Consider the following 115,343-nt stretch of genomic DNA (forward strand, 5'->3'; position numbering starts at 1 on the left):
GCTGTACAATCGGTGGAAGCGTTGGGGCGAGGCCGGTGTGTTCACGCGAATGATGGAAGGTCTGGCTGCAGCCGGCGCCGAGCCGCAGACGGTCATGATCGACGCAACCTACCTGAAGGCTCACCGCACGGCATCGAGCCTGCGGGTTAAAAAGGGGATCTTGGCCGCCTGATCGGCCGCACCAAAGGCGGCATGAACACCAAGCTTCACGCCATCGCCGATGCGAACGGGCGCCCCTTGAGCTTCTTCATGACCGCGGGCCAGGTCAGCGACTACACCGGCGCGGCAGCGCTACTCGATGACATGCCGAAGGCGCAGTGGCTGCTTGGTGATCGCGGCTACGACGCCGACTGGTTCAGGGACGCCCTCCAGGCTAAAGGCATCCAACCCTGCATCCCAGGCCGCAGGTCGCGCAACGAACCGATCCGGTACGACAAGCGCCGCTATCGGCGTCGCAGCCGCATCGAGATCATGTTCGGCCGCCTCAAGGACTGGCGCCGGGTCGCTACCCGCTACGACCGCTGCCCCACCGCCTTCTTCTCCGCAATCGCCCTCGCTGCCACCGTCATCTTCTGGCTGTGATCAACGAGTCCTGACCCTAACGGCAAGGAACGAAGGAGGCGACCGTAATTATCTTATCTTTTGACCGAACCTTTCAGGCTCACGCCTCTGCCGCAGTCGAGGTCTGCCATCCGCCTCCCAGCGCCAGGAACAAGCGCACCTGATCTGCGGCGATGCGACTTTCCTGTGCCGCCAGCGCCTGTTCGGCGGAAATCAGAACCCGGTCCGCGTCCAGCACCGGCAGGAAGCCCTGCCGACCCGCACGAAACAGCGTCTGCGCATCCCGTGCCGCCTGCGCAGCATGAGACCGCGCCTCCTCCAGCTCGCGGCGGCGATCGAGATCGCGTGCATAGACCGTGAGCGCCGTCTCCACCTCGCGAAGGGCGGTGAGCACCACCCCGTCGAAGCGCGCGTACGCCGCATCCGCCTCGGCCTCGGCCATGCCGATGCGGGCGCGCACGCGCTTGCGGTTCGGGAACTCCCAGCTGATCAGCGGCCCTAGCCCGAACTTGAACGTGTCCGATGACAGGAAGGACTCTGCGAGCCCCGCTGAGCCGATGGACGCGCCGAGACGGATTTTCGGGTACAGGTCCGCGGTTGCGACCCCGATCCGGGCAGTGGCCGCGCGCAGGAGCAGTTCCGCCTGCCGGACGTCCGGCCTGCGCCGTAGCAGCGCGGCCCCGTCACCGATCGGGACCGGCCGATCCAGCTGTGGCTCCCGCCCACAGCCCGCCACCCGCCGGTCGAACTCGGCAGGCGGCTTCCCGGTAAGGGTCGCAAGACGAAACAGCGCCGTCTGCTTCTGGGCGATCAGGGTCGGCAGATTGGCACGGACCTGTGCCTCCTGCGCGGTGGAGCGGGTCACGTCGAGCGTGCTGCCGCGTCCGCCACGAACCAGCCGCCGTGTCAGCTCGGTGCTGCGTCGCTGCAGATCGAGCGCTTGCTGCACGACGCCGATCTCATGCCCCGCAGCGCAGGCCTCGACATAGGCGGCGGTGGTCTGGGCGACGACGGTCACGCGGGTCGCGTCATACGCCGCCTGCGTTGCCGCCACATCGGCATCCGCCGCCTCGATCGCGCGGCGGATCTGACCCGCCAGATCAAGCTGGTAGCTCGCCGATGCCTCCAGCGAATAGACCCAGAAGGATGGGAACGCCTCGCCCGGCATCAACTCTTCCTGTGCCGAGGGCATGGCGCGCGAGATGCTTGCGCCGAGCTCCGTCTGCGGCTCTCGCGCATCCTCGGTGATGGTGCGCTGCGCCTGGGCTCGCGCTATGTTGGCCGCTGCCACGCGCAGGTCTGTATTCGCGGCGATGGCCTCCGCCACGAGGCTGTCGAGCACCGGATCCCGGTACAGACGCCACCAGTCCTGGGGAACGGCAGTCTCGGCGAAGGCGGGCTCGTTGCCGCTCAAGAACGGCGCCTTGGCAGAAGGCCGTTCGGCGATCGCCGTCTCCGGACGGTGGTAGTCGGGGCCGACCGGCGCGCAAGCGGCTGCCGCGACGGTGGCAAGCAAGGGAACGACTTTCCGCAGCATCGACGATCTCATGCCGTCTTCTCCGGGGTGGCGCGACGTTCGAGCCCCCCTGCCACCGTACCGGGGCGCGGTGCAGAAGACGGCTCGCGATGGAGGACGTTGACCGTCGCGGTGCGGCCGACGACGAGAGACAAGCCCGCCGGGACGCGGTCCAGCACGATCCGCACCGGGACACGCTGGGCAAGGCGCACCCAGTTGAAGGTCGGGTTGACGTTGGGGAGCATCTTGTCACCCGCGGTGCGATCGCGATCGTCCACGCCGCTGGCGATGCTCTGGACATGGCCCTCGATCACCCGCTGCTCCCCCATCAGATGGACTTGCACCCGGTCTCCCGGCGCGATCCGAGGCAGCTTGGTTTCCTCGAAATAGCCCACGGCATGGATCGACTTGCGATCGATGATCGCGAACTCGGCGCGCCCGGCAGTGGCATAGTCGCCGGGGCGAAGGTCGAAGTTGGTGATGGTGCCATCCACGCCCGACCGCACCTCCGTACGGGCGAGGTTGAGCCGCGCCGTCTCCAGCTGCACCTGCAGGCGGGCGAGTTCGGCCTGAAGCTGCTCGACCTTGGCGTCCCCCTGCTCGCGTTCCTCGGCCGGGACCAGGTCTCCGAGGGTGCGGTTACGCCGCGCCTCCCGCTGGGCCTGCGCGATCAGGACCTGCTGCGCCGCGATTCCCGCCTGCGCCTGCTTGACCGCGAGTTGGTAGCGCGGCCGGTCGATGATGAACAATGGGGTGCCGGCGCGCACCTCCTGGTTATCGTGCACCAGCACTTCGGTCACCAGCCCCGACACGTCCGGTGCGACCTGCACCACGTCCGCACTGATGCGCCCGTCGCGGGTCCAGGGATCCTCCTCATAATGCCGCCACAGGGCTTCGGCGACGAAATAGCCGGCGAGGACGATGGCGAAGGTGATCAGGACGCGAATGATGATGACGGGTTTCATGACGGTCTCAGAAGGAAAGCGCGAAGGGAGTGCCGGTGGACAGGGCGGCCGCGAGCAGCCCCCACAGGACGACGACCAGGGCGAAGTCGAACAAGCCCCGGTGGAAGACGAAGCGGTAGAAGCCCACACGCGCGAGTGCCCATTCGATCGGGAGCGACACCGCATAGGCGACGATCGCCGCGATCAGCAGCGGGTGGACATAGATGCCGTTGATGTCGATCTGGCCGTTCATGCGGCAAGGGCCTCCGGTTGCCAGGCGCTGGCGTCGGGAAAGAGGTTGCGGCGCAGGCCGACGAGTGCGTGCAGCGTGGGCTCACGGCCAGGGAAATCCGCCGGCGTGTCCAGGGTCAGCGCCAATGCGACGTCGATCTCGTCGAGCAGCATCAACGGCGCACGTTCGCTCGCTCCGTTTCCGAGCCGGCGGAAGTGGCGTCCGAGGGTTACGACAAGCCGCTCCAACGCGACCCGTGCGGCGCCCGACGGGGTCGTTCGCGCCGCTTCGCGGACCTGAAGCACGCCCAGGCCGACGCGAAGATCGCGAAGGGCGTCGGTTCCAGCGAGCCTGAGGTCCGCGGCTGCGCGCGGGAGGCGGGGAAGGATAAGCCCCACCCGGTCCAGCATGCGACTGGTCCAGGCCGCCGGACTGCGGATCGAACGCCCCTCGGCCGCGTCGGCGAGATCGCGCCAGCCGGCCCGCAGGACCCGCAGCACCGCAGCCGCGGGATCCAGCACGCGCACCAGACGGGTCGCGAAGATCGCGGCCAGAACCCCCGCGCACAACGCGAAATTGCTGTTCACGAAGGTGGCGAAATCGGACGGACCATAGTTGTTGTTGAGCGCCAGCCCGCCCGCGATCCCTACCACCAGCGGCATCGTCGCACCGGCGAGTGCCGGGAAGGCGACTGCCACGCCGAGCGGCAGGAAAAGGGGCGCGAGTACCAGCGCCAGCAGCGGAAAGCCGCTGATCATCGGCAGGATGGCGAACAGGTACAAGCCGACGAGCGGAATGCCGGCCGCGGTGCCGTAGAGGAAACCACGCTGCGCGACGGTGGGATCGTCCATGGCCGCGAAGAAGCAGCACATGACCGCGGCGATCATCGTTGCAGTGGCGCCGTCGGGCCAGCCGCTGAAGATCCAGAACGCTGCGCATCCCCCGATCGCCAGCACCGCGGCAAAGGCCGAGCGCAGCGCGAGCGCGTAGTCGAGGTGGAACTTGCGCGGGCGCGCCGCCCGGATCGTCTGCCGCAACGCCTGGGGCAGCTTCTCCTCAGGGAAGCGGATCGCGCGTGCGAGCGACCGGATGGTCCCGAGCAAAACGATGAGTTCCGCCAGCCGACCTGCAAGGTTTACCTGGAGAAGCGCATTCCAGTCGTGTCTTCTCGCCGCCTCCCGCGAAAGCGCTTCGGCGCGCTCGTGGAGCATGTCCGGATCCGCCGCAGCGGGATCCTTGATCCAGCTGCGGATGTCCTCGATCAGCCGATCGAGGTACTCCGGTAGCGCCCCTGCCGCCCGCAGCGTGACGATGCGATCCTCAATCGCGGAGGCCATCGGCAGCAACAGCACCAATCGGTCCTGAAGTGCGGCCAGTGTCCTGCGCTCCGGGCGAATCCGCGCGGTGTCATAGGGCAGATGTGTGCCCAGCAGATGGAGCTCGGTCGTATCGTTCGCGAGGCGGCGGCGCTCCATCTCCGTCTCTGGGGAGGAGGCGCCGGACAGGGCGTCCGCGGTCCAGCGCTCGGCATCCGCCAGGATGTCGCGCAGCCGATCGCGCACCGCGTCGCCCACGCTCAGCGGGAAGATGATCGAGTGGAACAACATCGCGCAGAACACACCGAGCCCGATTTCCTGGGCGCGGAGCACCGCGGTGCCGAACACCTGCTCCGGGTGACCTGCGGAAGGAAACCCGACGAAGGCGGCCGTATAACCGGCCAGCATGAAGAGGTAGGAGCGCGGGGTACGGTCCATCAGCGAAACGAACAGGCAGCCGCCGACCCACAGGGCCATCACCAGCGTCAGCAACACCGGCGCGTTCACGAACGCCAGCACCATGAGCACTGCGGCGCCCGCGCCGACGACGGTCCCGATGAGGCGGAACACGCCCTTGGAAACCGACGCGCCGGACAGGGGCTGGCTCGCGATATAGACCGTCACCATTGCCCAAAAGGGACGTTCCAGGCCGATCTCGAAGGAGAGGAACAACGCCAGCAAGGCGCCGGCAAAGGCGTTGGCCGAGAACACCAGATGACGCACGCCGATCGTCACGCGGCCGGCGTCCCGTCTGGACATTCCTGGAGAACGACCGCCAGGCGGTCCATCACCCGCAACGCGGCGCGAACGTCTTCGTCCGGGATCCCCGCGAAGACGCGCGCGCGCAGCGTCGCCGAACGCTCTTCGACCTCTGCGGCAAGGCTCCGGCCGGCGTCGGTGAGGTGGAGGGTCTTGGCGCGGCCGTCCTCAGGATCGGGACGACGATCGAGGAGACCCGCCTGCAGCAGCTGCTGGATGAGCGGAACCAGCGATGCCCCTTCCAGTCCCAGCTCTTCTGCAAGCGTCCCCTGGCGAAGCCCGTCTCCCATCCGGCCGATCAGCATCACGGCCAGCGCCGTGGTGTGGGACAGATCGAGCGAGGAGAGCCCTTTGTCGATGTAGCGTCGATAGGCGCGCGCGAGCGGCATCAGGCGGTGCGTGAACCCGCGTTGCAGCTGTTGATCCGGCATGGCGACGCCAGATAGTTAGGAAGCTAACTAAATGGAACCCCGCTCAGCAACATTTTGTTGCAAACCATGGCGAGGTCTCCACAGGGGACGCCCGCGGAGGCGCATCGCGCAGGGTCGTCATGGCATTGACGCGATCCCCGCCCATCGGGAAATGACCAGCAAGAAGAATTGGGGAGAATGAATGATGTCGATCCTGCGCCGGAGCATAGGGCTGTTCCTCGTCGCCACAGTGGCAGCCTGCGCGCCGGCCTCTTCGCTGCGGGTGATGACCTTCAACGTCCGCCTTTCCTACGATGAGGGTCCGACCCGGTGGGACGTGCGCCGCCCCGTGATGGTGGCGACGATCCGCGACACCCAGCCCGATGTGATCGGCACGCAGGAACTCCACCAGCGGCAGGGCGACGATCTGGTGCGCGCGCTGCCGCAATATCGCTGGTTCGGCCGCGATCGACGGGGCGGTCACGCGGATGAGCACATGGGCATCCTTTATCGCACCGACCGGCTCCGGCTGGTGACCGAGGGCGACTTCTGGCTGTCCGACACGCCCGAGCAGCCGGGCAGCATGAGCTGGGGTACCGATCTGCCGCGCATGGCGACCTGGGGCGTGTTCGAGACCCTCGGCCGCAACCCGCGCCGCTTCGTGTTCGTCGACACCCACTTGCCCCACCGGGAGCAGGATGCCCAAGCGCGCGAGCAGGGCGGCGCCCTGATCCTGTCGCGCCTGCCCGCAATCGCCAAGGACCTGCCGCTGGTCGTGGCCGGCGACTTCAACGCAGAACCGGACAGCGGCGTCTACGCTGAGTTCTCCAAGGCCCTCACCGACGCCTGGACGGCGGCTCCGCGAAAGCAGGGTCCGGAGCTCACCTTCCACGATTTCACGGGCGTCGGCAAAAAGCGCATCGACTATCTGTTCGTCCGCGGCTTCCAGATCAAGGACGCGACGGTCGATACGCATCACGAGGGTACGACCTATGCCTCGGATCACTTCCCCGTGATGGCGACGGTCGCCTTCGAGAAATAGGGGTAAGGAAGAGCCCCGCATGATCAAGACCCTGATGGTAGCCGCCCGCGATCGCGGGCGGCTTGCAGAAATCCTGCAGATCGCCTCACGCTTCGGCCTCGGGGTCTTGCTTGCCCGGCTGGGGCTGGAGCGGAACGACGGCGAACTCGACAATCCGCAGACCCTTCCGCGCCGCACGCGACTGGCGCTGGAGGCCCTGGGACCCACGTTCGTGAAGCTGGGCCAGATCCTCGCCACGCGCGGCGACCTGCTGCCTCCAGAATGGATCGCGGAACTGGAGCAACTGCACAGCGGCGCTCCCACCCTGCCCTTCGAAGCCCTCCGGCCGGCTGTAGAAGAAGCGCTCGGCCAATCACCCGAGACCGCGTTCGGGAGCTTCGATCCCGAACCCCTGGCCGCCGCCTCCATGGCACAGGTCCACCGCGCGACCCTGAAAGACGGAACGCCCGTCGTTCTCAAGATCCGGCGACCGGACATCCGGCCGCGCATGGAAGCCGACCTGCGGCTGATCGCCCAACTGGCCTCGGTGGCGGAAGCCGCGAGCGCCGAGGCTAGGCGCTTCGCGCCCGCCGCGATGACGCGCCAGCTCGCCGAAGCCGTGCTGGAGGAACTCGACTTCACCGGCGAAGGTCGCAACGCCGACCGGCTTCGTGCCGACTTCGCACGCGATCCGCGCGTGGTGGTGCCGGAGATCCACTGGGCCTGGACATCCGAAGCGCTGCTGGTGATGGACTACATCTCGGGGACCCCGCCCCGAGACGGCGATCGTCTTCGTGCGGCGGGTATCGATCCGGCGGAAATCGCATCGCTTGGCGCCGACATCGTGCTCGACATGGTGTTGGTGAACGGGCGCTTCCATGCGGATCCGCACCCGGGCAACCTGCTATGCCTGCCGGGTAACCGTATCGCGTTGCTCGACCTCGGCATGATCGGTCATGTCTCTCCGCGCCGCCGCGAGGAGTTCATCGCCTTCACCCAGTCGCTGAACGCCGGTGATCCGGCGGCTCTGGCCGATGTCCTCGCGACCTGGTCCGCGGGAAGCGCCGTGCCGCGCGACCGCGTCCAGGCCGCAGCCGAGCGGTTGATCGTGCGCCACGGCGGCGGCCGTGTCGTCCTGAGCGCGATGGTTGCGGACTTCCTGCCATTGATGCGCGACGAGGGCATGACGATGCCCCCCGACCTGTTGTTGATCTTCAAGGCGCTGGCGACGATCGACGGGGTGCTCACGGCGATCCAGCCCGACTTCGACCTGTCTTCGGCGATGCAGCGTTCGTCGCTGCGGATCGCGCAGGCCCGGCTCTCGCCCGACCACTGGCTGCCGACGCTTCAGGCGCTCGCGTGGGAACTCAGCAAGATCGGGAGCGACGCGCCGCGGCTGCTTCGCGCCGCGATCCGGCGTCTCGAAAGCGAACCTGCCCAGCCACCACAGGATGCCGGAGCAGCCATCATCACGGGATCGCGCTGGATCGGCGGTGCGATCGTCGCGGGCGCGATGCTGGTCGGTGGCGCGATCCTGCTGGCCTAGCCGGCGATCTTTTCACTCGGTGGGGGCGGTTCGAACCCGAAGACGCTGCGCCCGCCATATTCGTGGCTTGAACGGCGTTCCTGCGCGATCAGTGCTTCCACCGACGGACCAGTGGCATCCCGCTCCAGCCGCCGCGCCTGCGCGTCCAGCCGGCGGATCGCCGCGAGCTCCTCGGTGTTTCCGAGCTTCGCCTTGATCACTGCCCGCTTCATGACGGCGATACTCTGGTCGTAGACGCGGGTGGACACCGGAAAGGGGTGACGGTCCTTGCCGCCATGCGCGAGCGAGAAGCGCGCGGGATCGGTGAACCGGCAAGGGGTGCCGTGCACCACCTCCGCCACCATCGCGAGCGCCTGCACCGTCCGTGCGCCGACCCGCGGCGACAGCAGCAGGTCGGCGAAATCGACCGGCGCGCGATCAGCCGCGGCGGCGAGGTTGCCGTGGAGGCGACGCGCCACGATGTTCTCGGGCCGCACGTCGTGATGATCCGGCATCACCAGGTGCGGCAGCAGGCCCTGTGCCGGCGCAGCTGGCTCAACGGGCTGCATTCGAGCAAACTCCCGCACGATCCCGTCCGGACCGAGTGTCGCCAGAACCTCGAGTTGGCACTGCCGGGAGGGCGCCGCGCGACGATCGGCCAGATTGACGATCATTCCCTGCCCGCGGCCCTCGATCGCGGCGTGGGGAGCATCGACGAAGCTGGTGATCCCCTCCGACAGCCAATGATAGCGGCGCGCCTGCCTGCGATCGCCGTTCATTCCCTGCTGCACGACCACCCAGCGCCCGTCGTCCGTGACGATGAAGCCGTGGAGATAGAGGTCGAAGCCGTCCTGCACCGCCGCACTGTCGACCTTCGCGACAAGCCGGCTGGCCTTGCCAAGCGCCGCGCCATCCAGGCCCACCCGGTCACCGACTGCCGCGAGTTCCGACGGCGTCGCCCGCGAATGACGCCCCCGACCGCCGCACACGTGGATACCGAGTTCGCCGGAAAGCGGTGCCAGCCCACGCTTGAGGGCTCCGAGGACACTCGTGGTGATGCCTGAGGAATGCCAGTCCATCCCCATCACCGCCCCGAACGACTGGAACCAGAACGGGTGCGCCAGCCGCCGGAGCAGTTCGTCGCGGCCATATTCGTGAACAATGGCCTCGACGATGACCGCGCCGAGCTTCGTCATCCGCTGGCCGAGCCATGCCGGCACCCTGCCGCCATGCAGCGGCAGGTCGGCGCTCCCGGCACGGCGCGTCACCGGCAGGTACTCGGAAGGTGCAGGGAGACGTGAGCGAGCATGACATCACTGTAGCACGCCAGGAACGAACGCGGAACAGCCTCGCCTCACGTGGGTGCTACAGGCCCTCCCCGCCGACCCAATGCGCGTTCGACAGCCGCCGCGCCACGTCCCAGGTCTGGCGGCGGATATCCGGTACCGCGACGATCTCCCAGAAAGCCCCGCGTGTCATGGGGCCGAGTGCGAACAGCCGTTCGCTTGCCGAGCCGTCCGCCCGCACCACCTGGCCGCTGACCGTGACGTCGAGACCCAGATGCTCCGGGTCCGGACGCACTGCGCCGCGATCGACCAGCCTGCGCAGCAGCGGCTCACTGGTGCGAAGCAGGTCACCTTGGGGTCCGGTGCAGTTGATGATCCGGTGGACATGCAGCCGCTGTTCCACCTCGTCGCCGCGCGGCCGATATCGGACGTTGACGCCGTTACTGACCTCCTCGAACCCAAGCGTCTTCCCGGCAACGACGTTCAACCGCCCGCTCGCCTGCAGATCGGCAAGCCGGTCGGCGACCGCTGGAGCAAGCCGGTGGCGGTGCACGTCCCACCACGGACGCAGGTGCCGCAGGAACCGTGCGCGGTCCGCCTCCGTCGCCTGCGCCCACAGCGCCTGCGTGTAGGGGCGTAGCTCATCGACGGCGTTCCGCCAGCCGACCTCCTGGGCACGCTCGCGTACGCGCTGCACCAGCCTCGCCCCGGTTTCCGCGGGCTTTTCGACGATCTTGTCCCACGGGGCGGGAGCTTCGTGCCGCCGCGGCAGCAGCCCTCGCCGGGACAGTGCAACGATGCGGCCCCTGAAACCGCGGGCGTCGAGCATCAGCACGACGTCGACCATGGTCAGGCCGGTGCCGATGACCAGGACGGTATCCTCGCCGGAAAGCCCCTCCCCGACCCCCGGCTCCCAGGGATCGCCCTTGTAGCGCTCCGCGGAGATTGCAGCCGGATCAAGGCCGGGCGGCGAATGGGGTGGAAGGTTGCCCACTGCAAGCACCGCTGCATCGGCAACGATCTCGGGACCATTCGCCAGCTGCACGCGAACGTCTCCGTTCTCGACGACGTCGAGCGCGTCGCCGTGAACGATGCGCAGCCGGTCGCCGGCGCGTGCCTGCGCCTCGTCGAGCAGCTCGCGCAGGTAGGTGCCATAGGTCAGCCGCGGCACGAAGGCCGCCGGCGCATCCGGTACCCCGCGCTTCTCCAGCCAGCGCACGAAATGGTCCGGCTCGTCCGGAAAAGCGCTCATGTTCGAAGCGCGGACGTTGAGGACATGGCTCGGATGCGCAGCGCCATAGGCCAGCCCGAGGCCGGGACGCGGCGCACGCTCGATCAGGGTCGCGCGGGGGCCCCCGTGGCGCAGCAGGTTGATCGCCTGCAGCGTGCCCGAAAAACCCGCACCGACGATCGCGACATGACGGATCACGCGCTCAGATCTCGTAGACCAGCGCGGATCCCTCGGCCACCGCCGCGGCGTTGCGGCGGGTCATCTCAGCGTGCAGCTGCCGCACCGTGTTGCTCCCGGTGCGGGTGAACCATGCGGGAACCAGGGCATGCACGAGGCACGCCGCGCCCCCTTTCAGCATCGCGAAGCCGAAATGCGCCGCCGTACGCGCATGTTCGGCATAGCTTTCCCCGACGCTACGGGGATGATCCGTGAACAGCCGTCCGATCATCACCTACTCCCACTCCGTTGATGGGAGAAGCGCATAGGGCGGCTGTAGGGTTCCGCCAAGCCGGGCGTACAGCCCGGCCCGGCAGGGCCTCACCAGTTGAAACCGGCGCGCGCGTAGAGATAGCGGCCGTTGAAGCCGAACGGCGAGTAGTAGGGGAAGCCCAGCACGCCGGTGCTGTTGTTCGCCGGGATGATGCGATCCGGATAGACGTCGAACAGGTTGTTCACGCCCAGGGCAAACTGCGCACCCTTGGTGGCCTGGTACCGCAGCTCCAGGTCGGTGATCGCGTGCCGCCCGGTGTGGACATCTGCCGCTTCCGTGGTCCCCGGCTGCGTCACGTCGCCGTAGTACGTGACGCGAGCAAGCGCGCCGAGCTGGTCGAGCGACCAGTCGATCGTGCCGGTCACCTTCTCCCGCGGCGTACCCTCTTCCAGCGACAGGATGCGGGTGCGGGCAAACAGCGTCGGCGCCGGGTTCAGGGTCGACGTGGTGGTCGGCACGCGCGTGACCTTCACATCATTGATGTTGCCGGCGAGGGTGAAGTCGAAGCTGCCGGCGGCCGCGGTCCGCAGGCGGTAGTGTGCGACCGCGTCGATGCCCTTCGTCGTGGATGCAAGTCCGTTGATAAAGAAGCGCGCAGCCTGGACTCCGCTCGGCAGCAGCTCGGCAACTGCCGGGTTGTAGCTGGGCGTGCCGGGCGTTCCGGCGCTGATATTCTCGGAAAGGCCGATCTGGTCGCGGATGTGGATGCGGTAGGCGTCCACCGTCAGGTCGAAGCCGCCGGCGCGAACCACGAATCCTGCCGAAAGGTTGGTCGACTTCTCGGCATCAAGCGGCAGCCCGCCCAGAGCCCGGGCAACCGGATCCACCGACGGATAGGTCCCGGTCTGTACCGGGACGCCGTTCTGCACCACCTGTGCGATCTGCGTGAAATACTGCTGCTGCAGCGACGGTGCGCGGAAGCCGGTCGAAGCGGTGCCGCGAAGGGCAAGCCAGTCCGCCACGTCATAGCGCGCCGACAGCTTGCCGTTCACGGTCGAGCCGAAATCCGAATACTTCTCTGCACGCCCGGCGATGCCAAGCAGCAGCTTGTCGGTCACCTGCGCTTCCACATCGGCATAGATGCTGCCGTTGCGGCGGCTGCGCTCGATCTCGTTCAGGGGCGAGAAGCCGCCGAAGCCCTGCGCACCCGGGGCTGCACCGCCCGCATAATCTGGCGTCGGATAGCCGTAGGACGCGAGCTCGCCCCCCTCGATTTTGTAGCCCTCACGGCGCCCCTCGACGCCGAAGGCGACGTTGAGCGACTGGAAGACGTCGAAGCTGCGCGCGACGTCCAGGCCGGCGACCCACTGATCGTAGACCAGCGCGCCATCGTAGAAGTCGGTCGGCGTTTCGGCGCCATAGGAGAAGTTGGCCGAGTTGCGCGTGCGGAACTCGATCTTGTTCCGCCCGTAGCTGACGTTCAGGTCCAGGTTCCAGCCGCCGACTTCGCCCTTCACGCCGACCGCGGAGTTCAGGTCGCGCGACTTGCTGTTGATCAGCGGAAGAAAGCCGTCGGGGTAGATGGAGGCGGCGTTGCTGTACCCGGACGTGACGCCCGGCAGCCGCGGAAAGGCCGCGCTTTCGGATTCCCGGTTTTGATAGCCGGCCCAGCCGTAGAGCTGGAAAGTCTCGCCGAGTGAGGTCCCTGCATTGGCGAAGATGGAATATTGATCCACCTCGGGATCCCCGTAGCGACCGGTGATGCGGCTCGGCGTCACGCGCGGATCATAGTCCGCGCGGTTGGTCGGCTCGCGCTTCGTATATTCGCCCGACAGGGTGAGGAAGCCGTCGCTGCCGAAGCCGATGCCCTGCCACAGCGAAGCCGTCACCGTCGGCTCGCCATTGGTGTGGCGGCTGCCTCGGGCGGTGTCGATCTGGGTGTTGTAGAAGCCGTAGGTCACCGACGCGCCGCCACCTTCGCGGGCCTCCCGCAGGCGCAGGTTGACGACGCCCGCAATCGCATCAGAGCCATATTGTGCCGATGCGCCGTCACGCAGCACTTCGATGCGATCCAGCGCCGTGACCGGGATGGTGTTGAGATCCACGGCCGCTGAGCCGCGGCCCACGGTGCCGTTGGTGTTCAGGAGCGCGGACGTATGGCCGCGCACGCCGTTGATCAGCACCAGGGTCTGGTCGGGCGAGAGCCCGCGCAGCGTCGCCGGGCGGATGGCGTCGGTTCCGTCGTTCGCCGCGGGACGCGGGAAGTCGATCGAAGGCGCAACTGCTGCAAGCGCCGCACCGAGCTCGGTCGTTCCCTGGCGCTGCAGGCTGGCGGCGCTCAGCACGTCCACGGGCGACGCGCTGTCGAGCCGCGTGCGGCCTTCCGCACGGGTGCCGGTGACGATGATCTCGTTCCCCTCGTCGGCCGGCGTCGAGGCGCCCGCAACAGGTGCGTTTTCCGCCTCCTCGCCCGGCGCGGCGGCTTGCTGCGCGCTCGCCGGCACGGACGCGAGCGCAAGAAGGGAAACGGTGAGCAGACCTGCTGCGCGAAGACGAGCCATGGGAACCCCTTTGTTGATCACCGCGCACACGGGCTGGCGGCACGATGCGGAGGCGCCTCTCGTGGAGGAGAAAAGCACCCGCCGAGCGCCTCTCCGTCTGGCGACGCTCGGTATAGTTTTTCCTAGACTCATCTGGCCGCGAGGTGGCGCGATACCTGCTTTCGCACCCGCAAGCTTTTCTTTGAATTCCCACAACCTGGAGAGGAATTCAGATGCAGGCCGGAAACTTCCGCTATTTGACAATATGCTTTATTTAAACGACCCTCCTCGTGTCGGGCCTCTTGAAGCCGAACACGACCGCCCGACCGCGAGAATGTTGAGACGGGGAGGTGTCTGTGCGCATCCAAACTTCGCCATGCGTCTGGCGCACGAGAGTGGGCCGCAGCCTGGTTGCGACCGCCGCGGTGCTGATCGGCAGCCACGTGTCTGCGATCGCGCAATCGAACGGGCGCGAGCCGGTCGACGAAGCCAATCCCCTGGTCGGCACTGCGCCGCTGGATCGAAAGGAGTTGATCGGCAACGCTCCGCCCCCCGGTGAGCCGCTATATTCCGGGATCACCTCCCCAGGTGCGCGCCTTCCGCACGGCGCAGTCGAGGCGGCGCCGGTCAACGTCAACATCGAACAGACCTATCCCACGGGTGTGGCGACCCCCTATTATTATCCGAATCCCACCATGATCGGGTTCACCGGCGGGGGCGGCGCCACCTATGGCGGCGGCGCGCAACCGATCCTGATGCCGATCGTCGGCGACTGGACCGTTCCGCCGGTCTACACCCAGTCCTACTATGACAAGGGGAAGGAAGTCGCTGCGCCGGGCTACTACTCGGTCTACCTCGACAGCTTCCGAACGCGCGCGGAGTTGACCGCCAGCCGGTGGACCAGCTTGATGCGGTTCACCTTTCCGACCACGGATCGCGCCCACATCATCCTCAACCTCCCGTTGCGAGGCGGTGAAGTGGAGATCGTCGGCGACCGTATGGTTCGCGGCATCGCTGCCCGGCGCGGTGATCACGACGCTCCGGACGGACGTTATTTCGTCGCGGAGTTTTCCCACCCCTTCTCGCGTTTCGGCACCTTCCGGAAGTCCGGGGGCAATAATCGGGGCTACGGGATCGGCGACAAGGAGGTGGTCCCCGACGCCCGCTGGATCGCCGGCAGCTACGCCGGCAGCTACCTTGATTTCACGACGCGGGCGGACGCGCCGATCCTGGTGCGAATGGCTCATGGGCCGAGCTATGCCGACGCCGAGCGGCGCCTGCGCGCCGAAAGCGTCGGCTGGGACTTCGACAGCATGCGTGCGCAGGCGCGGCAGGCCTGGGGCCGGCTGCTGGACAAGGTCCAGGTGACCGGCGGCTCTCCCAAGCAGCGGATGCTCTTCTACTCCACGCTGTTCCAGTCCTTCGCGAGCCCGCGCCTGGTCGCGCGCAAGGGCGAGAACTTCGCCGACAGCAAAGGCAGGATGCAGACGGCAACCTACGATCGCTATGGTCCGGTGCCCTTCTGGGACACGGGCAGGAACCAGATCGTGCTCCTGGAGCTGCTCGAGCCGGACGTCGTTCGCGACATCATGCAATCCGAGCTCGACATGGCGCGCGAGCGCGGGTTCATGAACACGTCCTTCCACGGCGACAACGCCGTGTTCCTGTATCTCGGTGCGGCGCGGCGGGGCATCCCGTTCGACTATGCGGCCGCCTATGAGTTCCTCCGCCGCAACGCCACTGACCCCAAGGGCCCACGCGGCTATCTGGCCGAATATCAGAAGAACGGCTGGATATCCGACGTCGTGCCGGACGAGGATCCCAGCCCTCCATATTCGGGCGGCAAGGCAGGTACCGCTAAGACCCTGGAATATGCCTGGGACGATCACGCCATGGCCGAATTTGCGGAAATGCTCGGCCATCGGGAGGATGCCCGGCTGTTCCGCACGCGTGCCGCCAATTACCGCAACGTCTTCCATCGCAAGACAGGCTTCATGCGCGGCCGCACCGCCGACGGTTCATGGATCGCGCCGTTCGACCCGCAGGAGCCCTATTATAACTTCATGATGAAGGAGGCGTCGGGCTGGTCGACGCTGTGGCTGGTCCCGCATGACGTTCGGGGTCTCTCCACCCTGCTCGGCGGACGCGACGCGTTCAACGCCAAGCTCGATCAGTTCTTCAGCACCCCCTACACGCCGAAGGGGATCTGCCGCGACTGCACCGGCATGGTTGGGCAGTACGTCCACGGCAACCAGCCGGACCAGCACGCCCCGTTCCTTTATGCCTGGAGCGGCCAGCCCTGGAAGACGCAGGCGCTGTCCCGGCGCATCCTCGACACGCTCTACGGCAGCGACGCCTCAGGCTATGGCTATGCCGGCATGGACGACCAGGGCGCGACATCCTCCTGGTATGCGCTGACGGCGATGGGCTTCTATCCGGTCGATCCGTCCAGCGACGTCTACGTGCTGTCGAGCCCGATCTTCGACAGCGTGAAGCTGCAGATGGGCAACGGCAAGGTGCTGGAGATCGTGGCGCGCAACAACTCGGCCACCAACCTCTACATTCAGTCGGCGACCCTGAACGGCCATCCCTGGACAAAGCCGTGGTTCCGCCATGCCGATGTGAAGGATGGCGCGACGCTCGTCCTCACCATGGGTGCACGGCCGAATCCGAACTGGGGCAGCGGCCCCGCCGACGTGCCCCCGTCGATGAGTTCGGCTCCCTGAACGAGGTTCCGCTGGCCCCCTCCCCTTGCCCAGCGGCAACATTGCCCCGGAAGATGTCCGCATCTTCCGGGGACTTTTTGTTAGAGTGCGTTGCGTCCGAAGGAAGGCGGCCGGTCTTGCTTCGCGACCCCGAAGCGAGAGGGCTTGGGTCCCATCACGAACTCCAGCGTGCCGCCCCGCGCCAGGTCCGCATGCGAGATCCAGTTGCGCATCCAGCGCCTGCCGTTCCAGCGCACCGATTGGACATAAGGGTTCCCCGGCCCGTTACCGGTCGCCCGCACCCGTAGCGTTCGGCCCTTCCCGACCGAGACTTCCGCCTCGTCGAACAGGGGCGAGCCGAAGACGTAGAGGGCACTCACCGGGTCGACCGGATAGAAGCCGAGCGCACTGAACACGAACCACGCGCTCATCTGTCCGCAGTCATCGTTGCCGATCACTCCGTCCGGATCGTCCTTGTACATTTCGGTCAGCAGCCGGCGCATCATCGCCTGGGTCTTCCACGGCGCGCCTGCAAAGGCGTAGAGATAGGCCGCGTGGTGCGTAGGCTCATTGCCATGGGCATATTGCCCGACCAGCCCGGAGATGTCGGGCGGCGCATTGTCCGGCAGGGTCGAAGGCGCGTTGAAGAAGCTGTCGAGCTTCTTCTCGAACGCTGCATCCCCGCCGAAGTGCTCGATCAAGCCGTAGACGTCGTGCTGGTTCAGGAAGGTTGCCTGCCAGCCGTTCGCCTCGGTATAGTCCCGCCACCAGGCCTTGGGCATGTGCCCGATCTGGACGGGATCGTACGCCTCCCACCACGTGCCATCGGAGAACTTCGGCCGGGCAAAGCCGATCGAGGCGTCCAGCACGTTGCGGTAGTTGCGGCTCCGCGCACGCAGGGCCTTGGCGTCCTCCGCCGCACCCGCTGCCTCGGCGAGGACCGCCATCGCCCAGTCGTCGTACGCATATTCCTGCGTGCGGCTGACCGACTCCCACACCTTGTCGGCGGGAATGTAGCCGAGCTGGTAGTAATGCTCGCGGCCAAGCGAAGCGTCGCTGTCCTTGAAGCTGGGATCGAACGCCCGCCGCCGGATGTTCGGCCAGGCAGCCGCATAGTCGGCCTCGATCCCCTTGACCTTGGCTTCGGCCATCACCGAGACCGAGTGCCAGCCGATCATACAGCCCGTCTCCACCCCCTGGAGCGGCCATACGGGAGGACCATAGGGGCTCTGGGCGGTCTGTCGGATCAGGTCGCGGGTGAACATCGCGGCACGTTCCGGCTGAACCAGCGTCATCAGCGGGTGCAGCGCGCGATAGGTGTCCCAGAGCGAGTAGGTGCTGAACGCCGGCGAGTCCGCGCTGGTCTGATGCACCTGCCGATCGAGGCCGACATAGCGGCCGTCCCGATCCGTGAAGAGCGTCGGCGCCAGAAACGCATGGTAGAGCGCGCTCGTCAGGATCGTGCGTTGCGCTTCGGTGCCGCCCTTCACCCGCACGCGCTGCAACTCGTTTGCCCAGGTCTTGCGCGCCTTGGCGCAGATGCCGTCGAAGTCCCAGCCCGGAACCTCGGCCGCCAGCGCCGCCCGCGCACCCTCCTGCGCGACCGCCGAAAGGCCCGTCTTGATCAGGATCGGATCGCCGCCGGCGTTGTCGAAGAACAGCGCGACCTTCAGCTTGCCGCCCGTGACGCCGCTTGCCCCCTGTGGGGCGGGCTTGTCGTCGTCTCCGAAGAACTCGATGCGATCGGGCGTGCGCGAAAGCTGCATCGCGAAGTGGATGTGGCGCCCCTTGGCCCAGCGGTTGACCTGCCGGCTGCCGGTCAGCACGCCGTCGGGACCCCAGGCGAGCGAGGCATTCTCGAGCAGCACCCCCTTGTCCCAGACATCGAGGATCATGTGCGTGAAATCGATGAGGATGTGGGCCGGGCCAGCGGGGAAGCGATGGCGGCTGATGCCGCACCGCTCGGTCACCGTGAGCTCGCTCAGCACCCCGGATTCGAGGCGAACCCGATAATAGCCGGGCTCCGCATATTCATCGGAGAAGCGCTGCCGATAGCCGAGGTCCGCATCGCCGAGCTTGCCCGGCGTGAGCTTGAGCGGTCCGCGCGTGGGCACCACCAGGACGTCGAGCATGTCGCCGATGCCGGTGCCCGACAGGTGCGTGTGGCTGAACCCCATGATCGAGCCATCGGTCCGGTGATAGCCGGAGCACGCGTCCCAGCGGGAGTTGTCGGTGTCCGGGCTCAACTGCGCCATCCCGAACGGCAGCGACGCGCCTGGAAAGGTATGGCCGTGCCCCCGGTGCCGACGAACACATCCGCCTTTCCGGCGGCGGGCGCCTGTGCCCAGCCGACGCCCGGCATGGCGCCGCCCAATGCAGCGAGACCACTGCCAGCGAGCATCTTCCGGCGATTGGTAACGATCATTGCAACGTCCTCGGGATCAGTAGCGGCTGGCGAGGAGCGCGGGCTTGCGGCGCTCCAGGTCTAGGATCAGGTCGCCAAACAAGCCGTTGACCCAAGCGAACCAGCTGCGCGTGAACTTCGCAGGATTATCCTTGTGGAAGCTCTCGTGCATGAAGCCCGTTCCGCCGTGCGTCGTCTTGAGCCACGTGAGGCACTGACGGATCTCGGCCTCGTCGTCGCTGTTGAAGGCGTGGGTGATGATCGACATCGGCCAGATCATGTCCATGCCGATGTGCGGACCGCCGATCCCCTTGGCTGCCGTACCCTCGAAGAAATACGGATTGCGCGGGCTCCAGGCGAGCTTCGCCGTGCGCCGGAACAGCGGATCCTTGCGATCGGCGGCACCCAACAGCGGCAGCGCCGAAAGGCTCGGGACGTTCGCGTCGTCCATGAAGATCGCATCGCCAAAGCCATTGACCTCATAGGCCCAGACCTGGCCGCCTTCGCCGTCCGGCATCTTGCCGTGCAGGTCGAGCGCCTGGCGCACGCTGGCGGCGAGCGCCAGGCAATCGGCCGCACCTGCGGCATCCCCCCTCGCCTCCTTCAGCACCGTCGCCAGCATCGTCAGCGCAGACACCGCGAACAGGTTGGACGGGATCAGGAAGGGGAAGACGCAGGCGTCGTCGGAGGGACGGAAGCCGGAGTGGATCAGCCCGACCTTGCGCGTCGGCGCGCCATAGCCGTCGAACATCAGCGTCTCGGTCGGCGATGGATGGTTCCTCTGGAAGCGATATGGTCCCGGCCCCTCGAGCCGCTGCTGCTCCTTGAGCGTGGCGACCGCCTTCATCATCCCGCGCGCCCAAAAGTCGTCGAACGGCGTCTTGTCGCGGGTGACCGACCAATAAGACTGGGCAAAGCGCATCGGATAGCAAAGGGAGTCGATCTCCCACTTCCGCTCCGCGACGCCCGGCTTCATCTCGGTCATGTCGTCGCGCGCGCCCAGGTTCGACTTTGCCGTGGTGTCGCGCATGAACGCGTTGGCATAGGGATCGACCAGGATGCAGCGCGCCTGACGCTGGATGGCGCCGACGAACATACGGCGCAGCCCGGCATCCTTGTTCGCCAGATGCACATAGGTCTGGAGCTGTGCGGAGCTGTCGCGCAGCCACATCGCGTCGATGTCGCCGGTGATGACGAAGGTGTCCGGCTTCCCGTCCAAGACGCCGGTCTGAACCGTGGTGTCGAGCGTGTTCGGGTAGCAGTTCTCGAACAGCCAGGCGAGTTCGGGGTCCGCGATCTTTGCCTTCACCCGGCGGATCTCCGCCTCCACCGCGGTGCTCACGAAGCGCCGCTGCGCCCGCGGCGGACGCTTGCTCACGAACTTCGTGCCCTGTGCGCCTGCCGGAACGGCAGCTGCGAGTGCGATCGCTCCGGCGCCCATCATCACGTCGCGTCGACCCAGGGTCATCTGCATATCCTTGCTCATCCTGCTTATTTCGGCGCGCTCATGGAGAAGGGAGCAGCCGCCTTGCCGCTCGCCCAAGCCTTGTTCGGCTTGGCCCCCAGCACGAAGCGCAGGGTGCCGCCCTGCTGCAGCGCCTCGCGCGACAGCCAAGCCTTGTCGTGCGGCTTGCCGTTGAAGGTCGCGGACTGGATGTAGACGTTCTCCGCACTGTTGTTCACGGCCTCGATGGTCAGCACCTTGCCGTTCGGCATCGTCAGCCGGACCGTGCGGAACAGCGGGCTGCCAATCGCATATTCGCCCACCGCGGGCGTGACCGGATAGAAGCCGAGCGCCGAGAAGACGTACCAGGCCGAGGTCTGGCCATTGTCCTCGTCCCCGGGATAGCCGTCCGGCGCCGAGGAGTAGAGCTTCTTGAGCACGTCGCGAACGTGGTACTGCGTCTTCCACGGCGCACCTGCCCAGTCATAGAGATAGGGCATGTGCTGGATCGGCTGATTGCCGTGGGCATATTGGCCCATGTTCACGATCTGCATCTCGCGGATCTCGTGGATCACCTGGCCGTAATAGCTGTCGTCGAATACCGGCGGCGTTGTGAAAACAGAGTCGAGCCGGTCGACGAACTTCTGGTCGCCGCCCATCAGGTCGACCAGCCCCTGCACGTCCTGCATCACCGACCAGCTGTAGTGCACCGAATTCCCTTCGGTGAAGGCGTCGCCCCACTTGTACGGGTTGAACGGCGTGGACCAGCTGCCGTCCTGGTTGCGGCCGCGCATCCATCCGCTCTGCGCGTCGAACAGCTTGCGATAGTTCTGCGCCTGTTGCGCGTACTTCCGGGCGTCCTCGGTCTTGCCGAGCGCCTGCGCCAATCGCGACAGCGAGAAGTCGGCGGTCGCATATTCCAGCGTCCGGGCAGCATTCTCGTTGATGCCAACGTCATACGGCACATAGCCTAGGCGGTTGTAGTATTCGACACCCTCCCGGCCGACGGCGTTCACGACATTCCCGCGCTTGTCCCGCGGCCGTCCTTCGGACGTGGTCGCGTTCTTGACCATCGCCTCGTACAGCGTCTCCACGTCGAAGCCGCGCACGCCGTTCAGATAGGCGTCGGCAATCAGGTTGGCCGAGTTCGACCCGATCATCACGTTGCGGTGCCCTGGGCTAGCCCACTCCGGAAGCCAGCCCGACTCCTTGTACGTGTTGACGAGCCCCTGCATGATCTCGCCATCACGCTCCGGATACATCAGCGCAAACCAGGTGTGAAGGGCGGTGACAAACCAGGCCACAGGACCGCCGGCGCAGTGCCGTCGGGGGCGGAGTAAAATCCGGCCAGTTGGTAAGCTGCTCCCTTTGCGGAGCGGCGGGGATGTTTGTCGTGGAGAGCTACGCAGCGGTCAGACGGTTTGTATTTGTCGAGGGGCATAGTCGCCGGGAAGCGGCGGAGGTGTTCGGGCTGAACCGGGATACGGTACGCAAGATGTGCCTGTATTCGGCGCCTCCTGGATACCGCCGGACGAAACCTCCGACCAAGCCGAAGCTCGGGACGCTGCTACCGGTTATCGACGCAATCCTGGCAGCCGACCGCGAGGCGCCGGGCAAGCAGCAGCACACGGCCAAGCGGATCTTTGAGCGGCTGCGCGACGAGCATGGCTATACGGGCGGCTACACGATGGTGAAGGACCATGTGCGGCTGTGCAGGGCCCGCGGGCGCGAGACCTTCGTGCCGCTGGCGCACCCGCCGGGGCATGCACAGGTCGACTTTGGCGAGGCGGTCGCGGTCGTCGGCGGGGAGCGGATGAAGATCCACTATTTCTGCATGTCGCTGCCGCAGTCGGATGCCTGCTTCTTCAAGGCGTATCCGCGCGAGACGACCGAGGCGTTTCTTGACGGGCACGTGTCGGCATTCGCGTTCTTCGGGGGCGTGCCGCTGTCCATCCTCTACGACAACACAACCATCGCCGTGGCAAAGATCTGCGGCGATGGAACGCGCGAGCGCACACGCGCCTTCACCGAGTTGGTCAGCCACTACCTGTTTCAGGACCGTTTTGCGCGTCCAGCGCGAGGCAACGACAAAGGCAAGGTCGAGGGGCTGGTGAAGTTTGCGCGCAACAACTTCATGGTGCCCGTGCCGGTCGCTGCCAATTTCGATGTCCTGAACGCCAGGTTCGAGGAGTCCTGCCGTACGCGCCAGGGCGAGCATGCCGGTCAGCACGCGCAGACCATTGCCGAGCGGCTGGCGGCAGACGTATCGGCATTGCGCACGCTGCCGTCCGTACCACTGGAGCCATGCGAGAAACGCGCGGCGCGCGTGTCGTCGACCGCGATGGTGCGCTACCGGACCAACGACTATTCGGTGCCGACCGCGTACGGCTACCGCGACGTGATGGTGAAGGGGTTCGTCGACGAGGTCGTCATCATATGCGCGGGCGAAGAGATTGCCCGGCACGCGCGTTGCTACGACGAAGGCGTATTCGTCTCCAACCCACTGCACTATCTCGCGCTCATCGAGACCAAGCCCGGTGCGCTCGACCAGGCGGCAGCCCTTCAGGACTGGAACCTGCCGGACATCTTCCAGCATCTGCGCCACCTGCTCGAGGCCCGGATGGGCAACAAGGGTAAACGCGAGTTCATCCAGGTGCTGCGGCTGCTCGAGGCGATGCCGCTTCCCATCGTCACGGATGCCGTGACCGAGGCAGTCCAGTTGGGCGCACCTGGTTTTGACGCGGTAAAACTCATCGCGCTGGCGCGTATCGAGCGCCGTCCGCCGCGCCTGGATTTAGCGGCGTATCCGCACGTGCCCAAGATGGACGTCAAAACGACGTGCGCGGCCGACTATGCGGTGCTGGCAGCATGACGGACAAGGACGCCATGCCGGTGGGCACGACCGCAGGTACGCCACAGGTGCTGCTCGCCCATCATCTCAAACAACTCAAACTGCCAACCGTTCTGCGCGAGTACGAAAAGGTCGCGCGCGAATGCGCGCAAGGCGGGGTCGACCACACGCGCTACCTGTTGCGGCTTATCGAGTTGGAGCTCATCGACCGCGAGCGCCGGACCATCGAGCGACGGATCCGCGCAGCCCGTTTCCCGGCTGTGAAGAGCTTCGACACCTTCGAGTTCACCGCCATCCCCAGCCTGAACAAGATGATGGTGGTCGAGCTCGCACGGTGCGAATATATCCTGCGCCGCGAGAACGTCATTGCGCTCGGCAACAGCGGGACAGGCAAGACGCATGTAGCCCTCGCGCTCGGCCTGGCGGCTTGCCAGAAGGGCTTCACAGTCGCCTTCACTACCGCGGCCTCGCTGGTGAACCAGTTGATGGAGGCGCGAGACGAGCGACGGCTGCTCAAGCTCCAACGCGAGATGGCGGCCGTGAAGCTGCTCGTCGTCGATGAACTCGGCTACGTCCCGTTGTCCCCGACCGGCGCCGAACTGCTCTTCGAGGTGCTGTCGCAGCGCTACGAGCGCGGCTCGACCATCATCACCTCCAACCTGCCGTTCGAGGACTGGACGCAGGTGCTCGCCTCCGAGCGGCTGACCGGCGCACTGCTCGACCGGCTCACCCACCATGCCACCATCCTGACCATGAACGGCGACAGCTATCGCCTCAAGCAGTCCACCGGACGCAAACGTCGCGGGGCGGAGCAAAACCAGGCCAGTGCCCTGTCCGACCCGGACACCGGTGAGATATTATCTTCCTGACCATCAGGCCGAGGACGGCAACGATATGAAAAGGGCCCCGATCGGGGCCCTTTTCATATCGTCAGCGCGCGCCTCAAGTGGCCTGCTTTTACTCCGCCCCGCTGGCCTGGTTTTGCTCCGCCGTTGACACGCACGCTCGCGTCCCGCCGGCGAACGCGGTTGTGGCATGTGATGCGCGGTCAGCGCGACAGCACCATCGGCTTTCACTTTTCGGGCGGCACGATCAACTATGCCGAACAGGCCCTGGGGCGCTTGTAAGCAGCGCTCAACTCGCTCAGCCACGACGAGGGCCGTCGCAGCCGAAGTGCTGTGATCCGCGCCCCGCTATCCGATCTCGGCTGCCAAAACACCGGCTACGAAGTCTCGGGCGAGTCCGGGGCACTCCTCGACACTGCCGACGGGGGTGAGATCGCGGCTGCCGGATCCTTGCTCAAGAGGATATACAGCACGCCGTAGTATCCGACTCCGGCAGGTCTGAAGGGCGGCGATAGAAGTCGCCGCCGCCTCCGCTCATACGGTCAAATTTGGTGGGCTTCAGGCCGGCTTAACCGGTCCCTCAGGCGCAGAAATGGCACCTCGACAAGCATGTAGCTGAGAGCCGATACTACAATCACACTACCAACAAACACGCAACTAAGAAGAGCAGCGATCACCAGCGTACCTGGAAGATGCCGCTGCACCATCTCAAGTGCCATCAAGATCATCCAGTGACAAAGATAAGCCGAGTAGCTAAGAACGCTGGTCATTGTGATCACCCAGACCACGACGGGGGACTTGGGCCGCCTCAAAGCACGCACAGATGGGAGGCACAACATCGCGCCTATTGAAACCACATTGAACAGCAACGTGCGAGCAAAAAGATCGGTCGTGTAGTCTACGTTCTGGATGTAGACAGCACTCGCAACCAGCATCAAAAGCCCCACTCCCAACGCGACCTTACCATATCTGTGCCACGCCGCCGGGGCGTATCGGAGAACAGCAGCAGCAATCACGCCATATGCGATGGCATCCAGCCTGACGATAGTCGTGTTCCGAATGGTAGGACCCCAAACGGCTCCGAGCTCAATCGCATAGAAGAGACGCAGAGCCAGCGGAAGCGTTAGGGTCAGGACTCGTTGATCACAGCCAGAAGATGACGGTGGCAGCGAGGGCGATTGCGGAGAAGAAGGCGGTGGGGCAGCGGTCGTAGCGGGTAGCGACCCGGCGCCAGTCCTTGAGGCGGCCGAACATGATCTCGATGCGGCTGCGACGCCGATAGCGGCGCTTGTCGTACCGGATCGGTTCGTTGCGCGACCTGCGGCCTGGGATGCAGGGTTGGATGCCTTTAGCCTGGAGGGCGTCCCTGAACCAGTCGGCGTCGTAGCCGCGATCACCAAGCAGCCACTGCGCCTTCGGCATGTCATCGAGTAGCGCTGCCGCGCCGGTGTAGTCGCTGACCTGGCCCGCGGTCATGAAGAAGCTCAAGGGGCGCCCGTTCGCATCGGCGATGGCGTGAAGCTTGGTGTTCATGCCGCCTTTGGTGCGGCCGATCAGGCGGCCAAGATCCCCTTTATGGATGGCTCGCCCCTTATCTGAACCGTTGTTGCTTCACGACAGCGGGTCGTTTGCGGAAGGAGCGAAGGTCATGGACATTTCTGTGCTCGGGATCGATCTTGGCAAGAACAGCTGCAGCGTGGTTGGGCTGGACGCAATTGGCAAGGTTGTCGTCCGCCGACGAATGCGGCGCGAGACAGTCATCACCTACGCGGCGACCTTGCCGGCCTGCGTTGTGGCGATGGAGGCCTGCTGCGGTGCGCATCACATGGGACGTGCCTTGGCGCGACAAGGCCATGCGGTACGATTGATGTCGCCGGAATACGTCCGCCCTTACGTCAAGGCGCAGAAAAACGATGATCGTGATGCCGAGGCGATCGCCGAGGCGGCGACACGGCCGACTATGCGGTTTGTCGAGCTAAAGACCGAGGAGCAACTCGACATGCAGACGCTCCATCGTATCCGTGACCAGCTTGTCGGAGACCGCACCTCCCTGATGAACCAGATCAGGAGCCTCCTCCTCGAACGCGGTTACATCGTCCCACAGGGGCGTGCAAAGCTTGCCCTTCGGCTGGGTGAGATGCTGGATGGTGACGAACCGGTACTCGGCTCCCGCATTCACCGGCTGGTGAGCGACATGCGCCTGCGCTGGAGCGCGCTCGACGAACGGATCGCAGATCTCGATGCCGAGTTCACCGATGCGGCTCGGGCGGATGAACGGACACGGCGATTGCTGACCATTCCCGGCATCGGTGCGCTTAATGCCACTGCGCTGGTGGCAGCGATCGGGGATGCCCGGACCTTCGGGCGCGGGCGCGACCTTGCCGCATGGCTGGGCTTGGTGCCGCGGCAGGCAACGACCGGAGGCAAGCCGCGGTTGCTCGGTATCACCAAACGTGGGAGCCGTTACCTGCGCAAGAACCTGATCCAAGGTGCGCGTGCGTCCCTGCCGGTCATGAGCAAGAGCGATACGCGACTTGGCGCCTGGCTGCGCGGTCTCCTCTCACGTTCTCATCACAACACCGTCGTGGTGGCATTGGCCGCCAAGATGGCGCGTATCGTGTGGGCGCTGCTGCGACACGAGCGCACCTACGATCCGGTTGCACAAGCAGCCTGAACAAGCTCGGCCGGCGCGCCTTGCGCCAGCTAAATGATGTCTGCGGGAGGTGAGTGAAAGATGGCCTGACAGTCGACCGGTGTCCCGGAACCCTATGGCTAAAAATGGCACTCGATGCCGGCCCCTTTATGAGGACCAGGACGCGCGGATCTCCATCTTGGCCAACAACCTCGTGTTGGAAGGCCGGATACGTTTTCGCAGACTGCTCAGAACATCAGACACAAACCGCTTGCCGACGGGGCGAGCCATACGTTTTAACCCGCAGGCTCGATGCCGTGCGGTGAGCCTTCAGGTAGGTTGCGTCGATCATGACCGTCTGCGGCTCGGCGCCGGCTGCAGCCAGACCTTCCATCATTCGCGTGAACACACCGGCCTCGCCCCAACGCTTCCACCGATTGTACAGCGTCTTGTGCGGGCCGTACTCGCCGGGTGCATCTCGCCAGCGCAGCCCGTTGCGATTGACGAATACGATGCCACTCAGCACCCGCCGATCGTCTACCCTCGGCCTCCCGTGGCTCTTGGGAAAGAACGGCCGCAGCCGCTCCATCTGCTCGTTCGTCAGCCAAAACAGGTCACTCATCCCGGTCTCCTTGCGGAGCCTGAATCAGATCGCGACGCTCACATCAATGGGTCCTGACCCTAGGAGGACCACTAACGCTGCGACCAAACCCCTCCTTCGATCTTTTAGTATTATACAAGCTGCTAGCAGCACAAGCGGGAAGATGATGTAGAACCATTCCTCTACTGCGAGACTCCAGGAAACGTTAAACGGATAGGGCTGCACCGGCCAATACAGTGTCTGCGCAAAGACGAAGTACGGCAAGAAGTCGCTGACACTACCGCCGTCAAAGATCCACGGCGGAATTTGGATAAGTAGCCATACCAGATACACAGGAACAGTTCTGAACCATCTTCTGATCCAAAAGTTCTTGACGTCTGCCGAGGTACTGAGTTCGTTTATCTGATTGATGGCGATACCGCCGATCAGGAACCCAGACAGAACGAAGAAAATTTCTACGCCGAGGTAGCCAAACACAAAGAGACCCTCAAGGGCTGGAAACTGATGCTCAACGAGATGCCGCCCATGAGAGAAAAGGACGAAGAGGATGGCGCAAGCGCGTAAGACATCGAGGCCAAAGTTTCGCTTGTGAATGTCCTTTGGCAGCAACAGCGACTTCGCGTAAGCTATCATCATATACCCCCCCGCCACGCGGCTCGACCAGGCAATCCGGCATGGCTTTTGAATCGCGAACCGGCAGGCCTGTAAGGGAAACTTACGGTGGTCGCTACGCTTGTATGCCACCGCGAGCATCGCTTCTGCAGGAGTAAGGCAATTTTTTGATGAACCTCCAACGAGCCCTGGTTTGCGCCTCCGCAATCGCTTGTTTTGCCGCTCCAGTCGTGCCGTGGGTCGAAGCAGCGAGATCAACTCCTCTGTTCAAGATGAGCAGCGCTTCAGCTGCCCCGGGCATCGTTCACGGGGCCAATCAAGGAGCTACGCCTTCAATCCCAGTCGCAACGGACGGTTCCTGCCTGGATCGATTCCGCAAGCTAGTGAAAGAGAACAAGCAGCGAGATCGGAACGTCATTCGGGTCGCTTTCTGGGGTGATAGTTGGGCCGAACGAGTAGACGTACCTGAGGCATTCAAGGACATCGTCGGGTCCGCGCTCGAGATATCAGGTCATGGCTGGATCAGCGTGAACAGCGATTATCGCTCCGGGAAAAGGCCACCGGTTTATAACCTTGATCGCGTCGCCTTCACTAAACTCCCGCGGGCGAGCATGTCGAATAACGCCGGGCTGGGTTCAGACGGGTGGGTCACCGTCGATCATGGCGGGTTGGTTCCAGGCGCGGAATATTCCAGCTTTGGCGCCGCCGCCGATGGGTTCAACATATTCACGACGCGTTCCGACGCGACTGTACGTATCGGAAATCTTCGAACCCAAACCTTGCAGATCTTCTATCGTGATACTCTCGGATCTTTCCGGTATCGAGTTGACGGGGGCCCATGGGCGGCCATGAAGGGTAGCGGGACCGACGCCATCAGGTCCGTGGCCATCGCTGGGCTGGCCGATGGGATCCACGACTTGGAGGTCGACACGAAGGGCAACACCGGCACCGTCGTGGTTTACGGCTTCTACGCGACCCGCGATGTTAAGGGCCTTGAGGTCAGCAAGATTGGCAATGGCGGCGCTACGTCCGTCGACCTCGCTCAAATGGCGGAATTTGGAGCGCCTTACTGGTCGAGGCTTCTGCCGCACATCATCTTCTTGCTTGTTGGAACGAATGACGCGGCACATCTAATAAGCAAGGCGAAGTTCAAAGCGAACTTACAGATCGCAATGAACCGCATCTGGAGGGTCTCACCACACACGATCTTCGTCCTTGTCCCCTCTCCGGAGAACAGTGCGGCGGCGCGTTCGACTGCGCTCGCTCCCTACACGGAAGCGGCCTACGAGTTGGCCACCGCCCCGGAGAACGCCCGGCGGACGGAGTTCTACAACGCGCGTGCCGCTATGGGGCCGCGGGAACCGAGACTCTGGGACGATGCCAAGCACCTCAACCCTAGTGGTGCGCGAACGCTCAACCGCGGGCTGATCGACACGCTGCTGTGGGGCATGGACCTGTGAACTGAGAATAACCGGAAGCGCCGCCTGCTCAGGGGACGCTCTCGCCCCAGGGCGACATCCAGTGCGTGATCGTCCTGCCCGGCATCTTCTCCGACGCGCACCCGGCGCCCGCCGGCGACACCACCATATGCTGTTATGCCGTGCTTGAGGCCCCCTTCAAACCTGGGCTGTCGCGGGCGGACGGCAGCAAACGCCCATTGTGGGACGTCAGCCCTGCGCTATCTGAGTGGATGCTCAAACGGGTCACTTTGCTCAGCCAATTTGGTTTAGGCATCGGATTTATTCGATATGGCGTGGACGGCCCCGGTTGTGTCGGCGGGTGGTTGATCGTCCTGGTCAGCCTGATGTTGTTAACCCTGTCCATCTTGAACGACAGTAAACGCCCAATTGCGGCCGTCGGCTAATGTTGCCATGCTTTCCCCTATGAGCCGCTTCAGAGACGTCAATGGCCGCTTCGTGCCACCGCGCGAATGGGACCTTGTCGCATTTGCTTTAGCCGTGTTTTCGATTGCGCGAGCGTGGCGCTTGCTTGGTTTCTACACGGCGCCTCTACGGTCCGCGATACGTGGATCGTCATCCCTATAGCAGCGCTGCTGACCGCCCGCGGAATATGGCTTCGGCGGAAGCGCGTGGTAAATAGTCGACCTTTCCTGCCTCAGGGGAACGGCCGCTAACCACTCATTTTCAGCGGCTCCAGGTGGAGGTACCCTCCGGCTCGCTCCGGCAGACACCGCCGAAGACCTGGTTCCTAGTCACCTGAATCTAAAGTTCGCCGCATAACGTACGGTCTGCGGCTTGGCAGAAGCGCTTTACGGAGGCGAGTATCTCGTCGGCGGACTTGGTCCATCGGTAGGGCTTCGGGTTCTCGTTGTGGCGCTCGATGAAGGCACGGATGTCCTGCTCGAGCTGATTGGTGGAGGTATGGACGCCGCGGCGCAGTTGCTTGCGGGTAAGTTCGGCAAACCAGCGCTCGACCTGGTTGATCCACGAAGCCGAAGTCGGCGTGAAATGCACATGATAGTGCGGCCTGCGGGCGAGCCAGGCCCGGACGAGCGCGGTTTTGTGGGTCGCGTAATTGTCCATGATGATGTGGACATCGAGATCGGGCGGCACCTGGGCGTCGATCTGCTTAAGGAAGTCCAGAAACTCGGCGGCGCGATGACGCTTGTAGCATTTGCCGATCACGAACCCCGAAGCGATGTCGAGCGCTGCGAACAGCGAGGTCGTGCCGTGACGGACGTAACTGTGAGTGCGCCGCTCGGGTACTCCTGGCATCATCGGCAGGACCGGCTGCTCTCGATCGAGCGCCTGGATCTGGCTCTTCTCGTCGACGCTGAGCACCAACGCGCGGTTAGGCGGGGAGAGATAGAGCCCGACAATGTCGCGGACCTTTTCCACGAACAGGGGATCGCTCGACAGCTTGAACGTCTCCGACCGATGCGGTTGCAGCCCAAAGGCCGACCAGATGCGCCGGATCGTCGTGTGGGAGAAGCCGGTCGCACCCGCCATCGAGCGTATCGACCAGTGGGTCGCGTCAGTTGGCGTGGAGCGGAGTGTGCGCTCGATCACGGCAGCAACCTGATCATCGTCGATCGTTCTCGGTCGTCCGGGCCGAGCCTCGTCCATCAGTCCCTCAACTCGGTCCTTCAGGAAGCGCCGTCGCCACTTACCGACTGTGTGCTCGTGCACGCCCAACTCAGCAGCGACAACCTTGCTCTGAATACCGTCCGCACAGCGAAGGATAATACGGCACCGCTCCGACATCGAGCGAGACACCCGCCGCCGGCGAACCTGCCGCTCCAGATAGTCCCGCTCCTCCGCCTCCAACACCAGAGGCATCGTCGGTCGGCCGCCCGCGTTCGCCATGCCAAGCTCCTCATCAGCGGAGCCAGCATACAATGCGACTTACTTCAGTTCCAGGTGACTAGAGAGTGTGCGGTCGAGCGGCACCGCCGTCGCACCCCTTCGGCTAGATCCAAACTAGACGCGTACCCCTGACTGTTCGACTTCCTTGCGCTAAAGGAGGGCCCCACGAAGAAAGGCGCTCCCGATGGACCGAGACAAACTCATCATCATCAAGCCCGACTTTGTTGATCCGACCTTGTCAGGCACACGCTTCTACTGCTGGCACTGTGCGCTGATGGAAGGCGTCCTCGTCAGCTTCCCTACACTGGCGACGCGTATCGACGTTCTCCGGGTCGACTGGGCCCGACCGAGACAGGCGGTTGTCGAGTTGGTCGGAGCCGAGAACCAATCGCTCCCGCTCCTCCTGCTGGCCGATGATGCCGACGCTCGAATAGCAACCGGGAGCCATAACGGACAAGCCTTCGTGCAAGGCAAAGATGCGATCCTAGAGGCGCTGTCGCGCCGACACGGAATCCCGTTCCCGCATCCATGATCAAGAAGGAGCGCACCAGCTTCACCGCTCGATTCCGAAAAGAGTTGGCACGCCGTCCGCCGAACCGGCTGCGGCCCGGAGCCAGACGCCAGAGGCGGACACCGGTGGCTTCACAACCTGATCGCCTCAGCGTGCACGAGCACTGCTTCTACAAGCCCTCCTCATGTTCGATGCAGGCGGCAACTCTGGCGTCGAAATAAGCGAGAGCGGCGGCTCTTTTGTCGGGGGGCAGCATCGGAAGCGCGAATGGCGCGGTTCTCCCCAACCCAAGGGCGGCGCCGCAAGCAGTGTCCTCCTCTGCTTGTCGCGAACAAGCGTAGATCGCATCCTCAAGCTGGGCACTATGCACCGCCGCCGAGCAGGACCGGACGCTATCGGCCAGGCTCGGCTCCGCCAGACCCGCCACCAGGATCGTCAGAAACACTGCAGGTCCCTTTCTGTGTGCCGCCTGCTGGCGGACTGGCAGAGCTGACGCCACTCGGCAACGGTGACCATAGCCGCCGTCAAACTACCGATCCTCCCGATCCGCCGCTGCGAGGGGGATCGACACGACGATCAACTGCAGAAGCAGGAAGAGGTGACGGGCGTCACCGCCAGCTGGCTCGATAGCGGCGCCGCGAAGAAGTGGACTGCGCTCGCAAGCTGTCCCGCACCCATGCCAACGAAGCGAGCACCCCCGCGACGACGCCCGAGAGCACCGTCAGAAATCTCCGCAATGCTTAGTTGGACCGTCTCTACGGTCCCGGACGCCCGACCTCTACCAGGCGATGACCGCGTCGCTGAGCGAGTTTGCCGTCACCAAAGTCGAAGCAGTCCAACGCGCAGCTGCGGAATGCCGTAGAAGCTAGCACCACAACGACAAAAGAAGCGAATGAAAAGAGTTGGCTGGGGCGGCAGGATTCGAACCTGCGAATGCCGGTACCAAAAACCGGTGCCTTACCGCTTGGCGACGCCCCAACAGCCGCGGGGCCTTATACCGGCCCCGGGCGTGGTGGGAAGGGGGTTATGCGTCGATCCGCTCGAGCCAGCCGTAGGGGTCCTCGGTGCGGCCGCGCTGCAGGTTCACCAACGTGTCGCGTAGCGCGATCGTACGCTCGCCCGGGCCGCCGTTGCCGATCGAGAAGCTGCCCTGTGGCGAGGATACCTTGCCGATCGGGGTCACCACCGCCGCGGTGCCGCAGGCAAATGCTTCGCGAAGCCGGCCGCTGCGGGCATCTGCCTCCCACTGGTCGATCCCATAACGTTCCTCGCGCACCGTGATCCCCTGGTCGCGGGCAAGGCGCAGGATCGAATCACGGGTAATGCCGGGCAGGATCGTGCCGGTCAGCGGCGGCGTCAGCATGCTGCCGTCGTCGAACACGAAGAAGATGTTCATACCGCCCAGTTCCTCGACCCAGCGGCGCTCGGCTGCATCGAGGAAGACGACTTGGTCGCAGCCCTGGCGGATCGCCTCCGCCTGCGCCACCAGGCTGGCTGCATAGTTGCCGCCGCACTTCGCGTCACCGGTGCCGCCCGGCGCTGCGCGCGTATATTCCTGGGAGACCCACAGCGACACGCTCGGCGCGCCGCCCTTGAAATAGGCGCCGACCGACGAGGCGAGCACGATGTAGAGATACTCGGCCGAAGGCTTCACGCCCAGGAACACCTCGCTCGCGAACATGAACGGGCGCAGGTAGAGCGCCCCGCCCTCGCCCTCGGGAATCCAGTCCCGCTCGACCAGCGAGAGCTCCCGGCAGGACGCGAGGAACAGCTCCTCCGGCAGCTCCGGCATCTCCATGCGGCGCGCCGAACGACGGAAGCGCTTGGCATTCTCTTCCGGACGGAAAAGGCCGACACCGCCGTCCTCGAGCCGGTACGCCTTCAGCCCCTCGAAGATTTCCTGGGCATAGTGGAGCACCGCCGCTGCGGGGTCCATCTGCACGGGGCCGCGCGCGACGATCTGCATGTCGTGCCAGCCCTTCTCGTCGGACCAGCGTGCAATCGCCATGTGATCGGTGAACACGCGACCGAAGCCCGGGCTCACCAGCTTGTCCGCACGCTCGCTGGCCGGGAGCGGCGAGGCGTTCGGCGTAAGAGGAAAGCGCGTTTCGGACTGGTCGATCATGATCTGCTCCGCAATCGGACGGCGCGGTGCCGTTCCGGCTTGCCGTGGCCTAAGCCCACTGGCAGAACAGGTCAACATGACTGTCCCAAATCGTGCAGCCTCGGCCCAGTTCCTCCGGGAGACGGAAATCCGCCGCGGCTTCGAGCTGCTCTATTTCGGGCATTCCAATCTGACCCGCGTGACCGACGCCGAGCTCGAAGCGCACAAGCTCGGCAGGGCGCATTACCGGGCCCTCTACTTCATTGCGCGTAAGCCCAGCCTGTCGGTGAGCGAACTGCTGCGGCTGCTCGCCATCACGAAGCAGTCGCTGGGGCGCGTGCTGGGTGAGCTTTCCGAACGCGGACTGGTGGAAAGCCGAAGCGACGACCGGGACGCGCGCAGGCGGCTGCTGAAGCTCACGCCGGAAGGGGCTGCGCTGGAGAGCCGCCTGTATCAGCTCGTGCGGGAGCGGCTGGCGAAAGCCTATCAGACGGCCGGACCCGAAGCGGTCGCAGGGTTCTGGACGGTGCTCGAAAGTCTCATCCCCGACAGCGACCGTCCGATGATCCGGGCACTCGGCGAGCGCTGATCAGCCGCGCGCAGCGGCCGCCATCTCGGCGTTGCGCCGAGCCGATGCGGCCAGCGTCTCCGCCATCAGACGACGCAGAGCGTCCTCGCGGTCGAGCACGTTGAGGCCCTCACGGGTGGAGCCGCCCGGGCTCGCGACCCGGTCGGCCAGGGTCGCGGGCGAAGCCTCCGTCCCGCTGGCCAACGCTCCTGCGCCTTCGACGGTCGCGATCGCCAGGCGTCGCGCCTGGTCCTCCGGAAGGCCGAGTGCCGCGCCCGCCGCGCCCATCGCGTCGATGAAGCGGAAGACGAAGCCGGGGCCGCATCCGGACAGCGCAGTCACCGCATCGAAGAGCCCCTCCTCACCGATCCATTCGACGGTGCCGAGCGGCGCCATCAGCGCCGTCGCCGCACCACGTAGCCCCTCATCAAGGCTATCGCTGTGCAGCGCCACCACCCCCTTGCCGATCGAAACGGGCAGGTTCGGCATCGCGCGGACGATGGCATCCGCCTGGAACCGGGCCGCAAGCGCTGCATTCTCCACGCCTGCCAGGATCGACAGCAGAAGCTTGGGGCGAAGCTGCGCAACCGCGGTCTGCGCGATGATGTCGAGCTGCTGCGGCTTTACGCCCAGCATCACGGTCGCTGGTGCAGGCGCATCGGCAGGCACCTCGGTCAGCACGCGAATGCCGTCGATCGGCAGCGTGCCGCTGCGATTGATGACCGTGACGTCGGTGGCAGACACGTGGCCGGTCTCCAGCCAACGGCGCAGCATCGCTCCGGCCATGTTGCCACATCCGACCAGCCAGATCGGTCCGGCGAGCGGCTGCGTCACGCCTCGCCCCGCGTCTCGATCATCGAGGCGGCGATTGCCTCTCGCGGAGACTTGCCGCCCCACAATACGAACTGGAACACCGGATAGAAGCGCTCGCACTCGTCAATCGCGGTATCGACCAGAACCTCAGCCTGCTCCAACGAGAGCGCCGCTTCCTCGACATCGATCATCGCTGCGTGGCGGAACAGCAGGATGCCGCTCGACGACCAAAGTTCGAAGTGGCCGATCCACAGCTGCTCGTTGATCAGGCCGATCGCTTCATAGATCGAGCCGCGACGATCGTCCGCCACGCGCACGTCCGGAAAGGCCAGGAACTGGAGCACGCCGTCGTCCGCCCGCCAGATCGCGCGCAGCTCGAACTCGGTCCAGCTTCCCTTGACCTTGGCGACGATCTCATCCTCGTCGCGCTGGTGCGACCAGCCGTGCGCGGCGAAGTAGCGCTCCAACATGTCGATCGGAGCGGCAGCGTCGCGATCATCCTCGGCTTCGTCGAGCATCAGGTCCTTTCCGGGTGGGCAGTCGTCATGGTTCGGAAATGCCAAGCGGCGCGCACCGACACAAGGTCGACGCGCGCCGCTTGGTCCAGAAAGCTGGGGAAAACCCGTTAGCCGATGCTGTCGCCCGCAAGCGGTTCGGCCGCCATGGGGGCCGTGCTTCCGCCGGCGAGCTTCGCCTCCATGGCTTCCAGTCGTGCCTTCAGGCCATCTGCCTCGTCCCGCGCGGCAACGGCCATCGCCTTCACGACCTCGAACTCGTCGCGGCTGACGAAGTCGAGCCCGCCGACGAATTCACGCACCCGCTCGCGCGCTGCGCTTTCGCCCTCACGTGCCATGCCAGCCAGCGTGCCGGCAGCACCGTTCACGAACTTGGCGAAATCGTCGAAGATCCGGTTTTCGGATTGCATGTGTCAGGTCCTTCCCGCGTCTAGATCGCCATTTGGGCAGACGAGGTCGCGGGCACAAGGGTTTCGGCACCCGGATTACGCCGATCGATCTCCCAGGTGAGCGCCGTCGCCAGGATCAGCCACGCGACATAGGGCACGAAAAGCAGCGCCGCACGCGGGCGGATCCGGGCAAACAGCCAGGCCGTAAGCGCCACCACAACAAGCAGCACCAGGATCAACGCCAGAGCCGCGGACACCCGATGCGCTCCGAAGAACAGAGGCATCCAGGCGAGGTTGAGCACCAGTTGCACCACAAAGGCGCTGACGGCGATCCCACGCCCGCGCGCGCCCCGCGCATCGAGTACCATGGCCAAGGCCACGCCCAGAAGCACGTAGATCAGCGTCCAGGCGACCGGAAAGGCCCAGTCCGGCGGCGTGAACCAAGGCTTCGCCAGGGCGGCATACCAGGCGTTCTGGGATCCCGCGGGAACCAGACTGCCCGCGGCAAGGCCCAGGAGGAGGACGAGCGGCACGGTCACGATCGCCCACCGCAGTAAGCCCGCACGCAGTTGCGCTCTGGAAGCGATCTCGTTCACGCGCTCAATCCTGTTCATCCGGCCGCGTTGTCTGCGGTGCGGCCGGGTGCAATGCAAGCCGGAGCCGCCACCCAGACCCTGTCCCTATTCGGGACCGCCGCCCTCGTCGGGAGCATGGGCTGCGATTAGAAATTCGACGTTGCCTTCCGGACCGGTGATCGGGCTCTGCGTCACCCCCTCCACCTGCCACCGGCGATCGGTGAGCCAGTTCGCCACCTCGTCGCACACGCGCGCGTGTACGGCAGGATCGCGGACGACGCCGCCCTTGCCCACCTCCGCGCGCCCGGCCTCGAACTGCGGCTTCACCAGCGCGAGCAGCCGCGCGCCGGGCTTCGCGAAGCCCATCGGCACATCGAGCACCTTGGCGAGCGCGATGAAGCTCGCGTCGCAGACGATCAGGTCCACCCGCTCCGGCACATGCACCTCGGTGAGGAGCCGCGCGCTCGTCTGCTCGTGCACGATGACCCTGGGGTCCTGGCGGAGCTTCCAGGCGAGCTGGTTGGTGCCGCTGTCGACGGCATAGACGCGCGCCGCCCCGCGGGTCAGGAGCACGTCGGTGAAGCCGCCCGTGGATGAGCCGACGTCGATCGCGACCGCGCCGTCGACCGCCCAGCCGAAGTGATCGAGGCCATGGGCGAGCTTGACGCCGCCGCGGGAAACCCAGGGATGGTCGCGCCCGCGCACGTCCAGCACGGCATCGTCCGCCAGTTGCTGCCCGGGCTTCTCGATCTTGCGATCGCCGACGAACACCAGACCGGCCATCACCAACGCCTGCGCCCGCGTACGGCTCTCGGCGAGGCCTCGGTCGACGAGCAGCTGGTCGGCGCGGATCTTGGGCATGGCGGCCGCATGGACCGGAACGCCCCCCGCAGGCAAGCCGTCAGCAGGCGACGACGTTCACTGCCAGCCCGCCCAGGCTCGTCTCCTTATACTCGGATCGCATGTGGTCGCCCGTCTGCCGCATCGTCTCGATCACCGCATCCAGCGGCACGATGTGGCTACCGTCGCCATGCAGCGCCAGATAGGCGGCGTTGACAGCCTTCACCGCACCCATGGTGTTGCGCTCGATGCAGGGCACCTGCACCAGGCCGCCGACCGGGTCGCAGGTCAGGCCCAGGTTGTGCTCCATGCCGATCTCGGCCGCGTTCTCGATCTGCTGGTTCGTGCCGCCGAGCACCGCCGCAAGCCCCGCTGCCGCCATCGAGCAGGCGACGCCGACCTCCCCCTGGCACCCCATTTCGGCAGCCGAGATCGAAGCACGCTTCTTGTACAGGAAGCCGATGGCGGCCGCGGTGGCTAGCAGTACCCGCGAGCCCTCCGGCGTCGCTCCTTCCACGAACCGCTCGTAGTATTGGAGCACTGCCGGGATTACGCCCGCGGCCCCGTTCGTGGGCGCGGTAACCACCCTCCCGCCGGCCGCATTCTCCTCGTTGACGGCGAGCGCCCACAGGCTGATCCATTCCATCACCGAGGCTGGCGCCGCTCGATCGCTGCGCGCAGCCAGCGTCGTGTGCAGCGCCTTGGCACGACGGCGGACGTTCAGGCCCCCCGGCAGCACGCCGTCGGTCGCACAGCCCCGTTCGATGGAGGCGAGCATCGCCGCCCGCACCGCGTCCAGAAAGGCATCGGTTTCCTCGCGGCTGCGCCAGGCGCACTCGTTGCGACGGACGATCTCGCCGATCGAAAGGCCGGTCGCGTCGCCCAGTTCGAGCAACTCGGCGCCAGAGGCAAATGGATGCGCGACCGCGGCGTTGGCGATGTGCAATCCGGCGCCCGCCTCTACCACCACGCCGCCGCCGATGGAGAAATAGGTTTGGGTGCGTTCGCGCCCGTCCGCATCCCAGGCGGTGAAGCGCACCGCATTGGGATGCCCGGGCAAGAACTCGTGCGAGAAGACGATGTCGTCGACGCCGAACGCGATCGGTACCTCGCCGCCAAGCTGCAATTGGCCGCGTTCGCGCACCGCCCGCAGGATCTCCGGTACCGCGTCGGGATCCACGGTATCGGGCAGATGCCCGGCAAGCCCGAGCACGACGGCGCTGTCGGTCGCGTGACCGCGTCCCGTCAGCGACAGCGAACCGAACAGCTCGCAGCGGACGCGAACCGGCTGCAGCGCCTCCAGCGCCGCCTCGGCAAAGCCATGCGCCGCGCGCATCGGCCCCACGGTGTGCGAGCTCGACGGGCCGATGCCGATCGTGAACAATTCGGTGACGCTGATCGCACGGCGCGCGTCGGTGCGGCTGTTCTGGGAAGGATCGTCCGGCATGATGAACTCCCCGCCTTCCGGCGGTTGCATGCCCCCTCTGTCCTTCCTGCCTGAGAATGCTATCCCGTCGGCGGACGCCAGCGCGCCTCTCTCCAGATGTTGATGACGACCGGTCCTTCTGCCTGAAAGTTTCCGGGGCGGTTGCTCCTTCGGCGCCGGGCTGGTGCCCGATCTCTCCCATGTCGTCGCACCCGTGCTGCCGCTTGCGCCGGGCAGGTGTCAAGCCGGATCGAGGTCACTTCACGATGATCGGGATGCCGGCCACGGTCATGTGCACCCGGTCGACCGCCGCGGCGACGCGCTGGTTGATGGTGCCGGCAAGATCGCGGAACGCCCTGGCGAGCGCGTTGTCGGGCACGATGCCGAGCCCGACCTCGTTGGCGACGAGGAGCACCTGCCCCCGCGCGCGCTTCAGTGCCGCCAGCAACTGCGCCAGCCGCTCCTCGGCATCCTCCTCGCCGAGCAGCAAGTTGGAGGCCCACAGCGTCAGGCAGTCGACCAGCACCACGGCATCCTCGCCATCCGCAGCGCCGATCGCGCCGGCCACGTCGACCGACGCCTCGACGGTCGTCCACCGGCCGTCGCGATCGGCCTGGTGCCGGCGGATGCGATCGGTCATCTCGTCGTCGAACGCCTGGGCAGTCGCGACGAAGACCAGCCGACCACCCGATGCCTCTGCCAGGCTTTGTGCGTAGCGGCTCTTGCCCGAACGGGCGCCGCCCAGCACCAGCATCGTGCGTCCCGATCGATTGATGGTCATCCTTGCCCCTTGCCTGTTGCTCCGCCAATGCGGATGGAGGCTGCCGCACCCCAAGTCGAGGCTCCGCATTGCGCGCACTGATGTTCCACGGCGGCTGCCTCGAAGAGGCGACGCACTGCTTTCCCGATGCGCCGCAGCCATGGCTCGATCTCTCCACCGGGATCAACCCCGTTGCGTGGAGCCCGACGATCGCACCCGACATCGACCTCGATCGCCTACCTTCGGAGCGATCGCGTGCGGCACTGGAAGCGGCCGCCGCCGCCGCGTTCGGGGCGCAGCATCTGGCCATCACCGCACTGCCGGGCACCGAACTGGGGCTGCGGCTGCTCGACGGCCTCGGGTTGCCGTCCCCGCACCGCCACGGTGCGCCCGGCTACCGAACCCACGCGGATGCCCTCGCCTGCAGCGACATGGTCCCGATCGATGCGCTTGGGGCGGTCGGCGACGGCACCTTGCTGCTCGCGAACCCGAACAACCCGGACGGCCGCGTGGTCGCGCCCGAACAGATGCTGGACCTGGCCCGTCGTCTTGCTCGCGCAGGTGGCGTGCTGGTGATCGACGAGGCCTTTGCCGACGCGACTCCAGAGGTAAGCGTGCTCCCGCATCTGACGCCAAATGATCGGGTGCTCGTCTTGCGGTCGTTCGGGAAGTTCTTCGGCTTGGCCGGCGTCCGCCTGGGCTTCGCCTGTGGCGCGGCGGATCTGGTGGCGGCGTTGCGCGATCGGCTCGGAAGCTGGCCGGTCTCCGCCCACGCGATCGCGTTCGGCACTGCCGCCTATGGCGACCCCGACTGGATCGCCGACGCCCGCAAGCAGTTGGCCGAGCGCTGCGCGGCTCTGGATGCTGTGCTGCGTCGTCATCACCTCGAGCCGCAGGGCGCAAGTCCGCTATTCCGTCTGATCGAGGACGCAGGGGCGCAGGCGATCTTCACCGACTTGGCGCGCCAGGGCATCCTGACCCGGCCGTTCGACTATGCGCCCGAGTGGCTGCGCATCGGCCTTCCAGCGGATGCGGCGGCGCTGGCGCGGCTCGACCGGGCGCTCTCCCATCGCTGAGCCGATCGCCCTGCTCGCGCTTGCGATCGATGCCGCAGTCGGGTGGCCCGAGCGGCTCTACGCCCGCGTCGGCCACCCCGTCGGCGGCTTCGCGCGCCTGATCGGCGCGTGCGAGGCGCGCTGGAACGTTCCGGACCGGCCGGAGTGGAGCCGCCGCGCCGCCGGGGTGCTCACGATCATGCTCCTGATCGCCGCGGCAGCGGGTGGCGCCTGGCTCCTCGAACGAACGGCCCGCGACCTGCTGGGTCCTTATGGCTGGATCGGCGTGGCGCTGTTGGCGGCACCCGGCCTGGCGCAGCGGAGCCTTGACGATCACGTCCGGCCGGTCGCAGCGGCCCTGCTGGCCTCCGACCTGCCCGGCGCGCGCGCCGCAGTCTCCCGCATCGTCGGCAGGGACACTGCCGCGCTCGATGAAGCGGGCGTCGCGCGCGCCGGCATCGAGAGCCTTGCGGAGAGCTTCTGCGACGGCATCGCCGCACCGCTCTTCTGGCTTCTACTGCTGGGACTGCCGGGGCTTTGGGCCTACAAGGCGCTCAACACTGCGGACAGCCTGATCGGCCATCGCGAGCCGCGCTGGCGTGCCTTCGGCTGGGCATCGGCGCGGATCGACGATCTGGCCAATATCCTGCCGGCCCGATTGGGTGGTGCCCTCCTCTGCCTTGCTGGCGCCGGCGGGTGGCGGACGATGCTGCGCGACGCCCGCCGTCATGCGTCCCCCAATGCCGGTTGGACGGAAGCGGCGATGGCCGGCGCTCTTCGCGTCCGGCTGACCGGCCCGGTCGCCTATGACGGCGTGTCGGCGGACAAGCCGTGGATCGGCGGCGAATATCGAGACCCGACTTCAAAAGACCTTCTCAGAGCGCTCCGCGTCTATCGTCACGCCTGTCTCTTTCTTTGGGTGATTGCAGGAGCCATTGCATGGGTGCCGTGATGTTGCAGGGGACCGGCTCCGATGTGGGCAAGTCGGTGCTGGTCGCGGGCCTCTGCCGGGCGCTCGCCAATCGCGGGCTTCGCGTGCGCCCCTTCAAGCCACAGAACATGTCGAACAACGCCGCAGTCACGGCGGAAGGCGGCGAGATCGGCCGTGCCCAGGCCACCCAGGCCCTAGCTGCGCGGGTCCGACCCAGCGTCGACATGAACCCCGTGCTGCTGAAACCCCAGGGGGACCGCACCTCGCAACTGGTGGTACGAGGCCAAGTGCGCGGCATTCTCCGGGCTGCGCAGTGGCGCCAAGGTCGCGAGGGCCTGCTCGACGAGGTGCTGGCGAGCTATCGGCGGTTACGGGCCGAAGCGGACATCGTCGTGATCGAGGGCGCCGGCTCGCCTGCCGAAATCAACCTGCGCGCCGGCGACATCGCCAATATGGGCTTCGCGCGCGCAGCCGGGGTGCCGGTGGTGCTGGTTGGCGACATCGACCGGGGCGGCGTGATCGCCTCGCTGGTCGGCACGCGCGCGGTGATCGATCCGGCAGACGCCGCGATGATCCACGGCTTTCTGGTCAACAAGTTTCGCGGAGACCCGACCCTGTTCTCCGATGGCTACGAAGCGATCGCGGAGCGGACGGGGTGGCGCGGCTTCGGCGTGGTGCCGTGGCTCACGGATGCCGCCAGGCTGCCGAGCGAGGATGCGGTCGTGCTCCAGCAATCCCAGGCACCGAGAGCGGATCGCGTGCTGGTTGCATGCCCGATCACCGCCCACATCGCCAACTTCGACGACCTCGATCCGCTCCGGCTCGAACCCGACGTGGAACTGGTGATGGTCCCGCCCGGCAAGCCGATCCCGGCAGAGGCGGCGCTGATCGTCCTTGCCGGCTCCAAGGCGACAATCGCCGATCTCCGCTTCGTCCGCGCACAAGGGTGGGACATCGACATACGGGCGCATCATCGGCGCGGGCGCCCGGTGCTGGGCCTGTGTGGCGGCTACCAGATGCTCGGACGCAGCATCGCCGATCCGGAGGGGCTCGAGGGTCCTGCGGAGAGCGTCGAAGGGCTCGGGCTACTGGCGGCGGACACGGTGCTCGGTGGCGACAAGGCGCTGGCAGAAGTTCGCGGAACCGCAAACGGCGCGGCGTTCGAGGGCTATGAAATCCATCTCGGCAAAACCACGGGCCCCGACACGGCACACCCCGCGGTGCGCTTCGAAGACGGGCGGACGGACGGCGCGGTGAGTGCGGACGGGCTGGTGACCGGAAGCTATGTGCATGGTCTGCTGGGACTGGCCGCGCAACGGCGTGCGTGGCTCGCGCGGATCGGCGTGGCAGGCAGCGGCCCGGACCACAGCGCTTCCGTCGACCGCGCGCTCGACAGCATCGCAGCGGAGCTGGAGCAGCATGTCGACATCGACGCGCTGATCGCGCTGTCAGTCCTGGCCGATCGTCACTAGCGCCACCAGCAATCCAGTTTCCACCAGTTCGATCCCCGCTCCATGCGCGTCGCCGGTGACACCGCCCAGGCGGTGCCGGAACCAGGCCGCAGCAGCCGCGATCAGCAGCGGCGCGACGATCAGGGAAGGCACTGCGACGCAGGCGGCCGCCAACACGGCCGCCCAGCCCCACAGATCCCGCGCGCGGACCGCCGAGGCCACGGTTGCGCCCAGCCCAGCCGGCTTGAGCGGCCGGACGCAGCGGGCCCAAGCGAGCGGGCCCATGCGGGCGGCAAACGGCACCAGCACGACCGGAAGCCATCCGACCCCCGCCGCGCCATGAAGCAGCACCAGCTTCGCCAGCAGCTGCAACACGATCGCGACGACGCCGAAGCTTCCGACACGGGGATCGGCCATGACGGCGATCAGACGACTACGATCGCCGTGCGCGGCACCGACTCCGTCAGCAACATCGGCAAGGCCGTCGAGATGCAGCGCGCCCGTGACACCGACCCAGCAGGCGAGCGCCGCAAGCGCGCCGACCCAGGGGTCGGTGAGGCTTCCGAGCCACCCCGCCCCGGCAACGAGCGCCCCCACCACCAGCCCCACGATCGGGTAGCAGCGGATCGCGGCCGCGAACGCCGGGGGGTCGGCAGACCCCGACGGAACCGGCAGGCGGGTGAGGAAGCCGAGGGCGAGCAGCAGCCCCTTCATGGGCGCAGTGCCAGGATCTGCGCCGCGGGTGCCTCACCGCGCCAGAGGCGTAGCGAGAGAACACAGGCATAAGGCAGGTCGAAGGCCCAACTCTGACGCCGGTCGAAGCCGCAGGCCGCTACCAGAGCCGCCCGCATGGCGCCCGCATGAGTAACGATCAGGCTGCCGTCCGCGACCCCTTCTAGCGCCTGGGCGACGCGCGCGAGGAGCGTCGACCAGCGCTCGCCACCGGGAGGCGGCGCGCCATCCGGATCGTCCCAGAACGCGCGGAGAGCCGCAGCGTCCACCTCTTCCGGGCTCCGTCCGTCCCAATGTCCGAAATCGAGTTCCCGCCACCGTCCATCGAGGCCCAGCGGTACCTCGTGATCCGCCGCGATCGCCGTGGCGCAGTCCACCGAGCGGCGCAGATCGGACGCGACCACCTGCCGGATGGCCAACCCGGCCGCAGCAGAACGGCATGCCCGCACCCCGTCGGGGAGAACTTCACAATCCGTGCTGCCAAGCAGCCGGCCGGCAAGCGCCGGCTCGCCGTGGCGCATCAGGTGAAGATCGATCGGCGCCGTCACGCCTCGGAAACGCCTGCCTCGGCAAAGCTCGCCATCTGATCGTGGGTCGCGATCGCGGCACGCACCACGCCTGCTGCCACCGCAGCACCGCTCCCCTCCCCCAATCGCATCCCCAAGGAAAGGATCGGACTGAGCTTCAGCCGATCGAGAAGCCGCGCATGACCGGGCTCGGCCGAGCAATGACCGGCGAGGCAATGCCCGACGATGTCCGGGTTGGTCGCCGCAAGCGGAGCCACGCCGGAACAGCAGATGAAGCCGTCGAGCAGCACGGGAACGCCTGCCTGCCGTGCCGCGAGCACCGCTCCGGCGATGGCGGCGATCTCCCGCCCGCCCAAGCGCCGAAGAATGTCAAAGGCACCCGAGGCCGCCTTCGTGTGACGGGTCAGGGCGGCGTCGACTGCCGCGACCTTGGCTTCGAGTGCACTACCGTGGACGCCGGTACCCGGCCCCACCCAATCCCGCGCGCCGCCGCCGAAGCTCGCTGCCGCCAATGCGGCCGCCGCCGTCGAGTTGCCGATGCCCATCTCGCCCAGCACGAGCAGGTCGAGATCCGGCTCGACCACCGCGGCGCCCAGATTGAGCGCCGCGAGGCACTCCTCGGCGGACATGGCCGGCGCTTCGACGAAGTCCTTCGTCGGGCGGCCGAGCTCGATCGGGACGACGACCAGTTCCAGCCCGGCGGCACGGGCCAAGGAATTGATGGCGGCGCCTCCGGCTTCGAAGTTGGCGACCATCTGCGCCGTAACTTCGGACGGAAAGGCACTCACGCCTCGGGCCGCCACGCCATGGTTGCCCGCGAAGATCGCCACCCGCCCCCGGTCGATCCGAGGACGCTCGCGTCCCTGCCACCCGGCGAGAAATAGCGCGATCTCCTCCAGCCTGCCCAGGGATCCGGGTGGCTTGGTGAGGACGTCTTGACGGGCGGCAGCAGCATCGCGCGCTGCCGCATCGATGCTCCGAAGGCTTCCTAACGCCGCTTCGAACGCTTCGGCCGAAGCGAAGAAGCCGCTCATGCCACCACGAAGCCGGCGGGCGGCATGCGCGTGAGGAAGTGCCCCTTCACACCTTCCGGCCAGTCGCGATAGGGCACCTGGCCGCCGTCGCTCTCTGCATACAGGACTGCGTAGTCCAGGATAGCACGTGCCGCACCCTCGTCCGGCGTGAAGCGCCCGAGCACATAGCCGACCTTCTCCGGCGCGCGCAGATGCACGGTGCAGGAATCTCCGCAGGCGAACAGGCAGGGCATCTCCTCGACTGCCACGGCCTCGTAGGCAGGGTCGCTCGCCTGCACGGCCCGCAGTGCCTCGACCAGGCGGGCACCGCTTCGCTTGCCGCTGTCGCCGGCCTGGCCCTCACCGGGCACGCGGCAGGTGTTGCACGCGACGATCGCCGGCCCGCTGACCGCTGGCTTCAGGATCATGCGAGCGCACGCTCCGTCCGCACGGGCGGCACGCCGAGGCTGATGAGCAGACGGTGGAGAACCAGCAAGCCTGCGAGCACCGCCGCATTGCGCCCGAGCTGGCGCAGCAGCACGTCCGGAGCGAAAGCCGCGGTCCCGCCATCCAGCACCACGGTGCCGAGAAGGATCATCGACTTGAAGGCGACGAAGGACGCGACGAAGCTCAGGCCGAGCCGGGTGAGGAACCCCGCCCCCGATCGCGTGGCAGCCCAGTGGGCTGCGATGGCGCCCGCGACGGCCGCGAGCCCCATCACTCCACCCCAGCCGAGGCTGTTGGCGGCCAGAGGGTAATCAAGCCAGCAGAAGCCGACGAGCTGGCTCGCCGCCCATGCGAGCAGCGCGAGCGACACCCCGTCCTTCGCCCGCATGTGCACCGCAGCCAGGGCGGCAAGCGCCGGAAACGGCGTCGCGCACTTGAACACCAGGGTGGTCGCGACGCTCGCCACGGTGAGCAGCAGGATCCAGAGCGCCGATGCGGCTTGGGAAGAACGGGGTGTCGTCATCGATCATTTCCCTCAGAAGCGGCCGCGCAGACCTGCATAGACGCTGCGGCCGAGCGTGCCGTACCGGTAGACGGTGGCATAGTCCTCGTCGAACAGGTTCTCCACCCGCGCGAAGAGCCGCACCTTCGGGCTCAGCGGGACCTCGCCCCGAACGTCGACCAGCGTATAGTCGTCCAGTCGCGTCGTGTTGGCCGCATTGTCGTAGCTCTTGCCGGCCCAGCGCAGCGCCGCGCCCAGGGACGCGCCACTCGGCAGGCTGTAGGTCGCGGACGCATTGGCCGTGTGGCGGGGACGCCGCGGCAACCAGTTGCCATAGGCGCTGCCGGTCGAGCGGTTCTCGGCCTCGGTCCAGCTGTAGTTGGCGTCGGCGGTCACCCGCGAACCCAGGCGGGCAGCGATGGTGGCTTCCACCCCGCGGGCGAACGCGCGGGCGATGTTGTCATAATAGCCCCAGCGCGCGATGTCGGTGCCGGGGATGACGCAGAGCGGGTCCGGCGTGGCGCCGCAGCCGATGTATTCGACCAGGTCACGGGTCCGGCGCTCGAAATACGTCGCCGAAAGCGTCACCGCGCGGTCGAGCAGGCGCTGCTCGACGCCAGCCTCCCAGCTCCGCGCGCGCTCGGGGTTCAGGCCCTGGTTCCCGTATTCGGAGAACAGCTGGTACAACGTCGGCGCCTTGAAGCCTTCCGAGTAGCTGGCACGCACCACCGTGCCCCACGGCAGCGCCCACGCACCACCGCCGGCAAACAGCGTCTCGCTACCGTAGCGGCTATGGTCGTCCTGCCGCAGGCCCGCAGTCAGGGTGAGACCGTCGACCACGACACCATTCACCTGGCCGTAGATGCCGGTGAGTTCGGCCTTGCCCCGCGCCGGCTCCGGCACCGGGTCCGACAAGGCGCCGGAAGGCGAAACGGAGCGGAAGCGCGACTTCTCGTTCTCGATTCCGAACACGGCATTCCATCCGGTCGCGATCGCAAGGCTGCCCTGATACTCGAGCCGCTCGTTCCGGCCTGCCGCGTCGAAGGTCTTGGGCCGCTCGCGCGCCGGATCATAGTTGTCGCGGTTGGTGTCGGTATAGCCGTAGCCGAAGCGGTTGCGCAGACGGCCACCCAGAAGGTCGACGTTCAAGCCCGCATATCCGACAAACTCGCGGTTGCGCGAATACTCCAGGCTGTCGCCGGCGAACCCGTCGATCTCCACGCGACCATTAGCGTAATAGCCCCGCACCTCGGCGCTGACGCCGGTCGCCAGCTCGAGCCGGGCGCGGCCCTGCGCGCTTTGGTTCGTATAGCCGTCCGGCTCGCGGCCACCGAAGTCGGGTGCCACTGCCGAGACACCATCGGTGGTGAACGTCTGCCCACCCACGCGCCACGCGAGCGGGCCGGTCTGCCCGCCCACCGCGGCGCGGGCGCTCACGGTGTCGCGTGACCCCGCCTCGACGTCGAAGCTCCCTTCCAGATCGCTCTGCGGCAGCGGCGTCACGACGTTGACGACGCCGCCGATCGCCTGGCTGCCCCAGAGGATCGACTGTACGCCGCGCAGCACCTCGATGCGGGAGGCATCGCCCACCAGCAGGTTCGCGAAGTTGTAGCCGCCGCCCGTCGAGGACGGATCGTTCAGCTTGACGCCGTCGATCACCACCACCGTCTGGTCGGCCTCGGCACCGCGGATGCGAACCGACGTGGCGGTACCATAGCCGCCGTTGCTCGACAGGCTGACGCCCGGGGTGCGCAGCAGCAGCCCTGCCACGCTCAGGTCCTGGGCCCGATCGATCGCTTCCTTGTCGAGCACCGTGATGGACGCGGCGACCCGATCGGCAGCGATCGGAGTGCGGGTGGCAGTGACGACGACCTCGTCGGAGGCCGGCGCAGTCGCAGCGTCGGGCGCCGGCGCCTCCTGCGCAAAAGCGGGAAGCGAAAACAGCAGCGGCAACGGCGCAAGAACTCGGATCATGAAACCCCCTTCAACATGCAACGCCCGCTGCTTGCCGGGACAGGGCGCATGCCCTCGCCCCCGCAAGCATGCAGGCTGACGATGTCGTCGCTCGGGTTTCCCCGTCCGTTCGGCGCACCCTGACCGATCGAAGGACGACTGCGTCAGGCAGGTCTCCTGGCTCGCGGGTCTCAGCCGGTCCGCGCCGCCTTCTCAGGATCACTCCCAATGGCGTATGGCGCGGTGGCTCGCCGCGTACAGTTGCAGGGGCAGCCGGGGTTTTCCCGTTCCCTTTTCATCCCCGTCTCCGGGGAACCTGTCGCATGCCGCCCGGTAGCCGCGCCGCCGGGCGGGGTCAATCGCGCTGCGTTGCCGGGGTTGCGTGCGATCAGAATTCGATCCCGGCCTGGGCCTTCACCCCGTCCCGGAACGGATGCTTGACCTGCGTCATCTCGGTGACCAGGTCGGCCATGTCGATCAGCGCCTGCGGCGCGTTGCGCCCGGTGACGACGAAATGCTGCCGAGGTCCCCGCGCCGCAGCGGCCACCAGCACCTCTTCCACCGGCAGATAGTCGTAGCGCAGGACGATGTTGAGTTCGTCCGCGATCACCATGTCGTAGGTGGGATCCTCCAGCATCCGCTTCACCTCTTCCCAGGCGGTGCGGGTCACGGCGATGTCGCGGGCGCGATCCTGGGTGTCCCAGGTGAACCCCTCCCCCATCGGGCGAAACTCGATGTGAGCCGAAAGCGCGTCGAACACCGCCTTCTCGCCGGTATCCATCGCCCCTTTGACGAACTGGATCACGCCCACCTTCATGCCATGGCCGATCGCCCGCACCGCCATGCCGAGCGCGGCAGTGGTCTTCCCCTTGCCCGGTCCTGTGTGGACGATCAGCAGCCCCTTCTCGATCGTCTTGGTCGCCATCATCGCCTGGCGCGCAAGCTGTACCTTGCGCATCCTGGCATTGTGGCGCGCGTTCTTGTCCTGCTCCAACCCACTCTCCTGACGGCAACTCGCGCCCGCCGTCGCGTCGCGCACCGCAGTCGTCAAGGCGACGAAGCCGCGGGATCAGGAAAGGTGGCGTTTCTCCAGCTTCCGAGCGAGGGTGCGCCGATGCATGCCGAGCCGCCTGGCGGCCTCCGACACGTTGAAGTCGCTCGCGGCCAGCGTCTGGTGGATATGCTCCCACTCCAGCGTCTTGATCGTCGTGGGGGTGGCAGAGACCTCGACCTGAGCGTCGCCGCCCGGCCGATCGAACGCCGCCTCGATCTCGTCGGTGTGCGAGGGCTTCGTCAGATAGTTGGTGGCACCCAGCTTGATCGCCTCCACCGCCGTGGCGATGCTCGCAAAGCCCGTCAGCACCACGATGCGCATCTCCGGGTCCGCGGCATGAAGCTGCTCGACACAGGCAAGGCCCGATGCCCCGCCGAGCCGCAGATCCACGACCGCGAACTCCGGCGCGAAGCGATCGACGATGCCGGCCAGATCCTCAAGATCCGCCGTCACCTCCACCTGGTAGCCACGCCGCTCGAACGACCGGGCGAGCGTACGCGCGAAGACGGCGTCGTCCTCGACGATCAGGAGCCTGCGGTCGGTCATTCCGTCTCCTCCAGCGCGAGCGAGGCGATCGGCAGCGCCAGCACCACCTCGGCGCCGCCGCCGGCCCGGTTCTGTGCTTCCAGCGTGCCGCCCAGCGTCCGCAGCACGTTGGTCGCCAGGAACAGCCCTAGGCCGCCCGCTTCCTTGCTGCTGCGATACGGCTGCCCGACGGTGCCCAACATATCCTCCCGAAAGCCGCGTCCGTCGTCCCGGACCGCCAGCACCAATATGGGGCCGTCCATCACCGCCGCCAGCGTGATCGACCCCGCGCCGGCCTCGGCGGCATTGTCGAAGAGGTTGGTGAGCGCCTGCGCCAGCGCCCGATCGGCGACGATCGGCCGGTCCGGTCCCAGATGGCTCTCGAACCGAAGAGGAACCGGACCCTTGCCGCGCCAGTCTTCGACCACGCCTTCCAGGAAGCGGTGCAGGCTGGTGCGCACCGGCGCCTCGCCGGTGACCTCGCCCGCGGCGAACAGGACGCCGCCCAGGATCTTCTTGCAGCGGGCGATCTCGTCCCGCATTTCGTCCACCTCGGCGGCGAGCCGCCGACTGCCGGCGATGGCGGGCTCCTGCCGCCAGTCGCCCAGCGCCACGGAAAGCGACGCGAGTGGCGTCCCCAGCTCGTGCGCAGCCCCGCTCGCAAGCAATCCCATGCGGACGATATGGTCCTCTTCGGCCGCTCGCTGGCGGATGGCGGCCAGGTGCGCGTCCCGATCACGGACATTGCGCGCCATGCGGGTCACGAACGCGACCAGCAGGATCGAGGTGAGCGTGAAGTTGAACCAGTTGGCGGCCATGAACCCCGGGGACAGGGCGCTTGCCAATGCCGCCGGCAGCGGCAGCGGTCGATGCACCACGGCGAGCGCTGCAAACGCCACGCTGGTCATCGCCACCAGCGCCCAGCTCGACCAGGCGGACAGCAGCACCGCGCCGATGACGACCTGCAACAGGTAGAGGGTGACGAACGGGTTCGTCGCCCCGCCCGACAGGTAGAGCTGGACCGTCAGCGCACCGACATCGACCAGCAGTACGCCGAACATCTGGAGGTTGGTGGTCGACCTGCCCCGGCGGAACAGGGCGAACAGGTTGAGGCCGAGGAGCACCCCCAGCGTCGCCAGCATCGGCGTCAGCGGGAGCGTGATACCAAGACCGAAGTTCACGGCCAGGATCGCGGTCAGCTGCCCCCCGATCGCGATCCAGCGGAGCTGTACCAGCAGCCGCTGGTTTCGGCTCCCGGCGTCGCCGTCGGCGCGAAAGGCGATGCTACGCGTCATGTGGCGGCGCCTCGTGGACCTCCCTTCCCCAGCGGCGGGCGACCGCGACCATCACCAGCAGACCGGCGGCCAGCCCGAACCAGGTGAAGGCGTACCCAAGGTGATTGTTCCGGAATCGCACGACCGTCAGGCCGCCGCGCGGCCATCCGGAGCGTGGTTCGACGGCATCGATGAAGTAGGGAGCGACATTCTCGAGCCCCCGTTTGTTGGCGATCGCGGCGACGTCGCGCGAGTACCAGCGATCCTGCGCCGGATCGTTGCTGCGCAGAAAACCACCGCCGGGCTCCGTCACCCGCAACAGCCCTTCCACGGAGACCTGCCCTTCGGGAGCCGCCACCTTGCCGCGCAGTTCCGGCGGCACGAAGCCCCGGTTGACCAGAAGCGTGAACTTGCCCGTGTCGAGCGGCGTCAGCACCCAGTATCCGGGACCGAGCTGCGTGCTAGCCTGTACGAAGCTGTCCGCACCGGCCCGGTACCGGCCGCTTGCCACGACGCGGGTATAGACGTCCCCGTCATCGATGGCGCCCCAGGCCCCTGGCCCCGGAGCCGCGACAGGTGGAGCGTGCAGTCGCTGCTCCACCTGTGCGATCAACGCCAGCTTCCAGCTGCGGCGTTCCAGCTGCCAGGTCCCCAGCGCCACCAGCGCCGCAAAGACCAGGGCAATCAGCGTGCCCAGCGCGAGCCGGGCGACACGCTGCTTCACATCGCTTCCATGGCCTCGGACGCCATCTCGGGCATCATGTTGAGGTTCATGTGGTACATGACCCAGAGCGATCCGGCGACCACGATGACGACGATGATGATCGTGAAGATCAGCGCCATGAGGGTCCAGCCGCTTTCCGACTTGGTGTTCATGTGCAGGAAGTAGATCATGTGCACGACGATCTGCATCATCGCCATCGCCGTCACGATGCCCGCGGTCACCCGCGGATCCGAAAAGGCGTTGGTCATGACGAGCGCGAACGGGATCGCCGTCAACACGACCGACAGGAGAAAGCCGATCACATAGTCGCGGCGCGAGCCATGTGCTTCGCCGCTGGCGTGATGGGCCACGGGTTCCGCGCTCATCGCAGCACTCCCAACAGATAGACAAAGGTGAAGACGCCGATCCAGACGACGTCGAGGAAGTGCCAGAACAGCGACAGGCACTGGAGGCGACGCTGGTTGGCGGCGATCAGGCCACCACGGCTCACCTGCACCATCAGCACCACCAGCCAGATGATGCCGAAGGTGACGTGCAGACCGTGCGTGCCGACCAGCGTGAAGAAGCCGGACAGGAACGCACTGCGCCAGGGACCCGCACCTTCATGGATCAGGTGCGAGAACTCGTAGAGCTCGATGCCCAGGAACGCGAGGCCGAACAGGCCGGTCGCGGCCAGCCAGCCGAGCGTCGCGCCCTTGTTCTGCTCGCCGGCTGCGATCATCGCGAAGCCATAGGTGATCGACGACAGCAGCAGCATCGCGGTGTTCACCGCGACCAGCTTCAGGTCGAACAGCTCGTGCGGTCCAGGACCGCCCGCCAGGCTGCCGCTGTACACGCCGTAGCAGGCGAACAGCATCGCGAAGATGAGGCAGTCGCTCATCAGGTACATCCAGAAGCCCAGCATGGTGCTGGACCCGGCGTCGTGATGATGCTCGTCGAGCTCGTAGAACATGGGCGCCTCGGCGCCGGGCGGAATCGTGGCCTCGGCCATCGTTATGCTGCTCCTGCCGCGGCGAGCTGACGCCCGTAGGCTTCCTCGGTGGCGGTTACTTCGGCGGCCGGGATGTAGAAGTCCCGGTCATAGTTGAAGCTGTGGATGATCGTCGCTGCGATCACGCCCAGCAGGCCCAGGGCTGCCAGCCACCACATGTACCAGATCAGGCCGAAGGCACAGATCGCGGAGAAGGCGGCGATGATGAGGCCGGCACCCGTGTTCTTGGGCATGTGGATGTCGCTGTAGCCGCCGGTCGGACGAACGGCCTGACGGTTCTTCATGTCGTACCAGGCGTCCAGGTCGTGGACGATCGGCGTGAACGCGAAGTTGTAGGCCGGCGGCGGCGACGAGGTCGCCCACTCCAGCGTGCGGCCACCCCACGGATCGCCCGTCAGGTCGCGCAGCTGGTCGCGGCGCAGGATGCTCACCCCGAACTGGATCAGCATGGCGAGGATTCCCACCGCGATCAGCGCGGCACCCAGCCCTGCAATGATGAACCAGATCTGGAGCGACGGGTCCTCGAACACCCGCAGGCGACGGGTAACGCCCATGAGGCCCAGGATGTAGATCGGCGCAAACGCGACCCAGAACCCGACGACCCAGCACCAGAAGCTGACCTTCCCCCAGAACGGGTCGAGGCGGAAGCCCATGGCCTTCGGCCACCAGTAGTTCACGCCCGCGAACAGGCCGAACAGCACGCCGCCGATGATCACGTTGTGGAAGTGCGCGACCAGGAACAGCGAGTTGTGGAGGACGAAGTCCGCCGGCGGCACCGCGAGGATGACGCCGGTCATGCCGCCGATCACGAAGGTCAGCATGAACGCGACCGTCCACATCATCGGCAGTTCGAAGCGCACGCGCCCCTTGTACATGGTGAACAGCCAGTTGAAGATCTTCGCTCCCGTCGGGATCGAAATGATCATCGTCGTGATGCCGAAGAAGGAGTTCACGCTCGCGCCCGAGCCCATCGTGAAGAAGTGATGGAGCCAGACGAGGTACGACAGGATGGTGATGACGAGGGTCGCGTAGACCATCGACGTATAGCCGAACAGGCGCTTGCTCGAGAAGGTGGAGGTCACCTCCGAGAAGATGCCGAACGCCGGCAGGATCAGGATGTACACCTCCGGGTGACCCCAGATCCAGATCATGTTCACGTACATCATCGGGTTGCCGCCCAGCGTGTTCGTGAAGAAGTTGGTTCCGGCGTAGCGGTCGAGCGACAGCAGCGCGAGCACCGCGGTCAGCACCGGGAAGGCGGCGACGATCAGCACGTTGGTCGCCAGCGACGTCCAGACGAACACCGGCATCTTCATCATGGTCATGCCCGGCGCGCGCATCTTGACGATGGTCGCGATCAGGTTGACGCCCGATAGCAAGGTACCGACACCCGCCACCTGCAAGGCCCAGATGTAGTAGTCGACACCGACGTCCGGCGAGTAGTCGAGCCCCGAGAGCGGCGCCATCGCCAGCCAGCCGGTGCGGGCGAACTCGCCCACGAACAGGCTGACCATCACCAGCGCCGCACCGAACGCCGTCATCCAGAAGCTGAAGTTGTTCAGGAACGGGAACGACACGTCGCGGGCGCCGATCTGCAACGGCACCACCAGGTTCATGAGGCCCGTGACGAACGGCATCGCCACGAAGAAGATCATGATCACGCCATGGGCGGTGAAGACCTGGTCGAAGTGGTGCGCGGGCAGATAGCCCTCGCTGCCGCCGAAGGCCATCGCCTGCTGCAGACGCATCATCACCGCGTCGGCGAAGCCGCGCAGGAACATGATCAGCGCCAGGATGATGTACATGATCCCGATGCGCTTGTGGTCGACCGTGGTGAACCACTCCTTCCAGAGATAGCCCCAAAGCCGGAAATAGGTGAGCGCCGCGACGGCCGCGAGGCCGCCCAGCATGACCGCCGCAAAGGTGACCAGCAGGATCGGCTCGTGGATCGGGAAGCTCTCGAGCGTCAGTCGCCCGAAGATTGTCTTGAGAATGCTGTCTGACATGGTTCGGCCTTTATGCGCGGTCGGCCGCGCTCGCACCCGGCACGCGGGGGCGGAGGAGCTGGGTCATATTGCGGTTCGCCTCGGATCCGGGATCCTGGGTGCCCTGGGCCGGCCCGGCCGGCTTCGACTGGTGATCGCCGCCGTGCTTTTCCTCGTTGCCCTTGAAGAGCGCGCCTTCCGGCTCGCCCGGCATCGCGTGGCGGTTGTTCACGCCCGGCTGGCCGCCGTGCCCCATGTTGTGGGTATCGCACGGGCGCTTGGGATCCGGGCACATCTGCACGATGCGCTCGAACAGGCCCTTGTCGACGCCGCCGAAGCGCATCACCGGCACCTTTTCGGACGGCTTCTCAAGCTTGAGATAGGTCGCCGCGTCGAGCGTTCCCTTGGCGGCCTTCGCCTCCGAGACCCAGCGCGCGAAGCCCGCGTCATCCACCGAGTGGGTGGTGAAGCGCATGTGGCTGTAGCCCGCGCCGCTGTAATTCGAGGAGATGCCCGGGAACTGGCCGGGACGGTTCAGGACGGCGTGAAGCTTCGTCTCCATGCCCGGCATGGTGTAGATCATGCCCGCCATCGCCGGCACGTAGAAGGCGTTCATCACGCTGGAAGAGGTCAGGCGGAACTGGACCTGGCGGCCGACCGGCACCACCAGCTCGTTCACCGTCGCGATGCCCTGTTCCGGGTAGATGAACAGCCACTTCCAGTCGAGCGACACCACTTCGACTTCGAGCGGCCGCTCGTTCGCCTTCACCGCCTGAGTCGGCGAGAGGCGGCCCAGCGGGCGGTAGGGGTCGAGTAGGTGGGTCGAGGTCCAGGTCAGTGCGCCGAGCGCGATGATGATCAGCAGCGGCGCCGACCAGATCACCAGCTCAAGCATGATCGAGTGATCCCAGTCCGGCTTGTACTCGGCGTCCTTGTTGCTCGCGCGATAGCGCCAGGCGAACAGGACGGTGAGCACCATCACCGGAACGATGATGAGCAGCATCAGACCGGTCGACCAGAGAATCAGGTCGCCTTGCTGACGCGCCACGTCACCAGAGGGGTTCAGCACCACCAGGTCGCACCCTCCCAGGAGTGCGGCAAGCGGCAAGCTCAGGCCGCATCGCGCGGCGAAGGAAGACGATAGGCGGGACATCATCGGCGCGCCTAGACCTCCGTTCGCACATGCGGAATAGGACAATTTGTCCTATCCCCGATCGGCGCCCCGGAGCCTATCGGGACGCCGAACGTTCGGAGAGTTGAATACGTAATGGCTCAGGCCCATGCCTCGTCCGCGCCCTTGGAGCGCGATGCCCGCGTCGTGAATTCCCGCGGCCATGATGACGTGCACCCGGGGGAGATCGCCGTCGGTGTGATCATCGGGCGCACTTCGGAATTCTTCGACTTTTTTGTCTATGCGATCGCGTCGGTGCTCGTGTTCCCCCGGTTCGTCTTCCCCTATCTGGAAGCGGTCCAGGCGACCCTCGCCTCCTTCGCGCTGTTCGCATTGGCCTTCATCGCGCGCCCGGTCGGCAGCCAGATCTTCATGGCGATCGACCGCCGTTATGGCCGCAGCGTCAAGCTGACGATCGCGCTCTTCCTGCTCGGCACGTCCACGGTGTCGGTGGCCTTCCTGCCCAGCTATGCGCAGGTCGGCGCCGCTTCGGCGGTTCTGCTGGCGATCTTCCGGATCGGCCAGGGACTCGCGCTGGGGGGTAGCTGGGACGGCTTGGCGTCGCTGCTCGCGCTCAACGCGCCGCCGCACAAGCGCGGTTGGTACGCCATGGTGCCGCAGCTGGGCGCCCCGATCGGCCTGATCGTGGCGAGCGCGCTGTTTGCCTTCTTCCTCGGCACGCTCGGGGGCGAGGACTTCCTGAGCTGGGGCTGGCGCTATCCGTTCTTCGTGGCGTTCGCGCTGAACGTCGTGGCGCTGTTCGCACGCCTTCGCATGGTGGCGTCGCCGGAATATTCCGAGCTGTTCAAGTCGCGCGAACTCACCGCATCGCCGGTTCCCGCGACGCTCAAGAACCAGTGGCGCAACATCATCATCGGCGCATTCGCACCGCTGGCGAGCTTTGCGCTGTTCCACATGGTCACCGTATTCCCGCTCTCCTGGGTCGCGGTGTTCACGCAGCAGAGCGTCACCCGCTTCCTAGTGATCGAGATGGTCGGCGCCGTCTTCGGCGTGGTGGCGATCGTGTGCTCCGGCCTGCTCGCGGATCGCATCGGACGCCGTTCGGTGCTCGGCTACACTGCCGCTGCGATCGCGATCTTCGCCTGTGTCGCACCGATGCTGCTGAATGGCGGCGAGGCCGGCGAGACGGCCTTCATGATCGTCGGCTTCATCCTGCTCGGCCTGTCGTTCGGCCAGTCGTCGGGTGCCGTAACCAGCAACTTTCCGAAGCGCGCGCGCTACACGGGTGCCGCGCTCACCTCGGATCTGGCGTGGCTGTTCGGTGCAGGCTTTGCTCCGTTTGCCGCGTTGTGGCTCGCGGAGACCTTCGGCCTCATCGCCGCCGGCGGTTATCTGCTGTCGGGTGCGGTCGCCACGCTGATCGCGCTGGGCCTCAACCGCGAACTGGCCCGCCGCCTCGACTGAGGCTGCGCTCCGGATCAAAAGAAAGGCGGCGAGGACCCGGTCCTCGCCGCCTTTTTCTTTGTCCGCTCCGGGCGATCAGGAGAACCCGACCACGGCGTGGGGCACATAGGGTGCTTCGAGCCGCTCGATCTCCTCATCGCTCAGCACGAGATCAAGCGCGGCGATCGCGTCCTCCAGATGACCGGGCTTGGACGCACCGACGATCGGCGCACTCACCATCGGCTTTGTCAGTACCCAGGCAAGCGCGACCTGTGCGGGCGGCACGCCCCTGCCCGCCGCCACCTCTGCCACCGCCTCGATGACCTTGCGATCCGCATCGGCGGTGCGCGCGTAGAGGCTCCTGCCGAACGCGTCGCTCTGCGTTCGTTCGGTCTCGGCGTTCCAAGGCCGCGTCAGCCGCCCGCGCGCAAGCGGGCTCCACGGGATGACGCCGATCCCCTCGGCGTCGCAAAGCGGCAGCATCTCGCGCTCTTCCTCACGATACAGCAGGTTCACGTAGTTCTGCATGGTCGCGAACCGCGTCCAGCCATTCGCCTCGGCGACATGGAGCATGGTGGCGAACTGCCAAGCGTACATCGAGGAAGCGCCGATATACCGGGCCTTGCCGGCCTTCACGACGTCGTGCAGCGCCTCCAGCGTCTCTTCGATGGGGGTGTAGGGATCGAACCGATGGATCTGGTACAGATCCACATAGTCGGTGCCGAGACGGCGGAGCGAGGCGTCGATCTCCTGCAGAATGGCCTTGCGACTGAGGCCGGCGCCATTCGGCCCCGCGTGCATGCGACCGTGTACCTTGGTGGCGATCACCACCTCGTCGCGACGTGTGAACTCCTTGAGCGCCCGCCCGACGATCTCCTCCGACGTGCCATCCGAATAGACATTGGCGGTGTCGAAGAAGTTGATCCCCACCTCCACTGCCTGACGCAGCAGCGGCCGGCTTCGCTCCTCGTCCAGCGTCCATGGGTGGGTCCCGCGGTCAGCGACGCCATAGGTCATGCAGCCGAGGCACAGGCGCGACACGTCCAGGCCGGTGCTGCCGAGCTTCCGATATTCCATGCTGATCTCCTCCAGACGCAAAACGGCCGGCACGGGAGGCTGATCCCGTACCGGCCGTGATTTGGACGATCGACGGGCCGCAGCCCGCCGCATGTTACTGGGCGGACACCGCACGAAGGCCGCCGCCCAGTGCCACATAGAGCGACACGCCGTTCTGGAGCTCTGCGGCGCGAAGCGCCAGCAGCTGCTGCTCGGCGGCGAACAGGTTGCGCTCCGCGTCCAGCACCTCGAGGTAGATCGAGATGCCGTTCTGGTACCGCAGCCGCGCCGTGCGGGCGAGGCTCCGCTGCGCGGCCACCGCGCGTGCCTGCGCGTCGATCTGCTCGGCGTAGCGACGACGCGCGACCAGAGCGTCTGCGACTTCGCGGAACGCCTCCTGGACCGTACGCTGATAGGCCGCGACGAGTTCGTCCGCCTGTGCCCGCGTCAGCTGCAGATTGGCCTCGCGGCGTCCCCAGTCGAAGATGGGCAGGTTGAGCGCACCGCCGAAGGACCAGCTCTGCGAACTCCCGCTGAACAGGCCCCCGAGGTCCGGCGAGGCGAAGCCATAGTTGCCGGTCAGCGAGATGTTCGGGAAGAAGGCTGCCCGCGCTGCGCCGATGTCGGCATTCGCCGCACGCAGCTGCAGTTCCGCGCCCAGGATATCCGGCCGGTTGGCTAGGAGCGCAGAAGGCAGTCCGGGGTCGATCGCGCTGAACTGCGCGGACTGGCTGAGAGGACGCGCCTCCGGCAGCGGCCCCGTCAGCGGCCCGCCGATCAACACGGTCAGCAGGTTCTCCGACTGGGCGGTGGTCCGCCGCAACTCGGCGAGTTCCGCTTCCGCCTGGGTCACCAGCAAGGTGGACTGGTCGAAGTCCACCGAGGAGGTGACGCCCCGCTCCATGCGAGTACGCGCGATGCGCAATCCCTCGCGACGGGCTTCCAGCGTCCGTTCGGCAAGCGCGATGCGCTCCTCGCCCGCGCGGATCGACAGGTAGGTCGCCGCCACCTGGCTCACCAGCGACAGGCGGAACGAACGCTCCGCCTCGATCGTCGCCAGATAGCGCGCCCGTGCCGCTTCGCTGAGGTTGCGCACCCGGCCCCAGAAGTCGAGTTCGAACGAAGTGACCGCCACGCCGACGTTCAGCTGGGTGACTTCGATCGCGTCCGGTGACTCCGCCGCCTCGCCGCCGCCGCCCAACGCGTCGCCGAACCCGAGCGAGTTGAGCGGGGTCCGGGTGCGGGTGCCGCTGGCCTGTAGCCCCAGCTCCGGCAAGCGCTGCGCGTCGGTGATGCGGTACTGCGCCCGCGCCTGCTCGATGCGCGCGACGGACTGTGCTAGGTCGCGGTTATTGGCGAGTGCCGCAGCGATATAGGACTCCAGCCGCGCATCGCCGAAGAACTCGCGCCAGCCGATCTCGGTGGCGAGGCGGCTCCCCGGGGCGGCCACCGCCTCCGGGAACGTCCCGGACACGGGTGCCACGGGCTGGCGGTACTGGGGTGCGAAGTTGCACCCCGCGAGCATGGTGGTCGCCGCAAGGGCGGTGACGAGCTTACGCATTCTGGGGCTCCCCGGCGCGGCCGTCGCGCTCCGCAAGGCGTCGGGCATCCTCCGCCTCCTCGCGCGCATCCATCGCCTCATAGTCGTGGTCGCGGGCAAGCCACTTCTTCGCCGCGATGTAGAACACCGGCGTGAAGAAGATGCCGAGCAGCGTGGCGGTGATCATGCCGCCCATCACGCCCGTGCCCACCGCATGGCGGCTTGCCGCACCCGGACCGGTCGCGATCACCAGCGGGACCATGCCCAGGATGAAGGCAAGGCTGGTCATCAGAATCGGCCGCAGGCGCTGGCGTGCGGCCTCTATGGTCGCAGCCTCGGCAGTCTTGTCGCCCTGCTCGTCCTCGATCGCGAATTCGACGATCAGGATCGCGTTCTTTGCGGCCAGGCCGATGATCGTGATCAGGCCGACGTTGAAGTAGACGTCCGCCGACAGGCCGCGCAGCGAGGTGAAGACCACCGCGCCCAGCACGCCGAACGGCACCACCAGCAGCACCGCCAGCGGGATCGGCCAGCTGTTGTAGAGCGCTGCCAGCAGCAGGAAGACGACCACCATCGAGAGGCCGAGCAGAAGGCCGATCTGGCCGCCCGCCTGCTTCTCTTCATAGGCAGTGCCCGTCCATTCATAGGCCTGGCTGCCCTTCAGCACCTCGCCCGCGATCTTCTCCATCTCCTCCAGCGCGGTACCGCTCGACTGGCCCGGAGCCGCCTGGCCCGAGATCGTCAGCGACGGATAGCCGTTATAGCGCTCGAGCTGGGTGGGGCCCGAAGTCCAGCGCACGGTGGTGAAGGCGGAGAACGGCACCATCGTGCCCGTCGTCGCATTGCGCACGCGCAGGTTCAGCACATCCTCCGGCTTCATCCGCTGCGGAGCATCCGCCTGCAGATAGACGCGCAGCACGTTGCCGTCGCGGCTGAAGTCGTTCGCATAGGCCGAGCCGAAGCTGATCGCGAGGGTCGCGTTCACGTCCGCGATCGAGAGGCCAAGCGCACGTGCCTGTACCCGATCGATGTCGACGTAGAGCTGCGGCGCCTCACCCTGGCCTTCCGGCCGGACGCCGGCGAGCACCTTGCTCTGCATGGCGCGCCCGAGGATGGCGTCGCGTGCTGCAAGCAGGCCGGCACGATCGGTGCCGCTGCGGTCCTCGATCTTCATCGAGAAGCCGGTGGCGTTGCCGAGCGACTGGATCGGCGGCGGGTTCAGCGGGAATACCGTCGCCGACGCGATGCCCGACACGAAGCCGAACGTCTTGCCGATGATGGTGTCGACGCTGTTCTCCGCGCCCGGACGCTCTTCCCACGGGTGGAGGTCGACGAACGACAACGCCGCCGACTGACCCTGGCCGAAGAAGTTGAAGCCCACGATCGACACGATGTTCCGGACCTGCGGCTGCTCCTTCAGGAAGGCCTCGGTCGTCTTCACCGCCGCCTCGGTCCGCTGCATCGTGGAACCGGGCGCCGCGTCATAGTTGACCATGAAGTAGCCCTGGTCCTCGTTCGGCAGGAAGCCGCCGGGCAGGCGCATGAACATCAGCACGGTGATGACGAGCACGACCGCGAACACGGCGAGCCAGCGCACCGGACGCGACAGCATCGATCCGACACCACGCCCGTAGCGGTTGGTCGCGCGACCGAACCGGTTGTTGAACCAGTTGAAGAAGCGCTGCGGGATGCCCCGCCAGCCCGGCTTCGGCTCCGGCGGGTGCTCGCCCGGCAGATGCGCCTGATCCCGCTTCAGCAGCTGCCCGCAAAGAGCAGGCGTGAGCGTGAGCGCGAGCACGGCCGAGAAGAAGATCGACACGGCCAGCGTGACGGAGAACTGGCGATAGATGCCGCCGGTCGAACCGGGGAAGAACGCCATCGGGATGAACACCGCGATCAGCACCAGCGTGATGCCGATGATGGCGCCGCGGATCTGGCCCATCGCCTTCACGGTTGCGCGGCGGGGGCTGAGCCCCTCCTCCGCCATGATGCGCTCGACGTTCTCCACGACGACGATCGCGTCGTCGACGAGGATGCCGATCGCCACCACCATGCCGAACAGCGACAGCGTGTTGATGGAGAAGCCGAAGAGGTAGAGCCCCAGGCACGCGCCCGCGAGCGCGATCGGGACCACGATCGCGGGGATCAGCGTCGCCCGCCAGTTCTGCAGGAACAGGAACATGACGAGGAACACCAGCACCATCGCCTCGATCAGCGTATGGATGACGCTGTCGATCGAAGCGTTGATGAAGGGCGTGGTGTCGAAGGGCACGCGCCACGTCATCTCGGGCGGGAAGTTCGCCTCCAGCTCCTGCATGCGGGTGCGCACGGCCTCTGCGGTCGCGACCGCATTGGCGCCCGCCGCGAGCTGCACGCCCATGCCGGCGATCTCGCTGCCGTTCAGGGTCGCCTTGAAGCCATAGCTCTCGGCGCCGAGCTCGACACGCGCCACATCGCCCAGGCGGATGGTCGCGCCGCTCGGGTCGGAGCGGACGATGATGTTGCGGAACTGCTCGGGATCGCTGAAGCGGTTCTGCGTGACGATCTTCGCGTTGAACTCGGTCTCGCGCGTGATCGGCTGCTCACCGAGGCCACCGCCTGCGGTCTGGCTGTTCTGCTCCTGAACCGCCGCCAGTGCCTCGGCCGGCGAGATGCCGTAGCCGGCAAGCTTTTCCGGATCGAGCCAGATGCGCATCGCATATTGCGAGCCGAACAGCTGCACGTCGCCCACGCCCTCGACGCGGCGCAGTTCGTTGACGACGTTGTTCGCGGCATAGTTGCCGAGCTCAACGACCGGCAGAGTACCGTTTTTCGAGGTGAGCGCGACCACCATCAGGAAGCCGGAGGTGTTGTCGGTGATCTGGATACCCAGGCGCCGCACGTCTTCGGGCAACCGCGGCTCGGCCCGGTTTAGGCGATCCTGGACCTCGACGCGCGCGGTGTTCAGATCGGTGCCGCTCTGGAAGGTGAGCGTGATCTGCGCCGTGCCGTTCGAGCGGCTCGTCGAGTTCATGTACAGGAACCCGTCGATTCCGTTCATCTCGCGCTCGATGACCGAGGTCACGTTGCGGTCGAGCGTCTCGGCGTCGGCACCATTATAAGTGAAGGCGAGGTTCAGCGCCGGCGGCGCCACCTGCGGATATTGCTCGATCGGAAGGCCGATCAGCCCGATCACGCCGGCCAGGGCGATGAACGCCGCGATGACCCAAGCGAAAACGGGCTTGTAGACAAAAAAGCGGTCCATGGATCAGCGTCCCGATGCGGGGCCGTTGGCGGCACCCGGTTGCCCGGGCTGCCCCGACTGCGCGGCACTGCCGCCCTGGCCGGGCTGCCCGGCGGCCCCACCCTGTCCGGCCGGCCCGGCGCGGCCAGGGGCGCCGGCTGCGGCCGGTTGCTCGCCCTGCACCCGCACCTTGCCGCCCGGCTGCACCTTCTGCCAGCCTTCGGTGATCACGCGATCGCCCGCCTTCAGGCCCGAGCGGATGATCCAGTTGGCGCCGCTCTGCCCGCCCAGCTGCACTTGGCGCGTGCTGACGCTTCCGTCCTGCGCGACGACGGAGACGCTCGCGTTGGTGCCGTTGATCTGCACGGCGCGCTGCGGCACCATGAAGCCGTTGACGGTGCCCGCCGACAGGCGGCCGCGCACGAACTGTCCCGGCAACAGGCGGCGATCCGGGTTCACGAAGCTTGCCCGCAGCACCTGGCTGCCGGTTGCGGGATCGACGCTCAGGTCGGCGAAGTTCAGCCGGCCGACCAGACCATATTCCTCGCCGCTCTCCAGGATCAGCCGGACTTCCACGCCGGTGAGCGTCGGAAGCTTGAGTTCACCGTTGCGCGCGCGGGTAAGCAGCGTCTGCAACTCGGTGCTCGACTGGGCGAAGACAGCGTAGACCGGGGTCAACTGCTCGATGGTCGTGAGCGGCGTCGCCTGGGTGGCGCTGGCAAGCGCACCCTCGGTCACCTGCGCCCGACCCACCCGGCCGCTGATCGGCGCCCGCACGGTGGCGTAGCTCAGCTCCAGCTCGGCACGCGTCAGCGCCGCGCGCGCATCGGCGACGCTCGCCTCCGCCTGGCGAAGCGTGGCCTGAGCAGCCTCGAACTCCTGCGCGCTCACCGCACGCTCGCTGATGAGCGGGCGGTAGCGTTCATACACTTGGCGGGCGTTGACGCGCGTCGCCTCTGCACGCTGCACTGCAGCGCGAGCCTGCTGCACTGCCGCGCGCTTGTCGCGCGGATCGATCAGGAACAGCGGCGTGCCTTCGCGCACGTCGGTTCCTTCCTGATAGAGACGGCGCTCGATGATGCCGTCGGTCCGCGCGCGGACTTCCGCCGAGCGCACCGCCTCGATGCGGCCGGGCAGCTCGATGATGTTGGGCACGCTCTGCGCCTGGATGGTCACCACCGACACGAGCGGCGGTGGAGGTGCAGGCGGTTGCTCCGCACCGCCGCCACAAGAGGCGAGCGCAAGCGCACCAGCGACGACGACCAGCGTCCGGCCGGGCCGGCCGAAGGAGGGGGCGATGATCACAAACGATTCTCCAAGAGGGCGAGCCCGTGCAGGCGCGGATTTCTGTACCGCTCCGTTGCGACAAATCAACTGTGTCGTGCATTTTTTTGCGGACCAGTTTATAACGTTTTCCGGGAAGCGTGGAGCTACTGATTTGAAATGTGGTGAACGCCGGGGCGCCGGCCGTCCGACGCGCGAAGAAGCAGCTGCTATCAACGATCGTGTGCTCGACGGGGCCCGTACCGCTTTCTGCCGCCAGGGGATATCCGGCGCGTCGATGGATGAAATCGCAACCGCGGTCGGCGTCACCAAGCACACCATCTACCGCCGCTATCCCAGCAAGGCAGCGTTGCTCGAAGCCGTTGTGCAGCGCGACATCGCGCGCTTCGCAGGAGAGATGCAGGCGAATAGCGATCAGGCGGCGGCAGAGGCCGGTGACCCCGTGGAGGCGCTGAAACTCGCCACGCGACGTTTCTTCCAATGCTGCGTAACGCCGGAGGACGTCGCCTTCATCTCCTTCCTCCAGGCGGAGGGCGCCTTTTCGGAGGACATGCGCCGCAAGCTGACCGAGTGGGAGCGCGTTGCTAACGCACCGCTGCGCGAGCGCATCGAAGATGCACAGGCGGCCGGCTGCGTTCGCACGGGCGACCCCGCCAGGATCTGTGAAGTTCTGGTCGATCTGATCGACGGCGGCGCCCGGCGGTCCACCTCCGCCGAAGGCACCAAAAGCCTTTCCGAAGAGCGGTTCGAGGAGCGCTGGAACATCTTTGCCCGTGCTATGCTCGAGCGCTGTTGAGGCACCCTAGCCCGGCGAGGTTACTCGGCGGTCTCGCCCTCCGTCTCCAGGCGCTCCGCATCGAGGATGCGCACCCGCTTGCGTCCGGCCGCGACGATGCCGGCACGCTCCCACCGGCTCACCAGCCGGCTGACGCTGTGCAGCGTCGTCGCGGTCAGTTCGGCGAGGTCCTGACGCGAAAGCGCCACTTGCACCCCACCCTCGCCCGGCGCCCCGTCCGCTGCGAGCCGAAGGAGCGCGCGCGCCACCCGCTGCGCGACCGGCAGCGTGGATACCTCATGAAGCCGCTGGAGCATCTCCTCGTTGCGCTCGGCGATCATCTGCAGGAAGTTGCTCGCAAGTTCAGGGTGCGCGGCGATGAGCTGGCGCATTTTATCGGCCGGCCAACTCAGCGCGCGAATGTCCGTCAGTGCCGTGACGGTCGCGGGATAGGGCATCTGGCGGAGCGCCGCGACGCAGCCCGGCATCGTCCCCGGCCCCAGCATGTGCACGGTCATGGCCGTGCCTCCGGTCGACGTCCGCCACACCCGCACCCGCCCCTCTGTCAGCAGCAGGAACTGATCGGGGTAGTCCTCCTCGTACATGAGGACCTGACCGGCCCGGTACGTCCGGGGGGTCGCAGTGCGACGCAGCGCGGCGTCCAGTTCTTCCGGAAGACCGTCAAATAAGCGGCAATGGGTCAACAATCCTGGCACGGTGATTCCGTTTCTCCGCGCGAGGAAGCGGCGCGCCCGTTACAAGCAACTGCGAACCCCCCGCGGCTTCCCCGACAGTCCAGCACCTAGAAACCCGCACGACATGCTTCTTTGACGCGCGTCAAACGGCGTTGTTTGACCGCCATCAAATCCCGTTCGTCTCGGTCGTGCCATTCGGAACCCGTGATTCCGGGCACCTGAGCTGTGCCGGGACTATTGGCGCAGGGAGGACGATGCGCATGCCGATCGGAGTAATCACCGGTACCTATGGGCTGTTGATCCTGGTGACGCTGGTGTCGGGGTATTTCGCATTCCTGCACGCCAACACGCTCGCGCGGGAATCGCAGACGCCCGACAACGACGTCGTCGCGGGTCGAAGTCGCCCGGTCGGCCGCCGCGGGCGGGCACGCCGTTCGATCCTGGCGGTGACCATCTTCCACCTGGCCTGGATCGGCCTGATGGTTCTGATCGGCCTGCACGTGAGCGGCACGCTTTCCACCCTGGTCAAGTCTCAGGACGTGACGGTGCAGCGGCCGTAGGCGCCCGCGCCGCAGGTCTTGACGGAAATCAATGTTGCAGGGGGCCGAGCAGCCGAGGGCCCCCGTTAGCTGGATCGGCTGCTCGAGCGAGGGGCTCATGGACAATATCATCACAAATGCCGGGGCCTGGTTGCTCCTGGCCATTCTGGCGCTGTTCGGCGCGGCGCTTGCCGCCGACGCGGGCTTCGCCGTCCACATGGGAATCATGGCGATCGCGGCTCTGGCCGCGTCGTTCCTCACCATCTCGAAGGGCGACTTCAACGCGCTCCCGGGTCGGCTTGCCGGCCCCGCGGCTCTGCAGAGCCGCTATTACGACGACGTGATCCGCTGGGGCGTGATCGCGACCGTCTTCTGGGGCGTCGTCGGGTTCCTGGTCGGCGTCGTCATCGCCCTCCAGCTCCCCTTCCCGGCCCTGAACCTCAACAACGAGTTCACGACCTTCGGGCGCCTGCGGCCACTGCACACCTCGGCCGTGATCTTCGCGTTCGGCGGCAACGCGCTGCTCGCGACGAGCTTCTATGTCGTGCAGCGCACCTGCCGCGCGCGGCTGTTCGCACCCAAGCTCGCGAACTTCGTGTTCTGGGGCTACCAGCTGTTCATCGTTCTTGCGGCGACCGGCTATGTCCTCGGCATCACCGAGGGCAAGGAATATGCCGAGCCCGAGTGGTACATCGACCTTTGGCTGACGATCGTCTGGGTCTGCTACCTCGCGGTCTTCGTCGGCACGATCGTGAAGCGGTCCGAACCCCACATCTATGTGGCGAACTGGTTCTACCTGTCCTTCATCATCACCATCGCGATGCTGCACATCGTCAACAACCTGTCGATGCCGGTGTCGCTGCTGGGGTCCAAGTCCTACGCCGCCTTCGCGGGCGTGCAGGATGCGCTGACCCAATGGTGGTACGGCCACAACGCGGTCGGCTTCTTCCTGACCGCCGGCTTCCTCGGCATGATGTACTATTTCGTGCCCAAGCAGGCCGAACGGCCAGTCTACAGCTACCGGCTGTCGATCATCCACTTCTGGTCGCTGATCTTCCTCTACATCTGGGCAGGTCCGCATCACCTCCACTACACGGCGCTGCCAGACTGGGCGCAAACGCTGGGCATGGTGTTCTCGGTGATGCTGTGGATGCCCAGCTGGGGCGGCATGATCAACGGCCTGATGACGCTCAACGGCGCCTGGGACAAGATCCGCACCGATCCGATCATCCGCATGATGGTCTTCGCGCTCGCCTTCTACGGCATGGCGACCTTCGAGGGCCCGATGATGTCGATCAAGTCGGTCAACTCGCTCAGCCACTATACCGAATGGACGGTCGGCCACGTGCACTCCGGTGCGCTCGGTTGGAACGGCATGATCACCTTCTCGGCGATCTACTACATGGCGCCGCGCCTGTGGGGTCGCGAACGGCTCTACTCGCTCCGGATGGTGAACTGGCACTTCTGGCTCGCGACGCTGGGGATCGTTCTCTACGCCTCCTCCATGTGGGTGGCGGGCATCACCCAGGGCCTGATGTGGCGCGAGTACGGCGAGGACGGGTACCTAGTCTACGCCTTCGCCGAGGTCGTCTCCGCGATGAAGCCCTACTACGTGATCCGCATGCTGGGCGGCCTGTTCTACCTCACCGGCGCGCTGGTGATGGCCTGGAACATCTTCAAGACGATCAAGGGCGACCTGCGCCAGGAGGCGCCGATGACCGACGCCGCCTTTGATCCCGAGGCGGACCGCCCGGTCGTGCGGGTGCCCGCCGCCGGTACCCCCCAGCCCGCTCCCGCCGAGTAAGGACAAGGACGATGGCTTCCAAGTTCCTCGATCACAAGAAGATCGAACGCAACGTCACCGTGCTGGGCGTCCTCGCCTTCCTGACGGTGATCATCGGCGGCATCGTGGAGATCGCTCCCCTGTTCTGGATCGACTCCACGGTCGAGAAGGTGGAGGGGGTCCGCCCCTACACCCCGCTCGAGCTCGCGGGTCGCAACATCTACATCCGCGAGGGCTGCTACAACTGCCACAGCCAGCAGATCCGCCCCTTCCGGGACGAGGTCGAGCGCTATGGCCACTACAGCCTAGCGGCCGAGAGCATGTACGATCACCCGTTCCAGTGGGGCTCCAAGCGCACCGGGCCGGACCTGGCCCGAGTCGGCGGTCGCTACTCGGACGAGTGGCACGTCCAGCACCTCAAGGACCCGCGCTCCGTGGTGCCGGAGTCGATCATGCCGCCCTATGCCTTCATGGCCGCGCGCGACCTGGATGCGGGCGACATGGCCAAGCACCTGACCGCCATGCGCCGGGTCGGCGTCCCCTACACCGACGAGGACATCCAGAAGGCGCAGCAGGACCTGTCGCTCCAAGCCCTGGCCGACGGCGACGCCGCCGACCTCGCCCGCCGCTATCCCAAGGCGCAGGCCCGTGACTTCGACGGGGATCCAAACCGACTGACTGAGATGGATGCGCTGGTCGCGTACCTCCAGATGCTCGGCACCACCGTCGATTTCCGGTCGGCGGAGGCACAGGAGCAGCCCCGGTGAACTACAGCGATCTGCGGCATTTCGCAGACAGCTACGGCCTGGTCTTCATGAGCGTGGTCTTCCTCGTGCTGGTCGGATGGACGTTCCGCCGCAACGCCGGGAAGCACCACGACCAGGCCGCCCACAGCATCTTCGAGGAAGAGGACCGCTCCGATGGTTGAGCGCAAGCGGATCGACGACAAGACCGGCACCAGCACCGTCGGCCACGAATGGGACGGCATCGAGGAACTCGACACGCCGATGCCACGCTGGTGGCTGATCACCTTCTTCGCCAGCATCGTGTTCGCGGCGGTGTATGTCGTGCTCTACCCGGCGTGGCCGCTGGTCCACAGCGCCACCGCCGGCGTGCTGGGCTGGTCCAGCCGCGGCCAGCTGGCGAAGGAAGTGGCGACCGAGGGCACCCGCAAGGCGCCGATCGAGCAGGCCCTGGCCCGCGTCCAGATCGAGCGTCTGCCGGAGAACAGCGAGCTGTTTCAGGCGGCCGTTGCCGGCGGCAGCGCGGCGTTCAAGGTCTATTGCGTGCAGTGCCATGGCGCAGGCGCCGCCGGCACCAAGGGCTATCCCAACCTCAACGATGACGACTGGCTCTGGGGCGGCGACCTGAAGACGATCCAGCAGACGCTGCTGAACGGCATCCGCCAGCCCGGCAACGATGCGACCCGCATGTCGGTGATGCCGGCCTTTGGCCGCGACGGCATCCTCCAGCCGGCAGAGGTTCAGGACGTGGTGAGCTATGTCCGGGTTCTCTCCCATCAGGAGAAGCCGAGCGAGGCCGCCCGCCGCGGCGCCACGCTGTTCGCGAACAACTGCGTCGCCTGCCACGGGCCGCAGGGCAAGGGCATGCGCGAGTTCGGTGCCCCGAACCTGACCGACGGCATCTGGCTGTACGGCGGCGATCGCGACACGCTGACGGAGACCGTCACCAACTCGCGCTATGGCGTGATGCCCGCCTGGGGTCATCGCCTCGACCCCGTCACCATGAAAATGCTCGCGGCCTATGTCCATTCGCTGGGCGGCGGCGAGGCGTTCGTACCCGAGACGCCGGCAGCCGTTGCGGCCGCCACGTCCAACCCGGAGGCGGCCACACCGGTCGCGCAACCCCGAAATGTCCAGCCCTGACGACCTGGCGGGCCCCAAGCAGAAGCTGTTCGAGGCCCGCACCAAGATCTTTCCCAAGGCAGTCGACGGCAGCTTCCGCCGGCTGAAGTGGGCGCTGATGGCCGTGACCCTGACCATCTACTATGTGACGCCGTGGCTGCGGTGGGATCGGGGGCCGTACGCCCCCGACCAGGCGGTGCTGGTGGACATCGCCCACCGCCGCTTCTTCATGTTCTCGATCGAGATCTGGCCGCACGAGTTCTACTATGTGGCCGGTCTGCTGATCATGGCGGGCATCGGCCTGTTCCTGGTGACCTCTGCGGTGGGGCGCGCCTGGTGCGGCTATGCCTGTCCGCAGACGGTGTGGACCGACCTGTTCGTCCATGTCGAACGCGCGATCGAAGGCGACCGCAACGCCCAGATCCGCCTGCAAAAGGCGCCATGGGGTCCGGCCAAGATCGCCAAGCGCGTCACCAAGCATGGCATCTGGCTGCTGATCGCGGTTGCGACCGGCGGTGCCTGGATCTTCTACTTCGACGATGCGCCGACGCTGTTCGGCCAGGTCGTCCGCGGCGAGGCGCCGATCGCCGCCTATGCCACCATCGCGATCCTGACCGGCACCACCTATGTGCTGGGCGGCCTGATGCGCGAGCAGGTGTGCGTCTACATGTGCCCCTGGCCGCGCATCCAGGGCGCGATGCTCGACGAGAAGTCGCTGCTGGTCACCTACAAATATTGGCGGGGCGAGCCGCGCACCCATGGTCTGAAGCGCGCCGGCCCTGCCGCGCGCCGGCCGGAGGTGCAGGACCAGGGCGCCGAGCCGCAGGTCGGCATCCCCTCGCTGGTGGCGCTCGCCGCCAACCCGGAAAAGACGCCGCGGATCGGCGACTGCATCGATTGCAACGCCTGCGTCGCGGTGTGCCCGACCGGCATCGACATCCGCAACGGCAGCCAGATCGGCTGCATCACCTGCGGGCTGTGCATCGATGCGTGCGACCAAATCATGGCCAAGATCGGCCGGCCGCCGCGGCTGATCGGCTACAGCACCATCGCCGACGAGACGATCGCGGGCGAAGGCGGCGAGCCGATGCATCCGCTGCGCCGGCTGCTGCGGCTGCGCACCATCCTCTACACGCTGGTGTGGGCGGGGATCGGCATGGGCATGTTGTTTGCCCTGGGCACCCGCACGCGCATCGACCTGTCGGTCAGCCAGACGCGCAACCCGCTCTACGTCCGCCTGTCGGACGGCAGCATCCGCAACACCTACACGGTCAAGGTCCGCAACATGGAGAACCGCCCGCGCGAGGTGGAGATCGGGCTTTCGGGCCTGACGCGCGCCGCCATGTGGAACGACGCCGGCAGCCGCGAGACGGCGGGCTCGACCGTGCGGCTGAAGGTGCCCGCCGACCAGGTCGCGAGGACCCGCGTGTTCGTAGCCGCGCCCGCTCAAGGACCGACCCGCCAGGACGTGACCTTCACCGTCCGCGCCCTCGACCAGGAAGGCGGCCAGGACACCGACGAGAACTTCTTCGAGCGCCCGGAGACCGGACAATGATCAGCCCCCGCCCCGCCCCCGCCCGCCGCTTCACCGGCTGGCACATGCTGGCGATCCTGCTGGGCATGTTCGGCACGATCATCGCCGTGAACTTCGTCATGGCGCGCTTCGCGGTCGGCACGTTCGGGGGAACCGTGGTCGACAACAGCTATGTCGCCAGCCAGAAGTTCAACCGGTGGCTTGCCGAGGCACGCGCGCAGGAAGCGCTTGGCTGGAAGCTGGACGTGACGGTGGATCACAGCCGCACCGTCCGTATCGCCACCCGCTCGCCGATGGGGCCGCTGTACGCCGCCACGATCGACGCGGTAGCGACCCACCCGCTGGGCCGCGCGCCCGAGCAGAAGCTCCACTTCGTGAACGTCGGCGGCGGCGCCTTCGCCTCGCAACAGCCGCTGCCGGAGGGACGCTGGCTGCTCCGGATCGGGGTCCGGGAGGGGCGCAGCACCGCCCGCTTCGACGACCAGGTCGGCGCATGAACGCCCCCGCCCCCGCGGCCGTTGCGGCCGAGCGCTGCGCCACCAGCCAGTTCAGCGTGCCGACGCTGCATTGCGCCGGCTGCATCGCCAAGCTGGAGGGCGGGCTCGCCGCCACGCCGGGGGTGATCGACGCGCGGGTCAACTTCACGGCCAAGCGGGTGCGGGTCACCCATCTCCCCGAACTCGACACCGGCGCGGTGCGCGCGGCGATCGCCCGCATCGGCTTTCCCGCCGAGCCGTTCCTGGGCGAAGCGGACGGTGCCGCCAGCCGGGAGAGCCGCGAGCTGGTGAAGGCGCTGGCCGTCGCCGGCTTCGCCGCGATGAACGTCATGCTGCTGTCGGTGTCCGTCTGGTCCGGCGCGGAAGGCGCGACCCGGCAGCTGTTCCACTGGCTGTCGGCGATGATCGCGCTGCCGGCGGTCGCCTATGCCGGGCGCCCGTTCTTCCGCAGCGCCTGGGCGGCGCTGCGCCATGGCCGCACCAACATGGACGTGCCGATCTCGATCGGGGTGGTCCTCGCCTGCGGGCTGAGCCTCTACGAGACCGCGACCGGCGGCCACGACGCGTACTTCGACGGCGCCGTCATGCTGCTGTTCTTCCTGCTGGCGGGGCGCTTCCTGGACAGCGTGATGCGGGCGCGGGCGCAGGACAGCGCGGGCGCGCTGCTGCGCCAGACGGCGCCCGGCGCGCAGGTGCTCGACAAGCAGAACGTGCCCCAGTGGCGCGCGGCCGAGGAGGTTGCCCCCAACATGCGGATGCTGGTGGCGGCGGGCGACCGGCTGGCGGCCGACGGCGTGGTGGAGAGCGGCACCAGCAGCGTCGACCGGTCGCTGATCACCGGCGAAAGCGTGCCGGAGACGGTGACAGCCGGCAGCAAGGTGCTCGCGGGCACGATCAACATGGACGGGCCGTTGATCGTGAAGGTGACCGCCGCGGGCGAGAACACCGCGATCGCGGACATCGCCCGGCTGATGGAGGCGGCGGGCGGCACCAAGTCGCGCTACGTCCGGATCGCCGATCGCGCCGCACGGCTCTATGCGCCGGCGGTCCACAGCCTGGCGGCGTTGAGCTTCCTGGGCTGGATGCTGGCCGGGGCCGGCGTGCACCAGGCGGTGCTGATCGCGGTCGCCGTGCTGATCATCACCTGCCCCTGCGCCTTAGGATTGGCGGTGCCGGTGGCCCAGGTGGTCGCGTCCGGCGCGCTGATGCGGGCGGGCGTGCTGATCAAGGACGGTTCGGCGTTGGAGCGGCTGGCCGAGGCCGACGTCGCGCTGTTCGACAAGACCGGCACGCTGACCTTGGGACGGCCGACCCCGTTCGACACCCTGCCGCTCACCGCAGAGGAGAAGCCGGTCGCGCTCGCGCTGGCGCGCGCCAGCCGCCATCCGCTGTCCCGGGCGCTGGCGGCAGCGCTGGAGGCAGAGGGCATCCAGGCAGCGACGCTCGCGGACATGATCGAGCAGCCCGGCCTGGGCATCGAGGGACATGTCGATGGGATGCGTGCACGGCTCGGCCGGGCGGACTGGGTCGGCGCGGAGCAGCCGGCGGAGGGCGCGGCGCTCAGCACCGGCTTCGTGCTCGGCAGCGCGCCGGCGCGGCTGCTGCGGTTCGAGGACGCCCTGCGGCCCGATGCCGAGACGGCAGTCGCGCGGCTGCGCAGCCAGGGGCTTGCGCCCGCCATCCTGTCCGGAGACCGGGCGCAAGCCGTGGCGGCGATCGGCCATCAGCTGGCGGTCGAGGCGACGGCCGAGCTGTCGCCCGCCGACAAGTTCGCCGCGATCGAGCGGCTGGCCGCCTCCGGTCGCCGCGTGCTGATGGTGGGCGACGGCCTCAACGACGGCCCGGCGCTGAAGGCGGCGCACGTCTCGATCGCCCCCTCCTCCGCCAGCGACGTCGGCCAGACCGCCGCGGACCTGCTGTTCCTGGGCGACCGGCTGATGCCGGTGCCGGTGGCGATCGCCGCCGCGCGCCGCACCATGGCGGTGGTGCGGCAGAACTTCGCGCTGGCGATCGGCTACAACGTGCTGGCCGTGCCGCTCGCGATCGCGGGCTATGTGACGCCCCTGATCGCGGCGCTCGCCATGTCCGGTTCCTCGCTGATCGTGGTCGCCAATGCGCTGCGGCTGCGGAGTGCTGCGCGATGAACGGCCTGGCCCTGTTGATCCCCATCGCGCTGCTGCTCGGCCTGGCGGGCCTGGGCGCGTTCTTCTGGTCGGTGAAGTCGGGCCAGTTCGAGGACATGGACGGCGCCGCCATGCGGGTGTTGATCGATGACGAGGCCCCGGCCGAGGGTCCCGACGAGTGATCGGATCGCGGAAGGTTAGGCTAAAGTTAGTCCAAGAACGCTTCCGTCGTCCTGTGCCGAAAGCGCGTTTTCGCGGCAGTGCGCGGCTTCTCCGGGCGGCATCACGCCGGCCCGGATTGCATCCTTCGCGCAGCTGATGGCGATCATGCTCCGGCAACGCTCCGACCTTGGGTTGAGGGGAGAGGAGCGTAGCCCGGGGTCGCTGCTGTAGGACAGAGGCGGCCTCGTTCCGGCGCGCCTGGGGCATGGACCTCCACCTTCAGATCATGCGCTATCGGGACGGCATCGGGTTGAAAGCGGACGTCCGGCCTATTGGGGAGCCTCAAGCCCGCGCGGCGCGAGCGCATCGCGCAACCAGTCGCCGACCAGCGAAACGAGCCGGGGCGAACCGAGGTTCGCACCCAGGGCGGCGCTCTCTTCCACGGTTCCGGTCGTGGCGCCTTCCTGGAACCAATGGCTCAGCCCGTCGAACACCACCACCCGGGCGCGCGGATTGGCGGCAAGCGCAGTACGCGCGGCGGGCGCCTCCTGCGACGCGACGACCAGCGGATCCAGCGTGCCGAACACCGCCAGCACCGGCACCTGCAACGCGCGCAGATCGGACGCGGAGCGCAAGCGGTGCGCCCGGGCCACCTCTTCGGTATCGATCATCGCCAGCCCCGCTTCGCTTTCGACCCGTGTGAAGCCCGACGCCTGCAGCCGTTCGACCAGCGTGGCGCGCAGCGGCGCCATCGCCGCGGCATCGCGGTTGTCGATCCGACCCTGGATCAGCGCAAGCGCGGCATCCACCGTCGGCTCGATCGAAGCCGCCGGCCGGTGTGCTGCAACCATCTGGTTGCGCAGCGCCTGGCGGAGGTAGGGCAGGCCGTCGCCGACGGAGCCCGCCAGCGTCACCACCGCGGCGATGGCCGGATCGGCCGCGGCCACGGCCGGGGCGATCACGCCGCCTTGGCTCTGCCCGACCAGCGCGACGCGGCGGCCGTCGAGGTCCGGCCGGCGGCGCATCGCGGCCACCGCCGCTGCGGCATCGGCAGTCAGCCGCTCGATGTCCTCGCGATACTCGCCGGTCGACTGGCCGATGCCGCGCTTGTCATATTCCAGTGTGGCGATGCCATCCGCGGCGAGTCGCTTCACGATCTCTGGGAAGCCGCCGCGACCATTGCGCCCGTGACCCTGGATCAGCACGGCGATCGGCAGCGGGCCGGGGCGCCCGACCGGCAGGTGCAGCGTTCCTGCCAGCGTCACGCCGGGTTCGGACGGGATCGTCACGTCCATGGCGATCGACCGCGGGCGAAAGGCGGCAAAGGCGCTAGTCACTCCGTCGCGGTCGGGTGCGCCGCGCTGAAACGCGACCGGGCCCAACGTCACGTTTCCCGCCGCGAGCCCGAGCGGGACGGACAGCGACTGGGTTCCGGCGGCGAAGGCGGAGGGCGCGGTGCCGCTGATCGTCACCTGCTGCCACCTGGGGGCAAGCGTAACCTGCGCCTGGGCGAAGCGGGCGTAGCCGGGTGCTCCGCCCTGCATTCCGATCGTCACGGCCGTGGGGCGTTCCGCGCATACCCAGAACACCGCACTCACCCGTTCTCCAGCGGAGAGCGCTCCCGGTATCGAAAGCGCGGCGCCGCTGGACCATGGCTCGCCACCGCTCGTGCCACGCGGCTCGACCCGCACCGTGCCCTCTCCAGGCACGTCGGCATCGCGTGTCCGGGTATAGGCGGTGCCATAGACCTGCCATTCGGACGCGGGCAGCACCTGCGTTTCCTGCGAACGCGCCGGCATCGGTGTGGAAAGCGCAACCGTCGCCAGCGGCAGCGCCCAGCGCAGTAGACCCTTCGAGCGTGTGCCGGTGTGTGCCATGCGCCTTCTCCCTGTTCGGTTGCGATCAGTCCATGAGCATGCCGTCCACGCACAGCCGCGCCTGCCAGCGCGAACGCTTCGGGCCGTTACCTTCCGGTCCGCGACTGGGTGATCAGCGGGCAGCCTCCCTTGACGAGGAAGACCGTCATAGCAGGCATCGCGCGGCGCCGCTGCCTTTCCCGCGACGATCTCAAACGGGCAGCGTGCCTTGGCGCAACGCGCAGATTCGGGCAGCTTCACCGGATGCCCCAGCGCTTGAGCCTGACCACCCTTCTCGTCGACGAATATGACACCGCCCTGTCCTTCTTCGTCGGGAAGCTTGGCTTCGAGTTGCGTGAGGATTCCGAGCTGGCAGACGGGACGCGGTGGGTCGTGGTCGCGCCGCGCGGTGCGCAGGGCGGACTGCTCCTGGCGCGCGCAGTAGGCGACCGGCAACGGCAGGCGATCGGGCATCAGGGCGGTGGGCGGGTGTTCCTGTTTCTGGAGACCGATGACTTCGCCCGGGATCACCTCACCTACACAAGGCGGGGCGTGCGTTTCGTCGAGGCGGCTCGCCACGAGCCATATGGCATCGTCGCCGTCTTCGAAGACCTTTACGGCAACCGCTGGGATCTGATCCAACCTGCTTCCGTGGAGCGATAGTTCGCGGCCTCTCCGCCTGGAGTCGGAGAACGGAAGGCCCCCCCTGAATAAGCCGCGGTAGGGCGGATCGGCCGCGAGGGCGTTCATCGCTCGCTGGCGGCCGTTGTGTCGGGGCGGTGATCGTGCATAATTGGTCGCACGGGCCTTTGTCGCGGACGCCCGTTCAGACGGTTGTCGTCCAAGTCCGCTCCCGGAGTCGCGCCTTTGCGACCAGGAGCCGATATGATGCACGCCCATTCGCCCCACCCTTCCGCCATCAGCCTTCCCCAGCTGTTCGCCAAGTTCCTGCGCTTCGGCCTGCTCGCCTTTGGCGGGCCGGTCGCGCAGATCGCGATGATCCGCCAGGCGCTGGTGGAGGAGGAAGGCTGGATCCCGGGCAGCCGGTTCAACCGACTGCTGGCGGTGATGCAGGTGCTGCCCGGGCCGGAGGCGCACGAGCTGTGCGTGCACATGGGCATGGTCGCGCGCGGGCGTATCGGCGGGGTGCTGGCGGGCCTGGGGTTCATGCTGCCGGGCTTCCTCCTGATGCTGCTGTGCGCCTGGGCCTATGCCGCCTTCATTGCGGGCAATGCGCAGCTCGCGGGCGTGCTGCTGGGCGTGCAGGCAGCGGTGCTGGCGATCATCCTGCGGGCCGTGCACCGGATCGGCAGCCATATCCTGGTCGACCGGACCCTGGTGGGGCTGGCGATCCTCGGCCTCCTCGGCACGCTGGCGGGCATCCCCTTCTGGATCCTGCTGGCGGCGGCGGGGGCTGCCCATGCGTTTCTCAGGCGGCCGGTGGCGATCCTCGGCTCGGTGCTGCTGGTGGCGGTCGCGGCCTGGATCGGGATCCAGGCCCGCGGGGCGCCGGACGCCGTGGTCGCGCACGCGGCGGCCCCAGCCGGGGTTCTCGCGCTGTTCGTGGCGGGGCTGAAGGGCGGGCTTCTCACCTTTGGGGGCGCCTATACCGCCATCCCCTATGTGCGCGAGGATACGGTCGGCCGGGGCTGGCTCGCGGACGGCGCCTTCCTGGACGGGGTGGCGCTGGCCGGGCTGTTGCCGGCGCCGCTGGTGATCTTTGCGACCTTTGCCGGCTATCTCGCCGGGGGCCTGGCGGGTGCGCTGGCGATCACGGCGGGCATGTTCCTGCCGGCCTTTGCCTTCTCGCTGCTCTTCTTCGAGCGGCTGGAGGCGCTGGTCGACAACCCGACCCTACAGCGCGTGCTCGACGGCGTGGCGGCCATGGTGGTCGGCATCATCGCGGCGACCTTCCTGGAACTCGGCCCCAGCACGCTGGAGCGAGCGCCCCGGCTGCTGCCGGTGGTGGCGATCTTCGTGGTCGCGGCGCTGGTCAGCTGGCGGCTGAAGGGGCGCTGGCTGCCGCTCGCGCTTGTGGGCTTTGGCGGCGCGGCGGGCTGGCTGGCGCTTTCCTGACGCCCTGCGGCCGCTTGTGGCCGGTTCGTCTTCCACTCCAGCGTCGTCGCACACGGAAAAACCCTGCCCCTCCGCCTCTCCGTCCTGCGCGGGCAGTCGGTTGAGGTGGAGGAACAGGGTCCCCTCGCTCCGGGCGGAGAGCCTTAGAAGCGGGTGCCGATGCCGATGCCGAACACCAGCGGATCGAGGCTGAGCTTGACGGTCTGGCGACCGGCCGCGGTGGTGTAGAGCTTGGCGGTGGTGTCGATGTCGATGTACTTCACATCGAGGTTCAGGAAGACCTTGGGTGTGAGGTCGATGTCGACGCCGGCCTGGGCGGCCCAGCCGAAGCTGTCGTCCATCTTGACCCGGGTCTCGCCGACCGCCGCCTCGAGCGAACCCGACGCCTTCTCGTTCCAGAAGATCGTGTAGTTGACGCCCGCGCCGACGTAGGGGCGCACGGTGCCGATCGGGTTGAGGTGGTACTGGGCCGTGAGCGTCGGCGGCAGCACCCAGGTGCTGGCGAGCTTGCCGAGCGAGCCGGTGGTACCGGTCTGGCCCGACGCCTTGTGCTTGGTGGTGGAGGCGATCAGTTCGAAGCCGATGTTGTCGGTCGCCATATAGGTGACGTCAACTTCGGGCATGAAGCTGTTGTTGACGCTGACCTTTTCACCCGGGAACGCCGGGAGCACGCTGCCCGACTTCTCGTTCGGCGCCACGACGATGCCGCGCAGGCGGACCAGGACGTCGCCTGCCGCGAGGCCGACGCGGCCGGTATCCTGGGCTGCCGCAGGCGTTGCCGCCACACCGGCTGCAAGAGCGGCGAGGATCGCGCCCTTCATCGTCTTGTTCATCCCCCGTCTCCTTCAAATTGGGTGAGGGCGGGATAGGAGCGGCCCGGTCCGCCAGCTTTGATCCAGCCCAAAGCCGTGTTTGCGCGCGGTCAACGTGGACAGGGAGGCCACGGCGCATGAAGGTAGCGCGATGCTGACCAGCGCCCCGCCCCTCACGCGTCTCGCTTGTGCGGCCCTGTCCGGGGCCAGCGCGCTGATGCTGGCAGTGCCCGCGGGTGCGCTGCCGAGCCGGGTGCTGGTGGTGGCGACGTGCCACGGCGGGCGCGTGTCGATCCCCATCGGGGAGGACCGGCAGGGGCCGGACAAGCAATGCCCCGGCGGGTGCCACGCCGCCTGCGCGCGCAAGCGTGGGGAAGACGACGCGGACTAAGGGCCTGGACGGGCGCGGTCGGCGTTGCCACCGCCGCGACCGCTGGTACCGCGTGGCTAGGCGTGCACCATCTCTGCGCTGAGGCGTAGCGGGAGCGGTTCACCGGCTTCGGCGCGGGCGAGGCTGTCGAGGGTGGTGGCGGCGATGGCTTCGAGCGCTTCGTTGGTCAGGAACGCCTGATGGCCGGTGACGAGGACGTTCGGAAAGGTCAGCAGGCGCTGGAAGACATCGTCCTGGATGATCTCGTCGGACAGATCCTCGAAGAACAGGTCCGCCTCCTGCTCATAGACGTCCAGTGCGACGCCGCCGATCTTGCGGGACTTGAGGCCTTCGATCAGCGCAGAGGTGTCGATCAGCCCGCCGCGGCTGGTGTTCACGACGATCAGGCCGGGGCGTGCGGCCGCGATGGCTGCGGCGTCGACGATGTGGCGCGTCTCCGGCGTCAGCGGACAATGGAGGCTGACGATGTCGACCTGGCGCAGCAATTCGGCCGGCTCGACATAGCGCACGCCGATCGCTTCCAGTTCGGGATCGGGCGTGACGTCGCTTGCCAGCACCTCGCAACCGAAGCCGAGGCGAAAGGCGCGCGCGACATACCCGCCGATGCGGCCGGTGCCGATGACGCCCACCGTGCGGCCGTGGACGTTGCGGCCGATCAGCCCGTCGAGCGCGAAATTGTTTTCCCGCACGCGCGCCCAGGCGCGGTGGATCTTGCGATCGAGCGCCATCAGCAGTGCGACGGTGAACTCCGATACCGCGTGCGGCGAATAGGCGGGCACGCGCACGACCGTGATGTCCAGCGCGTCGGCGGCACGCAGATCGACGTTGTTGAAGCCGGCGCATCGCAGCGCGATGGTGCGGATGCCGGTGTTCGCCAGCGCCTCCAGCACGGGACGGTCGACCCGATCGTTGACGAAGACGCAGACCGCGTCATGGCCCTCCGCCAGCACCGCCGTCTGCTCGTCCAGCCGCGCCTCGAAGAAGCTCAGCCCGTGGCCGAACTTCGCGTTCGCGGCCTCCAGGAACCGGCGGTCGTAACCCTTGGTACTGAACACCGCGACGCGCATGCTTGTCTCCCCCTGTCAGATGCGAAGGCCGGCGGGATCGCCGAAGCGACCGGCCTGGTAATCGTGGATCGCCTGGACGATCTCCTCGCGCGTGTTCATCACGAAGGGTCCGTGGGCGACGACCGGCTCGCCGATCGGGTCGGCGTGGCCGAAGAGGAGCAGCGCGCCGGCTTCGCTTGCGAGCGCGAGCGTGTCCCCGTCGTGGGCGAGTTCTGCGAGGTGCCATTGCGGGAGCGGCTTGCCCGCGACGGCAACGTTTCCGCGCACGGCGTAGAGGAAGACGCTGCGGTCGGCGGGTGCCGGCAGGCGGACGTCGGCTTCGGGGGCGAGCGATACGACCGACATGAAGACGCCGGTGAGCGAGTCCACCGGACCCTGCCTATCGGCGAAGCTGCCGGAGATGAGCCGCAGCTCGCAGCCGGACCCGAGCGGCAGCACCGGGATCGCATCCGCCTGCACGCCGGTGTAGCGCGGCTCCGTCATCTTGAGGCGGGCGGGCAGGTTCACCCAGAGTTGCAGGATCTCCATCGGGCCGCCGGTGCGCTTGAATGCGGGCGGGGAGAGTTCGGCGTGGATCAGGCCCGAGCCGGCCGTCATCCACTGCACGCCGCCGGCATCGACCACATAGGCGTGGCCGCCGGTGTCGTGATGGGCGAGGCTTCCCTCCAGGATGAAGGTCACCGTCTCGAACCCGCGGTGCGGATGCGGGCCGAACGGGAGGCCGTGGTTGCCGGGCGAATAGGTCTGCGGACCGTGGTGGTTGAGGAACAGGAAGGGGTCGACCTGGGGCAGGCCGGGTCCGGGCAGCGGACGGCGGGTGACGAGGTCCGCAATGTCATCGCGATGGGCGGGGTGTGCGGCGACCAGGCTGCGGTCGGTCATCCGCCGAGCTCCAGCGCCATGTCCGGCCCGACGGGGACAATGCCGGTCGGGTTGATGGTGGTGTGGCTCTGGTAATAGTGGCGCTTGATGTGATCGAAGTTGGTCGTCTCGGCGACGCCGGGCAGGTGGTAGACGTCGCGCACGAAGCGGGAGAGCGCGGGATAGTCGGCGATCCGGCGCAGGTTGCACTTGAAGTGACCGTGGTAGACCGGATCGAAGCGGATGAGGGTGGTGAAGAGGCGGATGTCGGCCTCCGTCAGCGTATCGCCGAACAGGTAGCGCCCCTGCGCTAGCCGCGCCTCCAACGCGTCGAGGGCTGCGAACAGCGGGACGACGGCTTCCTCATAGGCGTCCTGTGTGGTGGCGAAGCCGGCGCGGTACACACCGTTGTTCACGTCGTGGTAGATGCGCTCGTTGAGCGCGTCGATCTCCGCCCGTAGCGGTTCGGGGTAGAAGTCACCCTTGCGCGCGCCGACGCAATCGAACGCGCTGCCGAACATGCGCAGGATGTCGGCGGATTCGTTGCTGACGAGGGTGGCGCGCTGCTTGTCCCACAGGACCGGCACGGTGACTCGGCCGCTGTAGTGCGGATCGGCGGCGGTGTAGACCTGGTGCAGATAGTCGGCGCCGTGGATCGGATCGCCGGTGACGCAGGGGCCGGCGGCGAAGGTCCAGCCGTTCTCCTGCATCAGCCAGTGGACGACCGAGACGGAGACGAGGTCTTCCAGCCCCTTCAGCCGGCGCGCGATCAGCGTGCGGTGCGCCCAGGGACAGGCGAGGCTCACGTAGAGGTGGTAGCGGCCGGGCTCCGCCGCAAAACCGCCCTCGCCGGTTGGACCGGCGGCGCCGTCGGGCGTCACCCAGTTGCGAAACTGGCTCTTGGAGCGTTCGAAGCGCCCGCCCGTCTTGCTGGTGTCATACCAGCGATCCTGCCAAACACCGTCGACGAGCAATCCCATGCGTTTCCTTCCTGGTTGCCCCGGCGGAACGCACGAGCCCGGCGAACGTCCCCGCGCGCCGGGCCGGTCGATCAGATGAACTCGATCTTGGACACCACGTAATAGCGGTCGCCGGCGGGAACCGAGACCTCGACCTCGTCGTCGACCTTGCGGCCGATCAGCGCGCGGCCGAGCGGCGAGTTGTACGAGATGCGGCCGGTCTTGGCGTCCGCCTCGGTCTGGCCGACGATCTGGTACTTCACCGGCTTGTCATCGTCGTCGAGCAGCGTGACGGTGGCGCCGAACACGATCTTGTCGCCCGACAGGTCGCGCGGGTCGATCACCTGCGCGCGGCTGAGCTTGTCCTCGATGTCGGAGATCGATGCCTCGACCTGGCCCTGGCGCTCCTTGGCAGCGTGGTATTCGGCGTTTTCCGAAAGATCGCCGTGCGCGCGCGCTTCCTCGATCGCGTCCACGATCTGCGGCCGTTCTTCTTTGAGACGCTTCAGGTCCTGGATGAGCTTTTCATAGCCCTCCTGGAGCATCGGCATCTTTTCGACGGTCGCCATCGTTGCGGTCCTTCGTTCACGTCCCCTGGCGCGAGCGGACCCGGATGGCCCGCCCGCACCTATCGTCTTGTTCTGGGGATCAGTTGTGCGGCCGCGAATAATAGGCCTGTAGCGGACGCACTTCAAGGGAGCGCCGCGAGAGGGCCTCGATCGCCTGCGCCGTGGCCACGCTCGCCGATGCCGTGGTGAAGTACGGCACCTTCTGCGCGACCGCAGACGCGCGGATGGACTCGGAGTCCCGCAGCGACTGCCAGCCTTCGGTGGTGTTGAAGATCAGCGCGATGTCGCCGTCGAGGATCCGGTCGACGATGTGCGGCCGGCCCTGCGCCACCTTGTTGACGCGCTCGACCGGCACGTCGTGTTCGGCGAGATAGTCGGCGGTGCCGGCGGTCGCGACGATGGCGAAGCCCAACTCCACCAGCAGCCGCGCGCCCGGCAGGATCACCGCCTTGTCGCTGTCCTTGACCGACACGAACACGGTGCCCCCGGTCGGCAGGGTGATGCCGGCGCCGAGCTGCGACTTGGCGAAGGCGGTCGCGAAATCGCTATCGATACCCATGACTTCGCCGGTGGACTTCATCTCTGGGCTGAGCACCGGATCGACGCCCGGGAAGCGGCCCCAGGGGAACACGGCTTCCTTGACGGCGATGTGGTCGATGTTGCGATCGATCGGCGGCAGGTCTGCCAGCTTCTCGCCCGCCATCACCCGGCTGGCGATCTTGGCGACGGGAACGCCGATCGCCTTGGCGACGAACGGCACGGTGCGCGAGGCGCGCGGGTTCACCTCGATGAGGTAGACCTGCCCATCCTTGACCGCGAACTGGATGTTCATCAGCCCCTTCACCGACAGTGCCTTGGCGAGCGCCACCGTCTGGCGCTCGATCTCGGCGATGAGTTCGGCGGACAGGCTGTAGGGCGGGATCGAGCAGGCGCTGTCGCCCGAGTGGACGCCGGCCTCCTCAATGTGCTGGAGCACGCCCGCGACCGTCACGTCGGTACCGTCGCTGATCGCGTCGACGTCGACCTCGATCGCGTCGCGCAGATACTGGTCGATCAGCACGGGGCTGTCGCCGGAGACCTGCACGGCCGTCTGGATATAGTCGTCGAGCTGGCGCTGGCTGTCGACGATCTCCATCGCGCGGCCGCCGAGCACATAGCTGGGACGCATCAGCACCGGGTAGCCGATGCGCTCGGCCACCGCGACCGCCTCGTCGCGGCTGCGGGCGATGCCGTTCGCCGGCTGGAGCAGGCCGAGCTTGGAGACGAGCGCGGCAAACCGCTCGCGGTCCTCCGCCAGGTCGATCGCATCCGGGCTGGTGCCCAGGATCGGGATCCCTGCGTCTTCCAGCGCCTTGGCGAGGTTGAGCGGGGTCTGGCCGCCGAACTGGACGATCACGCCCAGCAGCGTGCCCTTCTGCTGCTCGACATGCAGGATCTCCAGCACGTCCTCGGCCGTCAGCGGCTCGAAATAAAGGCGATCGGAGGTGTCATAGTCAGTGCTCACCGTCTCCGGGTTGCAGTTGACCATGATCGTCTCATAGCCCGCGTCCGACAGCGCGAAGCAGGCGTGGCAGCAGCAATAGTCGAACTCGATGCCCTGGCCGATGCGGTTGGGACCGCCGCCCAGGATCACGACCTTGGTACGCTCGGACGGCTGGCTCTCGTCCTCGGGCTCGCCGAAGGTCGGCGCCTCGTAGGTCGAGTACATGTAGGGCGTCTTGGCCTCGAACTCGGCAGCGCAGGTGTCGATGCGCTTGAAGACCGGGCGGACGCCGAGCTTCAGGCGATGCTCGCGCACCTCCGCCTCGGTCACGCCGCCGGACATCGCCTTCACCACCTCGTGGATCAGGCCGGAGCCCTGCGCGATGCCGCGCTGCATGCCGCGCAGGTGGACCGAGTCCAGCGCGAGCTTGGCCAGGCGCTTGTCGGAGAAGCCCATCGCCTTGAGGCGGCGCATGCCGGCCGTGTCGATCGGCAGGCCGTTGCGCTTCACCTCGTCCTCGGCAGCGATGATCTCGGCGATGCGCTCCAGGAACCAGGGGTCGTACTTGGCGATCGCATGGACCTCGGCGACGGTGAAGCCTTCGCGCAGCGCCTGCGCTGCCACCAGCAGCCGGTCCGGGGTGGCGACCGCGAGCGCCGCTTCGATCAGGTCGCGACGGGCGCCGACCAGCCGCTCGACCTCGTTGAAGCCGCACAGGCCGGTTTCGAGGCCGCGGAGCGCCTTTTGCAGGCTCTCGTGGATGTTGCGGCCGATCGCCATCACCTCGCCCACCGACTTCATCGCGGTGGAGAGCACGGCCTCGGAGCCCTTGAACTTCTCGAAGGCGAAGCGCGGGATCTTGGTGACCACGTAATCGATGGTCGGCTCGAACGACGCCGGCGTCGCGCCGGTGATGTCGTTGGTGATCTCGTCCAGCGTGTAGCCAACCGCGAGCTTGGCCGCGACCTTGGCGATCGGGAAGCCGGTCGCCTTGGACGCGAGCGCCGAGGAGCGCGAGACGCGCGGGTTCATCTCGATGACGATCAGGCGACCGTCCTTAGGATTGACTGCGAACTGGACGTTGGAACCGCCTGTTTCGACGCCGATTTCCCGGAGTACCGCGATCGATGCATTGCGCATGATCTGGTATTCCTTGTCGGTCAGCGTCAGCGCCGGCGCGACGGTGATGGAGTCGCCAGTGTGAACGCCCATCGGATCGATGTTCTCGATCGAGCAGACAATGATGCAGTTGTCCGCACGGTCGCGGACCACCTCCATCTCATATTCCTTCCAGCCGAGCAGCGACTCCTCGATCAGCACCTCGGTGGTCGGCGAGGCGTCGAGGCCGGCGCGGACGATCTTGAGGAACTCGTCCTTGTTGTAGGCGACGCCGCCGCCGGTGCCGCCGAGCGTGAAGCTCGGACGGATGATCGCGGGCAGGCCGACCTTGTCCAGACCCTCCAGCGCCTCCGCCTCGGTATGCGCGATCGCGGAACGGGCGCTTTCGAGGCCGATCTTGTCCATCGCGTCGCGGAACTTCAGCCGGTCCTCGGCCTTGTCGATCGCGTCGGCGTCGGCGCCGATCATCTTCACGCCGAACTTGTCGAGCGTGCCGTCGCGGAACAGCGCGAGCGCGGTGTTGAGCGCAGTCTGCCCGCCCATCGTCGGAAGCACCGCATCGGGGCGCTCCTTCTCGATGATCTTGGCTACCACGGCCGGGGTGATCGGCTCGACATAGGTCGCGTCGGCCAGTTCCGGATCGGTCATGATCGTCGCCGGGTTCGAATTGACCAGGACGATGCGGAAGCCCTCTTCCTTCAGCGCCTTAATCGCCTGCACGCCCGAATAGTCGAACTCACAGGCCTGGCCGATGACGATCGGCCCTGCGCCGATGACGAGGATGGAGGAGATGTCGGTGCGTTTGGGCATTTAGATCGCCAACATGTTTGAAGGAGTAGGAATGATTGCGATACCTAGATCGGCGTTCAGCTTGTTCGCTTGCTCGACGGTCAGCTCTGGCGCTTTCTTCGCGGCCGGATTTGAGTCGTCCAGCGCGTACTTACCATCGCGCCTATCATGAAGAAGGGCCCAGTGCCGATCACCATACTGGATGATCGCTGCGCCACCTCGCTCAAGAACATAATCAAAGACAGTGGCAGGCTGCAGGTCTCGACCTCCAACGCGTCCGAGCCTTACCGCCTCGAACGGCAATTGAAGACGATCACATACGCCGCCAACTATTTCGGCGAGCTGGTAATCGCCGTAGCCTTGTACAACGAAGTCAGCTCGCAAAAGGCCGAGCCTTTCAGCCACGTCCAAGATCACCCAGAACTCATCGGCCTCGTGCACTGCGATTTTAAACTCGTCCCGGCTGCGGAAGAAGTTCAAGATCGAGTAGATGCCACATAAGCCATCGACTTGACCTTGACGCAGTGGCTTCGGACGTTTCACCGCAGCATCCCCACAAACCGCTCGAACAGATAGAAACTGTCCTGCGGGCCGGGGCTGGCTTCGGGGTGGTACTGGACGCTGAACGCCGGCTTGTCGGTGAGTTCCAGGCCGGCGTTGCTGCCGTCGAACAGCGAGACGTGGGTCTCGCGGACGTTGGCGGGCAGGCTGTCGCGCTCGACGGCGAAACCGTGGTTCATCGAGGTGATCTCGACCGCGCCGTCCTCCAGCCGCTTGACCGGATGGTTGGCGCCGCGGTGACCCTGGAACATCTTGGTCGTGGTGGCACCGACCGCGAGGCCGAGCAGCTGGTGGCCGAGGCAGATGCCGAACAGCGGCTTGCCGGTGTCGAGCAGCTGGCGGATCACCGGCACGGCGTACTCGCCGGTCGCGGCCGGATCGCCCGGGCCGTTGGACAGGAAGATGCCGTCCGGGTTCTGCGCCATCACCTCGTCAAAGGTGGCGGTGGCGGGCAGCACGGACACGCGCGCGCCGGCCTGGACCAGGTTGCGGAAGATGTTGCGCTTCGAACCATAGTCGATCGCGACGACGTGGGGCGCGGCGCTGGCCTGCGCGGCCCGCGCCTGAGCCTCGTCGGCCGGGTTCTCGCTGGTGTCGTAGCCGGCGCCCAGGCGCCAGATGCCGCCCTGCCAGCCGTAATGCGTCTCGCAGCTGACGTCCTTGGCGAGGTCCATGCCCTCCAGCCCCGGCCAGCTGCGTGCCTTTTCAAGCAGCGCGTCGATGTCGAACTCGCCGGTGGGCGAATGGGCGATGACGCCATTGGGGGCGCCGCCGACGCGGATGCGGCGGGTGAGCGCGCGCGTGTCGATGCCGGCCAGGCCGATGCGGCCGTGCTTGCGCATCCAGGCGATCAGCGGCTCGGACGAGCGGAAGTTGCTGGGTGCGGTCGGATCCTCGCGCACGATCATGCCGAGCGCGTGGGGATCGTTCGCCTCGATATCGTCGGGGTTGGCGCCGACGTTGCCGATGTGCGGGAAGGTGAAGGTGATGATCTGCCCGGCGAAGGACGGATCGGTCATGATCTCCTGGTAGCCGGTCATCGCGGTGTGGAAGCAGACTTCACCGACGGCGTCGCCCTCGGCACCGAAGCCGCGGCCCCACAACACGTCCCCCGACGCCAGAACGAGTACGCCGGTGGCTCCTTCGGGCGCGGGCATGGGTTTGGCGTCGGCCACTCGGGCGATCCTCCTGATAGGTTGTGCTGACGATGTCGCTAAGCGCTGCCGGCTAAGGCCCACTGGCCGCCGCGTCAATCTGTTAAAGGAGGCAAGTTCCGGCTACCCTCCCCGGCTTTCCGACGAACCGAGAGAACCGATGATTCGCGACACCATCAAGGCTGCGCTGGTTTCCGCCATGAAGGGCGGCGACAAGCCGACGACCGCCACGATCCGCCTGATCCAGTCCGCGATCAAGAACCGCGACATCGAGGTGCGCACCGGCGGCGCCCCCGCCGACGACGACGCGCTGGTGGTCGAGGTGCTGCAGAAGATGGTGAAGCAGCGCCGCGAATCGATCGCCATGTACGAGCAGGGCAACCGCCCCGAGCTCGCCGCGAACGAGGCCGCCGAGGTCGAGGTGATCGAGCGCTTCCTGCCCGCCCAGATGGGCGAGGCCGAGACGGCGGCGGCGATCGAGGCGATCAAGGCCGAGCTCGGCGCCACGGGCATGAAGGACATGGGCCGCGTAATGGCCGAGCTGAAGGCGCGCCATGCCGCCAACCTCGACATGAGCAAGGCGTCGGGCGCGGTGAAGGCGGCGCTGGCGGGCTGAGCCCGAGCGCGCCCCTGCCTGGCGGCGGGGGCGCCGGCGGCGCGTACCCATGAGCCTCTCCCCCCAGTTCCTCGACGAGCTACGCGCCCGCACCATGCTGTCGGCGCTGATCGGCAAGACCGTGAAGCTCCAGCGTGCGGGGCGGGAGTGGCGCGCCTGCTGCCCCTTCCACAACGAGAAGACGCCGAGCTTCTACGTCAACGACGACAAGGGCTTTTATCACTGCTTCGGCTGTTCGGCGCATGGCGATGCCATTCGCTGGATGACCGATCAGCGCGGGCTGCCCTTCATCGACGCGGTGAAGGAACTGGCGCAAGCCGTTGGTTTGGAAGTGCCGGCGCAGGACCGGCGCTCCGCAGAACGCGCCGAGCGCGCGAAGGGCCTCCACGATGCGATGGAGGAGGCCGCGCGCTGGTTCACCGAGCAGTTGCACGGGCTCGCCGGTGCCGAGGCCCGGGCGGCGCTGGAGCGGCGCGGCATTTCGGCGAGCACGGCGCGCAGCTTCGGGCTGGGCTACTCGCCCGACTCGCGGGGTAAGCTCAAGGAGGCGCTGGGCAGCTATGGCGACCCGATGCTGGTCGAGGCGGGGCTGCTGATCCAGGTCGAGGACAAGGCGCCCTACGATCGCTTCCGAGGCCGGCTGATGATCCCGATCCGCGACGTGCGCGGGCGGGTGATCGCGTTCGGTGGGCGTGTGATCGGCGACGGTGAACCCAAGTACCTCAACTCCCCCGAGACGCCGCTGTTCGACAAGGGGCGTACGCTCTTCAACCTCGATCGCGCGCAGGCCGCCGCCCGCAAAGCCGGCCGCGTGATCGCGGTCGAGGGCTATATGGACGTGATCGCCCTCGCCCAGGCTGGATTCGGGGAGGCGGTGGCGCCGCTCGGCACCGCGATGACCGAGGCGCAGCTGGAACGGCTGTGGCGGATGGCGGACGTGCCGATCCTGTGCTTCGACGGCGATGCCGCGGGGCAGAAGGCGGCGATCCGCGCGGCGCATCGCGCGCTGCCGCTGCTGGGGCCCGGCCGCAGCCTTTCCTTCGTGACGCTGCCGCAGGGACAGGATCCGGACGACCTGGTGCGCAGCAAAGGACCGGGCGCGTTCGAGGCGCTGCTGCGCGAGCCCGAGCCGCTGGTCGAGCGGCTGTGGAAGCAGGAGCTTGCCGCAGAACCGCTGACGACGCCGGAAAACCGCGCGGGCCTGAAGCGCCGGCTGGGCGAGCTTGCCCGCACGATCGGCGACCCGATGGTGCGCGACGAGTATCTGTCGGAGTTCCGCAACCGCTGTGACGAGGCGTTCGCGCCGCCCGAGCGGAAGCGGCAGTGGCAGGGCGGCGGCGGTGGTTCGTGGCAGCGCGGCAACGGGGGACAGCAGCGCGGCGGCAACCGACCGGGCCAGCGCGGCGGCTGGCGTCCGCCCGAGCCCCCGCCCTCCGACACCGCGCGCCAGATCGCGCAGGGGATCGACCCGGTGCTGGCGAAGGCCGTGGTCGCCGGGCTGATCCGACACCCCGCGCAGATCGCCCGGCACCTGGAGGTGCTGGGATCGCTTCGCCTAGCCGACGGTGCGCTCGGGCGGTTGTTCGAAGCGGTCGTCGATGTGGCACTTGCCGACCGGCAACTTGATAGCGGCGGAGTTCGTACCATATTGGCGAAGTCTGGTTTCAACGACATCGCAAACGAACTGCTGAGGGCGGATACCCTGCCCTTTTCGTTCACTCGTCATGACGGGGACGACGAAGCGCGGGCGGTGGCGGACCTGGATGAGGCGATCGCCGTTCTGGTGACGCGTCCCGCGGTGGATGCGGCACTGGCGGAGGCGACGGCAGCGTTGCAGGCCGGGCTCGATGAGACCGCATTCGAGCGTCAGGTGGCGCTGGTGCAGGAACAGGAAGCGCTCAAGGCGCGTCTTGCAAATCTGGTGCTGGCAGACGAAGACGATTAGAATCAGGCCGGATTTCAGTCCGGGTTTTTCGAGGGCAATTGATGGCGAAGGCGAACGGTGGCGGCGACGACACGATGGAGACGGGCGACGCGCCGCTGATCGATCTGAACGAGGGATCGATCAAGAAGCTGATCGCGCGCGCAAAGAAGCGCGGCTACATCACGGTCGATCAGCTCAACGAGATGCTGCCGCAGGACCAGATGTCCTCGGAGCAGATCGAGGACATCATGGCCGCGCTCAATGAAATGGGCGTGAACGTCGTCGAGAACGAGGAAGCCGGCGAGGAAGGCGACACCGAGCAGGCCGCCGACGACGGCGACGAGGATTCGGGCGACCAGCAGGACGATTCCGCGCCTGCGTTCGAGGCGGTCAAGAAGAAGGAGACGGTCGATCGCACCGACGATCCCGTCCGCATGTACCTGCGCGAGATGGGTGCCGTCGAGCTGCTCAGCCGCGAGGGCGAGATCGCGATCGCCAAGCGCATCGAGGCCGGCCGGGACACGATGATCCTGGGGCTGTGCGAAAGCCCGATCACCTTCAACGCGATCATCGGCTGGTCCGAGGCGCTGAACGAAGGCACGATGCAGCTGCGCGAGATCCTGGATCTCGACGCGATGCTGTCGAAGGGTCCGTCCGCCGAGCAGGTCGAAGCCGCCGAAGACGACGAAGGCGACGAGATCAACGAGAAGAGCACCGGCCCGACCTTCAAGGAAGAGGAAGAGCCGGAAGAGGAATCTTCGGACGACGAGGACGGCGAGCGCCGGGGCCCGCGCAACTCCGACGATGAGGAGGAGGACAACACCCTCAGCCTCGCGCAGATGGAGGAGACGCTCAAGCCGCAGGCGCTGGAGAAGTTCGCCAACATCACCGCGATCTACGAGCAGTTCTCGCGCATGCAGGGACGCCGGCTGGACGCGATGTCGTCGGGCGGCGAGCTGTCGGCCAAGGACGAGGCGACCTATCAGAAGCTGCGCGAGGACCTGACGGCCGAGGTCGAGAGCGTCCAGTTCCACCAGGCGAAGATCGAGTATCTCGTCGACCAGCTCTATGCGTTCAACCGACGCCTGACGACGCTGGGCGGCCAGATGCTGCGCCTTGCGGAGCGCCACAAGGTGCCGCGCAAGTCGTTCCTGGAGCAGTATGTCGATCACGAGATGGACGAGCAGTGGCTGACCTCGGTCGCGACGCTCGACAAGAAGTGGAAGGCGTTCGCCGAGAACGAAGCCGCCGCCGTCGATCGCATCCGCAGCGAGGTCGCCGAGATCTCGCAGCAGACCGGCATGGCGCTCACCGAGTTCCGCCGCATCGTGAACATGGTGCAGAAGGCGGAGCGCGAGGCGCGCATCGCCAAAAAGGAGATGGTCGAGGCGAACCTGCGCCTCGTGATCTCGATCGCCAAGAAGTACACCAACCGCGGGCTGCAGTTCCTGGACCTCATCCAGGAAGGCAACATCGGCCTGATGAAGGCGGTGGACAAGTTCGAGTATCGCCGCGGCTATAAGTTCTCGACCTATGCGACGTGGTGGATCCGGCAGGCGATCACCCGCTCGATCGCGGACCAGGCGCGGACCATCCGCATCCCGGTCCACATGATCGAGACGATCAACAAGCTGGTGCGCACCAGCCGCCAGTTCCTGCACGAGCAGGGCCGCGAACCGACCCCGGAGGAGATGGCCGAGCGCCTCTCCATGCCGCTGGAGAAGGTGCGCAAGGTGATGAAGATCGCCAAGGAGCCGATCTCCCTCGAGACGCCGATCGGCGACGAGGAAGACAGCCACCTAGGCGACTTCATCGAGGACAAGAACGCGATCATCCCGGTGGACGCCGCGATCCAGGCGAACCTGAAGGAAACCGTCACCCGCGTCCTGGCCTCGCTCACCCCGCGTGAGGAGCGCGTGCTGCGCATGCGCTTCGGCATCGGCATGAACACCGATCACACGCTGGAAGAGGTCGGGCAGCAGTTCTCGGTCACCCGCGAGCGCATCCGCCAGATCGAGGCAAAGGCGCTCCGGAAGCTCAAGCATCCGAGCCGGTCTCGCAAGATGCGCAGCTTCCTCGACCAGTAAGCACCAGAAGGCCCCGGAAAGCAGCGCTTTTCGGGGTCTTTCTTTTGTGGCGCCCCGGCGACACGTGCACGGTCTGTTTACGCCCTTCTGCTACGCGTCCGGGCATCAGCGGGTGCCATGGCGGCTCCTGGGCATGGAGGCGACGGAGGAGACCGGTCCGTGGGTGGGGTGATCAGCGCGACGGCGCCGGACGCATGGTCCATGGTGTCGTCGCTGGCGAAGCGCGACGGCAGTGCCGGGCAGCCGCAGCTTGCGGCGCTCGCCCGCGACGCGTGCGACCCACGCGACGTCGCCGATGCCGCCCATCACCTCTGCTTCCTCCACGGCCGGCAGCCCGGCGTCATCGAACATGCGGCGGCCCATAGCGACTTCGACTTCGCGCGCGACTGGCTGATCGAGGCGGCGGCGGGCTTCGCCCAGGAGCGCGGCCATCTGGTGGCGCTTGCCGCCGCGGCGGGGCCGATGCCGAGCACGCCGTGCCAGGCCAATACCGAAGCCGCGATTGCGGCGCAGCGCCACGCGATCGACATGCTTTCGCAGTCCGAGCGTCGTGGCTGTGCGCTGGGCGCTGCGATCGCACTGGTGCTCGACTGGCCGGCGATCCGCACCGGCCTCGATGCGGCGGCGATCCGCCAGGGGGCCGACCCGGTGCCGCTCACCCTGCCCGACTCGGCCGCAACCGCCGACCTGGTCGCCATGCTCGCTGCCAACCGGGCGACCGAGCGGGCGATGCTGTTCGGGATGGAGCAGCTGCTCGCCCAGCACCGCGGGCTCTGGGACCTGATGGAGGCACGATCGGAAGCCCGCGCCGGCTGATTACCCGTGCTTTTGCGATCTTCCCTGCGCGCGCGTTAACCGACAGGTTAGGAAGCCGGGCTACCACCGCCCTATGTTCGCTTCGATGCTCAGGGGCGCGCTCTGCCTCTCCCTTGCTGTCACCGCGACGCTGCCCGCCGGCGCACGAACCCTGCTCGACTATACGGGCGAGTGCGTGCCCTTTGCGCGCACCGCGTCGGGCGTGCAGATCTATGGCGATGCCTGGACCTGGTGGGACCAGGCGAAGGGCAAGTACGAGCGGGGCCATGTGCCCAAGGTCGGCGCGGTGCTGGCGATGGCGAAGTCCGAGCGGCTGCGGCTCGGCCATGTCGCAGTGGTCAGCCGGATCGTCGACAAGCGCGTGCTGATGGTGACCCACGCAAACTGGTCGCGGATCGGCGGCACGCGCGGGCAGGTGGAGCAGGACGTGACGCTGTTCGACGTCTCCCCCGACAACGACTGGACGCAGGTGAAGGTCTGGTACCGCGACAGCGATGGGCTGGGCGGCAGCATCTATCCCGCCCACGGCTTCATCTATGGGGACAAGCCGGTGGCCGAACTGAGCGGCAAGAGCCCCGATTACGTAGGATCGCTGATCGACGCCTATGCGCGCTGACCCCTGCCCGCTAGCCTGAGCCTAGGGGGTACGCATGGGGGCGTGGAAGCAGGACGAGCGCTGGGCGCTTGCGGTCGTCGCGACAGCGATCGTGGCGGGGCTCGCGCTGCGCATCGCGGCGGGCACCGGGGCGCTGTGGCTGGACGAGGCATGGTCGGCGGTGTTCGCCCGCGATGCGGGGACGCCGCTCGGCATCCTCTGGCTGATCAACCACGACAACAACCACCACCTCAACACGCTGTGGATGCAACTGGTGGGGTTCGATGCACCGCCGCTCCTCCAGCGCGGGCTGGCGATCGCGTCGGGCACGCTCACCATCGCCGTGGCGGCGGCGATCGGCTGGCGACGCAGCCCCCTGGCCGGGGCGATCACGGCGGGACTGTTCGCGTTGTCGCCCGCGCTGGTCTGCTACGGTTCGGAAGCGCGCGGCTATGCGCCGATGCTGCTGGCGTTCGCGACGGCGGTGCTGCTGGTCGACCGCTGGCTCGCCGCCCCTGAACGAGCGCCCGGAGCAGCGAGCCTCGCGATGGCGCTTGGCCTGGGGCTGCTCGCCCAGGCGACGATCGTTTTCGGGCTGGCGGCGCTGCTCGGTTGGGCGGTGATCGAGCGGCGGCGCGTCGTCGGCCCTGACACCGTGGCGCGCGAGATGCTGCGCATCTTCGGTCCTGCCCTGCTGACGATGGGCGTGATCGTCGCGCTGATGTGGCTTGCCGCGCACATGAGCGCGACCGGCTTTGCCGTGGGCGGGGTGCAACCGCACAGCTGGGCCGGCTGGGCGCATGCGCTGTCGCAGCTGCTCCACTATACGCTGGGGCTGCCGCCGCTAGTGGGCGCGGTGGTTCCGCTGATGCTGTTGCTGGCGCCCCGGAGCCGGCTGCGTGACCTGGCGCTGTGGAGCGCAATCGCCTTTCCGCTGGTGCTCGCCCTGCTGGCGCTGCCCAACAGCATGATGCCGCGCTATTATCTGGTCGGCAGCGTCGGGCTGCTGCTGTGGCTGGGCGAGTGGCTGGCGCAGCTTGCCGAGCGTGGCGCCCGGGCACGGGCGGCGGTCGGCGTGGCGCTGCTCGCCGGGGCGGTGGCGATGCTGGCGACCGACCGGCTGCTGATCCGCGACCAGCGTGGCGACCCGGGGCAGGCGATTGCCGCTATGGCCACGCTCGCACCTCGAGGGACGACCGTGGTGGTACACCGCGACCGCGAGACGGCAGTGCTCGATGCGGCAGCGGCTGCACGAGGATATCCGCTGGAGGTGCGGGTCGCGCCCTGCCCGGCCGCGCCGTTCGTTCTGGTCGACCGGGACGGCGATCACCCCTTCCCCGCGCACGTACGCGCGTGCGGCCATGCCTATGCGGTGGTGGCGGAGCGCCGTGCTCAGGGTCTGTCCGGTCTGCACTGGCAGCTGCTGCGTCGGAGCGACTGATCCGCCCGCGGCCGCGCCGAGGCGAGAGGCCGGCCGGTGTTGCGCAGGCGCAATAAATGCTACAGCCCCGCCCCATGGATTCCGGCTTCAGCACCGCGGGCGAACAGGCGCCAGACGTACAGGCATATGCGGGCGAGACGCGCCGCTCGTTCGAACCCGTGCAGGACGAGGCCGAAGTGCAAGCCCCCTCGGCGAAGCGCTGGCTGCTGCCCGCGGTCGTGCTGGTGCTCGCGCTCGGGTGGGTGGCGCTGATGGTGTCGCTGGCGGGACCGTGGCTGGGGAGCGGTCCCTTTCCGCCGCAGGTCGCGAGCTTCGTGGCGGCGCTGTGCGTGCCGCCGATGCTGCTGGCGATCCTGTGGCTGGTCTTCCAGCGCAACAGCGCGGCGGAAGCGCGGCGGTTCGGCGACGTGGCAAGCGGGCTGCGTGCGGAGACCGAGCGCTTGGAACAGTCGGTCGCGGCGCTCACCGAACGGCTGGCGGCGAATCGCGCCGAACTGGCGGAACAGGCGAACACGCTGCTGGCGCTCGCCGGCAACGCCAGCGAGCGGCTGGCAGTGATCCGCAGCGGCATGGCGCAGGAGAGCGAGGCGCTGAAGCGCCACACCGACCTGCTGGGCGGCACCGCGCGTGAGGCCGAGCAACGGCTGCAGCGGCTGGTGCAGGCGCTGCCGGATGCCCGGGCCGAGATCAGCGAGATTGCCCAGGCGGTTGAGCGCGCGGGCACGGCCGCGACCCGCTCGGCGGGCGAGCTCGACACTCGGCTGGTGCAACTGGCGGAGCATGGACGCGTCGCAGGCAGCGAGGCCGGGGCGGCGAGCGAACGGCTGGCGCAGCATCTCGCGCGGATCGAGGCGGCGGGCGACTTTGCCGGCGCACGGCTGGAAACGGTCGCGGGCAGCATGGTCGACATGATCGAGGCGGTGCTGGAGCGGACCGGCAGTGCGATCGAGAACGCCCGCTCGGCGCTTGCCGCCGAAGGCGATGCCGCGATCGAGCGGCTCCAGCGCGAGCATCTGGCGATCGAGCGGACCGCGCGCGAGGGGGGCGAGGCGCTGGACGCGCGCATTGCCCGCATTGAGGAGGGATTGGTGCGGATCGGCGCGACGCTGGACGAGCGGCAGCGCGAGAGTGATGCGCTGGTGCGCAGCCTTGCGGACGGGATCGACGACGTCGATGCGCGCTTCGCCACGCTGCATGCGACCGGCACCGAGCGCGCCCAGGCGCTGGCGGCGGCGATCGACGCGCTGCGCAACCTGGTGGGCTCGACCACCGCGGCGATGCGCAACGGCGATGCGACGGCGCAGGAAGTGATCACCACGGCCGAGCGGCTGCTGACGGCGCTCGACGCCTCGGCGCGCGAGCTGGACGAGACGCTGCCGGCGGCGCTCGAGCGGCTGGACCAGCGGCTCGCCGTCACGCGGGGCGCCGTCGCTGGTACCGCGCCGGAAGTGCGCGCGCTGGTGCAGGACGCCGAGGCGACGCAGCAGGCGGTGGAGAAGGTGGGCGCGCTGATCGAGGGCCAGCGCGTGGCGCTGAACGACGCCGCACGCACCATGGCCGAGACGCTGGACACCGGCCGCGAGCGCGTGGACGGAGTCCATGTCATCGTCGATGCGACGGTCGCGACCACCCGGCGTTTCGCCGAGGAGGCAGCACCCCAGCTGATCGAGGCGCTGGAGCAGATCCGCGCGACCGCGACCGGCACCGCGGAGGACGCGCAGAACGCGTTCGACCGGATCGTGCCGACCGCCGCCAAGCGGCTCCAGACCGAGAGCGCCGCCGCGCTGTCGCGCGCGATCGACCGGGCGGTCGTGCAACAGGTCGCAGCCCTGGGCGAGGCTGCGACCAAGGCGGTGGAGACCGCGCACCGCGCCTCCGACCGGCTGGCGCAGCAGCTCGGCCAGATCGCGGAGACCAGCGCCGCCATGGAAGCACGCCTCGCCGAGCATGAGGCGGAGCGTGAGGCATCCGACACCGACACGCTGGCACGCCGGGTGTCGCTGCTGATCGAGGCGATGCATTCGGCCTCGATCGACATCACCCGGGCCTTCTCGCAGGAAGTGACCGACGCCGCCTGGGCCGCGTATCTGAAGGGCGACCGCGGCGTCTTTACTCGCCGGGCCGTCAAGCTGATCGACTCCGCCCAGGCGCGCGAGATCGCCCAGTTCTATGACGAGGATGCGGGCTTCCGCGAGCAGGTGAACCGCTACATCCACGACTTCGAGGCGATGCTGCGCCAGATCCTGACGCTGCGTGACGGATCGCCGCTGGGCGTGACGCTGCTGTCGTCGGACATGGGCAAGCTCTACGTCGCGCTCGCCCAGGCGATCGAGCGACTGCGCGGCTGAGCCGGCCGCGGAAAGTTAGTCGAAAGTTAGTCCAAGAACCGCCTTCCCCGCGTCCCCGGCCGACGGCGCCTGAAGGCCGCCGCCGGGACGTGTGCCCGGCGAGTCAGATCAGAGGCGCGCGCTGTAGGAAAGCCCCCGCCAGCGTTCCGGCGGCAGGGTTGCCGCTTGGCCGCTGGCCGATATCGCGCCCGCGATGCAACTTCTGGGGCCGCCCACCGCTCTAGCCGGGTCTGCAAGTCAAAGCCGGCGGGGTGTTGCCGATGCCTTCTGCGGTGCTGCGTACCATTCTGGCCCCCCGCGCGACGATCTCGCCGGAAGCGCGCGAGCGCGGCTTGCGCTTCCTGCTGATCGACGCCGCCTTTGCGACCGCGATCGGCGCGCTCAACAGCGGCGTGGTGCTGCTGGCACTGGCGCTGCATATCGGGGCGAGCGAGATCGAGATCGGCGTGATCGCGGCCATCCCGCTCCTGACCCAGATGCTCCAGGCGCCGGCCGTGACCCTGGTGGAGCGGGTCCGGCGGCGGCGGCTGATCTCGGTCGCCTGCGTGTTCGGCGCGCGGCTGGCACTGCCGGTCTATGCGGCGGTTCCGCTGATCCCGGACCGGAACATCGCCGTCGGCGTGCTCGTCGCCGCAGCACTGCTCCACTATGGCCTGAACGCGGTGGGCGCCTGCAGCTGGAACAGCTGGATGCGCGACTTGCTGCCCGAAGAGCAGCTGGGGGCGTTCTTCGCGCGCCGCAACCTCTATGGAACGGTGGTGGGGGCGGTGGCGACGCTGCTGGCAGCGTTCGCGCTGCAACGCGCGGGGCGATCGGACGCGGGCGGCGACCGTGTCTATGTGGCGCTGTACCTGATCGGCTTCCTGTGCGGGCTGGCGAGCACCGCGGCGCTGGCGCGGGTGCCGGAGCCGTGGATGGGACGGCGCCGTGGGCGGCCTTCGCTGCGAAGGCTGCTGCTGCGGCCGCTGCGCGACCGCAACTTCCGCTCGGTGCTGCGCTACCTGGCGAGCTGGCAGTTCGCGGTGAACCTGGCGACGCCGTTCTTCACCGTCTATTTCGTGCGCGAGTTGGGCTTTTCGGTGGGCTTCGTCCTCACCCTGACGGTGGCGAGCCAGCTGGCCAATGCGGCGGTGGTGCGCGGCTGGGGGAGCCTGTCCGACCGGTTCACCAACAAGTCGGTGCTGACGGTCGCCTCCCCCCTCTACCTGCTGTGCGTCGCCGGGATGATCTTTGCCGACGACTTCACCGGCGAGCTGTCGCGACCGGCCTATCTGCTGGCGCTGCACCTGGTGATGGGCGCCGCCCAGGCCGGCGTCGGCCTCGCGGCCGGCAACATCGTCATCAAGCTGAGCCCGGCGGGCGCGGCCACCAGCTACATGGCCACCAACGCGCTGGTGGGGGCGCTGGCATCCGGCGCCGCGCCGATCGTCGGCGGCTGGCTGACGGAGTTCTTCGCCGCGCGCAAGCTGCACCTGTCGATCGACTGGACGAGCCCGAGCGGCACCGCCGAGCTGTTCGGCGTCGGCATCGCGCATTGGGAGTTCTTCTTCCTCCTGTCCGCGGTGCTGGGGCTCTATGCGCTGCACCGGCTGTCGGTGGTGACGGAGTTGGGCTCGGTCGAGCGGCGCGAGGTGATCCAGCACATCGTCCAGTCTGCGCGCTACAATCTGCGCAACGCCTCCTCGGTCGCCGGCGTGCGCCAGGCGCTCGCCTTCCCCGCCGACGCGCTCATCAAGTCACGGGAGGGAACGCGCTTCCTGGTCGAGGCGCTGTTCGAGCGCCACCGCGACACGCGCGCGCCGGAGGTGGCGCAGGAGGCGGTCGACACCATGCTGGACGCCGCGTTCGAGCCGCCCGCCGACGACCTGTTCGACGCGCTGGTCCGCCAGCTCGACGCGGAGCCCGGGCGGGAGCCGCCTAGCGCCGGATAGCCGCCAGCACCGGATCGTGGCTGCCGTCACGCTCGGCACGGGGAAGGTAGAGGCGCGGGCGATAGGCTTCGCGCGGGAGGCCATCGACCGTGAAGAGCTGTTCGGTGCCGAGATCGATCCTGGCGGCGGAGCCGTCGATCGTCTCGTTGCTCAGCGCGCCGAGCAGGTCCCCGAGATCGCTGCCCACGGTGGTGGCGCCGATCGCGTCGAAGCCGATCATCAGCCCCTCCCCCATGCTGCCCGTCCAGCGGCCGCCGGCGACATAGACCTTGCCCGCGTAGCGCGCGCCGAAGGGGGCGACGTACTCGGCGAACCGGCGCGGCGGCCCGAGCACGCGCGACTCATAGGGGATGACGTGCACCTGATAGGGCCGTTCGTGATCGACGAAATGGCCGAGGATGCCGCGCGCGACGCTGGTGTTGCCGCCGCTGGGCGTGTTGCGCAGGTCGATCAGCAGCGTGGTCGTGTCGGCGAGGCTCGCCAGCGCCTGCGAGAATTGCGCGATCAAGGCCTGATCGCCGAGCGAGTTGTGGATGCGCAGGATGCCGAGCGTGCCTTGCCGCTCCACGCTCAGCAGCGGGCCTTCCTGCACCCGCTTCGCCTGATCGGTCGTGGCGGCCAGGGCGACGGTGCGGCGGCGGTGCCCGTCGGTTACCTCCAGCGTGCGCGGGCGCCTGCGAGTGCCGGCAAGCGCCATGTTGAAGGCGAAGTCGACCTGGGTCGGGGCGAGCGTCGCGAAGGGTCGGCCGGTGATGGCCTCGATCGCCGCGCGCGGTGACCGGCCGTCCAGCGCCCGCACGATCATACCGGTCTTGATGCCCTTGGCGAGCGCATCGCTGTCGGCTCGCACCTCCTCGATCCGGAACGTGGTGCCGTCAAAGCTGCCGAACAGGTCCGAGGCGGTCGGGATGACGGCCCAGTCGTCCAGATCGAGCGGGCCAACGACGAAATGCGGGTCGGCGAAGTTGTGCGCGACGAGCTGGAGCGTGTCGATGAAGGTCTTGTCGTCAGGCGCGCGGCGGGCCTGTTCGGCGAAGTTAGAGAGGATGGCGTTACCGTCGATACCGGGGCGGTCGAAATAGCCGTAGCGCTCCCGCAACAGGGTTTCGAAGGACGCCCATGCGGTCGCGGCGTCGAACGGCTTTGCCGCGGGCGTCGATTGTGCATGGGCCGCGGGGGCGGAGAGCAGCAGCAGGGCTGCCAGCGGAACGGTGGCGCGGCGGAGGTCCATCGCGCGACCATCCGACACCGGGCGGCAGAATGGCAAGCCCGGCATCCTGCGGGCGGATCAGGCTGCGGTGAGCCGCGTCATCAGGATTTCGCGGCGGTGCCGGAAGCCGAGGCGTTCGTAGAGGGCGATCGCGGCCTGGTTGCTGGCATAGGCGTGCAGGAACGGCGTGTCGCCGCGGGCGAGGATGCCGCGGGCGACCTGGCGCATCAGTGCGGCGGCGTATCCGCGGCCGCGATGATCGGGGTGGGTGCAGACGCCGCTCACCTCGGTGAAGCCGTCGGGCTGCATGCGCTCGCCGGCCATGGCGACGAGGCGGCCGTCCTGGCGGATGCCGACGAAGCGGCCGAGCTGGTGGGTTTTTTCGAAGAACGGGCCGGGTTCGGTGAGGGTCGCGAGCGCGAGCATCTCGGGCGCGTCGGCGTCGCCGAGCGGGATGGGTTTGACGTCGGGTGCGCTCGCGTCGGTGATTTGCGTTGCCACCATCTGGACGCCGACGTCCTGGGACACGACCGTGAGACCGGGGATCGACGGAGGGGCACCCGCCTGTAGCAGTGCGACGTCGCCGTGCTCGATCACCAGCGCGGCAAGGCTCGCGAGGCTGGGCTCTGCATCGTCCGCGAGCGCGGCGAAGACGCCATAGGCTGGGTGATAGCGGCGGGCTGTGCCGTGGACGACCGCGAAGCGCGCGTGGCGGCCGTGGAGCGCGGAGAGGGCTGGAAGGTCGAGAGGGTGCGGTGCCGTCATGGGGCGGAGCTTAGTCGGAGTGGGGGTGCGCCGGTAGCGGGAGCGTGGCCGGCGTGCCGCGAGCTTCGGGCGGCGTCGCAACTGGGCCCCGGCCTTCGCCGGGGTACGGGTTGGAGCTTTGGGGTTGGCCGGTGGTTAGTTGCGGGGGTTCGGCTTTGGCCACACCCTGCCCCGTGATCGTACCCCGGCGGAGGCCGAGGTCCAGGTGGGGGCCGGTTGCGGCGAAATGTGCTGCAGCATTACCCCCTTGCTCGCGTCACACCGTGCTCCTGCGCAGGCAGGAGCCCAGGGTTATGAAGCGCGCCGCTTGTGGCTCTGGGCTCCTGCCTTCGCAGGAGCACGGTTTCGGGCGGTACGCGGTGGTCCGATCCACGCGGGGCCGCCGCCATTCTCGGCTAGCCGAAGAAGTCGAGGTTCTCCGGGGTCAGCCAGCCATAGATGTAGTTGAGGTAGAACAGGCCGAAGAGCATGAGCGACACGATCGTCGTGCGCAGCGCGATCCTGCCCGGGGCGAAATGGGCAGGCGCGCTTTCGGCCTGGCCGGGGACGTGGGCGTGGCCCGCCTCCTCGGCCGTGCGCATGCCGAACGGCAGGACGAGGAATGCGCTGAGCACCCAGAACAGCAGGTAGATCGCCAATGCCGACTGCCAGCGCATATCCCTCAGGCCTCGATCAGGAGGACGTCCACGATCGGCTTCTTGCCGGTCCAGCGGGTCGCGACGCGACGGACGGCCAGGCGAAGCTGCTCGCGCAGCTTCTCACGGTCGCGGCCGCCCTTGCGCACCGCGGCCTCGGCGGCGTCGGCGGCTTCCTCCAGGAACGGGTCGCGCTCGTCCTCGACCGGCACGCCCTGGGCGCGAACCACCGGCGAGCCGACCAGGTTGCCGCGGCGGTCGATCGCGACCGCGACCGACATCTGGCCGTAGAGCGAGATGCGGCGGCGCTCGTTGATGGTGTTGCCGTCCGCCGGCAGGATCACGTCGCCGTCGAGCGCCAGGCGGCCGACCACGGCGTGGCCGATGCGGCGCGGATCGCCAGGCGCGAGGCGCAGGATGTCGCCGTTCTGCTGGGTGATCGCATCGGGCACGCCCTGGGCGAGCGCGAAGCGGGTGTGCTCGGCGAGATGGCGGGCTTCGCCATGGACCGGCACGACCAGATCGGGGCGGATCCACTTGTACATGGCCGCGAGTTCCGGCCGGCCGGGGTGGCCGGAGACGTGGACGTGCGCCTGGCGATCGGTGATCATCTCCACGCCCTTGGTCGCAAGCGCGTTCATGATGCGGCCGATGGCCACCTCGTTGCCGGGGATCTGCTTGGAGGAGAAGACGACGCGGTCGCCCTGCTCCAGGCTGATCTGGTGGCTCCCCTCCGCCACGCGGGCGAGGGCCGCGCGCGGCTCACCCTGACCGCCGGTGGCGATGATCAGCACCTCGTTGCGGGGCATCGACATGGCGGTGTCGAAATCGACGGTCGCCGGGAAGTCGGTGAGATAGCCGGTGGCGCGAGCGACGCGGAGGATACGGTCGAGCGAGCGGCCCGCGACGCAGACGGCGCGGCCGGTCTCCTGCGCGACCTTGCCCAGCGTCGAAAGACGCGCGGCGTTGGACGCGAAGGTGGTGACCATCACGCGGCCGCGCGCGCTGGCGACGGTGTCGAGCAGCCCGGCATAGACATCGTCCTCGGAACCCGAGGCGGTGTCGTTGAGGACGTTGGTGGAATCGCAGACCAGCGCGAACACGCCTTCGTCGCCGATCGCCTCGAGCTCGGCCGGGGTGGAAGCTGCGCCGACCAGCGTGGTCTTGTCGAGCTTCCAGTCGCCGGTGTGGAACACGCGGCCGTGCGGCGTGTCGATCAGGAGCGCGTTCGCCTCGGGGATCGAATGGGCGAGCGGCACGAAGCGGAAGCCGAACGGGCCCGCGCGGAAGCTGCCGGCGCGCTCGATCACCTTGAGCTCGACGGTGTCGGCGATGCCCTCTTCCTCGAGCTTGCCGCGGATCAGGCCGGCCGTGAACGGCGTGGCGTAGATCGGCACGTCGAGGTCGGCGGCGAGATAGGGCAGCCCGCCGATGTGATCCTCATGCCCGTGGGTGATGACGATGCCGACGAGGTCGTCCAGGCGATCCTCGATGAACTGGAGGTCGGGCAGCATCACGTCGATGCCGGGATAGGCCGGATCGGCGAAGGTGATGCCGCAATCGACCATCACCCACTTGCCCTGGGTTCCGTAGAGATTGACGTTCATGCCGATCTCGCCCGAACCGCCGAGCGCGACAAATAGAAGTTCGTTTCCGGGAGTCACTGGGTTCTTTCTTCAGGTAACTCGCCGCCATCCCGCGACGAGGGGCCCGGCCGTGCCGGTGCCACTTTGCAAAATCTCTTCAGGCGTTGGCGGCTATATGGGTTCTTGCCCACAGCATCGCCAGCCCTCGCAAGGTGAGGTCCGCCTCCACCACGTCGAACACCGCCGTGCGCTGCTCGAACAGGATGGCGAGGCCGCCGGTCGCGATGACCTTCACCGGGCGGCCGATCTCCTGCTTCAGCCGGGCGACCAGCCCCTCGATCATCGCGACATAGCCCCAATAGATGCCGATGTGCATCTGGCTGACGGTGTTGCGGCCGATCACGGTGGAGTCCGCGGGTGCCTCGATCGCGATGCGGGGCAGCTTGGCGGCCGCGGTCACCAGCGCGTCGAGCGAGAGGTTGATGCCGGGGGCGATGATGCCGCCCTTGTAGGCACCGCGGAAGTCGACCACGTCGAAGGTGGTGGCGGTGCCGAAGTCGATCACAATCAGGTCGCCGGGATGCTCGGCATGGGCGGCGATGACGTTGAGCGCGCGGTCCGCGCCCAGGTTCTGCGGCTCGTCCACGTCGAGCGGGAAGCCCCAGGGGGCGGCGGCGCTGCCGGCGATCACCGGCTCCGTGCCGAAATATTTGCGGGCGAGCACCTGGAGGTTGTGGAGCGCGCGCGGGACGACGGTGCCGATCATCACCCCGTCCACGTCGGAGCGCTGGTGTCCTTCGAGGGCGAGCAGCTGGCTCAGCCACACGGCATACTCGTCGGCGGTCCGCCGGGGATCGGTCGCGATGCGCCAGCGCGCATGGATGGTCTCGCCTTCCATCAGCGCGAACACGATGTTGGTGTTGCCGGCGTCGATCGCGAGCAGCATGGCGGCTTCTACCCTTTGGTTCGTGGCGGGCGCGCGGGCGTCAGGCCAGCAGCACGTCGCCTGCGTGCATGACATGGCGCGTGCCATCGGCCAAGCGCAGCAGCAACGCCCCGTCGGAATCAAGCCCGTCGAACAGCCCGGTGACGCTGCCGCCGTCGGGCAGGCGCGCGGTGAGTGCGGTGCTGAGCGGGTGGGCGCGGTCGAGCCAGCGCTGGCGGATGGGGGCGAGCCCCTCCCCACGCCAGCGGCCGAGCCAGCGCGCGAAGCCTTCCGCCAGCGTCTCCAGGAAGGCGTCGGGGGCGACCTGGACGCCATGCGCGGCGAGGCTGGTGGTGGCGCGGTCGGCGAGGTCGGGATGGTGGGCGAGGTTGACGCCGATGCCGATCACGACCGTGTCCTCTGCCCGCTCCAGCAACATGCCGGAGAGCTTGGCGCCGTCGACCAGCAGGTCGTTGGGCCATTTGAGTGCGAGCCCCGCCGCTTGCGGAAGATAGACGCGCACCGCCTCGTCCAGCGCGACGGCTGCCACGAAGGCGAGCGTGGATGCGGGCGGATCGGTGGGGCGCAGGCACACGGCGGTGCTGGCGTAGCAGTTGCCGGGGGGCGAGACCCAGGCGCGGCCGAGGCGGCCGCGGCCGGCGGTCTGGCGCTCGGCGCGCAGCCACAGACCTTCGGATGCGAGACCGGCCCCAGCCAACGCCAAAAGGTCGGCGTTGGTGGAGCCGGTCTCCGCAACGACGCGGATGGTCGTCAGAACAGCGACCGTGCCGCCGTCATGGTCCAGGCGCCGAGCGGGGCGAGCAGGAACCAGCCCACCGGCGAGATGAACACGGCGGTCGCCGCGAGCAGGCCGCCCTCGAAGCGATCGGTGCGAACGGCAACGCCCTCTGCCGGTGCGTCGAAGTAGAGCGTCTTGACGATACGCAGGTAGTAATAGGCGCCCGGCACCGAGCCGATCACCGCGACCACCGCCAGCACGAACAGGTCGGCCTGAACTGCGGCGTTGAACACCTCCAGCTTGGCATTGAAGCCGAGCAGCGGCGGGATGCCTGCGAGCGAGAACATCATGATCGCGAGCGCAGCGGCGAGGCCCGGATGCGAGCGCGACAGGCCGGCGAAGCCCGCGATCGTCTCGATCGGGCGACCCGCGACATCGCGCATCTGCAGCACCACCAGGAAGGAGCCGAGCGTCATGACGATGTAGATCGCCATGTAGAACAGCACCGAGGCGACGCCCTCCGGCGTGCCGGCAGCGAGGCCGACGAGCGCGAAGCCGACGTTGTTGATCGACGAATAGGCGAGCAGGCGCTTGATGTTGGTCTGGCCGATCGCCGCGACCGCACCGAGCACGATCGACGCGAGCGACGCGAAGATCACGATCTGGCGCCAGTCGGCGGTCGCCGGGCCCATCGCCTCGACCGCGACACGCATGCCCAGGCCGATCGCCGCCACCTTGGGCGCCGAGGCGAAGAAGGCGGTGACCGGGGTCGGTGCGCCCTCGTACACGTCCGGCGTCCACATGTGGAACGGCACGGCCGACATCTTGAACGCGATGCCCGCGAACACGAACACCAGGCCAAAGAGCAGGCCGAGCGAACGATCGCCGCCGAGGTCGCCGGCATAGGCCTGGGCGATGTCGACGAACAGGGTCGTGCCGCTGAAGCCGTACACCAGGCTGATGCCGTAGAGCAGGATGCCCGAGGCGAGCGCGCCGAGGACGAAGTACTTCAGGCCCGCTTCGGCCGAGCGCGTGTCGCGGCGCATGAAGCTGGCGAGGACGTAGGCGGCAAGGCTCTGCAGCTCGAGGCCGACGTAGAGCAGCAGCATGTCGCCCGCCGACACCATCATGCCCATGCCGGTGCACGAGAGCAGGATGAGGATCGGATATTCCGGCTTCAGGTTATCGCCGGCCGTCTGCGCGAAGAAGCGCGGGGCCACCATGATCGCGATCGCCGAGGCGGCGTAGATCAGCACCTTCGCGTACGCCGCGAAGGCGTCGGCACGGTACATGCCGCCGAATGCGGTCGCACCCGACGAGGCCGGGCCGATGAGCGCGATGCCCGCGCCCACCAGGACGAAGACGGAGGCGATGCTGACCGCGCGGGTCGAGCGCTGCCCGCCCCAGGCGGCGACGAGCATCAGCACGATCGCGCCGGCCGCGAGCACGAGCTCCGGCAGGGTGGTCGCGAGTTGGGATGCGTAGCTCATCAGTGCGCCTCGGAGTGTGCAGGGGCGCCGTGCGCCGCTTCGCCGCCGTGCTCAGCCGCCGCGGCCGCAGCCGCTTCGGGGTTGCCGGGGGTGGGTCGGGAATCGCTGGCCGGGGTCGCACGTTCGATGCGGGCCAGCAGCGTGGTGACGTCGTTGCGCATCGGCGCCATGAAGCTTTCCGGATAGACACCCATCCAGAGCGCCACGGCCGCGACCGGTGCCAGCAGCGCGATCTCGCGCACCGACAGGTCCGGCATCGCCCGCACGTCTTCCTTGTCGAGCGGGCCATAGGCGACCCGACGATAGAGGTAGAGCATGTAGGCAGCGCCCAGGATGATGCTGGTGGTGCAGATCAGCGCCGCCCAGGTCGACACCTGGTAGAGGCCGGCGAGGCTGAGGAACTCGGCGACGAAGCCGCTGGTCCCCGGCAGGCCGATCGACGCCATGGTGAAGAACAGGAAGAACACGGCGTAGCGCGGCATGTTCTCCGCCAGACCGCCGTAGCGGGCGATCTCACGGGTGTGCAGGCGGTCGTAGATGACGCCCACGCACAGGAACAGCGCGCCCGACACCAGGCCGTGGCTGAGCATCATGATCATCGCGCCTTCGATGCCCTGCCGGTTGAAGGCGAAAAGGCCGATGGTCACGATCGCCATGTGCGCGACCGATGAATAGGCGATCAGCTTCTTCATGTCCGACTGCACCAGCGCGACGAGCGAGGTGTAGACCACCGCCACGGCCGAGAGCAGGAAGATGAGCCAGGCGAGATCGCCCGAGGCATCCGGGAACATCGGCAGCGAGAAGCGCAGGAAGCCGTAGCCGCCGAGCTTCAGCAGCACGCCCGCCAGGATGACCGAGCCCGCGGTCGGCGCCTGCACGTGCGCGTCGGGAAGCCAGGTGTGGACCGGCCACATCGGCATCTTGACCGCGAACGATGCGAAGAACGCCAGCCACAGCCAGGTCTGCACCTGCGGCGGGAAGTCGTACGCCATCAGCGTCGGGATGTCGGTCGTGCCGGCAGTCGAGCGGATGTAGATCATCGCGATCAGCATCAGCACCGAGCCGAGCAGCGTGTAGAGGAAGAACTTGTACGACGCGTAGATGCGGTTCGCGCCGCCCCAGATGCCGATGATCAGGTACATCGGGATCAGGCCACCTTCGAAGAAGATGTAGAACAGCAGCAGGTCCTGCGCCGCGAAGGTGCCGATCATCAGCACTTCGGTAAGGCAGAAGGCGGCCATGTATTCCGGCACGCGATCCGTGACCGACTTCCAGCTGGCGCCGATGCAGATCGGCATCAGGAAGACGCTGAGCATGATCAGCAGCAGCGAGATGCCGTCGATGCCGAGCGCCCAGTTGAAGCCGCCGACGTTGATCGGGCCTTCGACGAACTGCCACTGAGCACCGCCGACGTCGAATGACGCCCACAGCAGGATGCCCAGCGCGAAATCGATCAGCGTGGCGAGGAGCGCGACCCAGCGCGCCGCCTCCGCCTTGACGAACAGGCAGGCGATAGCCGCGATCGCGGGGACCGCCAGCATCACCGACAGGATCGGGAACTCCATCACTTCGCGAACCCCCGAACCAGGATCGTTACATAGCCGGCCATTGCCGGACCCCCCATTGCTTGTTCGGCCATCCCGGTGCCGCGCACGGCCGGTGCGCTCGCGCCGCCGATCACGACGCGATCGCCCAGGTGACCGCCGCCGTCAGGCCGATCAGCATGACGAAGGCATAGGTGTAGAGATAGCCGGTCTGCATCTTGACCGCGACGCGGCTGCCCAGTGCCACCACCGCGGCCGAGCCGTTGGGCCCGAACCGGTCGATGGTGCCCTCGTCGCCGCGCTTCCAGAAGAAGCGGCCGAGCGCGAACGCCGGGCGGACGAAGATCAGGTTGTACAGCTCGTCGAAGTACCACTTGCGCAGCAGGAACTGGTGCAGCGGACGCAGGGCGGTTGCCGTGCGGCGCGACGTTCCGGGCTTGAGCACATAGGTGACCAGCGCCGCCACGAAGCCGAGGATCATGACGATCGTCGCCGCGAGCTTCACCAGCATCGGCACCTCGTGCATCGCGTGCATCAGGTGTTCGTTGAAGAACAGGCTGCCGCCCCAGAAGTGCGCGCCCTCCTCTGCCCCGATGAACCACGGGTTGAACACGAAGCCTGCGGCCACCGCGCCCACCGTCAGCACGATCAGCGGCACCAGCATCGGCAGCGGGCTTTCGTGCGGGTGATAGCCGCCCGTGCCGGCCGGGATCTGGTCCGCATGCGCCGCGTGGGTCGAATGCGCACGGCCTGCGTCCTCGGCATCCGCGTGCACTTCCTGGCCGTGCGAGTCCGCAGCGGCATGGGCATGGGCGTGGTCGTCGTGACCGTGCGCGTCATGGCCATGGCCGTCGGCGTCGTGGAGCGCATGCTGGATGTGCTCCGACGCGGCCCAGCGCGGCGTGCCGAAGAAGGTCAGGAAGATCAGGCGCCACGAATAGAAGCTGGTCAGCAGCGCGGCGAAGGTGCCGACATAGAACGCCAGCGTACCGGTGCCGCCGGCCGCGAACGCCGCCTCGAGGATCGCGTCCTTCGAGTGGTAGCCCGCAAAGCCGCCCACGCCGTAGATGCCGACGCCGGTGATCGCGAGCGTGCCCGCCATCATCGCCCAGAAGGTGAGCGGGATCGACTTTCGCAGGCCACCGTAGAAGCGCATGTCCTGTTCGTGGTGCATCGCGTGGATCACCGAGCCCGCACCCAGGAACAGCAGCGCCTTGAAGAAGGCGTGGGTGAACAGGTGGAACATCGCCGCGCCATAGGCGCCGACGCCGGCCGCGAAGAACATGTAGCCGAGCTGCGAGCAGGTCGAATAGGCGATCACGCGCTTGATGTCGGTCTGCACCAGGCCGATCGTCGCGGCGAACAGGCAGGTCGCGGCGCCGACGACGGTGACGACGGTGAGCGCCGTCGGGCTCACCTCGAACATCGGCGACAGGCGGCACACCATGAAGACGCCCGCGGTAACCATGGTCGCCGCGTGGATCAGCGCCGACACCGGGGTCGGGCCTTCCATCGCGTCCGGCAGCCAGGTGTGGAGGCCGAGCTGCGCCGACTTGCCCATCGCGCCGACGAACAGCAGCAGGCAGAGCACGGTCATCGTATCGAAGCGCGCGCCCAGGAAGCCGATCGTCGAGCCGGCCATGCCCGGTGCCGCCGCCAGGATCTCCGGGATCGAGACGGTGCCGAACACCAGGAAGGTGCCGAAGATGCCGAGCATGAAGCCGAGATCGCCGACGCGGTTGACCACGAACGCCTTGATCGCGGCGGCATTGGCGCTGGGCTTATAGTACCAGAAGCCGATCAGCAGGTAGGACGCGAGACCCACGCCTTCCCAGCCGAAGAACATCTGCACCAGGTTGTTCGCCGTCACGAGCATCAGCATCGCGAAGGTGAACAGCGACAGATAGGCGAAGAAGCGCGGCTGCGACGGGTCCTCGCTCATATAGCCCCAGCTATAGAGGTGGACGAGCGCGGACACGCTGGTGATCACCACCAGCATCACGGCCGTCATCGCATCGACGCGCAGCGCCCAGGCGATGTCCATGTCCCCGGACACGATCCAGGTGAACAGCGGCTCGACATGCGCCACCTGCGTGCCGGTCATGAAGCCGATGAAGATCGGCCAGGACATGGCGCACGAGGCGAACAGCGCGCCCGTCGTCACGATCTTGGGAAATGCGGTGCCGAACGCACGGTTGCTCAGGCCCGCGATCGCGGCGGCCAGGAGCGGCAGGAGAACGATAAGCTGGATCACCGAATGATCACCCCTTCATCCGGTTGACGTCGTCGACCGAGATCGAGCCGCGGCCACGGAAATAGATCACCAGGATCGCCAGGCCGATGGCGGCTTCGCCGGCGGCCACGGTGAGCACGAACATCGCGAACACCTGCCCCACCAGGTCGCCCAGGTAGGAGGAGAAGGCCACGAAGTTGATGTTCACGCTGAGCAGGATCAGCTCGATCGCCATCAGCAGCACAATCAGGTTCTTCCGGTTGAGGAAGATGCCGAGCACGCCGAGCGTGAACAGGATCGCCCCCACGACCAGATAATGGATCAGACCGATCACAGCTCCACTCCCTGCCCGACGGGCTGATTGACGTTGCGGGTCGCGTCCTTGGAACGACGGTTGACCTGGCGGCTGACGTTCTGGCGATGGCTGTCGGTGCGGTTGCGGTGCGTGAGCACGATCGCGCCGATCATGGCGACCAGCAGCACCAGCCCTGCGCCTTCGAAGACGTAGAGGTAGCGCGTGTAGAGCAGGTGACCGATCGCCTCGATGTTCGGGAGCGCGCCGTCGATCGGCGCGATGCGCCGGCCGAGCTCGATCCGGCCCGCCGACCAGGCGCCGACCGCGATCAGGATCTCGGCCACCAGCGCCACCGCGAGCACCAGGCCCAGCGGCAGGTAGCGGACGAAGCCCGCGCGCAGCTCCGCGAAGTCGATGTCGAGCATCATGACCACGAACAGGAACAGCACGGCGACCGCGCCCACATAGACGATGACGAGCAGCATCGCGATGAACTCGGCACCGACGAGCACCATCAGGCCGGCCGCGTTGAAGAACGCGAGGATCAGCCAGAGGACGGCGTGGACCGGGTTGCGCGACGTGATCGTCAGCGCCGCCGACACGATCACCACCGCGGCGAAGAGATAAAAGGCGAGTGTATGGATCACGGACGCGTTGGGCCCCCTGCCCTCCGTTCGCCCCGCGCGCTGCGCGAGGCCGGTTCACTTCTTGAGGAAGCAGCGCAGGGCCTCGACTGGCTCGGCCCGAACGGCATGAATTTCGAAGTCGCGCGCATTACCGGTACGGCGCGTCGCTCGCAAGGTTCGCGGCGATGGCGCGTTCCCAGCGGTCCCCGTTCGCGAGCAGCTTGTCCTTGTGGTAGATCAGCTCCTCGCGCGTCTCGGTCGCGAACTCGAAGTTGGGCCCCTCGACGACGGCGTCCACCGGGCATGCCTCCTGGCAGAGACCGCAGTAGATGCACTTGGTCATGTCGATGTCGTAGCGCGTGGTGCGGCGGCTGCCGTCCTCGCGCGGTTCGGCCTCGATCGTGATCGCCAGCGCCGGGCACACCGCCTCGCACAGCTTGCACGCGATGCAGCGCTCTTCGCCATTGGGATAGCGACGCAGCGCATGCTCACCGCGGAAGCGGGGCGAGAGCGGGTTCTTCTCGTACGGATAGTTGATCGTCGCCTTGGGCTTGAAGAAATAGCGCAAGGTCAGTGCGTGGGCCTTGATGAACTCCCACAGCGTGAACGATCGGATTACCTGTGCGACGCTCATGCGGGCACTCCAACGCGGTCGAGCATGAGATACCCCGACACCATGAACACGAACAACAGCGACAGCGGCAGGAAGATCTTCCAGCCAAGCCGCATCAGCTGGTCGTAACGGTACCGCGGCACCGTCGCGCGAACCCAGCTGAACACGAAGAAGAAGAACAGGATCTTGGCGAACAGCCAGATGATGCCCGGCACCATGTAGAGCGGCGCCCAATCGACCGGCGGCAGCCAGCCACCCCAGAACAGCGTCGCGTTGAGCGCGCACATCAGGAGGACGTTGGCATACTCACCCAGCCAGAACAGCGCGAACGCCATCGAGCTGTATTCCGTCTGGTAGCCGGCGACGAGCTCGGACTCCGCCTCGGTCAAGTCGAACGGTGCGCGCTGGGTCTCGGCCATGGACGAGATCAGGAACACGACGGCCATCGGGAACAGCAGCGGGTTGAAGCCGAAGCCGTTGATGAAGCCGAAGATGTGGCCCTTCTGCTCCGTCACGATGGTCGAGAGGTTGAACGACCCGGCCCAGAGCACGACCGCGATCAGCACGAAGCCGATCGCGACTTCGTACGACACCATCTGCGCGGCGCCGCGAAGCGCCGAGTAGAAGGGGTACTTCGAGTTGGACGCCCAGCCCGCGATGATGATGCCGTAGACGCCAAGCGACGAGGCCGCGAGCACGTAGAGCAGGCCGACGTTGATGTTCGAGAGGACCACGCCCTCCTGGAACGGCACCACCGCCCACACGATCAGCGCCACCGTGAAGGTGATGATCGGCGCGAGCAGGAACAGGCCCTTGTTCGCGCTGGTCGGGATGATGGTTTCCTGGAGGAACACCTTCAGGCCGTCGGCGAAGCTCTGCAGCAGGCCGAACGGGCCGACGACATTGGGGCCGCGACGCAGCGCCATCGCCGCCCAGATCTTGCGATCGGCGTAGATGATCATGGCGACGGCCAGCATCAGCGGCAGCGCGATCAGCAGGATCGAGACGACCGTGCCGACGAACCACGCCCAATCGTAGGGAAGCCCTACGGTATTCTGAAAGAACGAAGTCACTCCGCGGCCTCCGCGAAATCCTGGCCATGGACCAGTTCAGCCGAGCAGCGCTGCATTGTCGGGCTCGCGCGGCAGATGGCGTTGGTGAGATAGAAGTCGGCGATCGGATAGGTGACGCTGCCTTCGGCACGCGCGTCCAGCACCGGCGGGTTCCAGTCGTAGCGGACCAGACCCTCGGTGGCGAGCGCTGGCACTTCGGCGAACATCGCCGCGCGCAGCGCCTGGAACGTGTCGAACGGCAGGGTCGCGCCCAGCCGATCCGACAGCGCGCGCAGGATCGTCCAATCCTCGCGCGCGTCGCCCGGTGCGAACACCGCCGCGTCGCCACGCTGCACGCGCCCTTCCAGGTTCACATAGGTGCCTGCCTTTTCGGCGTAGCTGGCACCCGGCAGGATCACGTCCGCATGGTGCGCGCCCTTGTCGCCGTGGTGGCCGATGTAGACCTTGAAGCTGCCTGCGAAGGCCGAGAAGTCCACCTCGTCCGCGCCCAGGAAGAACACGAGCTTCGGATTGGCGGCGACGATATCGGCGATGCCACCCGGCTGCGCGAAGCCGAGCATCAGCCCGCCCATGCGTGCCGCCGCGGTGTGGACGACGTTGAAGCCGTTCCAGCCATCGCGAACCAGATTGCCGTCGGTGGCGAGCTTGAGCGCCGCCGCATGACCGTTCTTGAGCGCGCCCGGGCCGACGATGACCATCGGCCGCTCGGCCGCGTCCAGCGCCTCTGCGGCGCGGTCGGGAAGACCGCCCAGCAGCGACAGGTCCTCGCCCAGCCACTCGACCTTGTAGGTCAGGTCCGTCTCCGGCCCGATCGCGAACACGCGCGCGCCACGCTTGATCGCCTTGCGCACGCGGGTGTTCACCAGCGGCGCCTCATGGCGGAGGTCGGTGCCGACCAGCAGGATGGCGTCCGCCTGCTCGACACCGGCGATGGTGGTGTTGAACGCCACCGCGCCGAGGTTGGAGACGTCATAGGCCATGCCGGTCTGGCGGCCCTCGATCAGCGACGAGCCCAGGTTGCGGACCAGCGCCTTGGCGGCGAACATGGTCTCGCAATCGAGCAGGTCGCCCGCGATCGCGGCGACGCTGGAGCCGGCGTTGACGGCGGCGATCGCATCGAACGCCTCGTCCCACTCGACCGCGACCAGCTTGCCGTCGCGGCGCACGTACGGGCGGTCGAGCCGCTTGCGCACGAGACCGTCCACCGCGTGACGGGTCTTGTCGTGCGCCCACTCCTCGTTGACGTCCTCGTTGATGCGCGGCAGCGCGCGCAGCACCTGGCGACCGCGGCTGTCGAGCCGGATGTTGGTGCCAACCGCGTCCATCACGTCGATGGCGAGCGTCTTCTTGAGCTCCCAGGGACGCGCCTCGAACGCATAGGGCTTCGAGGTCAGCGCGCCGACCGGGCACAGGTCGACGACGTTGCCCGAGAGCTCGCTCGACACCGCGCGTTCGAGGTAGGAGGTGATCTGCATGTCCTCGCCGCGATAGATCGCGCCGATTTCCTCCACGCCCGCGACTTCCTCCGCAAAGCGGACGCAGCGCGTGCACTGGATGCAGCGGGTCATCACCGTTTTGACGATGGGCCCCATGTACTTCTCGGTCACGGCGCGCTTGTTCTCGTCATAGCGAGAAATGCCGCGGCCA

At 67.3% G+C, this 115,343-nt stretch carries 101 protein-coding genes, 1 tRNA gene, 3 pseudogenes and 2 riboswitches (2 of these 107 cut by a window edge); of the genes and pseudogenes, 37 read left to right on the forward strand and 68 right to left on the reverse strand.

Translation table 11 applies throughout. The features are described 5' to 3' along the window. Positions 1-582, forward strand: a protein-coding gene (locus EDF69_RS10780; protein WP_125962533.1) for an IS5 family transposase whose coding sequence is annotated in 2 segments (ribosomal slippage) — positions 1-158 and positions 158-582 — 759 coding nt in all (it extends 176 nt beyond the left edge of the window). Because the reading frame shifts where the segments join, the coding sequence is not laid out codon by codon here. A gap of 79 nt (positions 583-661) precedes the next feature. Here EDF69_RS10780 and EDF69_RS10785 read toward each other — a convergent pair. The 5 genes from EDF69_RS10785 to EDF69_RS10805 are packed head-to-tail and all read right to left on the reverse strand — an operon-like array spanning position 662 to position 5,759. After that, positions 662-2,098, reverse strand: a complete 1,437-nt coding sequence (locus EDF69_RS10785) for an efflux transporter outer membrane subunit (protein WP_132884546.1) — start codon at positions 2,096-2,098, stop codon at positions 662-664. Positions 2,099-2,106: 8 nt separating this feature from the next. Further along, entirely contained in the window at positions 2,107-3,042 is a 936-nt protein-coding gene (locus EDF69_RS10790) for an efflux RND transporter periplasmic adaptor subunit (RefSeq protein ID WP_132884545.1), read from the reverse strand. Positions 3,043-3,049: 7 nt separating this feature from the next. Beyond that, positions 3,050-3,274 carry a DUF1656 domain-containing protein gene (locus EDF69_RS10795; RefSeq protein ID WP_132884544.1) on the reverse strand — a complete coding sequence of 75 codons (225 nt, stop codon included), beginning with the start codon at positions 3,272-3,274 and terminating at the stop codon, positions 3,050-3,052. After that, a complete protein-coding gene (locus EDF69_RS10800) occupies positions 3,271-5,328 on the reverse strand; it encodes an FUSC family protein (RefSeq protein WP_132884543.1) in 2,058 nt (685 codons plus the stop codon). The genes EDF69_RS10795 and EDF69_RS10800 overlap by 4 nt, the downstream gene beginning before the upstream one ends. Then, positions 5,301-5,759: a MarR family winged helix-turn-helix transcriptional regulator gene (locus EDF69_RS10805; protein WP_132884542.1), complete on the reverse strand. Its 459-nt coding sequence runs from the start codon at positions 5,757-5,759 to the stop codon at positions 5,301-5,303. Before EDF69_RS10805 ends, EDF69_RS10800 begins: the two co-directional genes overlap by 28 nt. A 181-nt stretch (positions 5,760-5,940) precedes the next feature. Between EDF69_RS10805 and EDF69_RS10810 the strand changes: the two genes are divergently transcribed. Beyond that, complete coding sequence (locus EDF69_RS10810) at positions 5,941-6,780, forward strand: endonuclease/exonuclease/phosphatase family protein (protein ID WP_132884541.1); 840 nt, start codon at positions 5,941-5,943, stop codon at positions 6,778-6,780. Positions 6,781-6,799: 19 nt separating this feature from the next. Beyond that, entirely contained in the window at positions 6,800-8,305 is a 1,506-nt protein-coding gene (locus EDF69_RS10815; RefSeq protein WP_132884540.1) for an ABC1 kinase family protein, read from the forward strand. Here EDF69_RS10815 and EDF69_RS10820 read toward each other — a convergent pair. From EDF69_RS10820 to EDF69_RS10835, 4 genes are all read right to left on the reverse strand, one after another. Then, the gene (locus tag EDF69_RS10820) at positions 8,302-9,552 is read right to left on the reverse strand and encodes a DUF763 domain-containing protein (RefSeq protein ID WP_132884539.1); all 1,251 of its coding nucleotides are present in this window, start codon (positions 9,550-9,552) and stop codon (positions 8,302-8,304) included. The two genes, EDF69_RS10815 and EDF69_RS10820, sit on opposite strands and share 4 nt — an antisense overlap. A gap of 97 nt (positions 9,553-9,649) precedes the next feature. After that, positions 9,650-10,999: an FAD/NAD(P)-binding protein gene (locus EDF69_RS10825; protein ID WP_132884538.1), complete on the reverse strand. Its 1,350-nt coding sequence runs from the start codon at positions 10,997-10,999 to the stop codon at positions 9,650-9,652. A gap of 4 nt (positions 11,000-11,003) precedes the next feature. Further along, on the reverse strand, positions 11,004-11,249 hold the full coding sequence (locus tag EDF69_RS10830; protein ID WP_132884537.1) for a DUF6356 family protein: 246 nt from the start codon (positions 11,247-11,249) through the stop codon (positions 11,004-11,006). A gap of 89 nt (positions 11,250-11,338) precedes the next feature. Beyond that, entirely contained in the window at positions 11,339-13,792 is a 2,454-nt protein-coding gene (locus EDF69_RS10835; RefSeq protein WP_132884536.1) for a TonB-dependent receptor plug domain-containing protein, read from the reverse strand. A 374-nt stretch (positions 13,793-14,166) separates the two neighbouring features. Between EDF69_RS10835 and EDF69_RS10840 the strand changes: the two genes are divergently transcribed. Further along, positions 14,167-16,497, forward strand: coding sequence for a GH92 family glycosyl hydrolase (locus tag EDF69_RS10840; protein WP_339538286.1), 2,331 nt, complete (start codon positions 14,167-14,169; stop codon positions 16,495-16,497). Positions 16,498-16,577: 80 nt separating this feature from the next. Here the strand turns inward: EDF69_RS10840 and EDF69_RS10845 are convergent. The 3 genes and pseudogenes from EDF69_RS10845 to EDF69_RS10855 form a co-directional block, all read right to left on the reverse strand. Further along, positions 16,578-18,901: pseudogene (locus EDF69_RS10845) on the reverse strand (GH92 family glycosyl hydrolase). A 16-nt stretch (positions 18,902-18,917) separates the two neighbouring features. Continuing rightward, positions 18,918-20,348, reverse strand: coding sequence for a glycoside hydrolase family 125 protein (locus tag EDF69_RS10850; protein ID WP_132884535.1), 1,431 nt, complete (start codon positions 20,346-20,348; stop codon positions 18,918-18,920). A gap of 23 nt (positions 20,349-20,371) precedes the next feature. Beyond that, entirely contained in the window at positions 20,372-21,628 is a 1,257-nt protein-coding gene (locus EDF69_RS10855; protein WP_339538289.1) for a GH92 family glycosyl hydrolase, read from the reverse strand. An 80-nt stretch (positions 21,629-21,708) separates the two neighbouring features. Here EDF69_RS10855 and istA point away from each other — a divergent pair, with 80 nt between their 5' ends. The 3 genes from istA to EDF69_RS19815 all read left to right on the forward strand — a co-directional run bounded on the left by istA (position 21,709) and on the right by EDF69_RS19815 (position 24,302). Then, the gene (gene istA, locus EDF69_RS10860) at positions 21,709-23,196 is read left to right on the forward strand and encodes an IS21 family transposase (protein ID WP_132884630.1); all 1,488 of its coding nucleotides are present in this window, start codon (positions 21,709-21,711) and stop codon (positions 23,194-23,196) included. A gap of 14 nt (positions 23,197-23,210) precedes the next feature. Next, positions 23,211-24,044, forward strand: a complete 834-nt coding sequence (gene istB / locus EDF69_RS10865) for an IS21-like element helper ATPase IstB (protein WP_204991410.1) — start codon at positions 23,211-23,213, stop codon at positions 24,042-24,044. Between the two features lie 123 nt (positions 24,045-24,167). Further along, on the forward strand, positions 24,168-24,302 hold the full coding sequence (locus tag EDF69_RS19815; protein ID WP_274611211.1) for a hypothetical protein: 135 nt from the start codon (positions 24,168-24,170) through the stop codon (positions 24,300-24,302). Between the two features lie 260 nt (positions 24,303-24,562). Here EDF69_RS19815 and EDF69_RS10870 read toward each other — a convergent pair whose 3' ends face one another. Together EDF69_RS10870 and EDF69_RS10875 are read right to left on the reverse strand one after the other, a co-directional pair. Beyond that, positions 24,563-25,036 (reverse strand): acyltransferase family protein, encoded by a 474-nt coding sequence (locus EDF69_RS10870; RefSeq protein WP_132884641.1) that lies wholly within the window; start codon positions 25,034-25,036, stop codon positions 24,563-24,565. A 127-nt stretch (positions 25,037-25,163) separates the two neighbouring features. Then, positions 25,164-25,601, reverse strand: a pseudogene (locus EDF69_RS10875) (IS5 family transposase); the annotation flags it as partial. A 67-nt stretch (positions 25,602-25,668) separates the two neighbouring features. On the opposite strand from EDF69_RS10875, the gene EDF69_RS10880 reads away from it, so the two are divergent. Next, positions 25,669-26,694, forward strand: coding sequence for an IS110 family transposase (locus EDF69_RS10880; RefSeq protein WP_132884636.1), 1,026 nt, complete (start codon positions 25,669-25,671; stop codon positions 26,692-26,694). A 235-nt stretch (positions 26,695-26,929) separates the two neighbouring features. Here the strand turns inward: EDF69_RS10880 and EDF69_RS10885 are convergent. Together EDF69_RS10885 and EDF69_RS10890 are read right to left on the reverse strand one after the other, a co-directional pair. Further along, a pseudogene (locus EDF69_RS10885) lies at positions 26,930-27,274 on the reverse strand (transposase); the annotation flags it as partial. A gap of 24 nt (positions 27,275-27,298) precedes the next feature. Beyond that, positions 27,299-27,997: an acyltransferase family protein gene (locus EDF69_RS10890; protein WP_204991366.1), complete on the reverse strand. Its 699-nt coding sequence runs from the start codon at positions 27,995-27,997 to the stop codon at positions 27,299-27,301. 251 nt (positions 27,998-28,248) lie between these two features. Between EDF69_RS10890 and EDF69_RS19905 the strand changes: the two genes are divergently transcribed. Next, positions 28,249-29,325 (forward strand): GDSL-type esterase/lipase family protein, encoded by a 1,077-nt coding sequence (locus EDF69_RS19905; RefSeq protein WP_165890092.1) that lies wholly within the window; start codon positions 28,249-28,251, stop codon positions 29,323-29,325. A gap of 65 nt (positions 29,326-29,390) precedes the next feature. Then, positions 29,391-29,729, forward strand: coding sequence for a hypothetical protein (locus EDF69_RS10900; RefSeq protein WP_132884628.1), 339 nt, complete (start codon positions 29,391-29,393; stop codon positions 29,727-29,729). Positions 29,730-30,087: 358 nt separating this feature from the next. Here the strand turns inward: EDF69_RS10900 and EDF69_RS10905 are convergent, their stop codons facing one another. Next, positions 30,088-31,191 carry an IS630 family transposase gene (locus EDF69_RS10905; protein WP_132884640.1) on the reverse strand — a complete coding sequence of 368 codons (1,104 nt, stop codon included), beginning with the start codon at positions 31,189-31,191 and terminating at the stop codon, positions 30,088-30,090. Between the two features lie 184 nt (positions 31,192-31,375). On the opposite strand from EDF69_RS10905, the gene EDF69_RS10910 reads away from it, so the two are divergent. Then, positions 31,376-31,723 carry a DUF3088 domain-containing protein gene (locus EDF69_RS10910; RefSeq protein WP_132882052.1) on the forward strand — a complete coding sequence of 116 codons (348 nt, stop codon included), beginning with the start codon at positions 31,376-31,378 and terminating at the stop codon, positions 31,721-31,723. Between the two features lie 882 nt (positions 31,724-32,605). Here the strand turns inward: EDF69_RS10910 and EDF69_RS10915 are convergent. Next, positions 32,606-32,680: transfer RNA gene (locus EDF69_RS10915), tRNA-Gln, on the reverse strand. 46 nt (positions 32,681-32,726) lie between these two features. Beyond that, positions 32,727-33,827: a branched-chain amino acid aminotransferase gene (locus EDF69_RS10920; protein WP_132882051.1), complete on the reverse strand. Its 1,101-nt coding sequence runs from the start codon at positions 33,825-33,827 to the stop codon at positions 32,727-32,729. A gap of 76 nt (positions 33,828-33,903) precedes the next feature. Here EDF69_RS10920 and EDF69_RS10925 point away from each other — a divergent pair, with 76 nt between their 5' ends. Next, complete coding sequence (locus EDF69_RS10925; RefSeq protein ID WP_125959979.1) at positions 33,904-34,395, forward strand: MarR family winged helix-turn-helix transcriptional regulator; 492 nt, start codon at positions 33,904-33,906, stop codon at positions 34,393-34,395. Here EDF69_RS10925 and proC read toward each other — a convergent pair whose 3' ends face one another. The 7 genes from proC to cobU all read right to left on the reverse strand — a co-directional run bounded on the left by proC (position 34,396) and on the right by cobU (position 39,713). Beyond that, positions 34,396-35,208, reverse strand: a complete 813-nt coding sequence (proC, locus tag EDF69_RS10930) for a pyrroline-5-carboxylate reductase (protein ID WP_132882050.1) — start codon at positions 35,206-35,208, stop codon at positions 34,396-34,398. After that, positions 35,205-35,705 carry a YbjN domain-containing protein gene (locus EDF69_RS10935; RefSeq protein ID WP_132882049.1) on the reverse strand — a complete coding sequence of 167 codons (501 nt, stop codon included), beginning with the start codon at positions 35,703-35,705 and terminating at the stop codon, positions 35,205-35,207. Before EDF69_RS10935 ends, proC begins: the two co-directional genes overlap by 4 nt. Positions 35,706-35,812: 107 nt before the next feature. Continuing rightward, positions 35,813-36,112: an accessory factor UbiK family protein gene (locus tag EDF69_RS10940; RefSeq protein WP_132882048.1), complete on the reverse strand. Its 300-nt coding sequence runs from the start codon at positions 36,110-36,112 to the stop codon at positions 35,813-35,815. A gap of 20 nt (positions 36,113-36,132) precedes the next feature. Next, on the reverse strand, positions 36,133-36,687 hold the full coding sequence (locus tag EDF69_RS10945; RefSeq protein ID WP_132882047.1) for a tryptophan-rich sensory protein: 555 nt from the start codon (positions 36,685-36,687) through the stop codon (positions 36,133-36,135). A gap of 84 nt (positions 36,688-36,771) precedes the next feature. Then, entirely contained in the window at positions 36,772-37,527 is a 756-nt protein-coding gene (locus EDF69_RS10950) for a TlyA family RNA methyltransferase (protein ID WP_132882046.1), read from the reverse strand. A gap of 40 nt (positions 37,528-37,567) precedes the next feature. Then, positions 37,568-38,953 (reverse strand): L-serine ammonia-lyase, encoded by a 1,386-nt coding sequence (locus EDF69_RS10955; protein WP_132882076.1) that lies wholly within the window; start codon positions 38,951-38,953, stop codon positions 37,568-37,570. A gap of 101 nt (positions 38,954-39,054) precedes the next feature. Then, a riboswitch (glycine riboswitch) is annotated at positions 39,055-39,143 on the reverse strand. A gap of 45 nt (positions 39,144-39,188) precedes the next feature. Beyond that, positions 39,189-39,713 carry a bifunctional adenosylcobinamide kinase/adenosylcobinamide-phosphate guanylyltransferase gene (gene cobU / locus EDF69_RS10960; RefSeq protein WP_132882045.1) on the reverse strand — a complete coding sequence of 175 codons (525 nt, stop codon included), beginning with the start codon at positions 39,711-39,713 and terminating at the stop codon, positions 39,189-39,191. 68 nt (positions 39,714-39,781) lie between these two features. Here cobU and EDF69_RS10965 point away from each other — a divergent pair, with 68 nt between their 5' ends. Genes EDF69_RS10965 through EDF69_RS10975 form a run of 3 tightly spaced genes read left to right on the forward strand, consistent with a single transcriptional unit; the run spans position 39,782 to position 43,150 of the window. Further along, a complete protein-coding gene (locus tag EDF69_RS10965) occupies positions 39,782-40,768 on the forward strand; it encodes an aminotransferase class I/II-fold pyridoxal phosphate-dependent enzyme (RefSeq protein WP_239555431.1) in 987 nt (328 codons plus the stop codon). Beyond that, positions 40,722-41,699 carry an adenosylcobinamide-phosphate synthase CbiB gene (gene cbiB, locus EDF69_RS10970; protein ID WP_132882044.1) on the forward strand — a complete coding sequence of 326 codons (978 nt, stop codon included), beginning with the start codon at positions 40,722-40,724 and terminating at the stop codon, positions 41,697-41,699. Before EDF69_RS10965 ends, cbiB begins: the two co-directional genes overlap by 47 nt. Beyond that, positions 41,687-43,150: a cobyric acid synthase gene (locus tag EDF69_RS10975; RefSeq protein ID WP_132882043.1), complete on the forward strand. Its 1,464-nt coding sequence runs from the start codon at positions 41,687-41,689 to the stop codon at positions 43,148-43,150. Before cbiB ends, EDF69_RS10975 begins: the two co-directional genes overlap by 13 nt. On the opposite strand, the gene cobS is transcribed toward EDF69_RS10975, so the two are convergent. The 14 genes from cobS to cyoA all read right to left on the reverse strand — a co-directional run bounded on the left by cobS (position 43,127) and on the right by cyoA (position 56,012). Continuing rightward, complete coding sequence (gene cobS / locus EDF69_RS10980) at positions 43,127-43,843, reverse strand: adenosylcobinamide-GDP ribazoletransferase (RefSeq protein ID WP_132882042.1); 717 nt, start codon at positions 43,841-43,843, stop codon at positions 43,127-43,129. The two genes, EDF69_RS10975 and cobS, sit on opposite strands and share 24 nt — an antisense overlap. Then, the gene (locus EDF69_RS10985) at positions 43,840-44,409 is read right to left on the reverse strand and encodes a histidine phosphatase family protein (protein WP_339538304.1); all 570 of its coding nucleotides are present in this window, start codon (positions 44,407-44,409) and stop codon (positions 43,840-43,842) included. Before EDF69_RS10985 ends, cobS begins: the two co-directional genes overlap by 4 nt. Continuing rightward, positions 44,406-45,422 carry a nicotinate-nucleotide--dimethylbenzimidazole phosphoribosyltransferase gene (gene cobT / locus EDF69_RS10990; protein ID WP_132882041.1) on the reverse strand — a complete coding sequence of 339 codons (1,017 nt, stop codon included), beginning with the start codon at positions 45,420-45,422 and terminating at the stop codon, positions 44,406-44,408. Before cobT ends, EDF69_RS10985 begins: the two co-directional genes overlap by 4 nt. Further along, a complete protein-coding gene (locus EDF69_RS10995) occupies positions 45,419-45,826 on the reverse strand; it encodes a DUF1636 domain-containing protein (RefSeq protein ID WP_132882073.1) in 408 nt (135 codons plus the stop codon). Before EDF69_RS10995 ends, cobT begins: the two co-directional genes overlap by 4 nt. Beyond that, positions 45,826-46,371 (reverse strand): hypothetical protein, encoded by a 546-nt coding sequence (locus tag EDF69_RS11000; RefSeq protein WP_132882040.1) that lies wholly within the window; start codon positions 46,369-46,371, stop codon positions 45,826-45,828. The genes EDF69_RS10995 and EDF69_RS11000 overlap by 1 nt, the downstream gene beginning before the upstream one ends. A gap of 12 nt (positions 46,372-46,383) precedes the next feature. Then, positions 46,384-48,324 (reverse strand): TonB-dependent receptor plug domain-containing protein, encoded by a 1,941-nt coding sequence (locus tag EDF69_RS11005; protein WP_132882039.1) that lies wholly within the window; start codon positions 48,322-48,324, stop codon positions 46,384-46,386. Positions 48,325-48,453: 129 nt separating this feature from the next. Then, positions 48,454-48,638: riboswitch (cobalamin riboswitch) on the reverse strand. Positions 48,639-48,691: 53 nt separating this feature from the next. Beyond that, complete coding sequence (gene cobO / locus EDF69_RS11010; protein ID WP_132882038.1) at positions 48,692-49,297, reverse strand: cob(I)yrinic acid a,c-diamide adenosyltransferase; 606 nt, start codon at positions 49,295-49,297, stop codon at positions 48,692-48,694. 75 nt (positions 49,298-49,372) lie between these two features. After that, complete coding sequence (locus tag EDF69_RS11015; protein WP_125959992.1) at positions 49,373-49,903, reverse strand: response regulator transcription factor; 531 nt, start codon at positions 49,901-49,903, stop codon at positions 49,373-49,375. Next, positions 49,900-51,177 carry an ATP-binding protein gene (locus EDF69_RS11020; RefSeq protein WP_132882037.1) on the reverse strand — a complete coding sequence of 426 codons (1,278 nt, stop codon included), beginning with the start codon at positions 51,175-51,177 and terminating at the stop codon, positions 49,900-49,902. Before EDF69_RS11020 ends, EDF69_RS11015 begins: the two co-directional genes overlap by 4 nt. After that, positions 51,167-51,880: an SURF1 family cytochrome oxidase biogenesis protein gene (locus tag EDF69_RS11025; RefSeq protein WP_204991368.1), complete on the reverse strand. Its 714-nt coding sequence runs from the start codon at positions 51,878-51,880 to the stop codon at positions 51,167-51,169. Before EDF69_RS11025 ends, EDF69_RS11020 begins: the two co-directional genes overlap by 11 nt. Next, the gene (cyoD, locus tag EDF69_RS11030; RefSeq protein WP_132882036.1) at positions 51,877-52,245 is read right to left on the reverse strand and encodes a cytochrome o ubiquinol oxidase subunit IV; all 369 of its coding nucleotides are present in this window, start codon (positions 52,243-52,245) and stop codon (positions 51,877-51,879) included. The genes EDF69_RS11025 and cyoD overlap by 4 nt, the downstream gene beginning before the upstream one ends. After that, positions 52,242-52,871: a cytochrome o ubiquinol oxidase subunit III gene (gene cyoC / locus EDF69_RS11035; protein ID WP_125959996.1), complete on the reverse strand. Its 630-nt coding sequence runs from the start codon at positions 52,869-52,871 to the stop codon at positions 52,242-52,244. The genes cyoD and cyoC overlap by 4 nt, the downstream gene beginning before the upstream one ends. 2 nt (positions 52,872-52,873) lie before the next feature. Beyond that, positions 52,874-54,877, reverse strand: a complete 2,004-nt coding sequence (cyoB, locus tag EDF69_RS11040) for a cytochrome o ubiquinol oxidase subunit I (protein ID WP_132882035.1) — start codon at positions 54,875-54,877, stop codon at positions 52,874-52,876. 10 nt (positions 54,878-54,887) lie between these two features. Beyond that, a complete protein-coding gene (cyoA, locus tag EDF69_RS11045) occupies positions 54,888-56,012 on the reverse strand; it encodes a ubiquinol oxidase subunit II (protein WP_204991369.1) in 1,125 nt (374 codons plus the stop codon). 111 nt (positions 56,013-56,123) lie between these two features. Here cyoA and EDF69_RS11050 point away from each other — a divergent pair, with 111 nt between their 5' ends. Further along, positions 56,124-57,452: an MFS transporter gene (locus tag EDF69_RS11050; protein ID WP_125959998.1), complete on the forward strand. Its 1,329-nt coding sequence runs from the start codon at positions 56,124-56,126 to the stop codon at positions 57,450-57,452. A 75-nt stretch (positions 57,453-57,527) separates the two neighbouring features. Here EDF69_RS11050 and EDF69_RS11055 read toward each other — a convergent pair whose 3' ends face one another. From EDF69_RS11055 to EDF69_RS11070, 4 genes are all read right to left on the reverse strand, one after another. After that, complete coding sequence (locus EDF69_RS11055; RefSeq protein ID WP_132882034.1) at positions 57,528-58,508, reverse strand: aldo/keto reductase; 981 nt, start codon at positions 58,506-58,508, stop codon at positions 57,528-57,530. 94 nt (positions 58,509-58,602) lie between these two features. Next, complete coding sequence (locus EDF69_RS11060; protein WP_132882033.1) at positions 58,603-60,048, reverse strand: efflux transporter outer membrane subunit; 1,446 nt, start codon at positions 60,046-60,048, stop codon at positions 58,603-58,605. After that, entirely contained in the window at positions 60,041-63,271 is a 3,231-nt protein-coding gene (locus EDF69_RS11065; RefSeq protein WP_132882032.1) for a multidrug efflux RND transporter permease subunit, read from the reverse strand. Before EDF69_RS11065 ends, EDF69_RS11060 begins: the two co-directional genes overlap by 8 nt. Before the next feature lie 3 nt (positions 63,272-63,274). Beyond that, positions 63,275-64,555, reverse strand: a complete 1,281-nt coding sequence (locus EDF69_RS11070; protein ID WP_339538309.1) for an efflux RND transporter periplasmic adaptor subunit — start codon at positions 64,553-64,555, stop codon at positions 63,275-63,277. Here EDF69_RS11070 and EDF69_RS11075 point away from each other — a divergent pair. Further along, on the forward strand, positions 64,548-65,330 hold the full coding sequence (locus EDF69_RS11075) for a TetR/AcrR family transcriptional regulator (protein ID WP_239555433.1): 783 nt from the start codon (positions 64,548-64,550) through the stop codon (positions 65,328-65,330). The genes EDF69_RS11070 and EDF69_RS11075 overlap by 8 nt on opposite strands. A 20-nt stretch (positions 65,331-65,350) precedes the next feature. Here EDF69_RS11075 and EDF69_RS11080 read toward each other — a convergent pair whose 3' ends face one another. Then, on the reverse strand, positions 65,351-66,025 hold the full coding sequence (locus tag EDF69_RS11080; RefSeq protein ID WP_339538311.1) for a Crp/Fnr family transcriptional regulator: 675 nt from the start codon (positions 66,023-66,025) through the stop codon (positions 65,351-65,353). A gap of 239 nt (positions 66,026-66,264) precedes the next feature. Between EDF69_RS11080 and EDF69_RS11085 the strand changes: the two genes are divergently transcribed. From EDF69_RS11085 to ccoS, 9 genes are all read left to right on the forward strand, one after another. Next, positions 66,265-66,564, forward strand: coding sequence for a hypothetical protein (locus EDF69_RS11085; protein WP_132882029.1), 300 nt, complete (start codon positions 66,265-66,267; stop codon positions 66,562-66,564). A gap of 97 nt (positions 66,565-66,661) precedes the next feature. Next, positions 66,662-68,347, forward strand: a complete 1,686-nt coding sequence (gene ccoN, locus EDF69_RS11090; RefSeq protein WP_132882028.1) for a cytochrome-c oxidase, cbb3-type subunit I — start codon at positions 66,662-66,664, stop codon at positions 68,345-68,347. Between the two features lie 11 nt (positions 68,348-68,358). Further along, positions 68,359-69,093 (forward strand): cytochrome-c oxidase, cbb3-type subunit II, encoded by a 735-nt coding sequence (gene ccoO / locus EDF69_RS11095; RefSeq protein ID WP_132882027.1) that lies wholly within the window; start codon positions 68,359-68,361, stop codon positions 69,091-69,093. Beyond that, entirely contained in the window at positions 69,090-69,254 is a 165-nt protein-coding gene (locus tag EDF69_RS11100; protein WP_125960008.1) for a cbb3-type cytochrome oxidase subunit 3, read from the forward strand. The genes ccoO and EDF69_RS11100 overlap by 4 nt, the downstream gene beginning before the upstream one ends. Next, the gene (gene ccoP, locus EDF69_RS11105) at positions 69,247-70,212 is read left to right on the forward strand and encodes a cytochrome-c oxidase, cbb3-type subunit III (RefSeq protein ID WP_132882026.1); all 966 of its coding nucleotides are present in this window, start codon (positions 69,247-69,249) and stop codon (positions 70,210-70,212) included. The genes EDF69_RS11100 and ccoP overlap by 8 nt, the downstream gene beginning before the upstream one ends. After that, the gene (locus EDF69_RS11110; protein WP_132882025.1) at positions 70,199-71,746 is read left to right on the forward strand and encodes a 4Fe-4S dicluster domain-containing protein; all 1,548 of its coding nucleotides are present in this window, start codon (positions 70,199-70,201) and stop codon (positions 71,744-71,746) included. Before ccoP ends, EDF69_RS11110 begins: the two co-directional genes overlap by 14 nt. After that, on the forward strand, positions 71,743-72,222 hold the full coding sequence (locus tag EDF69_RS11115) for a FixH family protein (RefSeq protein WP_132882024.1): 480 nt from the start codon (positions 71,743-71,745) through the stop codon (positions 72,220-72,222). The genes EDF69_RS11110 and EDF69_RS11115 overlap by 4 nt, the downstream gene beginning before the upstream one ends. After that, positions 72,219-74,366, forward strand: a complete 2,148-nt coding sequence (locus EDF69_RS11120; RefSeq protein WP_132882023.1) for a heavy metal translocating P-type ATPase — start codon at positions 72,219-72,221, stop codon at positions 74,364-74,366. Before EDF69_RS11115 ends, EDF69_RS11120 begins: the two co-directional genes overlap by 4 nt. Beyond that, positions 74,363-74,527 (forward strand): cbb3-type cytochrome oxidase assembly protein CcoS, encoded by a 165-nt coding sequence (gene ccoS / locus EDF69_RS11125; RefSeq protein ID WP_132882022.1) that lies wholly within the window; start codon positions 74,363-74,365, stop codon positions 74,525-74,527. Before EDF69_RS11120 ends, ccoS begins: the two co-directional genes overlap by 4 nt. 309 nt (positions 74,528-74,836) lie before the next feature. On the opposite strand, the gene EDF69_RS11130 is transcribed toward ccoS, so the two are convergent. Next, positions 74,837-76,384, reverse strand: coding sequence for an alpha/beta fold hydrolase (locus EDF69_RS11130; protein WP_132882021.1), 1,548 nt, complete (start codon positions 76,382-76,384; stop codon positions 74,837-74,839). Between the two features lie 255 nt (positions 76,385-76,639). Between EDF69_RS11130 and EDF69_RS11135 the strand changes: the two genes are divergently transcribed. Further along, complete coding sequence (locus EDF69_RS11135; protein ID WP_339538318.1) at positions 76,640-77,026, forward strand: VOC family protein; 387 nt, start codon at positions 76,640-76,642, stop codon at positions 77,024-77,026. Positions 77,027-77,248: 222 nt separating this feature from the next. Next, positions 77,249-78,439, forward strand: a complete 1,191-nt coding sequence (gene chrA, locus EDF69_RS11140) for a chromate efflux transporter (protein ID WP_239555435.1) — start codon at positions 77,249-77,251, stop codon at positions 78,437-78,439. A gap of 143 nt (positions 78,440-78,582) precedes the next feature. Here chrA and EDF69_RS11145 read toward each other — a convergent pair whose 3' ends face one another. Next, a complete protein-coding gene (locus tag EDF69_RS11145; protein WP_239555437.1) occupies positions 78,583-79,272 on the reverse strand; it encodes an OmpW/AlkL family protein in 690 nt (229 codons plus the stop codon). 130 nt (positions 79,273-79,402) lie between these two features. Between EDF69_RS11145 and EDF69_RS11150 the strand changes: the two genes are divergently transcribed. Continuing rightward, positions 79,403-79,642, forward strand: coding sequence for a hypothetical protein (locus EDF69_RS11150; protein ID WP_132882020.1), 240 nt, complete (start codon positions 79,403-79,405; stop codon positions 79,640-79,642). Positions 79,643-79,698: 56 nt separating this feature from the next. On the opposite strand, the gene EDF69_RS11155 is transcribed toward EDF69_RS11150, so the two are convergent. From EDF69_RS11155 to carA, 7 genes are all read right to left on the reverse strand, one after another. Beyond that, on the reverse strand, positions 79,699-80,709 hold the full coding sequence (locus tag EDF69_RS11155) for a 2-hydroxyacid dehydrogenase (protein WP_132882019.1): 1,011 nt from the start codon (positions 80,707-80,709) through the stop codon (positions 79,699-79,701). A gap of 15 nt (positions 80,710-80,724) precedes the next feature. Then, a complete protein-coding gene (locus EDF69_RS11160) occupies positions 80,725-81,591 on the reverse strand; it encodes a pirin family protein (RefSeq protein ID WP_132882018.1) in 867 nt (288 codons plus the stop codon). Beyond that, the gene (locus tag EDF69_RS11165) at positions 81,588-82,550 is read right to left on the reverse strand and encodes a glutathione S-transferase family protein (RefSeq protein WP_132882017.1); all 963 of its coding nucleotides are present in this window, start codon (positions 82,548-82,550) and stop codon (positions 81,588-81,590) included. The genes EDF69_RS11160 and EDF69_RS11165 overlap by 4 nt, the downstream gene beginning before the upstream one ends. Positions 82,551-82,621: 71 nt before the next feature. After that, positions 82,622-83,098 (reverse strand): transcription elongation factor GreA, encoded by a 477-nt coding sequence (gene greA / locus EDF69_RS11170; protein WP_125960018.1) that lies wholly within the window; start codon positions 83,096-83,098, stop codon positions 82,622-82,624. A 79-nt stretch (positions 83,099-83,177) separates the two neighbouring features. After that, positions 83,178-86,510: a carbamoyl-phosphate synthase large subunit gene (carB, locus tag EDF69_RS11175; protein ID WP_132882016.1), complete on the reverse strand. Its 3,333-nt coding sequence runs from the start codon at positions 86,508-86,510 to the stop codon at positions 83,178-83,180. Then, a complete protein-coding gene (locus EDF69_RS11180; protein WP_132882015.1) occupies positions 86,511-87,032 on the reverse strand; it encodes a hypothetical protein in 522 nt (173 codons plus the stop codon). It lies immediately after the preceding gene. After that, complete coding sequence (gene carA, locus EDF69_RS11185; protein ID WP_132882014.1) at positions 87,029-88,225, reverse strand: glutamine-hydrolyzing carbamoyl-phosphate synthase small subunit; 1,197 nt, start codon at positions 88,223-88,225, stop codon at positions 87,029-87,031. The genes EDF69_RS11180 and carA overlap by 4 nt, the downstream gene beginning before the upstream one ends. 139 nt (positions 88,226-88,364) lie before the next feature. Here carA and EDF69_RS11190 point away from each other — a divergent pair, with 139 nt between their 5' ends. The 8 genes from EDF69_RS11190 (at position 88,365) to EDF69_RS11225 (ending at position 99,962) form a co-directional block, all read left to right on the forward strand. After that, positions 88,365-88,820 carry a GatB/YqeY domain-containing protein gene (locus EDF69_RS11190; RefSeq protein ID WP_132882013.1) on the forward strand — a complete coding sequence of 152 codons (456 nt, stop codon included), beginning with the start codon at positions 88,365-88,367 and terminating at the stop codon, positions 88,818-88,820. 49 nt (positions 88,821-88,869) lie between these two features. Next, positions 88,870-90,765 (forward strand): DNA primase, encoded by a 1,896-nt coding sequence (gene dnaG / locus EDF69_RS11195; RefSeq protein ID WP_132882012.1) that lies wholly within the window; start codon positions 88,870-88,872, stop codon positions 90,763-90,765. Positions 90,766-90,806: 41 nt separating this feature from the next. Beyond that, positions 90,807-92,831 carry an RNA polymerase sigma factor RpoD gene (gene rpoD, locus EDF69_RS11200; RefSeq protein ID WP_132882011.1) on the forward strand — a complete coding sequence of 675 codons (2,025 nt, stop codon included), beginning with the start codon at positions 90,807-90,809 and terminating at the stop codon, positions 92,829-92,831. Positions 92,832-92,990: 159 nt separating this feature from the next. Next, positions 92,991-93,647, forward strand: coding sequence for a DUF6975 family protein (locus EDF69_RS11205; protein WP_339538326.1), 657 nt, complete (start codon positions 92,991-92,993; stop codon positions 93,645-93,647). Between the two features lie 73 nt (positions 93,648-93,720). After that, complete coding sequence (locus EDF69_RS11210) at positions 93,721-94,263, forward strand: CHAP domain-containing protein (protein WP_132882010.1); 543 nt, start codon at positions 93,721-93,723, stop codon at positions 94,261-94,263. 34 nt (positions 94,264-94,297) lie between these two features. Beyond that, positions 94,298-95,683: a hypothetical protein gene (locus tag EDF69_RS11215; RefSeq protein ID WP_132882009.1), complete on the forward strand. Its 1,386-nt coding sequence runs from the start codon at positions 94,298-94,300 to the stop codon at positions 95,681-95,683. 74 nt (positions 95,684-95,757) lie between these two features. After that, positions 95,758-98,031, forward strand: a complete 2,274-nt coding sequence (locus EDF69_RS11220; protein WP_132882008.1) for a hypothetical protein — start codon at positions 95,758-95,760, stop codon at positions 98,029-98,031. A 272-nt stretch (positions 98,032-98,303) separates the two neighbouring features. Further along, positions 98,304-99,962 (forward strand): MFS transporter, encoded by a 1,659-nt coding sequence (locus tag EDF69_RS11225; protein ID WP_165889947.1) that lies wholly within the window; start codon positions 98,304-98,306, stop codon positions 99,960-99,962. On the opposite strand, the gene EDF69_RS11230 is transcribed toward EDF69_RS11225, so the two are convergent. The 14 genes from EDF69_RS11230 to nuoG all read right to left on the reverse strand — a co-directional run. Next, positions 99,949-101,193 carry a S41 family peptidase gene (locus EDF69_RS11230; protein WP_132882006.1) on the reverse strand — a complete coding sequence of 415 codons (1,245 nt, stop codon included), beginning with the start codon at positions 101,191-101,193 and terminating at the stop codon, positions 99,949-99,951. The genes EDF69_RS11225 and EDF69_RS11230 overlap by 14 nt on opposite strands. Before the next feature lie 57 nt (positions 101,194-101,250). After that, on the reverse strand, positions 101,251-101,937 hold the full coding sequence (locus EDF69_RS11235; protein WP_132882005.1) for a GNAT family N-acetyltransferase: 687 nt from the start codon (positions 101,935-101,937) through the stop codon (positions 101,251-101,253). A 395-nt stretch (positions 101,938-102,332) separates the two neighbouring features. Next, complete coding sequence (locus EDF69_RS11240) at positions 102,333-102,593, reverse strand: DUF1467 family protein (protein ID WP_132882004.1); 261 nt, start codon at positions 102,591-102,593, stop codon at positions 102,333-102,335. 5 nt (positions 102,594-102,598) lie between these two features. Further along, complete coding sequence (locus EDF69_RS11245; RefSeq protein ID WP_132882003.1) at positions 102,599-104,236, reverse strand: MBL fold metallo-hydrolase; 1,638 nt, start codon at positions 104,234-104,236, stop codon at positions 102,599-102,601. A 79-nt stretch (positions 104,237-104,315) separates the two neighbouring features. After that, on the reverse strand, positions 104,316-105,104 hold the full coding sequence (locus EDF69_RS11250) for a type III pantothenate kinase (RefSeq protein ID WP_132882002.1): 789 nt from the start codon (positions 105,102-105,104) through the stop codon (positions 104,316-104,318). A 40-nt stretch (positions 105,105-105,144) separates the two neighbouring features. Further along, complete coding sequence (locus EDF69_RS11255; protein WP_274611257.1) at positions 105,145-105,858, reverse strand: biotin--[acetyl-CoA-carboxylase] ligase; 714 nt, start codon at positions 105,856-105,858, stop codon at positions 105,145-105,147. After that, positions 105,855-107,312, reverse strand: coding sequence for an NADH-quinone oxidoreductase subunit NuoN (nuoN, locus tag EDF69_RS11260; RefSeq protein ID WP_132882001.1), 1,458 nt, complete (start codon positions 107,310-107,312; stop codon positions 105,855-105,857). Before nuoN ends, EDF69_RS11255 begins: the two co-directional genes overlap by 4 nt. Beyond that, complete coding sequence (locus EDF69_RS11265; RefSeq protein WP_132882000.1) at positions 107,312-108,880, reverse strand: NADH-quinone oxidoreductase subunit M; 1,569 nt, start codon at positions 108,878-108,880, stop codon at positions 107,312-107,314. Before EDF69_RS11265 ends, nuoN begins: the two co-directional genes overlap by 1 nt. A gap of 109 nt (positions 108,881-108,989) precedes the next feature. Further along, positions 108,990-111,110: an NADH-quinone oxidoreductase subunit L gene (gene nuoL, locus EDF69_RS11270; protein ID WP_132881999.1), complete on the reverse strand. Its 2,121-nt coding sequence runs from the start codon at positions 111,108-111,110 to the stop codon at positions 108,990-108,992. 7 nt (positions 111,111-111,117) lie between these two features. Further along, the gene (gene nuoK, locus EDF69_RS11275; protein ID WP_125960038.1) at positions 111,118-111,423 is read right to left on the reverse strand and encodes an NADH-quinone oxidoreductase subunit NuoK; all 306 of its coding nucleotides are present in this window, start codon (positions 111,421-111,423) and stop codon (positions 111,118-111,120) included. Further along, the gene (locus EDF69_RS11280; protein ID WP_125960039.1) at positions 111,420-112,031 is read right to left on the reverse strand and encodes an NADH-quinone oxidoreductase subunit J; all 612 of its coding nucleotides are present in this window, start codon (positions 112,029-112,031) and stop codon (positions 111,420-111,422) included. The genes nuoK and EDF69_RS11280 overlap by 4 nt, the downstream gene beginning before the upstream one ends. 127 nt (positions 112,032-112,158) lie before the next feature. Beyond that, positions 112,159-112,644 (reverse strand): NADH-quinone oxidoreductase subunit NuoI, encoded by a 486-nt coding sequence (gene nuoI / locus EDF69_RS11285; RefSeq protein WP_125960040.1) that lies wholly within the window; start codon positions 112,642-112,644, stop codon positions 112,159-112,161. After that, the gene (gene nuoH, locus EDF69_RS11290; protein WP_125960041.1) at positions 112,641-113,696 is read right to left on the reverse strand and encodes an NADH-quinone oxidoreductase subunit NuoH; all 1,056 of its coding nucleotides are present in this window, start codon (positions 113,694-113,696) and stop codon (positions 112,641-112,643) included. The genes nuoI and nuoH overlap by 4 nt, the downstream gene beginning before the upstream one ends. Continuing rightward, a protein-coding gene (gene nuoG / locus EDF69_RS11295; protein WP_132881998.1) for an NADH-quinone oxidoreductase subunit NuoG crosses the window boundary here: on the reverse strand, positions 113,693-115,343 show its 3' portion. The gene runs 350 nt beyond the window's last position; 1,651 of the gene's 2,001 nt are visible here — the last part of the coding sequence; its start codon lies off the right edge, out of view; it ends in the stop codon at positions 113,693-113,695. The genes nuoH and nuoG overlap by 4 nt, the downstream gene beginning before the upstream one ends.

The sequence above is a fragment of the Sphingomonas sp. JUb134 genome, assembly GCF_004341505.2.
GTDB lineage: Bacteria > Pseudomonadota > Alphaproteobacteria > Sphingomonadales > Sphingomonadaceae > Sphingomonas.

Coding starts and splice junctions, on each gene's coding strand:
- EDF69_RS10905 (WP_132884640.1), bottom strand. CDS start 31,191: ATGGCGAACGCGGGCGGCCGACCGACGATGCCTCTGGTGTTGGAGGCG.
- EDF69_RS10810 (WP_132884541.1), top strand. CDS start 5,941: ATGATGTCGATCCTGCGCCGGAGCATAGGGCTGTTCCTCGTCGCCACA.
- EDF69_RS10910 (WP_132882052.1), top strand. CDS start 31,376: ATGGACCGAGACAAACTCATCATCATCAAGCCCGACTTTGTTGATCCG.
- EDF69_RS11005 (WP_132882039.1), bottom strand. CDS start 48,324: ATGATCCGAGTTCTTGCGCCGTTGCCGCTGCTGTTTTCGCTTCCCGCT.
- EDF69_RS11120 (WP_132882023.1), top strand. CDS start 72,219: ATGAACGCCCCCGCCCCCGCGGCCGTTGCGGCCGAGCGCTGCGCCACC.
- EDF69_RS11060 (WP_132882033.1), bottom strand. CDS start 60,048: ATGCGTAAGCTCGTCACCGCCCTTGCGGCGACCACCATGCTCGCGGGG.
- EDF69_RS10850 (WP_132884535.1), bottom strand. CDS start 20,348: ATGACCCTGGGTCGACGCGACGTGATGATGGGCGCCGGAGCGATCGCA.
- EDF69_RS10800 (WP_132884543.1), bottom strand. CDS start 5,328: ATGTCCAGACGGGACGCCGGCCGCGTGACGATCGGCGTGCGTCATCTG.
- ccoP (WP_132882026.1), top strand. CDS start 69,247: ATGGTTGAGCGCAAGCGGATCGACGACAAGACCGGCACCAGCACCGTC.
- EDF69_RS10940 (WP_132882048.1), bottom strand. CDS start 36,112: ATGCAATCCGAAAACCGGATCTTCGACGATTTCGCCAAGTTCGTGAAC.
- EDF69_RS10795 (WP_132884544.1), bottom strand. CDS start 3,274: ATGAACGGCCAGATCGACATCAACGGCATCTATGTCCACCCGCTGCTG.
- EDF69_RS10925 (WP_125959979.1), top strand. CDS start 33,904: ATGACTGTCCCAAATCGTGCAGCCTCGGCCCAGTTCCTCCGGGAGACG.
- cobU (WP_132882045.1), bottom strand. CDS start 39,713: ATGACCATCAATCGATCGGGACGCACGATGCTGGTGCTGGGCGGCGCC.
- EDF69_RS11115 (WP_132882024.1), top strand. CDS start 71,743: ATGATCAGCCCCCGCCCCGCCCCCGCCCGCCGCTTCACCGGCTGGCAC.
- greA (WP_125960018.1), bottom strand. CDS start 83,098: ATGGCGACCGTCGAAAAGATGCCGATGCTCCAGGAGGGCTATGAAAAG.
- EDF69_RS11235 (WP_132882005.1), bottom strand. CDS start 101,937: ATGACGGCACCGCACCCTCTCGACCTTCCAGCCCTCTCCGCGCTCCAC.
- EDF69_RS11050 (WP_125959998.1), top strand. CDS start 56,124: ATGGCTCAGGCCCATGCCTCGTCCGCGCCCTTGGAGCGCGATGCCCGC.
- EDF69_RS11165 (WP_132882017.1), bottom strand. CDS start 82,550: ATGGGATTGCTCGTCGACGGTGTTTGGCAGGATCGCTGGTATGACACC.
- cobS (WP_132882042.1), bottom strand. CDS start 43,843: ATGAAGGGGCTGCTGCTCGCCCTCGGCTTCCTCACCCGCCTGCCGGTT.
- EDF69_RS10785 (WP_132884546.1), bottom strand. CDS start 2,098: ATGCTGCGGAAAGTCGTTCCCTTGCTTGCCACCGTCGCGGCAGCCGCT.
- EDF69_RS11210 (WP_132882010.1), top strand. CDS start 93,721: ATGTTCGCTTCGATGCTCAGGGGCGCGCTCTGCCTCTCCCTTGCTGTC.
- EDF69_RS11150 (WP_132882020.1), top strand. CDS start 79,403: ATGCTGACCAGCGCCCCGCCCCTCACGCGTCTCGCTTGTGCGGCCCTG.
- istA (WP_132884630.1), top strand. CDS start 21,709: ATGTTTGTCGTGGAGAGCTACGCAGCGGTCAGACGGTTTGTATTTGTC.
- EDF69_RS10790 (WP_132884545.1), bottom strand. CDS start 3,042: ATGAAACCCGTCATCATCATTCGCGTCCTGATCACCTTCGCCATCGTC.
- nuoI (WP_125960040.1), bottom strand. CDS start 112,644: ATGAGCGTCGCACAGGTAATCCGATCGTTCACGCTGTGGGAGTTCATC.
- EDF69_RS11220 (WP_132882008.1), top strand. CDS start 95,758: ATGGATTCCGGCTTCAGCACCGCGGGCGAACAGGCGCCAGACGTACAG.
- EDF69_RS10955 (WP_132882076.1), bottom strand. CDS start 38,953: ATGCCGGACGATCCTTCCCAGAACAGCCGCACCGACGCGCGCCGTGCG.
- EDF69_RS11130 (WP_132882021.1), bottom strand. CDS start 76,384: ATGGCACACACCGGCACACGCTCGAAGGGTCTACTGCGCTGGGCGCTG.
- cbiB (WP_132882044.1), top strand. CDS start 40,722: ATGCGGCGGCGCTGGCGCGGCTCGACCGGGCGCTCTCCCATCGCTGAG.
- cyoD (WP_132882036.1), bottom strand. CDS start 52,245: ATGAGCGCGGAACCCGTGGCCCATCACGCCAGCGGCGAAGCACATGGC.
- istB (WP_204991410.1), top strand. CDS start 23,211: ATGCCGGTGGGCACGACCGCAGGTACGCCACAGGTGCTGCTCGCCCAT.
- EDF69_RS10975 (WP_132882043.1), top strand. CDS start 41,687: ATGGGTGCCGTGATGTTGCAGGGGACCGGCTCCGATGTGGGCAAGTCG.
- EDF69_RS11110 (WP_132882025.1), top strand. CDS start 70,199: ATGTCCAGCCCTGACGACCTGGCGGGCCCCAAGCAGAAGCTGTTCGAG.
- EDF69_RS10880 (WP_132884636.1), top strand. CDS start 25,669: ATGGACATTTCTGTGCTCGGGATCGATCTTGGCAAGAACAGCTGCAGC.
- carB (WP_132882016.1), bottom strand. CDS start 86,510: ATGCCCAAACGCACCGACATCTCCTCCATCCTCGTCATCGGCGCAGGG.
- EDF69_RS10920 (WP_132882051.1), bottom strand. CDS start 33,827: ATGATCGACCAGTCCGAAACGCGCTTTCCTCTTACGCCGAACGCCTCG.
- EDF69_RS11085 (WP_132882029.1), top strand. CDS start 66,265: ATGCCGATCGGAGTAATCACCGGTACCTATGGGCTGTTGATCCTGGTG.
- EDF69_RS11190 (WP_132882013.1), top strand. CDS start 88,365: ATGATTCGCGACACCATCAAGGCTGCGCTGGTTTCCGCCATGAAGGGC.
- EDF69_RS10835 (WP_132884536.1), bottom strand. CDS start 13,792: ATGGCTCGTCTTCGCGCAGCAGGTCTGCTCACCGTTTCCCTTCTTGCG.
- cyoA (WP_204991369.1), bottom strand. CDS start 56,012: ATGATGTCCCGCCTATCGTCTTCCTTCGCCGCGCGATGCGGCCTGAGC.
- EDF69_RS11055 (WP_132882034.1), bottom strand. CDS start 58,508: ATGGAATATCGGAAGCTCGGCAGCACCGGCCTGGACGTGTCGCGCCTG.
- EDF69_RS11020 (WP_132882037.1), bottom strand. CDS start 51,177: ATGACGCGTAGCATCGCCTTTCGCGCCGACGGCGACGCCGGGAGCCGA.
- EDF69_RS11015 (WP_125959992.1), bottom strand. CDS start 49,903: ATGACCGACCGCAGGCTCCTGATCGTCGAGGACGACGCCGTCTTCGCG.
- EDF69_RS11160 (WP_132882018.1), bottom strand. CDS start 81,591: ATGACCGACCGCAGCCTGGTCGCCGCACACCCCGCCCATCGCGATGAC.
- nuoN (WP_132882001.1), bottom strand. CDS start 107,312: ATGAGCTACGCATCCCAACTCGCGACCACCCTGCCGGAGCTCGTGCTC.
- cobT (WP_132882041.1), bottom strand. CDS start 45,422: ATGAGCGGCTTCTTCGCTTCGGCCGAAGCGTTCGAAGCGGCGTTAGGA.
- EDF69_RS10815 (WP_132884540.1), top strand. CDS start 6,800: ATGATCAAGACCCTGATGGTAGCCGCCCGCGATCGCGGGCGGCTTGCA.
- EDF69_RS10950 (WP_132882046.1), bottom strand. CDS start 37,527: ATGCCCAAGATCCGCGCCGACCAGCTGCTCGTCGACCGAGGCCTCGCC.
- ccoO (WP_132882027.1), top strand. CDS start 68,359: ATGGCTTCCAAGTTCCTCGATCACAAGAAGATCGAACGCAACGTCACC.
- cyoB (WP_132882035.1), bottom strand. CDS start 54,877: ATGTCAGACAGCATTCTCAAGACAATCTTCGGGCGACTGACGCTCGAG.
- EDF69_RS11065 (WP_132882032.1), bottom strand. CDS start 63,271: ATGGACCGCTTTTTTGTCTACAAGCCCGTTTTCGCTTGGGTCATCGCG.
- cyoC (WP_125959996.1), bottom strand. CDS start 52,871: ATGGCCGAGGCCACGATTCCGCCCGGCGCCGAGGCGCCCATGTTCTAC.
- dnaG (WP_132882012.1), top strand. CDS start 88,870: ATGAGCCTCTCCCCCCAGTTCCTCGACGAGCTACGCGCCCGCACCATG.
- EDF69_RS10935 (WP_132882049.1), bottom strand. CDS start 35,705: ATGCTCGACGAAGCCGAGGATGATCGCGACGCTGCCGCTCCGATCGAC.
- EDF69_RS11250 (WP_132882002.1), bottom strand. CDS start 105,104: ATGCTGCTCGCGATCGACGCCGGCAACACCAACATCGTGTTCGCGCTG.
- ccoN (WP_132882028.1), top strand. CDS start 66,662: ATGGACAATATCATCACAAATGCCGGGGCCTGGTTGCTCCTGGCCATT.
- EDF69_RS11155 (WP_132882019.1), bottom strand. CDS start 80,709: ATGCGCGTCGCGGTGTTCAGTACCAAGGGTTACGACCGCCGGTTCCTG.
- EDF69_RS11075 (WP_239555433.1), top strand. CDS start 64,548: ATGATCACAAACGATTCTCCAAGAGGGCGAGCCCGTGCAGGCGCGGAT.
- ccoS (WP_132882022.1), top strand. CDS start 74,363: ATGAACGGCCTGGCCCTGTTGATCCCCATCGCGCTGCTGCTCGGCCTG.
- EDF69_RS11240 (WP_132882004.1), bottom strand. CDS start 102,593: ATGCGCTGGCAGTCGGCATTGGCGATCTACCTGCTGTTCTGGGTGCTC.
- EDF69_RS11000 (WP_132882040.1), bottom strand. CDS start 46,371: ATGACGACACCCCGTTCTTCCCAAGCCGCATCGGCGCTCTGGATCCTG.
- EDF69_RS10805 (WP_132884542.1), bottom strand. CDS start 5,759: ATGCCGGATCAACAGCTGCAACGCGGGTTCACGCACCGCCTGATGCCG.
- rpoD (WP_132882011.1), top strand. CDS start 90,807: ATGGCGAAGGCGAACGGTGGCGGCGACGACACGATGGAGACGGGCGAC.
- EDF69_RS11145 (WP_239555437.1), bottom strand. CDS start 79,272: ATGAACAAGACGATGAAGGGCGCGATCCTCGCCGCTCTTGCAGCCGGT.
- EDF69_RS10830 (WP_132884537.1), bottom strand. CDS start 11,249: ATGATCGGACGGCTGTTCACGGATCATCCCCGTAGCGTCGGGGAAAGC.
- EDF69_RS11230 (WP_132882006.1), bottom strand. CDS start 101,193: ATGGACCTCCGCCGCGCCACCGTTCCGCTGGCAGCCCTGCTGCTGCTC.
- EDF69_RS11215 (WP_132882009.1), top strand. CDS start 94,298: ATGGGGGCGTGGAAGCAGGACGAGCGCTGGGCGCTTGCGGTCGTCGCG.
- chrA (WP_239555435.1), top strand. CDS start 77,249: ATGATGCACGCCCATTCGCCCCACCCTTCCGCCATCAGCCTTCCCCAG.